The sequence below is a fragment of the Cryptosporangium aurantiacum genome, from assembly GCF_900143005.1.
Classification (GTDB): domain Bacteria; phylum Actinomycetota; class Actinomycetes; order Mycobacteriales; family Cryptosporangiaceae; genus Cryptosporangium; species Cryptosporangium aurantiacum.
Genome location: NZ_FRCS01000023.1, coordinates 1 through 94,653, shown reverse-complemented (window position 1 = coordinate 94,653; position 94,653 = coordinate 1). Strand labels below are relative to the sequence as shown.

Annotated in this window: 90 protein-coding genes; 54 read left to right on the top strand and 36 right to left on the bottom strand. The window is 70.9% G+C overall.

Annotated features, from left to right (window positions below):
• Nucleotides 1-1,538, bottom strand: a 1,538-nt coding sequence (locus BUB75_RS39945; protein ID WP_073265317.1) for a 2-oxoacid:acceptor oxidoreductase subunit alpha, incomplete at its 3' end; no start/stop codon positions are given.
• Between the two features lie 431 nt (nucleotides 1,539-1,969).
• Between BUB75_RS39945 and BUB75_RS46795 the strand changes: the two genes are divergently transcribed.
• The 10 genes from BUB75_RS46795 (at nucleotide 1,970) to BUB75_RS39900 (ending at nucleotide 12,235) form a co-directional block, all read left to right on the top strand.
• Nucleotides 1,970-2,137, top strand: coding sequence for a hypothetical protein (locus BUB75_RS46795; RefSeq protein WP_178380099.1), 168 nt, complete (start codon nucleotides 1,970-1,972; stop codon nucleotides 2,135-2,137).
• 266 nt (nucleotides 2,138-2,403) lie between these two features.
• On the top strand, nucleotides 2,404-3,165 hold the full coding sequence (locus BUB75_RS39940; protein WP_073265300.1) for a DeoR/GlpR family DNA-binding transcription regulator: 762 nt from the start codon (nucleotides 2,404-2,406) through the stop codon (nucleotides 3,163-3,165).
• A complete protein-coding gene (locus tag BUB75_RS39935) occupies nucleotides 3,162-4,106 on the top strand; it encodes a 1-phosphofructokinase family hexose kinase (RefSeq protein ID WP_073265297.1) in 945 nt (314 codons plus the stop codon). The genes BUB75_RS39940 and BUB75_RS39935 overlap by 4 nt, the downstream gene beginning before the upstream one ends.
• A gap of 122 nt (nucleotides 4,107-4,228) precedes the next feature.
• Complete coding sequence (locus BUB75_RS39930; RefSeq protein WP_084742311.1) at nucleotides 4,229-5,527, top strand: ABC transporter substrate-binding protein; 1,299 nt, start codon at nucleotides 4,229-4,231, stop codon at nucleotides 5,525-5,527.
• A gap of 68 nt (nucleotides 5,528-5,595) precedes the next feature.
• Nucleotides 5,596-6,549, top strand: a complete 954-nt coding sequence (locus BUB75_RS39925; RefSeq protein ID WP_073265295.1) for a carbohydrate ABC transporter permease — start codon at nucleotides 5,596-5,598, stop codon at nucleotides 6,547-6,549.
• Entirely contained in the window at nucleotides 6,546-7,364 is an 819-nt protein-coding gene (locus tag BUB75_RS39920; RefSeq protein WP_073265293.1) for a carbohydrate ABC transporter permease, read from the top strand. The genes BUB75_RS39925 and BUB75_RS39920 overlap by 4 nt, the downstream gene beginning before the upstream one ends.
• Nucleotides 7,365-7,380: 16 nt before the next feature.
• Entirely contained in the window at nucleotides 7,381-8,370 is a 990-nt protein-coding gene (locus BUB75_RS39915) for a zinc-dependent alcohol dehydrogenase family protein (RefSeq protein ID WP_073265290.1), read from the top strand.
• Nucleotides 8,367-9,398, top strand: a complete 1,032-nt coding sequence (locus tag BUB75_RS39910; protein WP_073265288.1) for an NAD(P)-dependent oxidoreductase — start codon at nucleotides 8,367-8,369, stop codon at nucleotides 9,396-9,398. Before BUB75_RS39915 ends, BUB75_RS39910 begins: the two co-directional genes overlap by 4 nt.
• A 3-nt stretch (nucleotides 9,399-9,401) precedes the next feature.
• Nucleotides 9,402-10,850 (top strand): FGGY-family carbohydrate kinase, encoded by a 1,449-nt coding sequence (locus tag BUB75_RS39905; protein WP_073265286.1) that lies wholly within the window; start codon nucleotides 9,402-9,404, stop codon nucleotides 10,848-10,850.
• A gap of 116 nt (nucleotides 10,851-10,966) precedes the next feature.
• Nucleotides 10,967-12,235, top strand: coding sequence for an MFS transporter (locus BUB75_RS39900; protein WP_073265284.1), 1,269 nt, complete (start codon nucleotides 10,967-10,969; stop codon nucleotides 12,233-12,235).
• Nucleotides 12,236-12,239: 4 nt separating this feature from the next.
• Here BUB75_RS39900 and BUB75_RS39895 read toward each other — a convergent pair whose 3' ends face one another.
• The 4 genes from BUB75_RS39895 to BUB75_RS39880 form a co-directional block, all read right to left on the bottom strand.
• On the bottom strand, nucleotides 12,240-12,983 hold the full coding sequence (locus tag BUB75_RS39895) for an amino acid ABC transporter ATP-binding protein (RefSeq protein ID WP_073265282.1): 744 nt from the start codon (nucleotides 12,981-12,983) through the stop codon (nucleotides 12,240-12,242).
• Entirely contained in the window at nucleotides 12,980-13,828 is an 849-nt protein-coding gene (locus tag BUB75_RS39890) for an amino acid ABC transporter permease (RefSeq protein WP_218618057.1), read from the bottom strand. The genes BUB75_RS39895 and BUB75_RS39890 overlap by 4 nt, the downstream gene beginning before the upstream one ends.
• The gene (locus tag BUB75_RS39885) at nucleotides 13,825-14,703 is read right to left on the bottom strand and encodes an ABC transporter substrate-binding protein (RefSeq protein ID WP_073265278.1); all 879 of its coding nucleotides are present in this window, start codon (nucleotides 14,701-14,703) and stop codon (nucleotides 13,825-13,827) included. The genes BUB75_RS39890 and BUB75_RS39885 overlap by 4 nt, the downstream gene beginning before the upstream one ends.
• Before the next feature lie 103 nt (nucleotides 14,704-14,806).
• Nucleotides 14,807-17,215, bottom strand: a complete 2,409-nt coding sequence (locus BUB75_RS39880; protein ID WP_073265276.1) for a TIR domain-containing protein — start codon at nucleotides 17,213-17,215, stop codon at nucleotides 14,807-14,809.
• Nucleotides 17,216-17,448: 233 nt separating this feature from the next.
• On the opposite strand from BUB75_RS39880, the gene BUB75_RS39875 reads away from it, so the two are divergent.
• Genes BUB75_RS39875 through BUB75_RS39860 form a run of 4 tightly spaced genes read left to right on the top strand, consistent with a single transcriptional unit; the run spans nucleotide 17,449 to nucleotide 19,797 of the window.
• The gene (locus BUB75_RS39875) at nucleotides 17,449-17,784 is read left to right on the top strand and encodes a hypothetical protein (RefSeq protein WP_218618056.1); all 336 of its coding nucleotides are present in this window, start codon (nucleotides 17,449-17,451) and stop codon (nucleotides 17,782-17,784) included.
• A 6-nt stretch (nucleotides 17,785-17,790) separates the two neighbouring features.
• Nucleotides 17,791-18,957, top strand: coding sequence for a glutathionylspermidine synthase family protein (locus BUB75_RS39870; protein ID WP_073265272.1), 1,167 nt, complete (start codon nucleotides 17,791-17,793; stop codon nucleotides 18,955-18,957).
• An 8-nt stretch (nucleotides 18,958-18,965) separates the two neighbouring features.
• Entirely contained in the window at nucleotides 18,966-19,421 is a 456-nt protein-coding gene (locus BUB75_RS39865) for a DUF350 domain-containing protein (protein WP_073265270.1), read from the top strand.
• Nucleotides 19,422-19,425: 4 nt separating this feature from the next.
• On the top strand, nucleotides 19,426-19,797 hold the full coding sequence (locus BUB75_RS39860; RefSeq protein ID WP_073265268.1) for an NADH-quinone oxidoreductase subunit A: 372 nt from the start codon (nucleotides 19,426-19,428) through the stop codon (nucleotides 19,795-19,797).
• On the opposite strand, the gene BUB75_RS39855 is transcribed toward BUB75_RS39860, so the two are convergent.
• The 3 genes from BUB75_RS39855 to BUB75_RS39845 are packed head-to-tail and all read right to left on the bottom strand — an operon-like array spanning nucleotide 19,783 to nucleotide 22,455.
• Nucleotides 19,783-20,553: an ABC transporter ATP-binding protein gene (locus BUB75_RS39855; RefSeq protein WP_073265266.1), complete on the bottom strand. Its 771-nt coding sequence runs from the start codon at nucleotides 20,551-20,553 to the stop codon at nucleotides 19,783-19,785. The two genes, BUB75_RS39860 and BUB75_RS39855, sit on opposite strands and share 15 nt — an antisense overlap.
• Before the next feature lies 1 nt (nucleotide 20,554).
• Nucleotides 20,555-21,571, bottom strand: a complete 1,017-nt coding sequence (locus BUB75_RS39850) for a taurine ABC transporter substrate-binding protein (RefSeq protein ID WP_073265264.1) — start codon at nucleotides 21,569-21,571, stop codon at nucleotides 20,555-20,557.
• Between the two features lie 47 nt (nucleotides 21,572-21,618).
• Entirely contained in the window at nucleotides 21,619-22,455 is an 837-nt protein-coding gene (locus tag BUB75_RS39845) for an ABC transporter permease (RefSeq protein WP_218618055.1), read from the bottom strand.
• 150 nt (nucleotides 22,456-22,605) lie between these two features.
• On the opposite strand from BUB75_RS39845, the gene BUB75_RS39840 reads away from it, so the two are divergent.
• Nucleotides 22,606-23,595, top strand: a complete 990-nt coding sequence (locus BUB75_RS39840) for an aldo/keto reductase (RefSeq protein WP_073265262.1) — start codon at nucleotides 22,606-22,608, stop codon at nucleotides 23,593-23,595.
• Nucleotides 23,596-23,630: 35 nt separating this feature from the next.
• On the top strand, nucleotides 23,631-24,170 hold the full coding sequence (locus BUB75_RS39835; RefSeq protein ID WP_073265260.1) for an NADH-quinone oxidoreductase subunit B: 540 nt from the start codon (nucleotides 23,631-23,633) through the stop codon (nucleotides 24,168-24,170).
• 5 nt (nucleotides 24,171-24,175) lie between these two features.
• Here the strand turns inward: BUB75_RS39835 and BUB75_RS39830 are convergent, their stop codons facing one another.
• On the bottom strand, nucleotides 24,176-25,357 hold the full coding sequence (locus BUB75_RS39830) for a Cmx/CmrA family chloramphenicol efflux MFS transporter (RefSeq protein WP_073265258.1): 1,182 nt from the start codon (nucleotides 25,355-25,357) through the stop codon (nucleotides 24,176-24,178).
• 76 nt (nucleotides 25,358-25,433) lie between these two features.
• Nucleotides 25,434-26,015, bottom strand: a complete 582-nt coding sequence (locus BUB75_RS39825) for a TetR/AcrR family transcriptional regulator (RefSeq protein ID WP_073265310.1) — start codon at nucleotides 26,013-26,015, stop codon at nucleotides 25,434-25,436.
• A gap of 82 nt (nucleotides 26,016-26,097) precedes the next feature.
• Between BUB75_RS39825 and BUB75_RS39820 the strand changes: the two genes are divergently transcribed.
• The 12 genes from BUB75_RS39820 (at nucleotide 26,098) to htpX (ending at nucleotide 37,370) form a co-directional block, all read left to right on the top strand.
• A complete protein-coding gene (locus BUB75_RS39820; protein ID WP_073265256.1) occupies nucleotides 26,098-27,051 on the top strand; it encodes an FAD-dependent oxidoreductase in 954 nt (317 codons plus the stop codon).
• 52 nt (nucleotides 27,052-27,103) lie between these two features.
• The gene (locus tag BUB75_RS39815; protein WP_073265254.1) at nucleotides 27,104-27,856 is read left to right on the top strand and encodes an NADH-quinone oxidoreductase subunit C; all 753 of its coding nucleotides are present in this window, start codon (nucleotides 27,104-27,106) and stop codon (nucleotides 27,854-27,856) included.
• Nucleotides 27,856-28,818 carry an NADH-quinone oxidoreductase subunit NuoH gene (gene nuoH, locus BUB75_RS39810; RefSeq protein WP_073265252.1) on the top strand — a complete coding sequence of 321 codons (963 nt, stop codon included), beginning with the start codon at nucleotides 27,856-27,858 and terminating at the stop codon, nucleotides 28,816-28,818. Before BUB75_RS39815 ends, nuoH begins: the two co-directional genes overlap by 1 nt.
• A 23-nt stretch (nucleotides 28,819-28,841) precedes the next feature.
• Nucleotides 28,842-29,309, top strand: coding sequence for a hypothetical protein (locus BUB75_RS39805; RefSeq protein ID WP_143175712.1), 468 nt, complete (start codon nucleotides 28,842-28,844; stop codon nucleotides 29,307-29,309).
• A gap of 25 nt (nucleotides 29,310-29,334) precedes the next feature.
• Entirely contained in the window at nucleotides 29,335-29,817 is a 483-nt protein-coding gene (locus tag BUB75_RS39800) for a hypothetical protein (protein ID WP_073265248.1), read from the top strand.
• A 51-nt stretch (nucleotides 29,818-29,868) separates the two neighbouring features.
• Complete coding sequence (locus BUB75_RS39795) at nucleotides 29,869-30,450, top strand: NuoI/complex I 23 kDa subunit family protein (protein ID WP_073265245.1); 582 nt, start codon at nucleotides 29,869-29,871, stop codon at nucleotides 30,448-30,450.
• 46 nt (nucleotides 30,451-30,496) lie between these two features.
• Nucleotides 30,497-31,012 carry an NADH-quinone oxidoreductase subunit J family protein gene (locus BUB75_RS39790; RefSeq protein WP_073265243.1) on the top strand — a complete coding sequence of 172 codons (516 nt, stop codon included), beginning with the start codon at nucleotides 30,497-30,499 and terminating at the stop codon, nucleotides 31,010-31,012.
• Entirely contained in the window at nucleotides 31,012-31,335 is a 324-nt protein-coding gene (nuoK, locus tag BUB75_RS39785; protein ID WP_073265241.1) for an NADH-quinone oxidoreductase subunit NuoK, read from the top strand. The genes BUB75_RS39790 and nuoK overlap by 1 nt, the downstream gene beginning before the upstream one ends.
• A complete protein-coding gene (locus tag BUB75_RS39780) occupies nucleotides 31,332-33,251 on the top strand; it encodes an NADH-quinone oxidoreductase subunit 5 family protein (protein WP_073265239.1) in 1,920 nt (639 codons plus the stop codon). The genes nuoK and BUB75_RS39780 overlap by 4 nt, the downstream gene beginning before the upstream one ends.
• Nucleotides 33,248-34,726, top strand: coding sequence for a complex I subunit 4 family protein (locus BUB75_RS39775; RefSeq protein WP_073265237.1), 1,479 nt, complete (start codon nucleotides 33,248-33,250; stop codon nucleotides 34,724-34,726). Before BUB75_RS39780 ends, BUB75_RS39775 begins: the two co-directional genes overlap by 4 nt.
• Nucleotides 34,723-36,369 (top strand): NADH-quinone oxidoreductase subunit N, encoded by a 1,647-nt coding sequence (locus BUB75_RS39770; protein WP_073265235.1) that lies wholly within the window; start codon nucleotides 34,723-34,725, stop codon nucleotides 36,367-36,369. Before BUB75_RS39775 ends, BUB75_RS39770 begins: the two co-directional genes overlap by 4 nt.
• A gap of 116 nt (nucleotides 36,370-36,485) precedes the next feature.
• Nucleotides 36,486-37,370 carry a zinc metalloprotease HtpX gene (gene htpX / locus BUB75_RS39765; RefSeq protein WP_073265233.1) on the top strand — a complete coding sequence of 295 codons (885 nt, stop codon included), beginning with the start codon at nucleotides 36,486-36,488 and terminating at the stop codon, nucleotides 37,368-37,370.
• A gap of 22 nt (nucleotides 37,371-37,392) precedes the next feature.
• On the opposite strand, the gene BUB75_RS39760 is transcribed toward htpX, so the two are convergent.
• The gene (locus tag BUB75_RS39760) at nucleotides 37,393-37,950 is read right to left on the bottom strand and encodes a CGNR zinc finger domain-containing protein (protein WP_073265231.1); all 558 of its coding nucleotides are present in this window, start codon (nucleotides 37,948-37,950) and stop codon (nucleotides 37,393-37,395) included.
• 112 nt (nucleotides 37,951-38,062) lie between these two features.
• Here BUB75_RS39760 and BUB75_RS39755 point away from each other — a divergent pair, with 112 nt between their 5' ends.
• From BUB75_RS39755 to BUB75_RS39725, 7 genes are all read left to right on the top strand, one after another.
• A complete protein-coding gene (locus tag BUB75_RS39755) occupies nucleotides 38,063-39,346 on the top strand; it encodes an MFS transporter (protein WP_073265229.1) in 1,284 nt (427 codons plus the stop codon).
• The gene (locus BUB75_RS39750; RefSeq protein WP_073265227.1) at nucleotides 39,343-40,575 is read left to right on the top strand and encodes an MFS transporter; all 1,233 of its coding nucleotides are present in this window, start codon (nucleotides 39,343-39,345) and stop codon (nucleotides 40,573-40,575) included. Before BUB75_RS39755 ends, BUB75_RS39750 begins: the two co-directional genes overlap by 4 nt.
• A 123-nt stretch (nucleotides 40,576-40,698) precedes the next feature.
• Complete coding sequence (locus BUB75_RS39745) at nucleotides 40,699-41,556, top strand: SMP-30/gluconolactonase/LRE family protein (protein ID WP_073265225.1); 858 nt, start codon at nucleotides 40,699-40,701, stop codon at nucleotides 41,554-41,556.
• A 144-nt stretch (nucleotides 41,557-41,700) separates the two neighbouring features.
• On the top strand, nucleotides 41,701-42,708 hold the full coding sequence (locus BUB75_RS39740; protein ID WP_073265223.1) for a chymotrypsin family serine protease: 1,008 nt from the start codon (nucleotides 41,701-41,703) through the stop codon (nucleotides 42,706-42,708).
• 559 nt (nucleotides 42,709-43,267) lie between these two features.
• On the top strand, nucleotides 43,268-43,741 hold the full coding sequence (locus tag BUB75_RS39735; RefSeq protein ID WP_073265221.1) for a hypothetical protein: 474 nt from the start codon (nucleotides 43,268-43,270) through the stop codon (nucleotides 43,739-43,741).
• Nucleotides 43,742-43,767: 26 nt separating this feature from the next.
• The gene (locus BUB75_RS39730; RefSeq protein ID WP_084742301.1) at nucleotides 43,768-47,190 is read left to right on the top strand and encodes a M12 family metallopeptidase; all 3,423 of its coding nucleotides are present in this window, start codon (nucleotides 43,768-43,770) and stop codon (nucleotides 47,188-47,190) included.
• Nucleotides 47,191-47,228: 38 nt separating this feature from the next.
• Entirely contained in the window at nucleotides 47,229-47,876 is a 648-nt protein-coding gene (locus BUB75_RS39725; RefSeq protein WP_073265308.1) for a response regulator, read from the top strand.
• A 69-nt stretch (nucleotides 47,877-47,945) separates the two neighbouring features.
• Here the strand turns inward: BUB75_RS39725 and BUB75_RS39720 are convergent, their stop codons facing one another.
• Entirely contained in the window at nucleotides 47,946-49,478 is a 1,533-nt protein-coding gene (locus BUB75_RS39720) for a DedA family protein (RefSeq protein ID WP_073265217.1), read from the bottom strand.
• Between the two features lie 319 nt (nucleotides 49,479-49,797).
• Between BUB75_RS39720 and BUB75_RS44665 the strand changes: the two genes are divergently transcribed.
• On the top strand, nucleotides 49,798-51,345 hold the full coding sequence (locus BUB75_RS44665) for a C40 family peptidase (RefSeq protein WP_178380098.1): 1,548 nt from the start codon (nucleotides 49,798-49,800) through the stop codon (nucleotides 51,343-51,345).
• A gap of 162 nt (nucleotides 51,346-51,507) precedes the next feature.
• A complete protein-coding gene (locus BUB75_RS39705) occupies nucleotides 51,508-52,332 on the top strand; it encodes a nucleotidyltransferase domain-containing protein (RefSeq protein ID WP_073265304.1) in 825 nt (274 codons plus the stop codon).
• Here the strand turns inward: BUB75_RS39705 and BUB75_RS39700 are convergent.
• A complete protein-coding gene (locus BUB75_RS39700; protein ID WP_073265215.1) occupies nucleotides 52,318-52,506 on the bottom strand; it encodes a hypothetical protein in 189 nt (62 codons plus the stop codon). The genes BUB75_RS39705 and BUB75_RS39700 overlap by 15 nt on opposite strands.
• Nucleotides 52,507-52,672: 166 nt before the next feature.
• Here BUB75_RS39700 and BUB75_RS39695 point away from each other — a divergent pair, with 166 nt between their 5' ends.
• The 4 genes from BUB75_RS39695 (at nucleotide 52,673) to BUB75_RS39680 (ending at nucleotide 56,587) form a co-directional block, all read left to right on the top strand.
• Nucleotides 52,673-53,938 (top strand): sensor histidine kinase, encoded by a 1,266-nt coding sequence (locus BUB75_RS39695; protein ID WP_073265213.1) that lies wholly within the window; start codon nucleotides 52,673-52,675, stop codon nucleotides 53,936-53,938.
• A complete protein-coding gene (locus BUB75_RS39690; RefSeq protein WP_073265211.1) occupies nucleotides 53,926-54,573 on the top strand; it encodes a response regulator transcription factor in 648 nt (215 codons plus the stop codon). Before BUB75_RS39695 ends, BUB75_RS39690 begins: the two co-directional genes overlap by 13 nt.
• A 24-nt stretch (nucleotides 54,574-54,597) precedes the next feature.
• On the top strand, nucleotides 54,598-55,077 hold the full coding sequence (locus BUB75_RS48960) for a MarR family winged helix-turn-helix transcriptional regulator (RefSeq protein WP_073265209.1): 480 nt from the start codon (nucleotides 54,598-54,600) through the stop codon (nucleotides 55,075-55,077).
• Between the two features lie 79 nt (nucleotides 55,078-55,156).
• The gene (locus tag BUB75_RS39680) at nucleotides 55,157-56,587 is read left to right on the top strand and encodes an MFS transporter (protein WP_073265208.1); all 1,431 of its coding nucleotides are present in this window, start codon (nucleotides 55,157-55,159) and stop codon (nucleotides 56,585-56,587) included.
• 4 nt (nucleotides 56,588-56,591) lie between these two features.
• On the opposite strand, the gene BUB75_RS39675 is transcribed toward BUB75_RS39680, so the two are convergent.
• The 8 genes from BUB75_RS39675 to BUB75_RS46790 form a co-directional block, all read right to left on the bottom strand.
• The gene (locus BUB75_RS39675; protein ID WP_073265207.1) at nucleotides 56,592-56,990 is read right to left on the bottom strand and encodes a sigma-70 family RNA polymerase sigma factor family protein; all 399 of its coding nucleotides are present in this window, start codon (nucleotides 56,988-56,990) and stop codon (nucleotides 56,592-56,594) included.
• A 61-nt stretch (nucleotides 56,991-57,051) separates the two neighbouring features.
• The gene (locus tag BUB75_RS39670; protein ID WP_218618053.1) at nucleotides 57,052-57,942 is read right to left on the bottom strand and encodes an RNA polymerase sigma-70 factor; all 891 of its coding nucleotides are present in this window, start codon (nucleotides 57,940-57,942) and stop codon (nucleotides 57,052-57,054) included.
• Nucleotides 57,943-58,023: 81 nt separating this feature from the next.
• Nucleotides 58,024-59,244, bottom strand: a complete 1,221-nt coding sequence (locus BUB75_RS39665; protein WP_073265205.1) for a low temperature requirement protein A — start codon at nucleotides 59,242-59,244, stop codon at nucleotides 58,024-58,026.
• A 96-nt stretch (nucleotides 59,245-59,340) separates the two neighbouring features.
• Nucleotides 59,341-60,396, bottom strand: a complete 1,056-nt coding sequence (locus BUB75_RS39660; RefSeq protein WP_073265204.1) for an ArsR/SmtB family transcription factor — start codon at nucleotides 60,394-60,396, stop codon at nucleotides 59,341-59,343.
• A gap of 27 nt (nucleotides 60,397-60,423) precedes the next feature.
• On the bottom strand, nucleotides 60,424-61,617 hold the full coding sequence (locus BUB75_RS39655) for an amidohydrolase (RefSeq protein ID WP_073265203.1): 1,194 nt from the start codon (nucleotides 61,615-61,617) through the stop codon (nucleotides 60,424-60,426).
• A gap of 147 nt (nucleotides 61,618-61,764) precedes the next feature.
• Complete coding sequence (locus tag BUB75_RS39650) at nucleotides 61,765-62,799, bottom strand: hypothetical protein (protein WP_073265202.1); 1,035 nt, start codon at nucleotides 62,797-62,799, stop codon at nucleotides 61,765-61,767.
• A 2-nt stretch (nucleotides 62,800-62,801) separates the two neighbouring features.
• On the bottom strand, nucleotides 62,802-63,326 hold the full coding sequence (locus tag BUB75_RS39645) for a SigE family RNA polymerase sigma factor (protein WP_073265200.1): 525 nt from the start codon (nucleotides 63,324-63,326) through the stop codon (nucleotides 62,802-62,804).
• Nucleotides 63,327-63,428: 102 nt separating this feature from the next.
• Nucleotides 63,429-65,186 carry a sensor histidine kinase gene (locus BUB75_RS46790; protein ID WP_178380097.1) on the bottom strand — a complete coding sequence of 586 codons (1,758 nt, stop codon included), beginning with the start codon at nucleotides 65,184-65,186 and terminating at the stop codon, nucleotides 63,429-63,431.
• 160 nt (nucleotides 65,187-65,346) lie between these two features.
• Between BUB75_RS46790 and BUB75_RS39635 the strand changes: the two genes are divergently transcribed.
• Genes BUB75_RS39635 through BUB75_RS39625 form a run of 3 tightly spaced genes read left to right on the top strand, consistent with a single transcriptional unit; the run spans nucleotide 65,347 to nucleotide 67,274 of the window.
• Complete coding sequence (locus BUB75_RS39635) at nucleotides 65,347-66,030, top strand: type VI secretion system Vgr family protein (protein WP_073265196.1); 684 nt, start codon at nucleotides 65,347-65,349, stop codon at nucleotides 66,028-66,030.
• Between the two features lie 16 nt (nucleotides 66,031-66,046).
• The gene (locus BUB75_RS39630; RefSeq protein WP_073265194.1) at nucleotides 66,047-66,439 is read left to right on the top strand and encodes a PAAR domain-containing protein; all 393 of its coding nucleotides are present in this window, start codon (nucleotides 66,047-66,049) and stop codon (nucleotides 66,437-66,439) included.
• 34 nt (nucleotides 66,440-66,473) lie between these two features.
• The gene (locus BUB75_RS39625) at nucleotides 66,474-67,274 is read left to right on the top strand and encodes a hypothetical protein (RefSeq protein ID WP_073265192.1); all 801 of its coding nucleotides are present in this window, start codon (nucleotides 66,474-66,476) and stop codon (nucleotides 67,272-67,274) included.
• 57 nt (nucleotides 67,275-67,331) lie between these two features.
• On the opposite strand, the gene BUB75_RS39620 is transcribed toward BUB75_RS39625, so the two are convergent.
• The 7 genes from BUB75_RS39620 to BUB75_RS39590 all read right to left on the bottom strand — a co-directional run bounded on the left by BUB75_RS39620 (nucleotide 67,332) and on the right by BUB75_RS39590 (nucleotide 72,566).
• Entirely contained in the window at nucleotides 67,332-67,568 is a 237-nt protein-coding gene (locus BUB75_RS39620; protein WP_143175710.1) for a hypothetical protein, read from the bottom strand.
• Nucleotides 67,569-67,684: 116 nt separating this feature from the next.
• A complete protein-coding gene (locus tag BUB75_RS39615; protein ID WP_073265187.1) occupies nucleotides 67,685-68,341 on the bottom strand; it encodes a MarC family protein in 657 nt (218 codons plus the stop codon).
• 2 nt (nucleotides 68,342-68,343) lie between these two features.
• Complete coding sequence (locus BUB75_RS39610; RefSeq protein ID WP_073265185.1) at nucleotides 68,344-69,579, bottom strand: arginine deiminase; 1,236 nt, start codon at nucleotides 69,577-69,579, stop codon at nucleotides 68,344-68,346.
• A 19-nt stretch (nucleotides 69,580-69,598) separates the two neighbouring features.
• Nucleotides 69,599-71,050, bottom strand: coding sequence for a basic amino acid/polyamine antiporter (locus tag BUB75_RS39605; RefSeq protein WP_073265183.1), 1,452 nt, complete (start codon nucleotides 71,048-71,050; stop codon nucleotides 69,599-69,601).
• Nucleotide 71,051: 1 nt separating this feature from the next.
• Entirely contained in the window at nucleotides 71,052-71,537 is a 486-nt protein-coding gene (locus BUB75_RS39600) for a DUF1269 domain-containing protein (protein WP_073265181.1), read from the bottom strand.
• A gap of 226 nt (nucleotides 71,538-71,763) precedes the next feature.
• Nucleotides 71,764-72,108: an ArsR/SmtB family transcription factor gene (locus BUB75_RS39595; protein WP_073265179.1), complete on the bottom strand. Its 345-nt coding sequence runs from the start codon at nucleotides 72,106-72,108 to the stop codon at nucleotides 71,764-71,766.
• The gene (locus BUB75_RS39590) at nucleotides 72,105-72,566 is read right to left on the bottom strand and encodes an SRPBCC family protein (protein ID WP_073265177.1); all 462 of its coding nucleotides are present in this window, start codon (nucleotides 72,564-72,566) and stop codon (nucleotides 72,105-72,107) included. The genes BUB75_RS39595 and BUB75_RS39590 overlap by 4 nt, the downstream gene beginning before the upstream one ends.
• A 101-nt stretch (nucleotides 72,567-72,667) precedes the next feature.
• On the opposite strand from BUB75_RS39590, the gene BUB75_RS39585 reads away from it, so the two are divergent.
• Nucleotides 72,668-74,803: a glycoside hydrolase family 3 protein gene (locus tag BUB75_RS39585; RefSeq protein WP_218618052.1), complete on the top strand. Its 2,136-nt coding sequence runs from the start codon at nucleotides 72,668-72,670 to the stop codon at nucleotides 74,801-74,803.
• Here the strand turns inward: BUB75_RS39585 and BUB75_RS39580 are convergent.
• Nucleotides 74,795-75,628: an oxidoreductase gene (locus tag BUB75_RS39580; protein ID WP_073265175.1), complete on the bottom strand. Its 834-nt coding sequence runs from the start codon at nucleotides 75,626-75,628 to the stop codon at nucleotides 74,795-74,797. The two genes, BUB75_RS39585 and BUB75_RS39580, sit on opposite strands and share 9 nt — an antisense overlap.
• Before the next feature lie 185 nt (nucleotides 75,629-75,813).
• On the opposite strand from BUB75_RS39580, the gene BUB75_RS39575 reads away from it, so the two are divergent.
• On the top strand, nucleotides 75,814-76,713 hold the full coding sequence (locus BUB75_RS39575; protein WP_073265173.1) for an SMP-30/gluconolactonase/LRE family protein: 900 nt from the start codon (nucleotides 75,814-75,816) through the stop codon (nucleotides 76,711-76,713).
• Between the two features lie 88 nt (nucleotides 76,714-76,801).
• Entirely contained in the window at nucleotides 76,802-78,145 is a 1,344-nt protein-coding gene (locus BUB75_RS39570) for an MFS transporter (RefSeq protein ID WP_084742315.1), read from the top strand.
• A 24-nt stretch (nucleotides 78,146-78,169) separates the two neighbouring features.
• On the opposite strand, the gene BUB75_RS39565 is transcribed toward BUB75_RS39570, so the two are convergent.
• The gene (locus BUB75_RS39565; protein WP_143175708.1) at nucleotides 78,170-79,912 is read right to left on the bottom strand and encodes an Hsp70 family protein; all 1,743 of its coding nucleotides are present in this window, start codon (nucleotides 79,910-79,912) and stop codon (nucleotides 78,170-78,172) included.
• A 27-nt stretch (nucleotides 79,913-79,939) separates the two neighbouring features.
• Here BUB75_RS39565 and BUB75_RS39560 point away from each other — a divergent pair, with 27 nt between their 5' ends.
• Nucleotides 79,940-81,085, top strand: a complete 1,146-nt coding sequence (locus BUB75_RS39560; RefSeq protein WP_143175707.1) for a SecDF P1 head subdomain-containing protein — start codon at nucleotides 79,940-79,942, stop codon at nucleotides 81,083-81,085.
• A gap of 68 nt (nucleotides 81,086-81,153) precedes the next feature.
• Here the strand turns inward: BUB75_RS39560 and BUB75_RS48330 are convergent, their stop codons facing one another.
• The 5 genes from BUB75_RS48330 to BUB75_RS39540 all read right to left on the bottom strand — a co-directional run bounded on the left by BUB75_RS48330 (nucleotide 81,154) and on the right by BUB75_RS39540 (nucleotide 84,716).
• The gene (locus BUB75_RS48330) at nucleotides 81,154-81,282 is read right to left on the bottom strand and encodes a hypothetical protein (protein WP_281248387.1); all 129 of its coding nucleotides are present in this window, start codon (nucleotides 81,280-81,282) and stop codon (nucleotides 81,154-81,156) included.
• 83 nt (nucleotides 81,283-81,365) lie between these two features.
• Nucleotides 81,366-82,394, bottom strand: coding sequence for a helix-turn-helix domain-containing protein (locus BUB75_RS39555; RefSeq protein WP_084742297.1), 1,029 nt, complete (start codon nucleotides 82,392-82,394; stop codon nucleotides 81,366-81,368).
• A gap of 75 nt (nucleotides 82,395-82,469) precedes the next feature.
• Nucleotides 82,470-82,739: a hypothetical protein gene (locus BUB75_RS39550; protein ID WP_073265163.1), complete on the bottom strand. Its 270-nt coding sequence runs from the start codon at nucleotides 82,737-82,739 to the stop codon at nucleotides 82,470-82,472.
• Between the two features lie 79 nt (nucleotides 82,740-82,818).
• Nucleotides 82,819-83,484, bottom strand: coding sequence for a response regulator transcription factor (locus tag BUB75_RS39545; protein ID WP_073265161.1), 666 nt, complete (start codon nucleotides 83,482-83,484; stop codon nucleotides 82,819-82,821).
• Complete coding sequence (locus BUB75_RS39540) at nucleotides 83,484-84,716, bottom strand: sensor histidine kinase (RefSeq protein WP_073265159.1); 1,233 nt, start codon at nucleotides 84,714-84,716, stop codon at nucleotides 83,484-83,486. Before BUB75_RS39540 ends, BUB75_RS39545 begins: the two co-directional genes overlap by 1 nt.
• Before the next feature lie 40 nt (nucleotides 84,717-84,756).
• Between BUB75_RS39540 and BUB75_RS39535 the strand changes: the two genes are divergently transcribed.
• The 5 genes from BUB75_RS39535 (at nucleotide 84,757) to BUB75_RS39515 (ending at nucleotide 92,407) form a co-directional block, all read left to right on the top strand.
• Nucleotides 84,757-85,569 carry an ABC transporter ATP-binding protein gene (locus BUB75_RS39535; RefSeq protein WP_073265157.1) on the top strand — a complete coding sequence of 271 codons (813 nt, stop codon included), beginning with the start codon at nucleotides 84,757-84,759 and terminating at the stop codon, nucleotides 85,567-85,569.
• On the top strand, nucleotides 85,559-86,941 hold the full coding sequence (locus BUB75_RS39530; RefSeq protein WP_073265154.1) for an ABC transporter permease subunit: 1,383 nt from the start codon (nucleotides 85,559-85,561) through the stop codon (nucleotides 86,939-86,941). The genes BUB75_RS39535 and BUB75_RS39530 overlap by 11 nt, the downstream gene beginning before the upstream one ends.
• Nucleotides 86,938-87,603 carry a hypothetical protein gene (locus BUB75_RS39525; RefSeq protein WP_073265152.1) on the top strand — a complete coding sequence of 222 codons (666 nt, stop codon included), beginning with the start codon at nucleotides 86,938-86,940 and terminating at the stop codon, nucleotides 87,601-87,603. The genes BUB75_RS39530 and BUB75_RS39525 overlap by 4 nt, the downstream gene beginning before the upstream one ends.
• Before the next feature lie 1,429 nt (nucleotides 87,604-89,032).
• Entirely contained in the window at nucleotides 89,033-90,715 is a 1,683-nt protein-coding gene (locus BUB75_RS46780; RefSeq protein ID WP_073265149.1) for a hypothetical protein, read from the top strand.
• Nucleotides 90,716-90,808: 93 nt separating this feature from the next.
• Nucleotides 90,809-92,407 (top strand): methyl-accepting chemotaxis protein, encoded by a 1,599-nt coding sequence (locus tag BUB75_RS39515; RefSeq protein ID WP_073265148.1) that lies wholly within the window; start codon nucleotides 90,809-90,811, stop codon nucleotides 92,405-92,407.
• Between the two features lie 59 nt (nucleotides 92,408-92,466).
• Here the strand turns inward: BUB75_RS39515 and BUB75_RS39510 are convergent, their stop codons facing one another.
• Nucleotides 92,467-93,192 (bottom strand): SDR family oxidoreductase, encoded by a 726-nt coding sequence (locus BUB75_RS39510; RefSeq protein ID WP_073265146.1) that lies wholly within the window; start codon nucleotides 93,190-93,192, stop codon nucleotides 92,467-92,469.
• A gap of 97 nt (nucleotides 93,193-93,289) precedes the next feature.
• Here BUB75_RS39510 and BUB75_RS39505 point away from each other — a divergent pair, with 97 nt between their 5' ends.
• A complete protein-coding gene (locus tag BUB75_RS39505) occupies nucleotides 93,290-94,129 on the top strand; it encodes a LysR family transcriptional regulator (RefSeq protein ID WP_073265143.1) in 840 nt (279 codons plus the stop codon).
• The last annotated feature ends 524 nt before the right edge of the window (nucleotides 94,130-94,653 follow it).

The window sequence follows — 94,653 nt, the reverse complement described above, 5'->3', positions numbered from 1 at the left end:
ACCTCGAGGGCGGGGATCGAGCGGGCGATGCCGTCGATCTTGGCTTGGCGGGTGCGGACCATCAGGTCGTGGTTGGCCGGGTCGTAGGAGATGTTGCCCGACCCGTCAGCCTTCTCGATCCCGCCGATCCGGTGTTCGAGACCGGGCGTGCCGGGGACCGCCCACGGCCGGGCCAAGGTCTCCGGGTCACGCAGATACGGCCAGAACTCCTCGCCGTGGTTGCGTTCGGTCGCGAATTCCGTGCGCAGATCCGGAAGGTTCTCCACGGACGGCACCTGCCACGGCTCCGAGCCGTTCGCGAGGTACCCGTCGGAGAGCAGGAACACCGGTGTGCGGTAGGTGATCGCGATCCGCGCGGCCTCGATCGCCGCGTCGAAACAGTCCGACGGCGACCGCGGGGCGACGATCGGCACCGGGGCTTCACCGTTGCGGCCGAACATCGCCTGCAACAGGTCCGACTGCTCGGTCTTGGTCGGCAGGCCCGTGGAGGGCCCACCGCGCTGGACGTCGACGATGACCAGCGGCAGCTCCAGGCTGACGGCCAGACCGATGGTCTCGGACTTCAGCGCGATGCCCGGGCCGGAGGAGGTGGTGATGCCGAGCGCCCCACCGAAGCTCGCGCCGAGGGTGGCGCCGATCGCGGCGATCTCGTCCTCGGCCTGGAACGCCCGCACTCCGAACCGCTTGTGCTTCGACAGTTCGTGCAGCACGTCCGAGGCGGGGGTGATCGGGTAGGCGCCCAGGAAGATCGGGAGTTCGGCGCGTTGCCCGGCAGCCAGCAGGCCGTAGGCCAGGGCGAGGTTGCCGGAGATGTTCCGGTAGGTGCCCTGCGGCATCGGCGCGGGCTTGACCTCGTACGTGACCGAGAAGTCCTCGGTGGTCTCGCCGTAGTTCCAGCCGGCCTTGAGCGCCGCGACGTTCGCGGCGGCCACCTCGGGCTTGGTCGCGAACTTCTTCTCCAAGAACCCGATGGTCGAATCCACCGGCCGGGAGTAGAGCCAGGACACCAGACCGAGGGCGAACATGTTCTTCGCCCGGCCGGCGTCCTTGCGGGAGAGCCCGAGGCCCTCCACAGCCTGCAGCGTCAGGTCGGTCAGCTCCAGCGAGTGGACGTGGTAGGCCTCCAGAGACCCGTCCTCGAGCGGATTCGCCTGGTAGCCGACCTTCGCCAAAGCCCGCTTGGTGAAGTCATGGGTATCCACGATGATCGTCGCCCCACGCGGCAAATCACCCAGATTCGCCTTCAACGCCGCCGGGTTCATCGCCACCAACACATCCGGCCGATCCCCCGGCGTCATGATGTCGTGATCAGCGAAGTGCACCTGAAAACTCGACACCCCCGGCAACGTCCCCTGAGGCGCCCGAATCTCCGCCGGGAAATTCGGCAACGTCGACAGATCATTCCCGAACGACGCGGTCTCCGACGTGAACCGATCCCCGGTCAACTGCATCCCATCACCGGAATCCCCGGCAAACCGGATCACCACACGGTCCAACCGCTGGACCTGCTTGCTCACTCGGCTGTCCTCCTCTGCCACACCTCGGGCCCCGGTGCGGCCTGTTGCCGGACTTTGTTCCCGATGCTACGTCGGTATGTCAGTCTTCTCGGCTTTCGGTGCGACGCCGAGACTCTTGTTACCGCCGTCACATAGGTCGCCCTAACGGGCGACGCCGAAGGTTACCCGTTGTGCAGGGCCCGGCCGCTCGGGCGGCCTGGAAACTGTTCGGTCGTCCAGGGTCTTCGGGCCGGTCGGCGGGGTCTTCGGGCGAAGGGGCGAGGTTCGCCCGGGCCGACGCGACGATCACCATCGGTGACCAGCGAAAATATGTCACCCAGTGTCGGAAAGGTGCGGACCGAACGTTTGGTTCCACTCCGAAGGTTCTCGCTCCACCTGACGCGTCACCGGTGCTTTCCACGGCGGGTGGGTACTCCGCTGAGGCGACGTGGCCACGACCGAGGGGAGCAGAGATGAGCCAGCCATGGGTGGACGGCGATCAGCGTTGGGTCGACGGGGACCTGGAGTCCGGTGCCGACCCGGAACCGGCGGAGAGCCCGACCGCGACGCGGCCGACCGACACCGGGCGCGGCGAGCAGCCCGACCTTCAACCGGCGGAGGGAACGATCACCGAGGAGTGATCGTGCCCGTCCACCGTGACGCCCGGCTGAACCGGACGGGCGTCATACGGGCACGGCCGAGCCCGGTTTCGGGCAGGCGCACCGACGCGCAGATCCCGGGATCGTGTGCTGAGCAGCACTCATAACCATTAGCTAAACGGGCAAGAACGGGCGGCATTCCGCCCACACAACCTGTTGGAGCCATTAAAAGGAGGTGTTAAACAGGTCACAGAACCGAGAACAGCCGAGTCGCCGCCGACTCGGACCGTCGCCGAAGGGGGCCCGGGATGCGTGCTGAGGAACGTCAACACCGCATCCTCGCCCGGGCCCGCAGCGACGGTCGGGTAGAGGTGAGCGGCATCGCGGCGGACCTGGCCGTCGCGCCGGAGACCGTCCGCCGCGACCTCCGGCTGCTCGAACAGCACGGGCTGGTCCGGCGCACGCACGGCGGCGCCTACCCGGTGGAGAGTGCCGGCTTCGAGACGAACCTCGCCAACCGTGCGACGCTCCGGGTGCCGGAGAAGCGTCGGATCGCTGCCGCGTCCGTCGAGTTACTCGGGGACGCCGAGACGATCTACATCGACGAGGGCTTCGGCCCGCAACTGGTCGCCGAGGCCCTGCCGCCCGGCCGACCGCTCACCGTGATCACCGCGAGCATCCCGGTCGCGAGCCACCTGGCCACCAAGCCGGATACGACGGTCTACCTGCTCGGCGGCCGGGTGCGCGGCCGGACGCTGGCCACCGTCGACCACTGGGCCACCCAGATGCTCGCCGGGTTCGTCATCGACCTGGCGTTCCTCGGCGCCAACGGCATCTCCCGTCGTTACGGCCTGACGACGCCCGACCCCGCGGTCGCCAACGTCAAGGCCCAGGTCGTCCGGGCATCCCGGCGGCGGGTCTTCGCCGGCGTCCACACGAAGTTCGGCGTGAACAGCTTCTGCCGGTTCGCGTCGGTCGCCGACTTCGAGGCGATCGTCACCGACACCGGCCTGTCCGCCGTCGAAGCGCAGCGCTACTCCGTACTCGGGCCACAGGTGATCCGGGCATGATCCTCACCGTTACGCCGAACCCCAGCCTGGATCGCACGTTCACGCTGACCGGCATCCGGCTCGGCGAACTCAACCGGGCCGCGGTCGACACCGTGGAGGCGAGCGGCAAGGGCGTCAACGTCGCCCGAGCTTTGCACGCGGTCGGCGTCCGCACCGCCGTGGTACTGCCTGCGGGCGGACCGGAAGGCACTCACCTGGGCTCGCTGCTGGAGGCCGAAGGCCTCCCGCACCGGATCGTCGCGACCGACGCCCCGGTCCGCACGAACGTGACGCTGCTCGAGCCCGGTCGCACCACGAAGGTCAACGCGCCGGGCAGCCCGCTCACCGCCGCGGACGCCGACGCGCTGGTCACCGCCGTCGCGGACCTGGCACTGGGCGCGGACTGGGTGGTGTGCAGCGGATCGCTCCCGCCGGACACGCCGCCGGAGCTGATCGGCCGGATCGTCGAGGCCGGACGCCTGGCCGGTGCGCAGACTGCGGTGGACGCCTCCGGTGAGGCGCTGGCCGCGGCGGTCGAGGCCGGGCCCGACGTGCTGGCGCCGAACGCCGAGGAGTTGGCGGAGCTCACCGGCCGGGTGTTCCCACCCGGCGGGCGGCCGCTCGTGCGGGCCGCGCTCGACGCGGCGCACACGCTGGCCGGTCAGACCGGCGGCGGGGTCCTGGTCAGCCTCGGGCCGGACGGAGCGGTCTGGGTCGACGTGGAGGCTGCGCTGCATGCGTCCGGACCGCCGGTGACCCCGGTGAACACCGCAGGGGCCGGCGACGCGCTGCTGGCCGGGTGGCTCAGCGAGGGCCCTGATCCGGCTGGGCGGCTCCGGACCGCCGTGGCCTGGGGTACTGCCGCCTGTCTTCTGCCCTCGACCTCGGGGAACGTCGCCGCGACGGCCGACCTCGATCGCATCCGGATCTACGACCTCGGAGTTCCCGCAGCAGGCCCGTAACCCGCATTGCGTTCCGTAACAACCAACCCCCTTTATCCCCCGCGGAGGCGCTCGTGGCTCGCGTTGGCTCTACGCCATTACGCAGAGTAATCGCATCGGTATCGTGTGTTGTCCTCGCGTCGATGGCGCTCAGCGCCTGTAGCGGCGCGGGCGGCGGTGGTACGTCGAGCGACGGCAAGACCGTCAACGTCCTGATGGTCAACAACCCCCAGATGCTCGACATCCAGAAGCTGACCGCGGACAACTTCACCAAAGAGACCGGCATCAAGGTCAACTACACGGTCCTGCCGGAGAATGACGTCCGGGACAAGATCAGCCAGGAGTTCTCCAGTCAGGCCGGTCAGTACGACGTCGCGACGATCTCGAACTTCGAGGTGCCGTCGTACGCGAAGAACAACTGGCTCGCGCCGCTCGACGACTACGTGAGCAAGGACAGCGAGTTCGACCAGGACGACGTCCTCGGCTCGATGACGAAGTCGCTGACCGCGGAGGACGGCAAGCTCTACGCCGAGCCGTTCTACGGCGAGTCCTCGTTCCTCATGTACCGCAAGGACGTGTTCCAGGCCAAGGGTCTGACGATGCCGGAGAAGCCGACCTGGCAGCAGGTCGCCGACCTCGCCGCCAAGGTCGACAACGCACAGCCCGGCATGCGCGGCATCTGCCTCCGTGGCCTGCCCGGCTGGGGTGAGGTGTTCGCGCCGCTGACCACCGTCGTCAACACGTTCGGCGGTACCTGGTTCGAGAAGGACTGGACGCCGAAGGTCAACGCGCCGGAGTTCCAGCAGGCCACGCAGTTCTATGTGGATCTGGTCCGCAAGCACGGCGAGTCGGGCGCTCCGCAGGCCGGCTTCACCGAGTGCCTGAACAACATGCAGCAGGGCAAGGTCGCGATGTGGTACGACGCCACGTCCGCCGCCGGTTCGCTGGAGGCGAGCGACTCCCCGGTCTCGGGCAAGCTCGGTTACGTCGAGGCGCCGGTCGTCAAGACCAAGAGCTCCGGCTGGCTCTACACCTGGGCCTGGGGCATCCAGAAGGCCAGCAAGCGCCAGGACAACGCCTGGAAGTTCATCTCCTGGGCGTCGAGCAAGAAGTACGAGGAGCTGGTCGGCACCAAGCTCGGCTGGGCGAAGGTGCCGTCGGGTAAGCGCCAGTCGCTCTACGACAACCCGAAGTACCAGGAAGCCGCCTCGGCGTTCTACAAGGTCACCGACCTGGCGATCACCAACGCCGACCCGGAGAACCCCGGTGTGCAGCCCCGACCCGCGCCCGGCATCCAGTTCGTCGGCATCCCCGAATTCACCGACCTGGGGACACAGGTCTCCCAGGAAGTGAGCGCGGCGATCGCCGGTCGGCAGTCGGTCAAGGAAGCGCTGGACAAGGGCCAGGAACTGGCTCAGAAGGTCGCTGACAAATACAAGTGATCCCCCTCCCGGCCGGGCTGCACCACGGCCCGGCCGGGCCCTCCGATGGCGCCGAGAGGGGTTATCCGATGACCGCCATCGCTCCGACCGCAGAGAAACCGGCTCCGCCGAGCCCCGAGCGCACGCCGACCGCGCTGCGCCGGGCCGGGGACTGGTCCCGCCGCGCACCGCTGCTGCCGGCCCTGGTGTTCCTGATCATCGTCACCCAGCTGCCGTTCGTCGCGACGCTGGTGATCTCGTTCATGGACTGGAACTCGCTCTACCCCGACCAGCGCGGGTTCGCCGGCGTCAGCAACTACGTCGACGTGTTCACCGACGCGACGCTGCGCGACTCGGTGATCACCACGATCATCCTCACGGTCTCGGTCGTGCTGATCAGCCTGGTGTTCGGGCTCGGCATCGCGCTGCTGCTCAACCGGTCGTTCCGCGGCCGCGGTGCGGTGCGGACGCTGATGATCGCACCGTTCCTGGTCGTGCCCGTGGCGGCCGCGCTGCTCTGGAAGCACGCGCTGTTCAACCCCGAATACGGCCTGCTGAACGGCGTCCTGACCTGGCTGTTCGGGGCCGACGCACCGCAACCGGACTGGATCACCGAAGCGCCGCTCGCGGCGGTCGTGGCCTCCCTGGTCTGGCAGTGGACGCCGTTCATGATGCTGATCCTGCTCGCCGGCCTGCAGAGCCAGCCGCTCGACGCGCTGGAGGCCGCGAAGGTCGACGGCGCTTCGGCGGTCCAGACGTTCCGGTACCTCACGCTGCCGCACATGCGGCGGTACCTGGAGCTGGGTGCGCTGCTCGGTTCGATCTACATCGTCCAGAACTTCGACGCGGTGTTCACGCTGACGTCCGGCGGCCTGGGCACGGCGAACCTGCCGTACACGATCTACACCACGTTCTACCAGGCACATGACTACGGACGAGCCTCCGCGGCCGGTGTGGTCGTGGTGGCCGGGACGATCGCGATCGCGACGTTCGCGCTGCGGGTCGTCTCGTCCCTGTTCCGTGAAGAGGAGGGTCGGGCATGAGGGCAAAACCGCTCCTCGGCCTGCTGGCCTGGATCGTCGGCATCACGTTCTTCCTGCCGGTGGCCTGGATGGTGCTCACCGCGTTCCACAGCGAGCAGGACGCCGCCACCAACCCACCCTCGATCGCCGCCGACCTGACGCTCGACGGCTTCCGCGAGTTCTTCGGCGCCACCAGCGGAGCTTCGCCGTGGCCACCGCTGATCAACTCGGCGACCGCGTCGATCGTCTCCACGCTGCTCGTGCTCGCGCTCTCGATCCCGGCGGCCTACGCGCTCTCGATCCGGCCGGTCCGCAAGTGGACCGACGTGCTGTTCTTCTTCCTCTCGACAAAGATGCTGCCGGTCGTCGCCGGTCTGCTGCCGATCTACCTGATCGCCCAGCAGGCCGGGATGCTCGACAACATCTGGACGCTGGTCATCCTCTACACGTCGATGAACCTGCCGATCGCGGTCTGGATGATGCGGTCGTTCCTCGCCGAGGTGCCGATCGAGATCCTGGAGGCAGCCGCGATCGACGGCGCCGGGCTGGTCACCGTGCTTCGGCGGGTGATCGTGCCGGTGGCGATGCCGGGCATCGCGGCCACCGCGCTCATCTGCTTCATCTTCAGCTGGAACGAAATGCTGTTCGCCCGGGTCCTCACCGGGGTCGTGGCACAGACCGCTCCGGTGTTCCTGACCAGCTTCGTCACCAGCCAGGGCCTGTTCCTGGCCAAGGTGTGCGCCGCCGCGACGGTGATCTCGCTGCCGGTGCTGGCCGCCGGGTTCGCCGCCCAGGACAAGTTGGTCCAGGGTCTCTCGCTCGGCGCTGTCAAGTGATCAAGGGAGTCGCACTGTGAAAGCTGCCGTCATCAGCGGAATCGGCACCGTCGAGGTGACGACCGTCGACGATCCGACGCCCGGCCGCCGCGAGGTCGTCGTCGACGTCTCCGCCTGCGGCCTCTGCGGCACCGACCTGCACATCCTGCAGGGCGAGTTCGCGCCGACGTTGCCGGTCGTCCCCGGTCACGAGTTCGCCGGGGTGATCGCCGAGGTCGGGGCCGACGTCACCGAGCTGAGAATCGGCGACCGCGTCGCGGTGGACCCGTCGCTGTACTGCCACGAGTGCCACTACTGCCGGCTCGGCAAGAACAACATGTGCGAGCGGTGGGCGGCGATCGGCGTCACGACGGCGGGCGGTGCGGCCGAGTACGCGGTCGCGCCGGTCGCGAACTGCGTCAAGCTGCCCGACCACGTCCGCACCGAGGACGCGGCGCTGATCGAGCCGCTCTCCTGCGCGGTCCGCGGGTACGACGTGTTGAAGTCGCAGCTCGGCGCCCACGTCCTGATCTACGGCTCGGGGACGATGGGCCTGATGATGCTCCAGCTGGCCAAGCGCGTCGGCGCGGCGAGCGTCGACATCGTCGACCTGAACCCGGAACGGCTGAAGACGGCTGTGGAGCTCGGCGTCAGCGGATCGGCCGCCACCCCGGACGAGTTCGACCGGCCGCGCGGCTGGGAGCTGGTCATCGACGCGACCGGCAACGTGAACGCCATTCAGGACGGTCTCGGCCGGGTCGGCAAGGGCGGCACGTTCCTGCAGTTCGGCGTCTCCGACTACGCGGCGCGGGCGACGATCGAGCCGTACAAGATCTACAACCAGGAGATCACGATCACCGGCTCGATGGCCGTGCTGCACAGCTTCGAGCGGGCCGCGGAACTGTTCGCGACCGGCGTGCTCGACCCGGACGTCTTCATCTCCGACCGGCTCCCGCTCGACCAGTACGCGGCTGCGCTGGAGCAGTTCGCGGCGGGGAAGGGACGGAAGATCGAGGTCCTTCCGTGATCACCGTCGTGGTCGGGGACCAGTTCATCCCGGCCGCGCACTACGTCGAGGCGCTCGGGGACGGCCTCGACGTCCGGACCGCCACCTGGGCCGGGGCGAAGGGCGAGCAGCACGCGCTGCAGCAGGTCATGGAGCAGGACGGGCCGAACGGGGTCCCGCCGCCCGCCGAGCTGCTCGCGGCGGTCGAACCGGCCGAAGCGCTCTGCCTGCACTTCGCGCCGGTCTCGGCGGCCTTGATCGCCGCGGCCCCGAAGCTGCGGCTGATCGCGGTCGCCCGCTCCGGTCTGGAGAACGTGGACGTCGAGGCCGCCACCGCGGCCGGGGTCGGCGTCGTGCCCGCGCACGGCCGGAACGCCGGTGCGGTGGCCGAACTGCAGCTCGCGCTGATGCTGGCCGAGGCCAGGGACGTCGCACGCGCCGACGCCAGCGTGAAAACCGGTGGCTGGCGCAAAGAGTTCCCAGGCACCAGGGTGGAGCTGGCCGGTCGGACCGTCGGGATGGTCGGCTTCGGCCACGTGGGCCGGGTGTTCGCGCAGCGGGTGGCGGGGTTCGGCTGCCGTCTGCTGGCCTACGACCCGTACACCCCGGACGCCGCCCTCGCGGCGTCCGGGGTGGAACGGGCCGCTGACCTGGACCACGTGTTCGCCGACGGTGACTTCGTCCTGGTCCAGGCCCGCCTGACGCCGGAGACGTCGCGGTTCATCGGCGAGGCCCAGTTCCGGCTGATGAAACCGACGGCGTACTTCGTCAACGTGTCCCGGAGCCGGCTGGTCGACTCGTCGGCGCTGTACTCGGCGCTGGCCGCCGGGCGGATCGCCGGTGCCGGGCTCGACGTCTTCGACTCCGAACCGCTGCCCGCGGATAGCCCGTGGCGGACCCTGGACAACGTGACGATCACGACGCACTTCGGCGGCGACACCGAGGACACGAACCGCACGTCCACGCGGCTGGTCGCCGAGGCCGTCGCCGAGCTGGCGACGACCGGCCGGGTGGCCCGTGCGGTCAACGCAGCGGCCCTGGGATGGTGAGACGTGTTATTGGGCATCGACGCCGGGCAGACCGTCATCAAGGCCGCGCTGTTCGACCTGACCGGCCGGGAGGTCGCGGTCGCGCAGAGCACCACCGCGGTCTCCTCGCCGCACCCGCGCTGGCAGGAGCGGGACATGGACGCCGCCTGGGCCGCCGCCGCGGACGCCGTCCACCGGGCGCTCCAGGCCGCTGACGTCGACCCGACCGCGGTGCTGGCCGTCGGGCTGTGCGGGCACAACGACGGGGGTCACCTGGTCGACGCCGACGGGAAGCCGGTGCGACCGGCGATCCTGGCGACCGACTCGCGAGCGGTGTCGGAGGCGGCGGCGCTCCGGGACGCGGCCGGGCCGAAGGCGCTGGAGCTGACCGGGCAGGTCGTGGTGCCGTACAGCCCGGCGGCCGTGCTCAGCTGGCTGCGGGCACACGAGCCGGCCGCGCTGGAGGCGGCGGACGCGTTCCTGTACTGCAAGGACTGGCTGCGGTTGCGGCTGGTGGGCGAGTCCGCGACCGATCCGACCGACGCCAGCGCGTTCGCCACCGACGTCTGGACGCAGGAGTGGTCGACCGGCGTCCTGGAGCTGTACGGGCTCGCCGAGACGGCTCGACTGTTGCCGCCGATGCGGGGGTCGTCGCAGGTCGTCGGCGGGGTGACCGCGGAGGCGTCCGCGGTGACCGGGCTGCGGGTCGGGACGCCGGTGGTGACCGGTGCCCACGACGTGGACGCCGCCGCGCTGGGCATCGGCGCGATCGGCACCGGCGCGCTGAGCCTGGTGCTCGGCACGTTCAGCATCAACCAGGTCGTCGGCAACGCGCCGGTGGCCGACGCCCGCTGGCAGGCACGCACGTTCTTCCCCGACGGCGCGGCGGCGCGCTGGCTGCACATGTCGACGTCGCCGAGCGGGGCGTCGAACCTGGAATGGGCGGTTCGGGAGTTCGGGGCTGGGTCCTACGCGGCGGCGATCGCGGCTGCTTCGGAACGGGACGGCGGGTTGGTGCCCCGCGCCGACGACCCGGTCTACCTGCCGTTCCTCTACGGTGCGCCGGTCGGATCGTCGGGTGCGGCGCTGGCCGGGCTGCGGGGCTGGCACTCCGGCGCCGACGTGTTCCGGGCCGTGCTGGAGGGCGTGGTGTTCAACCACCGCTGGCACGTCTCCGCGCTCGGCGAGTCGTTTCCGCTGGTCGGAGCGGCCCGGCTGTGCGGTGGCGGCGCCCGGAGTACGGCCTGGACGCAGTTGCTCGCCGACGCGCTGGGGCTCCCGGTCGAGGTCACCGACGCGTCCGAAGCCGGTGCGCGGGGTGCCGCGATGCTGGCCGGCGTCGGCGTGGGAGCGTACGCCGACCTGACCGAGGCGGTGGACGCGTGCGTGCGGGTGGTGCGGCGCCACGAACCGCAGCGGGACCTCGACGAGCGGTACGCGAAGTATCTCGCGGTGGCGGAGGCCTTAGCCTGACGCTGTTTCGGGCGATCAGTTTGGGGATTCGGCTGACACGGCAGGCTGCTGTCCCGAATATGAGTCGGACTCGCATTCCAGCGCTGCCGCCTCCTCCGCGTCGTTAAGGACGGTTGATGGCCGTTAACCCTCCTGACCAGGTCGCCCGCCGGTCCGCGCTGGACGAGCCGACGAGTTCGCCCGGCGGTCGCTGGCTGACGTCGTGGACACTCGGCCACTTCGCGTTTTTCATGGTCATGTTCGCCGCAGCGCAGGTCGTGCTGCCGCGCCAGGCCGAGGCGATCTCACCCGACCACAAAGAGGCCGTGGTCAGCGTCGTCACGCTGGTCGCCGCGCTCTGCACGATCGTCGCGAACATCCTCGTCGGCGCGTACTCCGACCGGACGCTGGCCCGGCGCGGACGTCGTCAGATCTGGGTGCTCATCGGTGCGGTGGTGACGATCGTCGCGCTGCTGGGACAGGGTTTTCAGCAGACGGTGGTCGGCATGGTCGTCGTCTGGGCGGTCGCGCAGATCGGCCTCTCGTCGATCAGCGCGGCGCTCACCGCGGCGCTGCCCGACGAAGTGCCGGTGACCGAGCGGGCCAGGGCCTCGTCGCTCTGGGGGATCGCGTCGGCGGCCGGGCCGCTGATCGGCATCGCGCTGGTCAGCACCGTAGCGACCGGCGTGGTCTCGGCGTACCTCACGCTCGCGGTGCTCACCGTGCTGTTCGCGTTCCCGTTCGCGCTCTGGACGCACGGCGTGCCGCTGACCCCGGCCGAGCGTCCCCAGACCTCGTTCCGGGCGCTCGCGGCCGGAACGCTGGCTCCGTTGAAGTACGCGGACTTCGCCTGGGCCTGGACCGGGCGGTTCTTCATCCAGCTCTCGAACGCGCTGGCCCAGGTCTACCTCTGGTTCTTCCTGCGCGACCGGGTCGGCGTCGACCCCGACCTCTGGACGCTGTACCTCGTCGTGCTCTACACCGTCGGCGCGATCGCGGCGGCGATCCCGGCCGGGCGGATCTCCGACCGCACCGGCCGCCGCAAGGCGCTCGTCGTGGTGTCGTCGGTGGTGCAGGGCGTCGCGGCGATCTTCTACATGGTCTGGCCGACGACGTGGGGCGCGATCGTGGGGTCGCTGCTGCTCGGCATCGGGTTCGGGTGTTACGCGGCGGTGGACCAGGCGCTGATCACCCAGGTGCTGCCCAGGGCGCAGGACCGCGGCAAGGACCTGGGCGTCATCAACATCGCGAACAACCTCCCGTACGTGTTCGCGGGGCTGCTCGGTGGTGCGGTGCTGACGATCTTCGGCCGCGACGACCTGGGTTACCCCGTGTTGTACGCGCTGTCGCTGGTCACGGCCATCATCGCCGCGTTCACCGTGCAGCCGATCAAGTCCGTGCGCTGACCGGCTACAGTCGGTGCGCCTCGGTGATGCGGCGCAGGAACTGCTGGGTGCGCTCCTCGCGCGGGCTCCCGAAGATCTCGGCCGACGTGCCGCGCTCGTGGACGCGCCCGTCGGCGAGGAAACAGACCTGGTCGGCGACCTCCCGCGCGAACCCCATCTCGTGCGTCGCGATCACCATCGTCATACCGTCGCCCTTCAACCCGCGGACGACCTCCAGCACCTCCCCGACCAGCTCCGGGTCGAGGGCCGCGGTGATCTCGTCCAGCAGCAGGAGCTTCGGGTCGGTGGCCAGTGCACGGACGATGGCGACCCGCTGCTGCTGCCCGCCGGAGAGGCGGTCCGGGTAGTCGCCGGCCTTGCCCCGCAGACCCAGCCGGTCCAGCAACGCCAGTGCCCGGTCCTCGGCCTCGCGCCGAGCCACCCCGTGCACGCGCCGGGGCGCAAGCGTGATGTTGTCCAGCACCGACAGGTGCGGGAACAGGTTGTAGGCCTGGAAGACGACGCCGATCCGCTTACGCACGTCGTCGGCGTCGACCCGGGGGTCGGTGATCTCCTGGTCTTCCAGCCAGATCGCGCCGTCGTCCACGGTCTCCAGCAGGTTCGCGCAGCGCAGCAGCGTCGACTTGCCCGAGCCGGACGCGCCGATCAGCGCCGTCACCGTGTGCGGTGGTACGTCCAGGTCGACGTCGTCCAGCACGACGTGCGTCCCGAACACCTTCCGGACGCTCTCCATCCGGAGCACGTTCATACGGTTCCACCTTGCGATTGCCGACGGTTCATCCTGGCGGTCACCCAGTCGGTGAGCCGCGTCATCGGGATCGTCAGCGCCACGAACACCGCGCCCGCCACCACGTACGAGGTGTAGTTGAACGTCTGGCCGGTGAAGATCTGGGCCGCGTACACCGCGTCGACCGCACCGGCGATCGAGACCAGCCCGGTGTCCTTCTGCAGCGACACCAGGTCGTTGAGCAGCGGCGGCACGACCCGCCGGACGGCCTGCGGCAGCACGACGTAACGCATCGTCAGGCGCCAGTTGAGCCCGAGCGACCGCGCCGCCGCGCGCTGCGAGGGGTGCACCGACTCGATGCCCGCCCGGAACACCTCGGCGACGTACGCCGAGTACGTGAGCACGAGCGCGGCCCCGCCCAGGTAGATCGGGTTCGTCGTGACGCCGGAGAGCCGCAGCGCGGGCACGCCGTAGACCATCAGCAGCAGCGTGATGATGACCGGCAAGCCGCGAAACAGGTCCGTGTAGATCGTCGCCAGCGCCCGCAGCGGGAAGAACACCGGGCCGCGTAGCGTCCGCAGCAGGGCGAGCAGCAGACCGAACGCGAGGATGACCGCACCGCAGACGAGCAGCAGGCGGACGTTGAGCCAGAGACCCTCGAGGATCGACGGGAACGACTCCTTGGCGTACTTCCAGCTGAAGAACGTCTCCCGGACGCGGTCCCAACCGGGCGAGCTGACGATGCCGACGACCAGCGCGACGACGACGATCAGCGAGCTGCCGCCCGCGATACCGACCGAGCGCAGCGCCCGGGAGCGGCGGTACTGCTCCCGGGCGAGCTGCCGTTCGCTTTTTACATAGGTCACTTCAGAACAGGGGCATTCGTGGCCTTGGACAGCCACTCCTGCTCGATGCTCGCGAGTGTGCCGTCCTTGCGGAGCGCGTCGACGGCGCCGGTGACGCACGTGGTCAGCTTCGAGCCCTTGTCGAGGACCAGGCCGAACTGCTCCGGCGTCCCGACGGTGTTCTCGAACTGGCCGACGACGGTGGCGTCGGTGATCTCGGCGCCGGTGATGTAGAACGCGGTCGGCAGGTCGACGACGATCGCGTCCACCTGGCCGTTCTTCAGCGCGGTCTTGGCCAGATCGTTCTTCTGGTAGACCGAGACCTTCGTGGTGGGCTTGATGACGTCGTTGATCACGTCGAGCGAGGTGGTGCCGACCTGGGCGCCGAGCCGGTACTTCTTCAGGTCGGCGACGCTGGTGGCCTTGGCGGCCGGCGAGGACTTCAGCGCGATGATCGACTGCCGGACGTCGTAGTAGCCGGACGAGAAGTCGACCGCGTTCTTCCGCTCGTCGCTGATGCTGACCTGGTTGATGTCGAAGTCGAACGTCTTCTTGCCCGGCGCGATCGCGTTGTTGAACGGGACCGTCACCCAGGTGACCTTGTCCTTGGCGTAACCGAGCTCCTCGGCGACCGCGTACGCGACCGCGGACTCGAAGCCCTTGCCGTTCGTCGGGTCGTCATCGGAGAACCAGGGCTCGTACGCCGGCTTGTCGGTGCCGATCGTGAGCGTCCCGGACTTCGTCGTCGGCAGCGATCCCGCGGCGCACTCGGATGCCGACGCGGTGGCGCTCGCGGTGGATTCGGTGTCCTCGTCGGCCGGAGCGCAGCCGGTTGCTCCCAGCGCGAAGAGCAGGGCGAATGCTGCGGCAGGCAAAACACGGGAGGCGCGGGTCATCGGATCTCCGACTCGAACGGTATGGATTGGCGACACTGTACGTCCTGCCCCCGGGCCCGCCGCGACGCGGCGGCACGTTGCCGCAAAACCGTAATGCGCCCGGTCAGCGCCGGGGGAGGTCTCTGAGCGCCAGCGCGGTGCGGAGGAGCGTCTCGTCCTGCTCGTGCGCGGACATCGCGGTCAGCGGACGGTCGGCCGAGTTGACCGCCTGGAACTGTGCGAGATCCGGCAGATGCTCGAACATGCAGGGGCTGACGACGATCGGGATGATCCGGCACCCACCGGATTCGGCGGCACGCAGCAGCGCGGGCAGCTCGATCTCGCTGATGAAGTCCGACGCGAGAAAGTCGCTGCTGACCAGCAGGATCGCGGCGCGCGCCCGGTCGAGCGCGTCGGCGATCTCGTCTCGCCAGCGGTCGCCTGCCCGCAGCCGCCGATCGGACCAGAGATCCAGCGACTGGTCTCGCGTCAGCGGCCGGAGGTGCCGCTCGAGCCGCTCCAACCAGGCGTGGTCGGCGTGGCTGTAGCTGACGAACACCTGGTCCCGGACGCGCGGCCGGCGTTTGCCCGCGACCTCGTAGAGCCGGTCGACCGAGAGGCGGCGGAGGTAGAACAGCAGCTGCGGGTCCTCGGCGACGAGGTAACCGGGCTGCGGCTCGTAGTGCAGGTGTGCGGCGACGTCCGGCTCGGCGTCCGCAAAGCCGTTGGGGTACCGCTCGGCGAGCGCGGCGAAGCCGGGCCAGAGGTCCGGCCCGCCGGAATCCACCCGCACGACGCCGTCCGCACCGGTCCGCCCGCTGTCGCGCAGTGCGGCGAGCAGCGCGACACAACCGGTGCCGGTGGGGCCGTCCAGTGCGGCGAACCGCCGTAGCGCGGGCCCGTACTTGAGCTCACAGGCCCGGACCACCTCGTCCACCGCGAGCCCGACGTCCGCGCTGATCGGCGTGCGCTCGGCCCGCGTGCGTTCGATCCGGTATCCGGCGACCAGCTCCCAGCACAGCATCTGTGCGGTGAGCAGGCTCCCGGCGGCAGCGAGCGCGATCTGCGAGCGATGGGCGAACTCGACGTTGAGCGCGCGTTCGCCCTTGCGGATCATCTCGTCGATCGTGGCGTCGCTGACCGCGGGCAGCCGAAACACGTCGATCCGGGTGGCGAGGTCGTGACCGAGCTCGACCAGGCTCTCGCCGGTGCCGGGGATGCCGATCAGGATCAGCTTGCTATCGGACTCCTCGTCGGCGAGCAGCTTGAGGTAGTCGGCGAGGTCGGTGCGGAGCGGACGCGGCAGCCGGTGGACGTCGTCGACGGCGACGGTGCCGGTGTGCCCGTCGGGTAACCGGGCGATCCGGTCGAGGTCGGCGCGGCGCCGCCCGGAGAGCACGATCGGACGCCGCTCCGGCGCGAGCCGCTCGATCGCGCGGAGCAGCAGCGTGGTCTTGCCGATGCCGGAGGGCCCCTCCAGGACGAGGCCGCGGCCCGGTGCCCGCAACGCCGAGACGAACCGGGCGAAGTTCAGCGGCTCGACGAACGTCAGCGTCGGTGCTCCGCTGCGCTTGAACACGTCGTCCAGCGCGTACTCGTCGGCGAGCGGCGACGCCGTGTGCTCCTGTTCCTGCCAGTCGACCAGCCCGCGGGACTGGACCTCCGTCCACACGATGTCGAACGCGGAGGACGCAGTCCGGCGACGGACGAGCTCCTCGCAGATCAGCCGCACCCCGTCCACGACGCTCTGCACGCCCTCGTCCAGGCTCTCCCAGCGGCTCAGCGCCTTACCACCGCCGCGCGGCAGCGTCGGCGGCTGCCCCAGCGGCAGGTTCTCCCAGTTCACCGGCTCGACCAGCACCGGAACGACGATGGCCAGACCAGCGGCCTGGCGGCGGAGCACCTCGCGGAACTCGTCGGAGTTCAGATACCCGCCGGTTGCGGTCACGTGGCTCAGCATCAGCAGGACGACGTCCGCCTCGGCCGGAGGCGGGTTTTGGGTCCCGCGGTCCACCAGCTCGGCGCGCAGTCCGCGGACCGCCGACTCGACCCGGTCGGTCAGCTCGCCGCCGGCCCCCGCCACCGCGACGCGCAGCGGGCCGGTGCGGCGGTCAGCCACCGGCGCGGGCTGCGCCTCACCGAGCCGGCGGAGCTCGGTTCGTAGCTGTTCGACGGCGGTCAACGGCGATCGGATGAGGCTCAGGTCGAGGTAGGGGTAGTCACGCAGCGGCGGCGGCAACGAGGTCCAGCCGATCTTCACCGGCAACAGCCGGAGGCGTCCCCGGCCGGCCATCGCCTCGGCCACCGGCCAGAGATCGTTGGTCTGCGAGTCGGTGAAGTAGGTGGGGGAGAGCGCCATGATCAGGATCGCGGGCGCGTCGGCTCGGACGGCGTCCAGGCTCGGGTTCAACGCCAGCTCGTTCCGGCCCGAGACGTGTCGCCAGGAGTAACCGAGCTGGTCGAGGACGTCGGTGATCCGGCTGGCCCACACGGCGTCGGCGGCTGCGACGCTGAGGAGGAAGGTGAGCGGCATCAACTCCAGCCTAGTGCGAAAGTGCCACCCGACCTGCAGAAGAACGCGCGTCGGAAGGTTGACGCAAAACGCGTGTCTACTCGCGGGATGCCCTTACACTCGGTCGCCGATCAAGGTCGTGGGAAACGGACGGAGTCAGCACAGTGGGCACGGGCCCGACCGAGCGCGAAATTCCCATCAGTCGTCCACTCCCGGAAACGCCGCGGAAGCCGCCGGGACGGCGGATGAGCTCTATGAAAGTCCGTCTGGGGATGATCGGAGCGCTGTCGCTGACGGTCGCCGCGTGCGGTAGCGACGCCGACGATGACGACGAGGTCACCGCGTACTGCGTGAACCAGAACACTTACCAGTCCGACGGCTCTTACCAGGTCATCGACGACGACTACTGCGACGACGACGGCTACCACGGCAGCCACGGCGGGTACTTCTGGTACTACGGCGGCGCCTACAAGGGCTCGCGCATCTACAAGGGCACCACGGTCAAGCCCAAGGGTGCGCACATCACCACGACCAGCGGCAAGACCCTCCAGCGCGGCGGCTTCGGCAGCCGATCGTCCAGCGGCGGCTGACCGGCCGTGCGCAGAGAGAAGTCCACCCCGCGTTCGGGGTGGGAGCAGAAGATCGAATCCCAGGGTCTGGCGTTCCACCGCACGTCACACCCGGAGCACCTGACCCGTCCCTACTGGGATGAATCGGTTCATTACACGTTCTCGATGGACGAGGTCCTGGCGATCGAGGCGGACGTCGAGACGCTGCACCAGATGTGCCTGGAAGCCGTCGAACACGTGATTACCACCCAGCGTTACGCCGACTTCGGCATCCCGGGCTGGGTCGCCCCGTCGATCGAGGCGTCGTGGCGGCGGCGCGACCCGCACCTGTTCGGGCGCTTCGACCTGCGCTACGACGGGTCCGGTCCGGCGAAGCTGCTGGAGTACAACGCGGACACCCCGACCAGCCTGGTCGAGACGTCGATCATCCAGTGGTACTGGAAAGAGGACGTCTACCCGGACGACGACCAGTGGAACTCGCTGCACGAGCGCCTGGTCGACGGCTGGAAGCGGATCGCGGCCAGGGCACCCTCCGGTCCGATGCACTTCACCTGGACCAACGAGGACGAGTCCGGCGAAGAAGTCATGACGATCGCGTACCTCCAGGAGACCGCCGAGCAGGCCGGCCTGGACGGGATCTCGATCGCGATCGAGGACATCGGCTGGCACTACGGGCTCAAGCGCTTCCTGGACATGGACGAGCGGGTCATCAACACGATCTGCAAGCTCTACCCCTGGGAGTGGGTGGTCGACGACCTGTTCGGCCGCAACGTCATCGACGCGCTGCCGACGATGTCCTGGGTCGAGCCGATCTGGAAGATGCTGCTCTCGAACAAGGCGCTGCTCGCGGTGCTCTGGGAGATGCATCCCAACCACCCGAACTTGCTGCCCGCGTATCTGCGCACCCCGGGTCCGTTGCTGAGCTACATCCAAAAGCCGCTACTCGGACGCGAGGGCGCGAGCATGCAGATCGTGACGCCGTCCGGAACGCAGGCGACGCACGGTCAGTACGGTGCCGAGGGCTTCGTCTACCAGGAGTTCTGGGAGTTGCCGAACTTCGACGGCCAGCGTCCGGTGCTCGGCGCCTGGATCGTCGAGGACGAGGCCGCCGGGTTGGGCATCCGGGAGACCACCGGGCTGATCACCGACGACACTTCCTCGTTCGTTCCCCACCGCATCATCTCGTCGAAATGAGAGGCAGCATGGCCACCGATTTGGCTCTGGACAGCACGTACTGGAACGCGGTCGGTGAAGGAGCCGGCTCGATCGTGGCGTACGCGGCGCTGGGCCTCGTGCTGCTCCTCGTCGGTTACTACGCGATCGACCTGGCGACGCCGGGCCGGCTGTCGGTGATCATCCGGGACGAGCGGAACATCAACGCGACGGTGCTCGCCGCCTGTGGCGTGTTCAGCGTCGCGCTGATCATCGTCGCGGCGATCTGGTCGTCGGGCGGGCGCCTGGTCGAGGGCCTGATCTCGACCGCGGTCTTCGGCCTGATCGGGATCGTGGCGCAGGTCGTCGCTGCGTTCGTGTTCAACATCCTGGCGCGGATCGACGTCCGCCGCCTGGTGCACGACCCGACGGTGTCGCCGGCTGCGGTGCTGCTCGGCGTCACCAACGTCGCTATCGGCCTCGTGACCGCGATGGCCGTAATCTGAGTCCATGGACGGGTACCTGGGTCAGTACGCGAGCCTCGGGCTGCTGCTGATCGTCGGGATCGGGTTCGTCGCGGTGTCGTTCGGTGTGAACCGGCTGCTGGCACCGCACCGGCCCACGGCGGCCAAGCTCAGCACCTACGAGTGCGGCGTCGATCCGGTCGGGGGCGACTGGGCGCAGGCGCAGATCCGGTACTACGTCTACGCGTACCTGTACGTGCTGTTCGCCGTCGAAAGCGTGTTTCTCTTCCCCTGGGCGGTCGTGTTCGACCGCCCAGGGTTCGGCGTCGTGACGCTCGTCGAGATGGGCATCTTCATCGGCTTGCTGGCGCTCGGACTGCTCTACGCCTGGCGCAAGGGCGTCCTACGCTGGACCTGAGGTGACCGCGGCGCGAACCTTCTCGGCCGCGGCCAGCACCGCCGGCGAGGTGCGGAGCGTCGCCAGGTCGTCGGCGGGATCCGACTCGATCGGCAGGTCGAGGATCACCCGCCCCGGGCGCGGGCTCATCACCAGCACCCGGGTCGAGAGCAGCACGGCCTCCTCGACGCTGTGTGTCACGAAGAGGACCGTGCGCTGCTCGGCGGCCCAGATGCTCCGCAACTCACCTTGGAGCTTCTCGCGCGTGAGTGCGTCGAGCGCGCCGAACGGCTCGTCCATGAGCACGGTCGACGGCTCGGTGGCCAGAACCCGGGCGATCTGGCACCGCTGCTGCATCCCGCCGGACAACTCGTACGGGGCGGCGTCCGCAAAATCGCCGAGGCCGACCAGGTCGAGGTACCGACGCGCGGTTTCCCGCCGCGCTTTGCGCGGCACGCGCCGCATCTTAAGGCCGAACTCGACGTTGCCCGCGACCGACAGCCACGGGTACAGGCTCGGCCGTTGAAAGACGACGCCACGCTCCGGCGCCGGCCCGGTGACCTGCTCACCGTCGATCTCCACCGAGCCGGTAGAGGCGCGCACGAAGCCCGCCACGATCCGGAGCAGCGTGGTCTTGCCGCAGCCGGAGGCGCCGACCACCGACACGAACTCACCCGGCTGGACCGTCAGGTCGGTGCGGCCGAGCGCCTGCACGGCGCCGCTCCGGCCCTCGTAGACGTGCTCGACCTCGGCGAGCTTGATACGCGGCTCGGTCACCTCACTCCTTCGGGACCGACTTGGCGAACGTGGCGTCGACGGCGTCCTGGTAGGCGCTCTCCTCGCGGACGGTCGTGATCTGGCCGACCTCCTTGTTGAACTCCGCGGTGGCGAACAGGTTGTCGGGCAGGCCACCGGACAGGTAGGTGTTGCCGGTCTGCTCGGCGGCGGAGACGAAGATCAGGTCGTCCATCTGCGCCTTGGCCTCGGCCGCGGAGATCGAGAGCTCGGCCGCGATCGCCTCGGACGCCGCGGTCGGGTCGTCCCTGATCAGCTTGACGGCCTTGTCCTGCTGGGTGACCCAGGTCGTCACCGCGTCCGGGTACTTCTCCGCGAACTCGTCGGTGACCACGCCGAGGTCGTAGGTGGTCTTGCCCTCCTTGGCCAGCTCGGCGCTGGTGACCAGCGTCTTGCCGCCGTCGGCGACGAGCTTGGCCAGCACCGGGTTCCAGACGTAGGCGCCGTCGATGTCACCGCGCTTCCAGGCGGCGAGGATCGCGTCCGGCTCGGAGTCGATGACCTTGACCGACTTGGAGTCCAGGCCGGCTTTTTGGAGTGCGGCGAGGAGGCTGTAGTGCGACGTGGAGGCGAACGGCGTCGCGATCGTCTTGCCCTTGAGGGACTTGACGTCGGTGACGCCACCCTTGACGACGAGCGCCTCGGCCTCGCCGATCACGTCGAAGATCCACGGCACCCGATACTTGATCCCGGACGAGATCCCGCGCGACGCCGGGCTCGAGCCGACCAGGCCGATGTCGACCGAACCGGCCTGGATCGCCTCGTTCACCGAACCGCCGGAGTCGAACAGCTTCCACTCGATCGTGGTGTCGGAGCCGAACGCGTCCTCCAGCCACTTGTTGTGCTTGACGATCAGGTCGCCGTTCGGGATCTGCTGGTAGCCGATGACGATCTTGCTCGGCTTGCCACCGGCGGCCGCGGTGTCTTCGTCGTCACCGCCGCACGCAGCGGCGGTGAGCACCAGCGCGGCAGCCGCCGCTGCCGCGAGAAATCTACGCATCCTGGGTTTCCTTCTGCTGGGGATTTTTGAACAGGGTTCTGGGGGCGTCAGGTGCGGCCGGACCAGGGGACCAGGGCGCGTTCGAGCAGGCGCAGGATCGCGTCCAGGGCGAGCGCGGTGAGGCCGATCGTGATCACGCAGACGATCGCGACGTCGGTCAGCAGCTCCTTCTTGGTGGCCCAGGCCAGGCCGCCGATACCGGGGATGCCGTTCGACGTCTCGGCGGCGACGATCGTCGTCCAGGCGAAACCCATCGCGATCCGGATGCCGGTCAGCACGTCCGGGATCGTCGAGGGAAGCACCGTGTGCAGCACGAGCTGGAGACGGCCCGCGCCCAGCGATCGCGCCGACTCCAGGTACTCACCAGGAATCCGGCGCACGCCGGCGAGCGTCGCCAGCGTGATCGGCGGGAACGAAGCGATGAACAGCAGCCAGACCTTCGAGCTGTCCTCGATGCCGAACCAGATGATCAGCAGGCTGAAGTACGCCAGCGGCGGCAGCGCGCGGAGGAAGTCGACGTACGGCTCGACGACGACCCGGATCGGCGGAACCGTCGCCAGGACGACGCCCAGCGGGACACCGAAGAGGATCGCCCAGAACAGCCCACGGAGGATGCGCCAGAGGCTGGCCCAGAGGTGCTCCCAGAGGTAATAGCCCTGGTAGCCGGGCATGCCGTTGTGCGAGGTCACCGAGTAGACGAATGCGTCCCACACCCGGCCGGGGGACGGCAGGAAGATCGGGTCCCAGACCTCGGCGGCGGCCACGGCCCACCAGACCGCGAGCAGCACGACGATCGACAGCAGGACCGAGAGCGGCCGCTTCCAGGGGCGTGGCCGGCGGGCCTGCCGGGGCGCCACGGTGACCGGCTCGTCCAGTACGGCCACGAATAACCTCCACCCGATAAGGCCTAGCTGAGCGATAGGCATAGTGCCTGGTCGTGGCCTCGCGCGGAAATGGCGATCCCACATCGCGGTACGGATGTCGTCTACCTCGCAGCCGGGCCGCCGCGCAGGCAGTCAACTAGCGTGTAACAGATGGAGAGCCGAAAGCTGGGACGAACCGGGCGAGATGTCAGCGTCGTGGGGCTGGGCTGCTGGCAGCTGGGCGCCGACTGGGGCGACGTCGACGAGCAGGACGCCATCGGGGTCCTCGCCGCCGCGGCGGACGCCGGGGTGACGTTCTTCGACACCGCGGACGTCTACGGGGACGGCCGGAGCGAGCGGCTGATCCGGTCGTACTTCGAGACCGGAGCGGCGGTGCCGGGCATCACGGTGGCTACCAAGGCCGGACGCCGGGCCGACCCGTTCGTCCCGGAGCAGTACACCGAGGCCAACCTGCGCGCCTGGATCGACCGGTCGCGGCGGAACCTCGGCGTCGACACGCTCGACCTCGTGCAGCTGCACTGCCCGCCGACGCCGATCTACTCCGACGACCGGGTGTTCGCCGTGCTGGACGCGCTGGTGGCGGAGAAAGCGATCGCCGCGTACGGGGTGAGCGTCGAAACCGTTGACGAGGCGCTCACCGCGATCGCCCGGCCCGGCGTGGCCACCGTCCAGATCATCCTCAACGCGTTCCGCCTCAAGCCGCTGGAGCGCGTGCTCCCCGCGGCGGCCGAGGCCGGCGTCGGGATCATCGCGCGGGTTCCCCTCGCGAGCGGGTTGCTGTCCGGCAAGTACGACGAGCAGACGACGTTCGCCGCGAACGACCACCGCAACTTCAACCGCCACGGCGAGTCGTTCGACGTCGGGGAGACGTTCTCCGGCGTGCCGTACGAGGTGGGGCTGGCGGCGGTGCGCGAGCTGCGCGGCGTGGCGCCGGAGGGTTGGAGCACCGCTCAGCTCGCGCTGCGCTGGATCATCGACCAGCCGCAGGTGAGCACCGTGATCCCGGGAGCGCGCACCCCTGCGCAGGCGCGGGACAACGCCGCCGTGGGGGAGCTCCCGGCGCTGCCGGCCGAGGCGCACTCCGCGGTCGCCGAGGTCTACGAGCGGTTGATCCGGCCGCACGTCCACGACCGCTGGTAGGGCATAGGCTTCGGGGCGTGGCCACTGACCTGCCCATGCCGGCCCCTCGGGGCGCGGGGCCGACGCTGCCCGACCCGATCAAGTTCGTGCTGAACTGGGGCCGGAAGTACTCGCTCTGGGTGTTCAACTTCGGCCTGGCCTGCTGCGCCATCGAGTTCATCGCGACGTCGATGGCGCGGCACGACTTCATCCGATTCGGCGTCATCCCGTTCGCGAACGGGCCGCGTCAGGCCGATCTGATGGTCGTCTCGGGAACCGTCACCGACAAGATGGCGCCGGCCGTCCGGCGGCTCTACGACCAGATGCCGGAGCCGAAGTACGTCATCTCGTTCGGTTCGTGCGCGAACTGCGGCGGGCCGTACTGGGACTCGTACTGCGTCACGAAGGGCGTCGACCAGATCATCCCGGTCGACGTCTACGTGCCGGGGTGCCCGCCGCGGCCGGAGGCGCTGCTGCAGGGGATCCTGCGGCTGCAGCAGAAGATCGCGGACGAGACGGTGTCGCTGCGCGGCGGCGCGCGCCCCGGCCCGGCGCCGACCGCCGCCGCCCTGACCGCACCCCCGGTCCGCCCCTGACCGTGTCAGACGGCGAGCGCGGGCTCGGGGGCTGGTGCGGCTTCGCGGGCGTCCAGCGCGCGGGACGCGAACGTGAGCGCTAGCGCGCCGAGCAGCAGTGCCACGCCGACCCAGACCGGTGCCCGATACCCGAAACCGGCTGAGATCGCGGCGCCGCCGATCCACGGCCCGATCGTGTTGCCCACGTTGAACGCCGACGTGTTCACCGCGCTGGCCAGCGTCGGCGCCTTCGCCGAGAGCTGGAACACCCGGCCGTTGAGCGCGGCCGCCGCCGAGTAGCCGGTGACCCCCATCGCGAACAGCAGCACGACCGCCGCCACCGCGGATCCGGCGAACGTGCCGAGCGCGGCCATCACGACCACCAGCGCGCCGAACGAGACGTGCAGGTTGGTGAGCATGCCGCGGTCGGCGACGCGGGCGCCGATCACGTTGCCCAGGAACGCGCCGACCCCGAACAGCAGCAGGATCGCCGGTACCGCCGACTCCGGCAGGTCCGCGACGTCGGTGATCAGCGGTGCCGCGTAACTGAACGCCCCGAAGATCGCGCCGCCGTAGAGCACCGTGGTCGCCAGCGCGACCCAGAGCCGTCCGTTCCGGAACGTCCGCAGTTCGTCGCGCAGCCGGGGCGGCTGCTCGGTCCGTCCGCCGGCCGGGACGAGCGCGACCACGCCGACCAGCGAGATCGCCGCGACGATCGCGACCGCCCAGAACGTGGCCCGCCACCCGAGCGACTGCCCGATCCAGGTGCCGGCCGGTACGCCCAGCACGTTCGCGATCGTCAAACCGCCGAGCAGGACGGCGAGCGCGCGGGCGGTCCGCTCCGGCGGCACCGCCCGGACCGCGGTCACCGAGGCCACGCCCCAGAACGCGCCGGTCGCCACGGCCGTCACCACCCGCGCGACCAGCAGCACACCGTAGTTCGGTGCGAGCGCCCCCAGGGCTTGGCCGGCGATGAACAGGACCAGCGCCCCGATCAGCGTCGTCTTGCGCGGGAGACGCAGGCTGGCCGCGGTGAGCGCCGGAGCCCCGATCACCATGCCGATCGCGAACGCGGAGATCAGGCCTCCGACGGCCGGGACGCTCACGTCCAGGTCGTCGGCGATCAGCGGGAGCAACCCCGCGATCATGAACTCGGTGGTGCCCAGCCCGAAGATGCTGAGTCCCAACACGTAGACGACGACCGGCACGACGGTCCCTTCTGTTCTAGAACGATCAGTTCAAAATTCGCCCCGTCCGGCGCCGACGCGTGGCGAGGCCGGTCACTCAAGCGCGGAGTGCCGCGCAGGTCACCTCCACCACGTCGGTCAGCAGGTCGCGCGGGGCCGCTGCCCGGCCCTGAACACGGAGCCCGCTGATCGAGCCGTGGACAAAACGCGCCAGCGCGGTGGCGCTCTGGCGGGTCGTGATCGATCCGTCGGCCTGGCCGCACGCGATCGTGGTCGTCAGCCGGCCCACGAACGCGTCCATCAACCGGCGGACGGTCTCCTTGGTCGCGGCGTCCTGCGGGGCCCGTTCCACGGCCGTCCGGGTGACCAGGCAGCCGGTGGAGTTCGGGCGGGCCTCGTCCTCCAGCGTGGCCAGCAGCAGCGCGTGGACCCGCTGGTAACCGGTGCCGGGCCCGTCGAGCAGGGCGGCGTGGTCGAGCGACTGCAGTTCGGCGAACCGGTCGAGGCACTGCGAGTAGAGCGCGTCCTTGCTCTCGAACGCGTTGTAGAGGCTCGACCGCCCCAGGCCGGTGGTGTCGCAGAGATCTTGCGCCGAGGTCGCCTCGTAACCACGCGCGGAGAACGCCTGCATGGCGGCGTCGATCGCTTCGCTCGGGTCGAAGCCCTTGGGGCGTGGCACGGCGTGACCGTAGCCGGTTTCGTAACGACCGGTCCAATTCATTTCGAGTCGCTGACCGACTGCTGACCGTTACCGTTGGTCGGTGCGGAGCCGGTCGTTACCTCGCATCGTGGTGCTGGGCGCCGGAGCGTCCGGTCTCACCACGGCGCTGTGCCTGGTCGAGGCAGGCGTACCGGTCCGGCTGGTCGCCGATCGTCCACCCGCTCGGACGACGTCCGCGGTGGCCGGCGCGCTGTGGGGCCCGTACGTGGTCGACGACGAGCGCGTGGTCGGGTGGGGCTTCTACTCGCTGACGATGTTCCGTGCACTGGCCGCCGATGCCCGCTCCGGCGTGCGGCTCGCGCGAGGGCTGGAGGCCGCCGCGACGTACGAGGCGCCGCCGTCCTGGGTGCGCGCGATGGAGGACTTCGCGTTCGTGGCGCGCGTCCAGCTGCCGCCGGGGTTCGTGTCGGGCTGGCAGTACACGGCGCCGCTCATCGACATGCCGGTCTACCTGGGATATCTCGGCGAACGGCTGGCCGGGTACGGCGTCCGGATGGAACTGATCGAGCCGGTGGGGTCGCTGGACGCGGTGGCCGGCCTCGGGGACGTCGTCGTGAACTGCGCGGGGCTCGGCGCGCGGGAGCTCGTGCCGGATCCGGAGCTCTATCCGGTCCAGGGCCAGCTCGTCGTGGTCGAGAACCCGGGGGTCGAGGAGTTCTTCTCCGACTACCCGGAGTCGGAGACGCCGACGTACGTCCTGCCGCAGGGCGACAAGGTCGTGCTGGGCGGGTCGATCCGGCAGAACATCGAGTCCGCCGAACCGGATCCGGCGATCGGCGCGGAGATCCGGGCCCGGTGTGCGGCGGTGGTGCCGTCGCTGGCCACGGCTCGGGTCGTCGCGCACCGCGTCGGGTTGCGTCCGGTCCGGCCGCGCGTCCGCCTGGAGCGAGTCGTCCACAAGGGCGCGACGATCGTGCACAACTACGGTCACGGGGGGTCGGGGATCACGGTCTCCTGGGGGTGCGCGGCCGAGGTGCGAGATCTCCTGGGGTGAGGCCACCGGGTAAGCCGTGCTGAGCGGGGCCGAAGCCCTACGATCGGGGATCATGACCGCGGAGGAGATCGGGGCACGGCTAACCGAGGCGCTCGGCGTCGGCGAGGCCTCGGTGTCCGCGGGCGGACGCCACGGACGCGCCTGCGTCGACGTGCCGCCGGACGCCTGGGTGAACGCGGCCCGGACCGCGCGGGACTCCCTCGATCTGGTGTTCTTCGATTGGCTGACCGGCGTCGACGAGGGTGAGCAGGGGTTCGCGGTCGTCGTCCACCTGTGGTCGCCCGCCGAGCGGTACGGCCTGCTGCTGCGGACCGTCGTGCCGCGTACGGAGCCGACGCTGCCGACGCTGACCGGCGTGTTCCCGGGCGCCTCCTGGCCGGAGCGGGAGACCGCGGAGATGTTCGGGCTGACGTTCGCCGGGCACCCGAACCCGGTGCCGCTGCTGCTGCCGGACGAGTTCGAGGGCCACCCGCTGCGGAAGGACTTCGTTCTCGCCGCCCGGGTCGCCAAGGCGTGGCCCGGCGCGAAGGAACCGGGGGAGAGCGACGCCGGTGGGCCCGGCCGCCGCCGGAACCGCCCGCCCGGCGTGCCCGACCCGAACGAGTGGGGCCCCGAAGCCGGGACGCTCCCGCCCGAACCCGTCGGCCGTCCCGCCCGCGGCGACCGCCCACCCCGAACCCCCCGCGCCACGCCCGGGGAGCGCCCCGCGCGGGCGGCGCGGGGCCGGGCGGAGAAGGCGCCGGAGGGCGCTGCGGATGAGCGTCCGAATGAGGAACCGAAAGCCGACGACGGCGGGAGCGCCTGATGCCGACGTGGCTGGAAGTCCTGCTGCGGGTCCTGGCCGCGCTCGGGGCGTTCCTGACGCTGCCGCTGCTCGTCGGGCAGCTCGAGCACAAGGCGATGGCGCACATGCAGGGCCGGCTGGGCCCGATGTACGCGGGGGCGTTCCACGGCTGGGCGCAGCTGATCGCCGACGGCGTGAAGTTCGTCCAGAAGGAAGAGATCGTCCCGGCGAACGCCGACCGGCCGGTGTTCCGGCTGGCCCCAGCGGTGAGCCTGCTCCCGTACCTGTTCGTCTTCCTCGTGCTGCCGCTCGGCCCGAACGGCCTGGTCGCCCAGCCGCTGGAGATCGGATTGTTCCTGGTGCTGGCGGTGGTCGGCGTCGGGGTGGTCGGCGTGCTGATGGCCGCCTGGGCGTCGGCGAACAAGTACGCGCTGCTCGGCGGCGTCCGCGGGGCCGCCCAGCTGCTCGGCTACGAGCTGCCGTTCGTGCTGTCGGCCGCCAGCGTCGCGATGGCCGCCGGGACGCTGAGCCTGCCCGGCATCGTGGACGCCTGGAACCCGTGGTGGCTGCTCTGGCAGGCGCCCGCCGCGTTCGTGTTCTTCGTCGCCGGGCTGGCCGAGATCCGGCGTCCGCCGTTCGACATGCCGATCGCGGAGTCCGAGCTGGTCGCCGGCTACTTCACCGAGTACACCGGCCTGCGGTTCGCGTTCTTCCTGCTGGCTGAGTACGCCGGGATCGTGGTCATCTCCGGCCTCACCACCGTGCTGTTCCTCGGCGGCTGGCGCGGTCCGTTCGACGACGCGCACTTCGGCTGGCTCTGGACGCTGCTCAAGGTGTTCGCGGTCGCGTTCGTCGTGATCTGGGTCCGGGTGTCGTTCCCGCGGCTGCGTGAGGACCAGCTGCAGCGGTTCTGCTGGCTCGTGCTGGTGCCGCTCGCGCTGGCCCAGCTCGCGCTCACCGCCGTGGTCAGGGTCGCGCTCTAGCCGGACTGTGCCATCGTGTCCTGGTGATGTTACGGCGGTCGGTCGCGATCGGAGCAGCGATCGTGGTCGCGGCCCTGCTGGCGCTCTACCTCCGAGCCGGCGTCCCGATCCGGCGTGGGCACGTGGCGGTCCCGCCTGTGGAGGCGGCTCCGGCCGACGTTCTGCGTGCCTACCTCAACGCCGTGGGCGCGAACGACAAGGCGGCGCAGCGGGCGCTGTGGGCGGCCGGGCGTCACCCGGGCCTCAACTCCGACAACGTGTGGGCGGTCACCGGTGTGCGAGTCCACCGGCAGGACGCGTACACGCCGATCCCGGACGACCCCGACGAGCTGTCGGCCTACCGCGACGTCGTTCGGGTCCTGATGAGCTTTAAGGTGCGCTTCTGGCCGGTGCGCGACAACCCGCAGCAGCCAACCTCGACCTTCTACCTGGTGGTGCGTAATGGTGACCGCGAACCGTGGCGAATCTGGGGTACCGGTGCGTACGTCTAGTCCGCGCCGCAAGACGCTTCGGTGGGTGCTGCTCGTAGTCCCGGTCTTACTGCTGCTCTTCGGACTGCTGGCCGGGTATCTGCACTTCGGCGTCCCGATCGAGCGGAGCCGCGTCGCGGTTCCGGCCGCCGACGCCGAACCGCCGCGCGTCCTGCAGGCGTACCTCGACGCGCTGGCCGCGAACGACGTCTCCACGCAGAAGGCCCTGTGGGTGCCCGGACGGTGGCCGGACCAGTACGCGAACCGGCTCCGGACGGTCGCCGCGATCGACGTCGGCAGCTTCGTCAGTCACCCGAAGCCGAAGCCGGGGGAGGACGTCGGGGCCGACAAGGGTCTGTCGGCATACGACGAGCGCGCACAGGTGGGCGCGCAGTACAGCCTCGTCTACTGGCCGCTGATGGGCGGGGACGACAAGGATTCCGGCCGGGTGACCGCGGAGAGCTTCCTGCTCGTCCGGGCCGACTCGAAGGATCCCTGGCGGATCTGGGCGCTCGGCTTCTACGGGTGATTCCTGGCCGGTGCGCTTTGCCGGTGCGTCCGGAACGGGCAGGATGCCCCCATGGGCGTTCCGGGTGCGGGTCTCGCGAAAGGTCTGGCGGTGACGCTGCGGGTGCTGTCCCGCCGCGCGCACACCCGGCAGTATCCGGACGTCAAGCCTGACCTGCCCCCGCGCAGCCGCGGTGTGATCGCGCTGCTCGAGGAGAACTGCACGGTCTGCATGCTGTGCGCCCGGGAGTGCCCGGACTGGTGCATCTACATCGATAGTCACAAAGAAACGGTGGAGACGCCCGGAGCGGCGCGGGCCCGGCAGCGCAACATGCTCGACCGGTTCGCGATCGACTTCTCGCTCTGCATGTGGTGCGGGATCTGCATCGAGGTCTGTCCGTTCGACGCGCTCTACTGGTCGCCGGAGTTCGAGTTCGCGGAGTACGACATCCGCGACCTGCTGCACGAGTCCGATCGCCTCCGGGAGTGGATGTGGACGGTGCCGCCCCCACCCGCCCACGACCCGCTCGGCGAACCGGCCAAGGAGGTCGTCGCGGCGGACCGCGCGCTGGCCGCGCAGCGGGCCGCCGATGCGGCGCGCGACGAGGCGACGGAGATCCGCGAGGAGACCGGAACCGGCGAGACGTCACTGTGAGCGTTTTGGCCATCGGGATGTCGGTGGTGACTGGCAGGATGCCCGCGTGACCGTGACCGACATCCTGATCGCCGCCCTGGGCGTGGTGGTCGTCAGCGCGGCGCTCGCGGTCGTCACGACGGCCCACGTCGTGCGGGCCGGGCTCTGGCTGGTCGTCGCGCTGGGCGGGTTGGCAGGCGTCTTCCTGGTGCTCACCGCCGAGCTCGTGGCCTGGGTGCAGATGCTGGTGTACGTCGGTGCGGTGGTCGTGCTGCTGCTGTTCGCGGTCATGCTCACCCGGGCGCCGATCGGCGCGAGCCCCGATCTGGACCGCGCGCGCTGGCCCGCGATCGGCGTCGGCGTCGGCTCCGCCGCCGCGTTGGTCGTGTTGCTGGTCCACGCTTACCGCTGGTCCCACGTCGATCTGGACGACGTCCCGGAGGGCACCGCCGAGCAGGTGGGCACCGAGATCTTCCGGCAGTGGGTGCTGCCGTTCGAGGTGCTCTCGGTGTTGCTGTTGGCCGCGCTGGTGGGCGCGATCGTCGTGTCGTCGCGGCGCTCCGGTTCTGCGGGGGGCCGCTGATGCATCCCGTGGTGCCGTACGTCCTCGCGGCAGTGCTGTTCGGCATCGGTCTCTACGGCGTGCTCGTCCGCCGGAACCTGCTGCTGGTGCTGATGGCGGTCGAGCTGATGCTCAATGCCGTCAACCTGATCCTGGTGACCGCCGACGTCTCGACCGTGGGCGTCCCGCGCTCCGGCAGCGTGTTCGCGCTGTTCGTGATCGTGCTGGCCGCGGCTGAGGTCGGCGTCGGACTGGCGTTGATCCTGCAGCTCTACCGCCTGCGGCAGACGGTAGCCGTGGACCGGGTCGACACCGGCGAGGCGGAGCCGGGAGGCGACCGGTGAACACGAACGTAGCCCTCGCCGCCGCGCTCCCGGCGCTGCCCGGCGCGGCGGGTCTGGCCGGTCTGCTGCTCCGCCCCGCGAATCGCCGCTGGGCCGCCGCCCTAGGAGTCACCACCGTAGCGGCGGCCCTGGTCGCCGCCGTCGCACTCTGGCTGCGGCTGGCGACCGACAACACGATGCCGCGCCGCTACGCCGACTACCTCCCCAGCGGCTTCGCCCAGGAGGTCGACGCCGCGACCCGCCTCGCCGACTTCGGCCCGCTGAACGTGCTGCTCGCGGTCCGGGTCGACACCGAGGCGGCGGTCGTCGCGGTGATGGTCTGCCTGGTCGCGCTCGCGGTGCAGGTGTACTCGATCGCCTACCTCCGGGACGACGATCGTTACGGCCCCTACGCGGCCCAGGTCTCGCTGTTCACCGCCGCGATGCTGCTGGTCGTGGTCAGCGGCGACCTCTTCCTGCTGCTGATCGGCTGGGAAGTGATGGGCCTCTGCTCGTACCTGCTGATCGGCCACGATCGCAGCCTGCCCGAAGCGCCGGGCGCCGCCGTGAAGGCGTTCCTCGTCACCCGGGTCGGTGACGTCGGGTTCCTGCTCGGCGTTGTCGTGCTCGGCGTGGACGCGGGCTCGTTCCGGATCGCCGACATCCTGGCCGCCGACCTCAGCGACGGGACGCTGCTCGCCGCGTGTTTGCTCCTGCTGGCCGGGGTGGCGGGCAAGTCGGCGCAGTTTCCGCTGCACACCTGGCTGCCCGACGCGATGGCGGGCCCGACGCCGATCAGCGCGCTGATCCACGCGGCGACGATGGTCGCGGCCGGTGTGTACGTGGTGTTCCGGCTGTTCCCGCTGTATACGCGCGCACCGGACGCGCTGGCGGTGCTCGGCGTGGTGGCGGCCGTGACGATGCTGCTCGCCGCGTGTGCCGCGCTGGCCCAGGACGACCTCAAGCGGGTGCTGGCGTGGTCGACGGTCAGCCAGCTCGCGTACATGACCGGTGCGCTCGCGGTCGGCAACGACGGTGCCGCGCTGCAACATCTGCTCACCCACGCGGGTTTCAAGGCGCTGCTGTTCCTCGCGGCGGGTGCGGTGATCCACGCGGTCGCGTCGAACCTGATGTCGGGGATGGGCGGGCTGCGCCGCACGATGCCGGTGACGTTCTGGACGACGACGATCGGTCTGGCCGCGCTGGCCGGCCTCCCGCCGTTCTCCGGCTTCTGGACGAAGGAGTACGTGCTGGGCGCCGCCGAGGAGGCCGCCGCAGGGCACGCCGTGGTGGCGTCCTGGGTCGGGTGGGTGGTGCTCATCGCCGGTCTCGTCACCACCGCACTCACCGGGGCGTACGCCGCCCGCCTCTGGCTGCGGACGTTCTTCGGCAGTTACCGCGGCACCGCGACCCCGCACGACCCGCCGGCGCTGATGCGCTGGCCGGTGGTGTTGCTCGCGGTGCCTGCCGCGTTCGGCGGTGCGGTGGTGCTGTGGTCCGTCGACTCCGGCGTGGGTTGGTTCGCCTACGCGCCTTCCGACGGGCACGCCGAGGTCGAGCCCGTCAGCTCGTTCGAACTGCACCCGTCGCTCGCCCTCGCCGCGACCGCGCTCGCGCTGCTCGGTGCCGGCGTGATGTGGTGGCGGTGGCGCCGGGACCCGGTGTTGGACGGCCCGCGGATCTTCGCGGACGCGTTCGGTATCGACGCCGTCCAGCGAGCGCTGGTGGTGCGACCGGTACGGACGCTGGCCCGGTTCGCGCGGGTCGGTGACGCCCGTGCGGTCGGCGGTACGGCCACCGGCACCGGCCGTGGTGCGATCCGTCTCGGCCGGACGCTGGCCGGGGCCCACGCGCGTGGCCTCGGCGGTTACGTGACGACCGCGCTGGCCGGTGGAGCCCTGCTCGCGGTCCTGGCGGCGATCGGAGTGCTGCGGTGAGCGCGGCCCTGGTGGCGGTGCTGGTGCTGCCTGCGCTGGGTGCGGTCGCGCTGGCGTTCTGGCCGGCGGCGGCCGAGCGGGCGGCGCGGTGGTTCGCCGTGGTGCTCTCCGGTGCGGTGTTCACGTTGACGCTGGTGTTGCTGGGGGCGCGCCACGACGGCCCGGATCCGTGGACCGAGGTCGACGCGCGCTGGATCCCGAGCCTGGACGTGCGCTTGCACCTCGGCGTGGACGGGATCTCCTGGCCGCTGATCGCGCTGACCGGCCTGATCTTCCTGCTGTGCGCCCTCTACTCGCTCCGGCACGTGCCGAACCCCGGAAATCCGCGTCGACTCCTCGCCCTGATGCTGGCGCTGGAGTGCGGTGTATTCGGCGCATTCATGGCGCTGGATGCCGTCGTGTTCTTTGTATTCTTCGAGGTCACGCTGCTGCCGATGTTCGCGGTGATCGCGATCTGGGGCGGCGCGGGTCGGCGGTCGGCGGCGCGGCAGTTCCTGCTCTACACGCTGTTCGGCTCGGTGCTGCTGCTGGTGGGCGTCATCGCGGCCACGATCGGCCGGGGTACCGCGGATCTGGTCGCCTGGTCCCGCGACGCCTCCACGATGTCCGAGCGCGGCCAGATCGCGGTGTTCGTCGTGCTGCTGATCGCGTTCGCGGTGAAGAGCCCGCTCTGGCCGCTGCACAGCTGGCTGCCCGACGCGCACACCGAGGCGCCGACCGTCGGCTCGGTCATCCTGGCCGCCGTCCTTCTGAAGATGGGCACGTACGGCCTGATCCGCGTCGGGCTGCCCGCTGCGCCCGAGGGAGCGCGAGCGGTCGCGCCGGTGCTCGGCGTGCTGGCGGTGGCGGCGATCGTCGTCGCCGGGCTGGTGTGCCTGGCGCTGGGTGAGCTCAAGCGGCTGATCGCGTACTCGTCGGTCGGTCACATGGGGTTCGTCCTGCTCGGCATCGCCACGCTCGGCACGCCGGGCCTCCAGGCGGCGCTGTTCGGCAACATCGCGCACGGCGTCCTCACCGGGCTGTTGTTCTTCCTCGTGGGGGCGGTCAAGGATCGCTACGGCACGGGCGACCTCGACCGGCTCGGCGGGATCGCGACCGTCCATCCCACGCTCGCCGGTCTGCTCGGCTTCGCCGCCGTCGGCAGCCTCGGGCTGCCCGGGCTGGCCGGGTTCTGGGGTGAGGCGTTCGCGGTCGTCGGCGCCTTCGGTGGGTCGGCCTTCTTCAAGGTCCTCGGCGTCGTGGCCGCGCTGGGTGCGGCCCTAGCCGCCGCGTACTTCCTCCGTCTTCTCCGGCGGACGACGGTCGGCCCGACGGGGTCCGCGGTGGTGGCCGGTACACCCCGGTTGGACGCCGTCGAGCTGGCCGCCTGGGCGCCGCTGGTCGTGCTGGCGCTGGTCCTCGGGTTGGCGCCGGATCTGCTGTTGTCGTTGACCGTGGCACCGGTCGAGGCGCTGGTGGCGGTGGTGAACCCGTGACCGTCCAAAGTGTCGACCATGCCGCGCTGGCGCCGGTCTACGCGGTGATAGCCGCGGCGGTGCTGGCCCTGCTCGTCGACCTCGTGCTAAGCGGTCCGGAGCGGGGCCCGGGCACGGGCAAGCGCTGGGCCGGGCCCGTGCTGCTCGGAGTCGGGGCGCTCGGGCCGGTGACGGCGGTGGTGTCCGCGCTCGTCGTCGGCTCGGACCGGCGGGGCACGTTCTGCACACCGAGCGGCGTGCTGCCGGGCGACGTCCGGGTGGGGCCGTCGTGCTCGTTCGTCGTCGACGCGGCATCGGTGTCGGTGACGGTGCTCGGGTGCTCGCTGGCGCTGGTGGTGCTCGCGCTGTCCGTTCCGATCGTTCGGAGTGCGGTGGTGCCGGCCGGGGAGTACGTCTTCCTGCTGCTCTGCTCGCTGGTCGGCCTGGTCGTGCTCGGGTCGGCCCGTGACCTGCTGACGCTGCTCATCGCGATCGAGACGCTGACGCTGCCGGTCTACGTCCTGGTCGGCCTGGTGCGGCGCGGGGGATCGGAGCCGGGTGACCCCGCGTCGGCGGAGGCCGCGGTCACGTTCTTCGTGACGTCGGTCGTCGCGACGACGCTGACGCTGCTCGGCATCGCGTTGCTGTACGGCGTGGTCGGCGCGGTGCACCTGGACCGGGTGGCGGCGGCGCTGGCCGCCCGGCCGGACGCCCGCGAACTGCCGCTGGTCGGTGTCGCGGTGCTGCTCGTCCTCGCCGGGCTGCTGTTCAAGCTCGCGGCGGTGCCGTTCCACGCCTGGGCGCCCGCGACCTACGACGGGGCGCCGCTGCCGGTCGCCGCGTGGCTAGCCACCGGGTCGAAGCTCGGCGGTGCGGTCGCGGTCGTGGTCACGGTCGGGGTCGCGCTGCGGCCGGTGCTCGACGTCCTCGCGCCGGTGCTGGCGGTCGTGGCGGTGGTCACGATGACGGTCGGCAACCTGGTGGCGCTGCGGCAGCGCCGGTTGGTGCGGTTGCTGGCCTGGTCAGCGGTGGCGCAGACCGGTTACCTGCTGGCACCGCTAGCCACCCTCACCACCGCACGGGGGGACGACCTCCGGAACGCGATCGCCGGTGTCGCCGCGTTCACCGCGCTGTACCTGGTGGTCAGCGTCGGCACGTTCGCCGCGGTCGTGGCGCTGCGCGGCGCGGGTGCGGGCGGGACGCTCGACGACCTGGCCGGTGCCGCGCGGCGGGCGCCGTGGGCTACCGCGGCGTTCGTGCTCGGGATGGCCGGGCTCGCCGGGCTGCCGCCGGGGCTCGCGGGGTTGTTCGCCAAGGTGGTGGTCGTGAAGGCCGCGCTGGACGGGTCGGCGGGGTGGCTGGCCGTGGTGATCGGTCTCAACGCGGTGATCGGCCTCGCCTTCTACGCCCGCGCCGGTGCCGCCTGCTTCGCGCCGCCGCGGCCCTCCGAGCCCGCGCCGCCGCGGCCCTCCGAGCCCGCGCTGCAGGCGTCCGAGCCGGCCGGGGGTGCGGTGACCGGCGCGGAAATCGCCGCGCGTCGAGCGTCCGCATCATGGGCAGTGGGTGCCGCGGTCGTGCTGACGGCAACGGCGGGCGTGGTGCTCGGCGCGTGGCCGCAGTGGGTGTTCGACGCTGCCGAATCGGTGGCCAGAGCACTCGAGTGACTGACGGTACGCGGGTGTGAGCTGGGTTAACGGCGGGAACGTCCGGGCTGTACGTCGCGTTCTACCGATTGCCGGAGCATTTGCGCTCCGTGCTCACCGCCTGGAGTCTGTGTTCAATGCCTGGAGGAAGGGTGCATCACCACTTCAACGGGCTGAAGACTGCGCTACTGCTCGGAGTGCTCAGCGGTTCGATCCTGGCCGCCGGGTACTGGCTCGGCGGGTCGACCGGCCTGGTACTCGCTGCGGTCCTCGCGATCGGGATGAACGGGTTCAGCTACTTCTACTCGGACAAGCTGGCCCTCCGCTCGATGCGCGCGTACCCGGTGAGCGAGGTCGACCAGCCCGGGCTGTACGCGATGGTTCGCGAACTCGCGACCCTCGCCGGTCAGCCGATGCCGAGGCTCTACGTCAGCCCGACCAACCAACCCAACGCGTTCGCCACCGGACGCAACCCGCGGAACGCGGCGGTCGCGGTGACCGACGGGATCATGCAGATCCTCACCCCGCGCGAGCTGCGGGCCGTGATCGGGCACGAGCTGTCACACGTCTACAACCGGGACATCCTGATCTCGTCGGTGGCCGGGGCGCTCGCGTCGATGATCACGGTGGTCGCGAACCTCGCGTTCTTCCTGCCGCTCGGGGACGACGAGGACTCGCCGAACCCGGTCGTGGTGCTGCTGACGCTGATCCTCGGTCCGATCGCGGCGTCGCTGATCCAGTTGGCGATCAGCCGGAGCCGCGAGTACGAGGCCGACGCCGACGGTGCGAAGCTGTCGGGCGATCCGTTGGCGCTGGCCAGCGCGCTGCGAAAGATTCACATGGGGACGCAGGCGCTGCCGTTGCCGCAGGAGTCGCGGCTGCTGTCGTCGAGCCACCTGATGATCGACAACCCGTTCCGCAAGAGCGGCGTGGCGACCCTGTTCAGCACCCACCCGCCCATGGAACAGCGCGTCCAACGCCTAGAAGACATGGCCCGCTACATGCCCGGGGCGGCCCGCTGACGGCAACGTGCCCGCCCGATTCTCAGCGGGCCGCCTTCCGGCGGGCGCGATACGCGCTGACGGTGGTTCGCGAGGCGCAGGTTTCGGAGCAGTAGCGGCGGGAGCGGTTGCGGGACGTGTCGACGAACACGTCGGCGCAGTCGGCCGCCGCGCAGATGCCGATCCGCTCGCGTCCGTGCCGGACGATCAGGTTCGCCATCGCCATCGACACCGTTGCGCCGAGTTGCTCCACCACCGGCGCGTCGTCGTCGGAGTAGTGCAGGTGCATCCGGCCGTCGTGGTTCGTGGCCCGCGGCACCGGCTTGCACCGCTGGAGTAACGCGTCGAGCCGCTCCACCGACTCGGCGTCGGAACTCGCCCCGGCCACGTCTCGCAGCGAGCGCGACAACGCGGAGATCTCCACCACGTCGACGTCGCTCAGCGGCACCGCCGCCAGCTCGCTGAACCAATCGAGGTGCGTGGCCACGAACGTCTCGCAGGCCTCGCGCAGCCCCTCACCAGCGACATCACGCGCCGGGACGAGGTTGGCGAGGTCGACCGCCAACTGCACGGCGTCCGCGTTGTAAGTGTCGTATTCCATTTGGCCACCTACCGCATCCAGAGGTAGTCTCGTCTCCAGTGTAGGGGTCTAACTGTGTTATGCCCATAACACTTCGAGTCACAACGTCGTGTGAAAGCAGGTTCGACGCACCATGCGCCGCTATGCAGAACTCTGGCGCCTGCCGTCGGCCCCGCTGCTGATCGTCGCCGGAATCGTCGGCCGGTTACCGGGAGGCATCGCGCCGTTGGCGCTGCTCCTGTTCGTGGCCGATCGCACCGGCTCGTACGGAGTCGGTGGGATCGCGGTCGGCATCTACGGACTGGCCACGGCCGCCGTAGCCCCGTTGCTGGGACGGGTGGCCGACCGACGAGGCTTCACCGCGGTGCTGGTCGGCACCGGCGTGGGATACCCGGTGGCCATCGGCGTGCTCGTGACCACCGCACTAGCCGGCGCGCCGGTCGTCCTGATCTTCCTGGCCGCAGCCTTCGCCGGCTCGCTGGTGCCGCTGCTCAGCTCCTCGCTGCGCGCGATCTGGACCGACCTGGCTGACTCCGCTGACCTGGCTGACTCCGCTGACCGGGCTGACTCCGCTGACCGGGTCGGCTCCGCCAACGTCGAATCCACCCGGCAGACCGCGTTCGCGCTGGACGCGATCGCGCTCGAGGTCGTCTGGATGACCGGTCCGGTGCTGGTGGCGGTCGCGGTCGCGACGACGTCGGCGACCTGGGGCCCGGTCATCGCGCTGGGCGGGGCCGCAACGGCCGCGCTGGTCGGTTCGCTGGCCGTCGCGGTGAGCAGGCCGAGCCGCCGCTGGCGACCCCGTCCGGTCGAGGCGGGTACGGTCCGGCGGAACCCGCTGCGTGCCCGGGGTATGGCTCCGGCGCTGGTCGCCGCGTTCGCGCTGCTGTTCGGCACCGGCGCGATCGAGGCCGCGATGGCGGCGTTCGCCGACGCGGAGGGCAAGCCCGCGCTGTCCGGCGTCCTGCTGTCGGTGTGGAGCGTGGGCAGCGCGATCGGCGGTCTCTGGTTCGGCGCCCAGCGGTTCGCGATGCCGGTCGTCCGCCAGTACCGGTGGACGCTGGCCGCGTGCGCGCTCGGGTTCGCGCCGCTCGCGTTCCTGGGCAACGCGTGGCTGATCGGCATCGTGCTGTTCCTCGGTGGCACCGCGTTCGCCCCGGCGATCACCGTCCAGAACTCGCTGGTGGCTGAGCTCGCGCCGCGCGGGACCCTCACCGAGTCGTTCACCTGGCTGACGACCGTGACCTACGCGGCGGTCGCCGCGGGCACCGCGATCGGCGGCGTGCTCGTCGACCGGCCCGGCGGCGTCACCGCCGCCCTTCTCCTCGCCGCAGCCGCTGCGGTGCTCGCCTGGTCGATCGCGGCGTGGCCCGGCACCAGCCTGCAGACCAAGAAACTTTCGGAGGCATCCTCATGAGCACGGGACTACGGCGGTACGCCGAGGTGTGGCGGCTGCCCGGGGCCCGCACGCTGCTGATCGGCAGCATCCTGGGGCGGCTCCCGATCGGGATGGCGCCGCTGCTGCTGGTGCTGCTGGTCGAGGGGTCCACCGGCTCGTACGCGGACGCCGGTATCGCGAGCGCCGCGTACGCGGTCGCCAACGCGATCGTCGGGCCCGTGCTCGGCCGGATCGCGGACCGGCTGCGTCCCGCGCCGGTGCTGCTCGGGACCGCGCTCGCGTGGCCGATCGCCGCGGTCGGCGTGCTGGCCGCGACCGCGGTGGACGCGCCCGCGCCGGTGCTGTGGGCAGCGTCCGCGTTGCTCGGCGCATGTCTGCCGCCGCTCACCGCGACCGTGCGGAGCGTCTGGGCCGAGCTGACGTCGGGCCCGGCGACGAGCCGGCTGCGGGAGTCCGCGCTGGCGCTGGAGACCACCGCGTTCGAGCTGGTGTTCGTGCTCGGCCCGATGGTCGTCGGTGCGCTGGCCGTGGTGACCGAGCCGACCGTCTCGCTGGTGGTCGCCGCGGTACTGGCGCTGGGTGGAACGCTCGCGGTGGCGTCCGGGCGGGCGACGCGCGGGTGGCGTCCGGAGCCGGGACGTCCGGCTGCCCGCGGGCTCGGCCCGGCAGTCGCGTTCGGGATGCCGCTGCTGCTCGCGGTCTCGTCGGGGCTGGCGTTCGCGTTCGGCATCGTCGGGGTCGCGATCCCGGCCTTCGCCGCGGAGCGTTCCGGCGGGGACGCCGACGGGCTGGCTGGCTTGCTGCTCGGTCTCTGGGGCGTCGGCAGCGTGACCGGTGGGCTCTGGTATGGGACGCGACAGTTCCGGCGGTCGCTGCCCACGCAGTGGGCGGTGTCGCTCGGCGCGGTCGCGGCCGGCCTGGCGACGCTGGCGCTGGTTCCGTCGGCGGGGGTGATGGCGGTCGCGCTGCTGGTCGGCGGCCTGACCCTGGCGCCGGCGCTGACGGTGGAGAACGCGCTGGTGTCGCGAATCGCTCCGGCCGGCATGGTGAACGAGGCCTACACCTGGGTCGCGACCGTGGTGTTCGCCACGTCGGCCGCGGGCGCTGCGGTGGCCGGCGTGCTGGTGGAGCAGGAGTCCGGCGTGGCGATCGCGTTCACGTTGGCGGCGCTGACCACCGGTGCCGGCGCGGTCGCCGCCGCGGTACCGCGCACCGCGCTGCGTCGCGTCATCACCCGCACCACCTGACGCTGCACGATCAAATCCGCCTTCACTCAATGTCGTGGAGGCGGATTTGACGTATTTGAGCGCGGTTATCCCTGGAGCGGGTCTTCACACTGAACGGGAACAACCCCGTCGACGGAGGTGGATGTGCGAGCCGATCAGGTCACGGATGCGTGCGCGGAACACGGCGAGGGGCCGGTCTGGGACACCGCGAACGGCGTGCTGCGCTTCGTCGACATGCTGGTGGGCGCCGTCCTGACGTTCGACCCGGTGACCGGCGAGCTCACCAGACACGTGGTCGCTGACGTCGCCGCCGCACTGCGGCCGCGCCGTCCGGGTGGGTGGGTCCTGGCGACGCAGCGCGGGTTCGCGCTGCTCGACCGGGGTGATCTCGACGCGCCGGAGGCCGCCGAGCCGGCCTGGATCGAGGCGTTCACCGACAAGTCGATCCGGATGAACGACGGCGGCTGCGATCCGCAGGGCCGGTTCTACTGCGGGACGATGGCGTACAGCCAGGACCCGGGGTGCGGCACGCTGTACCGGCTCGACCCGGACCGGTCGGTGCACGAGGTGCTGACCGGCCTCACGGTCTCCAACGGCCTGTGCTGGTCGTCGGACGGCGCGCACGCCTTCTTCGTCGACTCGCCGACCGAGCGGATCGACGTCTTCGACGCCGACCCGGCGACCGGGACGCTCCACGATCGGCGTCCGTTCGTGCAGATCCGGGACGGCACGCCCGACGGGCTCACGATCGACGCCGACGGAGGCGTCTGGGTGGCGCTCTACGGCGCGGGCGCCGTGCACCGTTACGACCGGCACGGGGCGCTCGACCTCGTCGTCGAAGTACCGGTGAGCCAACCCACGTCGTGCGCGTTCGTCGACCGCGACCTGTTCATCACGACGACGAGAGAGGGGCTGCCGGACGGCGCCGAGCCGCAAGCCGGTGCGCTGTTCCACGTCCGGCCGGGCGTCCGCGGCCTCCCGCCGTTCGGGTTCGGCGGATAGTTTCGAGGTGTTCCTGGGACTGGAGTGGCGTCCCGAGGCGTCAGGCGGGGTGCCCAGGCAGTCGGGACAGCCGCCTCTGTCGGCCGGGTCGGCGGGACGACCAGGGTAAAGAGCATCCGGTTCTCCCCCCGAAGGGATACCGCAATGCTTCCGCAGGTCGTCCGCTCCGAGTTCCTCCCCCTGGTGGAAACGCAGCTCACTTACCAGGACGCGCTGATGGGCCGCCCGAACGTCGTCGGCGTCGGGCTCGGCCACAAGTACAGCGGTGGCATCAACACCGGGGAGCGGGCGATCACGGTCCTCGTCCACCGCAAGGTCGACGCCCGGTATCTCGCGCCCAAGGCCATGGTGCCGTCCGAACTCGAGGGCGTGCCGACCGACGTCCAGGAGGTCGGGCTGATCCGGGCCGGCGGCGGCCCGCAGCCGTGGGCCGACCGGGGGAGCGCCACCGCCTCCCTCGGCGTCGGCCCGTTCCAGCTCGGCCAGCGGGTCCGTCCGGCGTTCGCGGGGGTCAGCGTCGGCCACTTCCGGGGCAACGCCGGCACGTTCGGCGCCGGGTGTTTCGACGCGCTCCCGCCGACCGGTAGCGCCGGCCGCTACTACATCCTGAGCACGAACTACGCGTTGGCCGACTGCAACGCCGGTCGGGCCGGCGATCCGATACTGCAGCCGGCGTTGGTCGACGGTGGCCGCTACCCCGCCGACGTGATCGGCGGGCTGGTGCGCTTCGTCCCGATCCAGTTCCACGACGGTGCTCGCAAACCCGTCAACTTCGTGGACGCGGCGATCGCCGAGGCGGCCCAGGACACCGACCGCCGGGTCTACTGGGCCGGTGAGGTGACGACGCTGAACGCGGCGCCGAACATCAACGACACCGTGCAGAAGTGGGGCCGCACGACCAACTTCACGACCGGACACGTGCTGAACGTGAACGCGACCGTCGACGTGCACTACGACCGCGGCCGGATCGCCCGGTTCGGCCAGCAGATCGTCACGACCAACATGTCCGCGGGCGGGGATTCCGGCAGCCTCGTCACCGATCCCGACGAGGGCGCCGTGGGCCTGCTCTTCGCCGGCTCCGGCCGGGTCAGCGTGCTCAACAACATCGTGGCTGTCCAGTCGCTGCTCGGCGTCCGCGTCACCGGCAGCTGAGTCGGGAACCGCTCCGGCCCGCGTGTCCCGGTCGGCCAGGACAAGCTGCCCCGCCCGCCGGGGCAATCGTCTCTGTCGATCGGGGCGGCGAGCAGGCCAAGGTGGAGCCCGACAGGGTGCCGGCAACCCCGGTGCAGGGCCACCGCCCTGCGCCGGGTCATGTCCGAGGGCTGACCGCGAACCGACGCGTGCCACAGCCCGTGTGTAGTAGCCCGTCTCCTTGGGGAGGCAGGTGCGGAAGAAGTGGGGGCGCAGTGGAGACATCGGACTGCGCTCGTCCTCCGGGTGTGAGCCGGGATCCGAGGGGGATTCCGGCCCTCACTCGTGCCCGCCGAGCGCGGCCCGCGGCGGTTCGGGCCCGCCGCGCCGCGGCTACTGACGGGATGTCGTCATCGGACAGGACGGGGCGCGCGCCGCTGCGGTACAACCAGCGCGGCAGGGTCCCGGGACCGCACGGTCGCGGTCGTAACCCGGCGCTCTGCCGGATCCTGAGGCTCATTCTTCCTGCGGAACCCGATCGATGGAGCGCGCGCTCCGTCCACAGTGCAGAGGACTTACCGTGACCAACTCGGAACCCGCGACGGTCTTCGTCATCGACGTCAACGACCGCTTCGCGCATTTGTTCAGCAGCGTGACCGACCTGCTGGCCACCCACGAGGCCGCCCCTGCCGAGCCGCCGCGCGGCTTGGACTTCTTCGACCAGGACGGGCAGCGGCTCGCGCCGGTGTTCGACGAGACCTGGCGCCTGTCGGGACTGGTGAAGACGGACGAGAAGCCGGAGCCGGAGGCCGTCCAGGCACGTCTCGTAGCGGTCTTCGCCTTCCTCGCCCAGTACACGACCGACCACCCGTCGCAGATCTCCGAAGACTTCGGGCTGAGCGTCGACGAGGCACTCCGCGAGCTGCCGCAGCTCAACGGCAAGACGCTGGCCGAGAGCATCGCCGCGCTGCGGGGATTGACCCATGAGGCGGCGCCGGAAGGGCACCAGCAGGACCGGGGAAGCTGGTTCCACAATTTGATGCACAATATCTGACATTCCGTACGACGAACGGTAGCCGGATGCCAATTTCCTCCCTGTCCAGACTTTCGCCCCGCAGCGTCGTGGGGTTGCTCGTCGCCGTCCTGGTCGTGGCTGCCGTACTGCTCGGACAGTTCATCGGCAGCGACGACCCGGACACCGGGCCGGTGGGGATCAGCATCGCGGTGGCGGTCTCCTGCACGGCAATGGGTGTGCTCATCCTCGTCGCCGTGCCGCGGCACCTGGTCGGCCGGCTGCTCCTCGCAGCCGGCGCCAGTGCCGCGGTCGGCACGCTCGCGGTGAGTTGGACCAGGTGGGAACCCGTCGCCTGGCTGAGCCAGTGGTCCTGGTGGCCGGCGTACGGCCTGCTGTTCCTGGCCCTGCTGGTCTTTCCCGACGGCCGATTACCGAGTCGTCGCTGGCGTGCGCTGGCGATCGCGCTCGTCGTACTGACGACGCTCGGCGCGCTGGCCCTCGCGATCGGCGCGTTCGCCGAGCCGCAGACGCTGCTCAGCACGGATATCAAGAAGCCGCCGTTCGCGCGCTTGTTCATCCGGATCTTCGCGGTCGCGTTGCTGTTCACCGTGTTCGCGGCCTTCGGTGTGCTGGCCGCGCTCTGGTTCCGTTGGCGACGCGCAGACGGCGAGACGCGGCAGCAACTCGCCTGCCTGCTGCCGGCGGTCACGCTGTTCCTCCTGGGGTGGTTCGCCGACTTCTTCAACCTGTCGGGCGGCTACGTCATCGCGACGGTCGCCGTGCCGCTCGGGATGACCGTCGCGATCGTCCGATACCGGCTCTACGACCTCGATCGGGTGCTGAACCGCACGATCGTGTGGTTGGTCATGACGTTGCTGGTCGTCGTCGGCTTCGTCGCGATCGTGACCGTGCTCCGCGAGATCGTCATGCGGAACACCGACGACGACACGGTCTCGCTGGTCACCACCGGCCTGATCGCGATCGCGTACGCGCCGCTGCACCGTCGCGTCCAGCAGGGCGTCAACCACCTGCTCTACGGAGACCGGCACGACCCGTACAAGGTCATCGCCGAGCTCGGCGACGTGCTGGGGCAGACCGCCGAGCCGAACGCGGTGCTCCCGCTGCTGACCGGAACGATCGCCAGCTCGTTGCAGGTCCCGTACGTGGCGGTCGAGGTCGAGGAGGCGCGCGGCGCCCGGCTGCTGGCCTGGTACGGCCGGGTCGGGCCGACCGTGAACGCGTTCGACATGATCTCCCGCGGCGAGCACATCGGACGTCTGCTCGTCTCACCCCGCACCGACGGCGGGCACTTCACCCCGCGCGAGACCCGCCTGCTGGCCGACATCGCGCTGCACGCGGGGGTGGCGGTGGAGGCCAGCCGGCTCACCAGGGACCTGCAGGAGTCGCGGGAGCGGTTGGTGCGGGCGCAGGAGGAGGAGCGGCGCCGGTTGCGGCGTGACCTCCACGACGGCCTGGGGCCGAGCCTCACCGGCATGTCCATGCAGGTGCGGGCCGCGCGGAAGCTGGCCGGTTCCGGCCGGATCCGCGACATCCTCGATGCCCTCGCCGGTGACCTGGCCGCCTGCACGGCGGAGGTACGGCAGCTGGTCGACGAACTGCGTCCGCCGGCGCTGGACCGTGGGCTGGCCGTGGCGCTGCGGGACGAGTGCCGTCGGTTCGACAGTGCGGCGCTCTCCGTCCAACTGGAGCTGGACGACGACCTCGACCGGCTGCCTGCCGCGGTCGAGGTCGCGGCGTATCGGGTCGTCGCCGAGGCGCTGAACAACGTCGCCCGGCATGCGAGCGCACGGAACTGTGTGGTCGCCGTGCGGCGCGGCCGCGACCTGACGATCGAGGTCAGCGACGACGGGGTGGGGATCAGCGGGCCGGTGCGGTCCGGGGTGGGCTTGTCCTCGATGCGTGACCGGGCGGGGGAGCTGGGCGGGGAGTGCGAGATCCTGTCGGCGCAGCCGCACGGCACCACGGTCCGGGTGCACTTCCCGGCCGCGTCGCTGATGCTCGTGCACCCGCCGACGCCGGCGGCCGCCGACGCTGTCGCCGTTGCTCAAGCGAACGGCGTCGCCCCGGCCGTCCCGGCCGTGGTCGCCGCCGCAGTCAGCGACGCGGCGCCCGTGGCATCGGTCGCCGACGCGGGGCCTGCGGCGCCCGCCGTGCCGGTTGCGCCCGCCGTGCCGGTTGCGCCCGCCGTGCCGGTTGCGCCCGCCGTGCCGGTTGCGCCCGCCGTGCCGGTTGCGCCCGCGCCTGCGGCGCCGCCCGCGCCTGCGGCGCCGCCCGCGCCTGCGGCGCCGCCCGCGCCTGCGGCGCCGCCCGCGCCTGCGGCGCCGCCCGCGCCTGCGGCGCCGCCCGCGCCCGCGGCGCCGCCCGCGCCCGCGGCGCCGCCCGCGCCCGCGGCGCCGCCCGCGCCCGCGGCGCCGTCCGCGCCGGCAGCGGGGGCTCCGGTGGCCGACGCGCCTAGCGCGGCTCCCGCGCTAGGGGTGTCCGACATCGCGCCGGTCGGGCCGCCGGTGCGGCTCTGGCCGGACGGTGTCGTGCCCTACGAGATCGCGCCGGGTATCGGGCCCGAGGAGCACGTCGCCGAGGCGATCGCGCACCTGGAGAGCCACACGCTGATCCGGTTCGTCCCGCGCAACGCCGACGAGCACCCGGACTACGTGCGGTTCGTCCTCGGTGACTCGTTCGCCTCCCAGGTCGGGCGAGTCGGCGGTGAGCAGCAGATCGAGCTGCTGGCGGGCGGCGAGATGGGCGGCGTCCTGCACGAGATCGTCCATACTCTCGGCCGCTGGCACGAGCACTGCCGCGCCGACCGCGACCAGTACGTCACGATCCAGTGGCAGAACGTCGCCCCGGAATCACGGCCTAACTTCCTTCGGCAGGCCACCGGCCCGAACGAGGACCCGTACGACTACGAGTCGATCATGCATTACCCCCGGGTCGCGTTCTCGACCAACGGCGAGCGGACGCTCGAGACGCTCCGTCCGGTCCCCCCGGTGCCGCCGGGGCTCCCCGTGGGCCAGCGTCGTCGGCTTTCCGAGGGCGACTGCCGGACGATCGAGCGGATGTACCGGACCGCCCCGGCGTTCGCCGAGCAGCCGACGGCGCCGCGGACGCTTCGGCCGGTGGCTGCCGACGTCGTCAGCGGCACCCTGCACCTGCCCGACGAAGCACCGTCCGGGCGCGCCGCCACCGTGGTGATCAGCGTCCGCGACACGACGACGACCGGCGGACCGATGCGAAGCGTCGGCGAAACGATCATGGCCGACGTCCCACTCGTCGGCGGGGGAACGATCCCGTTCCGGGTGCCGGTCGCGGCGGTGGATCCCGCCGCGGTGTACACGGTGGAGGCCCATGTGGACGTTCGTGGCGACGGAACGGTCGCGACCGGAGACCTGGTCACGGCCGCGGCGTGCGCAGTGCTGACCGGCGGGGCACCGACCGAACTCGCGGTCCCGATGACGAGCGTGGTGTGATTCCGGTGAGCGCGTGGGCGTTCCAGGGAGGCACACCGGTGGACGAGCCGAAGCGGGTCCTCATCGTCGACGATCACCCCGTGGTCCGTCGTGGCCTGAAGGTGATGCTGGAGGGCGAGGCCTGGGTGAGCGAGGTCGCCGAGGCGGCCAGCGTCGAGGAGGCCGTTCGCGAGGCGATCACCTGCCAGTCCGACGTCATCGCGATGGACGTCGTCCTGCCGGACGGGGACGGCGTCGACGCCACCCGCCGGATCCTGGAGGCGTGCCCGGACGCCGCGGTGCTGATGCTCACGATGGCCGACGACGACGACATCGTGGCGAAGGCGCTGAACGCGGGCGCCCGGGGCTTCCTCCTCAAGGACACCGACCCCGACATGGTGATCGACGCCTTGCGAACGGTCGCCAGCGGCGGCGTCGTGCTCGGACCCCGGGTCGGGCCGACCGTGCTCACCGCACTGCGCCGCGCCCCGGCGGTGTTGCCGCCGCCGTTCGACCAGCTCACGACCCGCGAGCTCGACATCGTCAACCGGCTGGCCTGCGGCGACACCAACGCGCAGATCGCCCGCCACCTCAACGTCAGCGAGAAGACGATCCGCAACCAGATGTCGGCCGTCTTCAACAAGCTGAACGTCAGCGATCGGGTGCAGGCGGCGTTATTGGCACGGGATGCCGGAATCGTCCGCTGATCGCGAGGTGTGACGATGTCAACACGGGTTTCTGCCCTGCGGCCAGGGGGGATCTAGCAGGGGCCGGTGTCATCCGGCGCGGAGGTTGAGCCGGCCAGATCGCCCCGAGGCCGGTTTCGGAAGAAGGGCCAGGAGGTCACTACCATGTTCGAGCTGCACTGTGGAGCTTGCGCCCGGCCCGGAGCGTCGAGTGAGAACCGCGCCGAGGTCCAAGCGCTGACCGACCTGCACAACAGCCTGGTGCATCGCGGGAGCCCGGTCGCGGTGCTCCGACGCCGTCTGTTCGCGCGTCCGCGGAGTGCCGCTGCCTGAGCCTGCCGCCCCCGCGCTGTGCGTCGGGGCAGCCGCCCACGCGGCGACGAACACTCCGGCCCAGATCAGCCCGATCAGCATCGCCGCCGTGGTGCTGCTGACCGTGCCCCATCCGACGTAGACCCGGTCTCCGGCCAGCAGGACGAGAACCGTGATGCCGAACGTCCAGGCCGAACCCTTGGCGAGCCGGCTGCGACGCTTCCGCGCCACCGTCCAGGTCGCGAGAACAACCGCGGTGGTGGAGATCGCGTGCTGGACCGCGAACAGGTGATCGGTGCGGGCGATGCCCTCCGCGGCGTTCAGCACGATGCCAAGGATGACCAGTGGCACCACCGCACCGCCGGACGCGAGGAGCCCGATCGGCCCCTGCTGCCGGCGGGACCGCACCGGTCGCAGCAGTACGACGACGGCGGCGGCCGCGACCACGGCGTAGGACGGCGTCGAGAGCAGCAGTATCTCCGCGGCGAGGGCGAGCGCGTTGTCGGAGTGCGTCGCCAACGCGTCGGCTACCGGTTGGTCGAGCCGCGGGACGCCGCCGGCCCGGACCGCCACCGCCACCAGCGCGGTGAGCATGCCGCCGACCAGCGTCAGCACCACGACCAGGAGGGCGGTCGAGGCGCCGGTCCACGGGCGCGCACCGGCCAGCCGGGCGATCAGCTTGGCGGGAAGCTCCGGGTGGCGTCCCAGCCTGCGACCGGCGAGGATCCCGGCGACCAGCGCCGCAGCCACCGTGACCAGCCCCAGCGACGCCTGTCCGGCGACCGCGGACACCTGCTGGTAGGAGCTGCCGGCCAGGAATCCGCCGCCGACGTAGGCGCCCGACCACAGCAGCCCGGCCGGGACGCTGTACCTGGCGAAGCTGCCCGGTGTCATCCCGGCCGCTCCGGCCAGGCGGGGCACGAGCGTGCGCGCGCCCACGACCCACCGGGCGACGAACACCGCTCGGCCACCGTGCCGGCCCAGGAGCGCGGATGCGCGGGTCAGAGCCCCGTCCAGACGACGCTGGACGAACCCGCGCCGCACGTCACCTGCGGCCGGGTGTCCGGTTCGGCGTCGTCCGATGAGGTAGCCGCACGTGTCGCCGACGAGGACCGCGACAGCGGCCGTGGCCAGCGCGACCGGGAGGCTCAGCGTGCCGCTGTAGGCGAGGAACCCCAGGCCGAGCGCGGTCGAGACGCTCGGCAGCACGAGCCCGGCGAGCAGAGCCGGTTCCCCGGCGAGCACGAGCGCGGCGAACACCACGACGAGGGGGGCAGGGAGGCCGAGCAGGCCGTCCAGCAGGGTCTCCACGCGAGACACCTCCGGTGGGGCCGGCTCCGACGGCCGGACGGTTACAGCCTTCCGTCACCCGCCGCTCGCCACATCCGGGAGCACCCTGGCGCCGACCCTGAGATGGTTCAGCCGTGCTGCATCTCGGTGACCGCCCTTCCCCCGTGTAGTCGTCATCTGTCGTAGATACACGGCTGCCGGTCGCTGAGGGTTCTCGGGGGTATGCGTTGCGTACTGTTGAGCGGCAAGCGAAAACTAAGTTTTCTGCCGTTTGGAGGTGCGCTCGCCGCTGAATGTGGCAACGATGGAGATTAGGCGTCCGTCCGGAAAGGATGTGCGTTTGCCTCGATCTGTCGTGTCGTCGGTACGGCCCGGGCGGTTATCGGCCCGGGAGTTCGGTGACCCGACATTCGGACGACGCTGTGCCGCGGCTGCCGCCGGGCTGCTGACCGTGGGGTTACTCGTGGGGTCGGCGGGGGTCGCGCGGGCCGATCCGCCGAGCCCGGCTGCCGATCGGCCCACGACGTCGGCGGATTCCACCGGGGCAACCACCAAGAAGCCGCGCACCGTCGCCGAGCGGGTGAAGCAGGAGCAGATCGCCGCCGAGGCCGTCGCGGAGCGGTTGGAGGAGGCGAAGGCGTCGCTGGCCACCGCCCGCGACGACCGGGGCCGGGCCGAGACGCGCAGCACGATCGCGGCGCAGCGCGTCCTGGTGGCGCGCGAGGCGGTTGCCGACTGGGCCCGCGACTCCTACATCGAGGAGGCCGAGCAGCCGTCCGGGTTCCCCGCCGATCCGCGTCGACGCATGTTCGGCCACCCGAACCCGCAGACCGACTCCGCCGAGGCGCTCCTGGCCACGGCGGAAGCGGAGGAGCGAGCCGCCGCGAGCGATCTGGCCGTGGCGACCGCGCTGGCCGAGGCCGCACAGTCCACCGTCGACCGGCTCGGCGACGACCTGTCCCGGCGCGCGGAGACGATCCGCCGGCTCCGCGCCGGGCGGGAGACCGTGCTGGCCGCCGCGCAGTCGGATCAGGAGGCGGTGGACGCCGCGCGTTCGTCGGAGTACATCCGCGACGCGAAGGGCGTCGCCGGTGACGCGGCGCTGAGGGCGATCGAGTTCGCGCTCGCCCAGCGCGGCAAGCCGTACGTGTGGGGCGCCGAAGGGCCGGACACGTACGACTGCTCCGGGCTGGTGCAGACCGCTTTCGCGGCGGCCGGGGTGTCGTTGCCGCGGACCGCGCGTCCGCAGTACCGGGCGACGCAGATCGTCGATACGACCGCGCTGCTCCCCGGCGACCTGCTGTTCTTCGCGACAAACAAGTCGAACTGGGACACGATCCACCACGTGGCGATCTACCTCGGCAACGGCAAGATGCTGCACGCGCCGACGACCGGGGACGTCGTCCGGGTGGCGCCGGTGTGGTGGGAGGAGTTCTACGCGGCGACCCGGGTGGTGCCCGGCCGAACCACGCCGAAGGCGACCCCGAAGCCCTCGCCGGCCCCGGCACCGGAGAAGCCCGCGCCGACGAAGCCCGCGCCGTCGAAGCCCGTACCGTCGAAGCCTGTGCCGTCGCCGACGAAGCCCAGCCCGTCGCCGATCCAGCCCAGCCCGTCGCCGTCGCGCCCGGGGTCGCCGTCGCCGAGCGAAAGCCCGAGCGGCACTTCCAGCGGAACGCCGACGCCAAGCGGAACCCCCGGGCCGAGCACGTCGCCGAGCGGCTCCGGCTCCCCGTCGCCGAGCGGCAGCAGCAGCGGCTCACCGCCCACCAAGCCCGACAGTCCGAGCCCGTCGTGCCCGGCGAGCCCGTCGCCCACTCCGTCGGGATCGGCCTCCCCGACCCCCACACCGACCCCGAGTACCTCGGTGAGCCCCACTCCCTGCCCCTAGCGGCGCCGCGCGTCCGAGGAGCCCGAGAAATCTGGCCGTTCATCGACCTATCACCCGGCGGTGATAGGTCGATAGGTGGCCAACTTTCTGGGCCGAACTCCCTCACCGTGCAGCGCTTCGGCTACGAATGCACGTGTGCTGAGCGACGGGGAACTGAGCGGGATGGCAGAGCGGCTGATGACGGTGCCGGGCCTCGTCGGGGTGATGCTGGGCGGCAGTCGCGCCCGCGGCACCCACACCGACGAGTCGGACGTCGACCTCGGCCTGTATTACCGCCCACCGCTCGACGTCGCCGCGCTCGGTGCGCTCGCCCGTGAGCTGTCCGGGCCGAGCGCGGCGGTCACGGCGCCGGGCGAGTGGGGGCCGTGGGTCGACGGCGGCGGCTGGCTGCGCGTCGCCGACACCCCGGTCGACTGGATCTACCGGGACCTCGACCGGGTCGGCACCGCCTGGGACGACGCCCGCGCCGGCCGGTTCCACTTCCACTTCCAGGTCGGTCACCCGCTCGGCGTCCCGGACTTCACCTACGTCGGCGAGGTCGCGCTCGGGCGGGTGCTGGCGGACCCGTCCGGCGCGCTGACCCGGCTACGCGACGCCGCCCGCGACTACCCGTCCGCGCTGCGCCGCCACGTCGTCGCGCGCACGCTGGGGGAGGCCGACTTCGCGCTGATGATCGCGCGGAAGGGCGTCGGCCGCGGCGACACCACGTACGTCGCCGGCTGCCTGTTCCGGGTGGTGGGCCTCTGCGCACACGCGTTGCACGCGCACGCGGGTGCGTGGCTGATCAACGAAAAAGGCGCAGTGGACGCCGCTGCGGCGCTATCCGTCGCGCCGCTGGACTTCGCCGAGGCGGCCCACGGTGTGCTGGCCTGCCTCGGGCGCACCGAGATCGACCTGCGTGCGGCGCTACACACCGCGGACCTGCTGGTCGACGCGGTCGCCGCCACCTGCGGCGTCCCGCGCGGCGGGGCGTCAGTGGCGACGTAGGTACTGGGCCGCAAGCGCGATGCCGCTGACCGCGGTGAGCGCCCCGAACCCCAGGTGGAGCGCGAGCGCGTCGCCGAACAGCGAGGCGGCAGCGTTGCCGATCATGCCGATCGTCAGCAGCACCCAGAGCAGCGGACGCAGGAGCTGCGGCCCGGACGTGGGAGTGTCGGTCATCGGTGGCTCCTTCGTGAGGGGAACGGTCGAGTTCGACGCTAGGAGCCACGCCGGCCGCCGCCGAGCCCGTCAGCTGCCCGGCGCTGGTACAGCAGGCTGTACTTCCGGGCCGAACCGTGCGGCGGCGGGTGGGCGACCGCTTAGGGTCGCGGCGAGGAGGTGCCCGATGACCACCCAGGAGACCGCACGCGGGCGCGACGGCGTCCGCGAGGCCGTCGTCCGATCGGCCGCCCGTGGTCTGTCCGGCACCGAGCAGCTGGCCGGCGGGTTCGGGACCGCGGTGATGGCGCTGGTCCTGCTCCTGGCCACGCTCGGGACCGCGGTGCTCAGCCTGGTCGGCGTCGGCCTGCTCCTGGTCCCGACCGTGGCCAGGGGGATCCGCGCGCTGGCGAACCGGGAACGCGGCAGGCTGGCCCGCTACGGCGTCGAGCTGCCGGAGCTCGGCTCGCCGCCGGGCGGCGTCCGCGGAGCACTCGCCGACCTGTCGTTGCGCCGCGAGCTGGGCTGGACCGCGAGCCACGCCACGCTGGGTTTCCTGCTCGGTTTCCTCGGGGTGATGTTGCCGCTGGCCGCGTTCCGCGACCTCACGTTCGTGCTCTGGTGGTGGGTCGGACCGTCGTGGCAGAGCGCCACCTCGATCGGGGTCGGATCCGTCCACAGCACGGCGGAGGCGCTGTGGGTGTCGCTGCTCGGCGTCGGCTGGCTCGCGGTCATCGTCGGCGTCTCTCCGAACATGGCTCGGCTCCAGTCCTGGCCGGCGCGGAAGCTCCTCGTCCCGGATCCGAGCGTCGACCTCTCGCTGCGGGTCGCCGAGCTGACCGCGACGCGAGCCGCCGCGCTCGACGCCCACGCGCTCGAGCTGCGGCGGATCGAACGGTCGCTGCACGACGGCAGCCAGAACCGTCTGGTCGCGGTCACGGTGCTGCTCGGAGCGGCCCGCCGGGCCATGGACCGGAATCCGGCGGACGCGGTGGAGCTGCTCGACCGGGCGCAGGACGCCGCCGAGACGGCGCTCGCCGAGTTGCGGGCGGTGGCGCGGAGCATCCTGCCGCCGGTCCTGTCCGACCGTGGGCTGGCCGGGGCGCTGACCGGCCTGGCGAGCAACTGTGGTGTCCCGTGTGACGTCGAGATCGACCTGCCGGGAAGGTGCGCGGCGTCCGTCGAGGCCACGGCGTACTTCGTCGTCGCCGAGGCACTGACGAACGTGGCGAAGCACAGCGGAGCGCACCGGGCCACCGTGACCACCGCACTCCGCAGTGGGCGCCTGCACGTCGAGGTCACCGACGACGGCTACGGCGGCGCCGACACCGTCAAGGGATCCGGGCTGGACGGCGTCCGCCGCCGAGTCGAGGCCCACGACGGCACCTTCCGCCTCGACAGCCCGCCGGAAGGCCCTACGATCCTCGCCGTGGAGCTGCCGTGCGGATCGTGATCGGTGAGGACGACGCCCTGCTGCGCGAGGGGCTCGCCCTGCTGCTGAAAGCCGAGGGGCTGGACGTGGTGGCCACCGCTGGCACCGCGGACGAACTGCTGGCCGCCGTCGACACCCATCGTCCGGACGTCGCGCTGGTCGACGTCCGAATGCCCCCGACGCACACCGACGAGGGGATCAAGGCCGCAGTCGAGGCCCGCCGTCGCCATCCGGGGCTGGCCATTCTGGTGTTGTCGGCGTACGTCGAGCAGGCGTTCGCGACCGAGCTGCTGGCCGGCGGCAGCGCCGGCCTCGGTTACCTGCTGAAGGAGCGGGTCGGTCGGGTCGAGCAGTTCCTCGACGCCCTCCGCCGGGTGGCGGACGGCGGCACCGCGATCGACCCGGATGTCGTCACCCAGCTGCTGGTCCGGACCCGCACCGACCCGCGGCTGGAGCGGCTCAGCCCGCGCGAGCGGGACGTGCTCGCGCTGATGGCGGAGGGGCTGGGCAACACCGCGATCGCCGAGCGTCTCGTCGTCACCGAGGGCGCGGTGCACAAGCACATCCGCAGTATCTTCGCGAAGCTCGACCTGCCACCGGACGACCAGAACGACCGGCGGGTCACCGCTGTGCTGCGGTATCTGGATCATCTGTAACGGAACCAGTCGTACTCTGAAGGTATGACTGCGATGGCGCCCAACCGTACGAGCCCGGACCTCTCCTTCCTGCTCGACCGCACCAGCCACGTCCTGCGGACCCGGATGGCCGCAGCGCTGGGCGAGATCGGGCTGACCGCGCGGATGCACTGCGTCCTCGTCCACGCGCTGGAGGAGGAGCGGACGCAGATCCAGCTGGCCGAGCTCGGCGACATGGACAAAACGACGATGGTCGTGACCGTCGACGCGCTCCAGAAGGCCGGGCTCGCCGAACGCCGTCCGTCCAGCACCGACCGGCGCGCTCGGATCATCGCGGTCACCGAGAAGGGTGCCGAGGTCGCGCGTCAGAGCCAGGAGATCGTTGACCGCGTGCACGCCGACGCGCTGGCCAGCCTGCCCGACGACGAGCGGGAAGTCCTGCTGCGTGCCCTGGACCGGTTGGTGACCGGACACCTCGCCGAGCCGGTGGAGGCGGCCAGGCCGGCCCGGCGGGCTCGTCAATAAGGATCGTCCGTAACAATATCGTCCGCAACGAAACTATCTGCTACTGTCCTTCACGTCGGCATCTCGACTGGAGGACTCCATGTCTCGCGTTCGTTGGATCGCACTCGGCGTCATCGCCACCGGCCTGTTGATGAGCGTTCTCGACGGCAGCATCGTCACCGTCGCGATGCCCGCCATGCAGGACGACCTCGGCCTCTCACCGGCCGGGCTCAGTTGGGTGGTGAACGCGTACCTGATCGCGTTCGGCAGCCTGCTTCTCCTGGCCGGCCGGCTGGGCGACCTGATCGGCCGCAAGCGGATGTTCCTGATCGGGACTGCCGTCTTCACGCTGGCGTCGCTGCTGGCCGGTGCGGCGAACTCGCCGACCGTGCTGATCGTCGCGCGCTTCTTACAGGGTGTCGGCAGCGCGATGAGCGCGGCGGTGAGCCTCGGCATCCTGGTCACGCTGTTCACCGAATCGAAGGAGCGCGCGAAGGCCATCGCGGTCTTCAGCTTCACCGGTGCCGCGGGCGCCTCGATCGGGCAGGTGCTCGGCGGCGTCCTGACCGACGCGCTGAACTGGCACTGGATCTTCCTGATCAACATCCCGATCGGTATCGCGGCGATCGCGGTCGCGGTGCCGGTGCTGCCCGCCGACCGTGGTCTGGGCCTGGCAGCCGGTGCGGACGTCCTCGGCGCGGTGCTGGTCACCGGTGGCCTGATGGCGGGCATCTACGCGGTCGTCACGATCGAGTCCGACGGCCGCAACGCCGCGCTGTTCGGGGCGCTCGCCGTGGTGCTGCTCGCCGGGTTCCTGGTGCGCCAGGCCACCGCGCGGAACCCCCTCATGCCGCTGCACATCTTCCGGTCGCGCAGCGTTTCCGCGGCCAACCTGGTCCAGGTCCTGATGGTCGCCGCGCTGTTCGCGTTCCAGATTCTCACCGCCCTCTACCTGCAGAAGGTCCTCGGTTACGACGCCCTCGAGACCGGCTTGGCGATGTTGCCCGCCGCGCTCACGATCGGTGCGGTCTCGCTCGGCGTCGCGACCCGGCTCAACGCCCGGTTCGGCGAGCGGACCGTCCTGCTGGCCGGGCTGACCCTGCTGACCGGCATGTTCCTGCTGCTGGTGCGCGTCCCGGTGGAGGCGAACTACGTCACCGACCTGCTGCCGCTGATGTTCCTGGCGAGCGGTTTCGGGCTCGCGCTGCCCGCGCTGACCACGCTGGGCATGTCGGGGGCGAAGGCGGACGACGCCGGACTGGCGTCCGGCCTGTTCAACACCACGCAGCAGATCGGTATGGCGCTCGGTGTCGCGCTTCTGTCGACGTTGGCCGCCTCCCGCACCGAGTCTCTGTCGGACGCCGGGCAGAGCCTTCCCGCGGCGCTCACCGGCGGTTACCACCTGGCTTACGCGGTCGGGGCCGGGCTGCTCGTCGCGGCGTTCACCGTCGCCGCCGTCCTGCTCCGCCAGCCGGCACGTGACCGGGCGATCCCGCAGGACGCCGAGACCGTGCCCGCCCCCGTCGGCTGACGCGCTACTCCTCGGAGAGGGCTCCCGCGCGGGGGCCCTTTCTGCGTTGCCAACCGCGTAGCTTGTCAGGGTTGAGGACGATCCAGAGCGCGGCGACCGTCGCGTCGATCGTCCGGACCGCGACCACGGCGAGCGCCCGGTTGCCGCGCCACAGGGCCAACCCGGCCTGTCCGTTGACGGCCTCGACGGTCATCTCGGTGTCCGGCTGCCCGCACAGCAGTGCCGCGACCAGCTCGGCGACGTCGTCCGCACCGGACACCGGCCCGAGCGCGGCGGGAGCACCGCCCCCGCTGTCGCACACCGCGACGGCGTCGGCGTACAGCGCCGCCCGCAGCGCGGCGCCGGTGCCCAGCCGGCAGGCTGCGGCGAACCGGCGAACGGCGTCGTCATCGTCGTCGAACACGGGGCCTCGGTCTTCCTCGCAGTAGCTAGCTAGGACCGAGTACCACGCGGATCTGTGACGTCTAACCTTCCGCAGCGGACAACGCGGCGATCTTGGCCGGGTTGAACATCCACAGGATGTGGTCGATGCCTTCGGCCGTCGCGCCGATCGTGAGCACGCAGCGCACCGCACCGTCGTGGCGGACCACCAGGATCGTCTGCCCGTTCGCGTTCACCCAGTCCAGGTCGACGCCGTCCCAGAACCAGTCGGAGATCGCGGTCAGGAACCTCGCCACCCGCGCGACGCCCACAACCGGTGCCCGGGCGACCCGCACCTTGCCGTTGCCGTCAGACAGGCTCCGCACGTCGGACGAGAACAGCTGCTCCAGCGCGGTCATGTCGCCGGACTTGGCGGCCGCGAGGAACGTCTTCAGGAGCTCGCGCTGCGTGGTCGCCGTCGCCGGGGCCCTGCGCTCCTGCGTGAGGTGCTTACGAGCCCTGCTGACCAGCTGACGCACCGAAGGCTCGCTCGCGTGCAGGATCTCGGCGATCTGCGCGTACGGGTAGTCGAACGCTTCCCGCAGCACGTACGCGGCGCGCTCGTTGGGCGAGAGCTTCTCCATCAGCAGTAGCGTCGCGAACTCCAGCGCCTCGGCGCGCTCGGCGCCCAGATACGGGTCGGCGCTGGTGTCGACGGGTTCGGGGAGCCACGGCCCGATGTACGTCTCGCGCCGCACCCGTGCCGACTGGAGCGCGTTGATCGCCAGCCGGGTCGTCGTCGTCGCGAGGAACGCGGCCGGGTTGATCACCGCGGCGCGGTCACACGTCTGCCAGCGCAACCAGACGTCCTGCACTAGATCCTCAGCCTCGCTGGCGCTGCTGAGCATGCGGTACGCGATCCCGAATAGGCGCGGCCGAACGCTGGTGAAGACCGCTACGGCGTCCTCGAGGTCGTCCACATCCGAATCCGCCACCCCTGGCCTCCATGTTCGCCGTGCTGCCTGCCGAGCGTAATCGTGTCCCGGCAGGCTGCCCACGCCCACGGTGTGCTCGATTCAGATGGTCTCGGCGGGTGCGGCGACGAGACGGCGTGCGTCGAGCAGATCGACGCCGATCAAGGCGCACACCGCAGCCGCCTCCAACAGCACCGCGGCCGCCAGCGGCACACCGAGCCACGTGGTCGCGGCCGCGAGCAGCACCAGCAGCGCCGCCCCGCTGAACCGCAGCAGGTACGAGCGGGACGGGTCGAGCCAGCTCTGCAGCAGACCGATCGTGACGAGCACCGCCGCCACCGGAACCGCGAGCGCGAACGCCGCGCCGACCGGACCCAGGTGCGCGTGGTGGGCGTCGGTGTCGGCGACGACCTGGATGCCCGCACCGACGGCCGCGAGCGCGGCGAACACCACATAGTGGGCGTAACCCCAGCGGAACGAGGCGCGCGGTGAGATCCGCAACCCGATCTCGGCCGGTCGTTTGAAGTACGACCACCAGAGCCCGAAGATCACCAGCAGCCCGGCCGCGGCGATGCAGAGCAGGCTCGCGGAGACGCCGTTCTCGGAGATCGCCGACTGCACGGTGATCGTCGCGCCGAGGATGCCCTCGCCCAGCACCAGCAGCGTGAACAGCCCGTAACGCTCGGCGATGTGGCCGGGGTGCCAGGTCGTTTCGCCGGTTCGTTCGGCCCAGACCGGCACGACGAGCTCGGCCGCCACCAGCACCGGCAGCGCGACGAGGCCCCACGGGTCGGGAAGCAGGAGCCGGAGGATCCAGCCGACCTGGACCACGGTCAGACCGGCGACGTAACGCAGCGCGGTGCGGCGGAACGTCGGGGAGTCGGCCGCTACCCGGAGCCAGTGCCCGATCATGCCCAGCCGCATGATCACGTAACCCAGCGTCACGACCCCGAAGTCACCGTGCTCGAACGCCTGCGGGACACCCGCGGCCAACACCAGGACACCGGCGATCGACACCAGCGTGAGCAGGCGGTGCGGCACGTCGTCGACGTCGTAGGCGGACGCGTACCAGGTGAAGTTCATCCACGCCCACCAGATCGCGAAGAACACCATCAGGTAGCTGAGGATCTCGAGCCCGAAGTGCGCCTCGGCCACCGCGTGGTGCAGCTCGGCGGCTGCCGAGGCCACCGCCACCACGAAGCACAGGTCGAACAGCAGCTCGAGCGGCGTCGAAGCGCGGTGTGTCTCGTTGGGGTCGCGGCCGACGACCGGCGACCGCCAGGGCCGGCCGGCTCTGGCCCGGTCCGGGGGTGTGGTGGTCAAGGACGTCCCTCCTCGTTCGGGGTGCAGCTCCTTCGACCGGACAGGCGCTCACGTTGTGACAACGCGCCAGAGCTTGTCACAGGCACCTGACCATCTTCAGTACTGCAGGGCCACCGACGCGTCGCGTCCGATGCGTTCGACGGCGGCGAGGTCGAGCCGGTAGTGAACCTGACGGCCGTGCCGTTCGACGTCGGCCAGGCCGAGGTCACGGAGCACACGGAGGTGACGGGAGACCTGCGGGCGCGTCATCTGCAACCGGTCGGCGAGGTCGGCGGTGGTCATGGCCTGCCGGGCGATGAGCCGGCACAGCCGGACCCGGCGGGGGTCGGTCAACGCCAGCAGGCGGCTGCGAGCCAGCGTGACCCCGACGTCCGCCGGCTCGACCGGGTAGTGCAGGACCGGCGGCAGCCCGGGTTCGTTCTTCACCAGCAGGTGCGGTGCGCCGAACCGGCTGGGGATCAGGAAGACCGGCGTGCGGGCAGGCGCGATCACCGCGTGGTGCACCTTGTCGAAGATGACCCGCGTCGGTCCGGTCGACGGGGTGGCGAGCCGGGCGCTGGACGGGCTGAGCGAGAGCAGTGCGTCGGCCGGACCCTGGTCGGCGAGTCGTCGCCGCAGGTGGTCGGCCGCGCGGGCGAGCAGCGGTTCGTGTGCGGCCCACAGCTCGTCGAAGAACGCCCGGCGGCAGCTGCCGAGGAAGCCGACGAGGTCCGCGCGGAGTGCTTCGGGATCTCGGAGCAGGTCCTCGGCGAGGCGGAGATGGGGATCGGGGAGCCGGGCCGCCGCCTGCCGGAGAGCCGTGGCCTGAGCGGGATCGTGCCGGAGGTTCGCGAACCGGAAACCGTGGTAGCCGCTGGCGCAGGCGTACGCGGTGAGCTCGGCGAATCGGTCGACGTCGAGCGTCGGCAGCGGTTCGATTCCCGGGTAGAAGACCCGCCAGCGCAGAGCGGTCCACAGCGGCGAGAACCGCTTCAGGTCGGCGCGGAACTCCGCCGACGCGGTGCGCAGCACGCCGTCGGCCCATTCGGCGTGATCGGTGTGGTGCGAGCGCTCGGTCAGCGCATGCAGGCTGGCCGCGAGCTCGGCGAGCGGCGCCACGGTGACGGTGAACCGGTCGGAGTCGACTCCTTCCAGGAGTATTACGACCGACATGGCCGGGAGTGTACGGTCGTCCGCCGCTCACCGCCCCGCGCTGAACTCGGCGCGCGCCGCCGTCAGCACGGTCGGGTCGGTGAGCAGGTCGGCGACGACCCGGGCCAGCCCGGCGGCCGCGACCTGGGTGCGGTCGTGAGCGAACGGCATCGCCGCCGCCTCACGCATGGCCTCGGAGTGGCCGGGGGTGCCTGCGTCCGCGATCTGGATGTACGGGTGGATGACCGGCAGCAGCACCGACAGGTTGCCGATGTCGGACGAGCCCGCCGGGCCGTCCGTGCTGCCCGGCCCGATGTCCACGCCCAGTGCGTGGACCGCCTCGCCGAACAGCCCGGCGAGCACCATGTTGTTGCGTCGCTCGGCGTACATCGGGCCGGTCTCCGAGACCGTCGCCGACGTGCCGGTGGCCAGCGCGGATCCGATAGCGGCGTCCCGTATCCGGCCGACGAGTTCCTCGACCGACGCCGCGGTCCGGTCCCGGACGTAGAGGTCCACCGCCGCGGCGGCCGGTACGACGTTCGGTGCCTGCCCGCCGTCGGCGACGACGCCGTGGATGCGGGCGGTCGGCGGAACGAACTGGCGCATCGCGTCGACTGCCTGCAGGAACAGTTGCGCACCGGCGAGCGCGCTGCGACCGAGCCAGGGTGAGATCGCGGCGTGGGCGCTCACTCCGGTGAAGGCCACCCGCAGGTGGGCCGCCGCGAGGCCGGGGCGTGCGAGCGACGAGTGATCACCCGGATGGAACATCACCGCGGCGTCGACACCGTCGAAGACGCCAGCCTCTGCGAGGCGGACCTTGCCCGCGCCTCCCATCTCCTCGCCCGGCGTCCCGATGACCTCGACCGTCCCCGGGTGATCGGGCAGCGCGCGCACGACCGCGATCGCGGCGGCAGCGGCACCGGCCGCGATGAGGTTGTGCCCACAGCCGTGCCCGATACCGGGCAGCGCGTCGTACTCGGCGAGCACCGCGATGCGCGGCCCCGGTGACCGACCGGTGTGGACGGCGGCGAAAGCGGTCTCGACGCCGCCGTGCGGTGCCCGGGTGACGAAGCCCGACTCGGCGAGCCAGTCGACGAGGACGGCCTGGGCGTGGAACTCGGCGAACTTCAGCTCGGGGCGGGCGTGGATCGCGCGGCTGACCGCGTCCATCCGGGGGCGCAGCGCGGAGAGTTGATCCGAGAGCGTCTCGAGCAGGGGTGACAGCGTTGATGCGGCGGACATGGGGCGCTCCTCTACCGGCCGGGCGGCTCGGCCACGACGTCGAGCGTGCACCCGCCCCGGGACGCCGAGCTCCGCATTGCCGCCGCTCCGGTAATCGCGGCGCCGCCCGCCAGCCCTCCAGGCTGGCGAGCGGGCCACGCGGGGGACCTACGGCGCGTACACCGGCCACTCGCCGGGCGTCTCCAGGTCCGCGACCCGCTGGGCGCTCGCCGTAGTGGCCAGGCACAGCGCCTTGAACTCCGCAGCGGTGAGCATGCTGTTCGACCGGTAGTTACAGGTTCCGGTCACCTTGAGATCCGAGGCGGCCATGACCACGGTCAGATAGCCGTCCTGCGTGGTGACCCGTGCCTCCCGGTCCTGGTAGATCGTGTTCGGCTCGCCGATGCCGTTGCCGATCAGGTTCGCGTTGACGCTGATGAACGTCAGTCCGGGGCCGCCGAAGGCGACGGTGGCAGCCGGGCTGTCGGTCGGGTCGGTCGTGGTCTGGAACTCCCGGAGCTCGTACCCCGAGGGCGGGCGGAGCGTGAACGGGAGCCGGGTCGGCGTCTCCAGATCGAGCTGTAGCGACGACGCGACGCGGGTGGCGACGGCCAGCGGCTTCTTCACGCCTTGCAGGGCGACCTGCGCCTCCGCGCCGGGTGCCCATTCCCAGCGGAGGATGTAGCCGGAATCGCCCAGGTTGCGCCACGTCGACCGGTGGCCGTCGATGAGTGGGCCGTCGGTCTCCTTGCCCTGGGAGTCCCATCCGCCCTTCTTCAGCTTGGTTCCCTTGGCGCCCACCTGGGCCTGCACGTACTCGCTGCCCTTTGCACTGGCGTAGACCACCAGGTCGGTGGTGCGGGTCGCGGTGCCGCGTTCGGTCAGCGAGGACGGCAGACCGTCGACCTTCAGCGAGCTACGCGCCGGGTCGAACTGCGTCGGCGCCGTCGCCGGCAGGTCGTTGTCGTTCGGGCCGCGGCCCGCCGGTGGGGCCGCCCGATCGGTGTTGCCGCCGACCGCCAGCACCGTGATCGCCATCGTCACCACCAGCACCATCCCGGCTGCGGCCGCGACCAGCCAGCGGTTGCGGTCGCGTCGCCGCGCCTGCGCTGCCCGGACCACCAGGTCCAGGTCGACCGGTGCCGGCGGGGGTGCATCGTCCAGCGCCCTGGTCAGCAGGGCCCGGGTCGTGGACTCGTCCATCTTCAGCTCCTCGTCCGGGTCGTGGCGGCACCGTTCGGCTCGACGTCGGGCAGCGCACGGCGGAGCGCTGCCAAGCCCTTGGCGGTCTGGCTCTTGACCGTCCCGGCCGCGCAGCCCAGCGTCTGTCCGGTCTCCTCGACGGAGAGGTCGGAGTAGTAGCGCAGGACGATCACCGCGCGCTGCCGCGGGGGCAACGTCGCCAGCGCCGCACGGACGGCGACGCCGGAGGCGGCATCGGGATCGGTGGTGGCAGCCTCGTCGGGCAGCCGGTCGACCAGCACGACGCGGCGCGCCCAGTTCGTGCGCCGCTCGCTGAGGAACGTGCGCACCAGCGTGGTGCGGGCGTAGGCGTGCAGATCGCTGGCAGCGCGCGCCCGATCCCACCTCAGGTACAGCTTGATCAGCGCTTCCTGGATCAGGTCGTCGGCGCGGTGCCGATCGTGACAGAGCAGGTAGGCCAAGCGTTGCAGCGCCGGTAAGCGCGCATCGACGTACTCGCGATATCCCTCGTCCGGCCGGTCGCTCACGCCGCTCCCTCCGGTTGCCGCCGTGGTCTCTCCCCTAAGAGGATGAGCCGCGGCACCCGGTTGCCCGGCTCCCACGGATTTCTCGCGCGGGTAGCCGGCGGGTCAGCCGGTTCGGCAGGGCAGGCTGACCCGCAGCCGCGTTCCGGCGCCGGTGTCGCTCTCGACCTCGGTCCGGCCGTGCAGGGCACGGATCCGGTCGTCGATGCCGGCCAGCCCGCCGCCGGGGACCATCCTGGCGCCGCCGGGTCCGTCGTCGGCGACCGTGCCGTGCAACCAGCCGTCGGTCTCGGTGATCTCGATGCGCACCCGCGCGTCCGGCGCGTACTTCGCGACGTTGGTCAGTCCCTCGCAGAGCGCGAAGTACGCGGTCGCCTCGACGGTCGGCGGCTTGCGTCCGGCGTCCACCACGAGTTGAACGGCCAGACCGAGCCGGCCCGCCACCTCTTCCAGGGCGGCCGCGAGGCCGCCGCTGCGTAACACCGTCGGGTGCAGCCCTCGGGCGAGCCCTTCCAGGTCGGAGATCGTGGCCAGCACCTCGGCGTGGCACGACGCGACCACCGATCGGGCCGAGTCCGGCAGCCCGTTGCCTGCCAGCAGGCCCAGCCGTTCCGCGAGCGCCTCGAGCTGACGCTGTGCGCCGTCACGCAGATCGCTCTCCAGCCGTTGCCGTTCTGCGGTCTCCCGTTCCTCGACTCGGGCCTGGGCGGCCAGCACCTGTTCGAGGTGCGCGGTGGCCACGGCCTGCAGTTGGGCGGTGAGCAGCGCCTGGCTACCGGCGCGAAGCACAGCGTCCACCATGACCGGGCGCAGCCGCAGGCTGCCGTCGAGCTCGACCAGCGCCAGCGGGGCGTGTTCGTCGGTGCGGACTGTGAGCCACCACCGTCCGTCGACCGCCGGACGGTCACCGGGCCCACGCACCGGGAACCCGTTCCGGTCGACGTAGGCCTGTTCGGTGGGCACCCAGAACAGCAACCGGAGCGTCGGGTCCCGGAGTGCGGTGGCGAGCGCGTTCCGGACGGTCGCCACCGAGGTGGTCGCCGACGTCATCCGCACCACCCGGTTCGGCGCCTCCACCTCGCGCCACCGTTCCCGCAGCGCACCGGAGAGCACGGCCAGCGGCACGGCCACCGAGACCGTGTTCTGCACGACGTAGAACGACATCAGCGCGTCGAGGTCGGTCCACGCGTCGGTCCGCAACGTGACGGTCGCCGCGGCGACGGTGACCGCGGTGGCCAGCAGCACCGGCATCGTGCCCGGACGCTCGGTCGGCGACAACTGCTGGGCGCGGCGGACCAGCAACACCAGGTACCAGGCCGCCAACCCGACCTGCAGGGCGATGTTCACGTCGATCAGGCGGTCGAACAGCCACTGGTTCGGTGCCACGGTCGGCCAGACGACGTCGGCGGACTGGCCGTTCCACTCCGGGTGCGACACGAACTCGACGAGGAACTCCTGGACGATCAGCACCTCGATCGCGGCGTACACCCAGTAGCGACCGGCTCGTTCCAGCCGGCCGATCGGATAGGCCAGCACGGCGGCGCCGGACACGACAAAAAACGCGCCCTCGCTGAAGATCGCGATCACCGGCCAGAGCCCGGTGTCCCAGATCGAGGCCCAGGCCAGCGCGCTGAACACGGACCCGAGCAGGAGCAACTGGCCGCTCCGGCGGCGGGCGTCCTCGCTGCCCGCGAGCAGTCCTGCGGCCGCGGCGAGCGCGGCGGCGGCGACAACGGACAGCACCGCGGCGGGCAGGTGGTGGGCCCAGTACGGGGCACCGCAGACCACCGTCAGCAGTCCGACACCGAACCCGGCCAGCCCGACGCGACCGGTGTGCCCGGGCACCGGCAGGACAGCGCGCATCTTCACTGCGCCTCCGCGGGCTTCGCTGGTTCCTGGTGGGCATGCTACGGAGTCGAGGACGTCCACTTGACCCCCGAACCGCGGCCAGCTCGTCCTCTACACTGGACGGCGGATATCGGCAAGGTGTCGCTGACGACCCACTCCTCCGAGGAGCCGCCCGATGACGTCCGGTCTTTTCGAGACGATCCAACGAATTGTCGCGCAGCAGCTCGCCGGGGTGCGGCGCTCCGCGGTCGGGATCGTCCAGGATCAACAAGCGTTGGCCAACGGCAACTACGCCTGCACGGTGGCGCTCCGCAACTCCCAAGTCGTGTTGAAGGACGTGCCGATCGCGACCGGAACGCTCGGTTACGTCGCCGCTCCGGCAATCGGCGAGACGGTGCTCGTGGAGTACATCGGATCGAGCCCCGACGAGCCGGTGATCACCGGCAGGCTCTACAGCGGCGAGAACCGGCCCCCACCGGCGTCCGCTGGTACCGCGGTGCTCCGTCTTCCGCCGGGCGCCGACGACGCGAACGCGGCACAAGTGGCCATCTCCGGCACCGACCAGGAGGTGACCCTTACGCTCGGAGACGACGTGAAGGTCTCGCTCCGGGGCGGCGACCCGGCCGTCGAGGTGGACGTCGGCAAGGGGCCGGCACGTACGACGCTGTCCATCGCGCCGGACGGCAGCGTGACCCTGGACGCTCGGAAGCTGACGCTGTCCGCCGACACCGTCGTCGACATCCGCGGTCAGGAGATCACGCTCTCGGGGCTGCAGCTGAACTTGCGTGCAGACCATGGCATCGCTCTCAACAGCAAGGGTGTCGTCGAGGTCAACGGCCAGATCATCAAACTCAACTGAGGGGCCGGAGATCCTGATGGCCGAGCCCGCGGCGAAACAGGGCGACCGAGTCGTCGGTACGGACATCCATGTCGTGATGGTGCCGACCCCCGCCGGGCCGGTGCCCACACCCAGCCCGCATCCGTTCGCCGGCACTCTTGCCGGTGCGCTGTCGAACGACGTCCTGATCAACGGGAAGCAGGCCGCCGTCGTCGGGTCAACGGCGGTGAACTCGCCGCCGCACATCCCCCAGGGCGGGCCGTTCCAGATTCCGCCGACCAACCGGGGTACGGTCACGGCGGGGTCCGCGACCGTGCTCGTCAACGGCAAGCCGCTCGCGCGGAACGGTGATTCGGTGCGGACGTGCAACGACCCAGTAGATGCGGTGACCAGCTCGATCACCGCGACGGGCAACGTGCTCGCGGGGTAGAACACCGGGGAATGGCGTGGCGCTGGATGTGTTGATGCGGACTCAGGTCTCCGCCGACGAGGTGGCGCGCGCGGCGGCCGGCCGCCCGTGCTGGACCGTCCGCCGATCGGTGTTCCGTCGGGCGCTGCGCCAGCTGCGCTACGCGAACGAGGCCACCGGCGTGGCCTTCACGCTCGATCCGGTGGCCGCGGGCCTGCACGTGCGGCTGAACCTGGCTCGGCCGAGCTTTTACGGTCTGGAGGCGGTCGGCGAGGTGTTCCACCTGGCCGAGGCCCTCCGGGCCGACGTGTTGTGTGCAGACGACGCGGTCGACGCGGACGATCTGATGAAGGTGTGGTTGGCGGCCAACGCCGAGGGCTGGGACGTCGCGGAGGAGGCGGGAGCCGAGTACGCCACGATCGAGACCGAGCCGTGCCTACGGTGGTGGCGCTGGCAGCGGAACCTGCCTGAGCTGCGCGCCGAGTTCGACGGTGTGGCGTGGCTGCCGTCCGTGACGCTGCTGATGGAGAACGCGACCGGCCGGGCGGTTCGTCTGTCGACGTGGGCGGAAGGCCAGGCCGAGGCGCTGCCCGACGTCGACTACGTGCTGTACCTGGCGTCGGTGGAACGCCCCACGGAGCCGGTGGCGATCCCCGCCGCCGTGGTGCGGGAATTGCTGGACGATCTGCTGGTCCGAACCCTGAGCACGGACGGCGTCGAGGTTCCGTACGTCCCGGTCGCCGCGGACGCGGTGGCGCGGGAGCGGGCCGCCGGACTCGCTGCGGACCATTCACCGCTCGCGGCCGACGCCTACCGCATGATCAGCCCGGCTCAACTGTGCGACCAGCCCGAATAGAGTCGGGCGGCGGGCTGCGATCCCCATGTTCGCAGCCCGCCGCCCTGCTTTACGGCGTCAGGTGACGCGGGTGCCCAACGTGCTGTAGGCCTCCGCGGAACCCCCGACCGACAGGTCCCTGTCCAGCGGGACTGACAGGTCCCTGTCCACCGGGACCGAGAGGTCCCGGTCCTGCGTGACGGACCAGTCCTTGTTGTGCGACTGCGACGCGGCCGCCGGGCTAGCCGCCACGGCCAGGGCAGCAAGGAGCCCGAGCAGTGCGGCGACCATCCTTCGTGAGGTAACCGTGCGCATCGATAGTTGCCTCCTCAATAGCGGGTATTACCCCACCAAGGCTCTGGGGTCAGGACGATGCCGTCATTACTGATCGACGCACACCCCTTTAGCCCGAGCGCACAGCTCCGCACGGCTCAGCCGCGGTCCAGCCTGGCCACGACGAGGTCGGTGAAGCCGTTCGTGAGCAGGACGACCGCGATGCTCGTGAGCAGGATGCCGGCGACCCGATCGAGAATCGCGGCCGCCGCGGACGAGATCCGCCGCTCGACGTGGCCCGACAGGTACAGGGTCACGCCGGTGACCACCGCATAGGCCAGCGCGGCCACCGAGAGCCACAGCCTGCCGGTGACGCCGCCCACGTCCGCGGACGCCGCGACGCCGAACGCGAACGTGGTACCGCCGACGGTCAGCGGGAACGTGATCGGCGTGAACAGCACGGACCGTGCCGCAGCCGCCTCCGACGCGGGCTCGGCGTCGGCGTCGTCGGAGGGCGGTGGTGCGACTCCGCCGGTGCCGCGCATGAGCGGGACCGCCGCGAAGATCAGGGCGATACCGCCGGTCGCGGTGAGAGCGGCGGTGCTGATGCCGAGGAGCTCCAGCAGCGGTTCGCCGACCCAGATCGCGAGCAGGACGAACACCACGACGTTGACGACCAGCCCGACGGCCAGGCGCAGCTGTTGGGAGTGCGTGTACGGGCGGACGATCGGCAGGTACGACGAGAGCGCTGCGACCGGGCTGTAGAGCGCGAACAGTGCGAGGAACAGCACCAACGCCTCATGGTCGAAGGACACCGTCAGAAGTCCACCGCGTCGCGGATGAGCGGGCAGGTCATGCAGTGACCGCCGCCCCGGCCGCGCCCGAGTTCGGCGCCCACGATCGTGATGACCTCGACGCCTGCCCGGCGGAGCAGGGTGTTCGTCTGCGTGTTGCGGTCGTAGGTGAAGACGACGCCGGGCTCGACGGCGACGGCGTTGTTGCCGCTGTCCCACTGCTGCCGCTCGGAGGCGTACACGTCGCCGCCGGTCTCGATGACCCGCAGCTCCTTCAGCCCCAGCGACTCCGCGACCACGTCGACAAAGGCCCGGTCGCCCTCGTCGACCACCTCGACGCCGGGCTCCCGGTCGCTGGGGAGCAGCGTGAACGTGTGGATGCCGTCCACGATCGTCGGGTAGAGCGTGACGATGTCCCGGTCGGCGAACGTGAAGATCGTGTCGAGGTGCATTGCCGCGCGCAGCTTCGGCATGCCGGCGACGACGACGCGTTCGGCGGCCTCGGCGGCGAACAGTGCGGCGGCCACCTGGGTGATGGCCTGCCGCGAGGTGCGCTCGCTCATCCCGACCAGCACGGCGCCGTTGCCGATCGGCATGACGTCGCCGCCCTCGAACGTCGACAGTCCCCAGTCCTGCTCGGGGTCGCCCCACCAGACCGGCGAACCGACGAAGTCGGGATGGAACTGGTAGACGGCCTTCATCAGCAGCGTCTCGTCGTGGCGGGCGGGCCAGTACAGCGGGTTCAGCGTCACGCCGCCGTAGAGCCAGCAGGTCGTGTCACGCGTATAGAGCGTGTTGGGTAGCGGTGGCATGAGGTACTCGCGGACCCCGGTCGCCTCCCGCGCGAGCGCAACGTAGCCGGAACGGAAATCGGTCGGCAGGTCGGACGTGGCCAGCCCGCCGATCAGGAAGTCCGCCAGGTCGCGCGGCTTGAGCTCCTCCAGGAACGCCCTGGTGTCGCTCAGCAGCCCGATCCCGACCTCGTTCGCGATGATCTTGCGGTCGAGCAGCCAGGTCTTCGCGTCGGGGATGGCCATCGTCTCGGCGAGCAACTCGTGGAGCTCGACCACCTCGACGCCTCGCCCGCGCAGCTTGTTGACGAAGTCCGCGTGGTCCCGTTGCGCGTTCTCGACCCACATCACGTCGTCGAACAGCAGGTCGTCGGCATTGGACGGGGTGAGCCGACGATGGGCCAAGCCGGGCGCGCACACCAGCACCTTGCGCAGCCGGCCGACCTCCGAGTGGACACCGAGGGTCATGACTTACCTCCTGACGGGGTCAAATGGAGATCCAGCCCGCGCTGAGCGCGGTGATGCCGGCGAGCGCGCCGAGGACCGAGACGGCACAGATGACGGCTTCGCGGCCGGAGAACAGGCGGCGGCCCTGCTCCCGGCGGGCCATGACGAACAGGAGCGTGGCTGGCGCGTAGAGGATGAACGAGACGAGGATGAACTTGGGGCCGGCGGCGAACAGCAGGAACACGGTGTACGCGACGGCCAGCACGCCCACCGTCAGCTCCCGCCACCATCCCTGCGGCTGTTCGACGTAGGTCTCCCTGGTGGCGGCGAGCTTCAGCGCGTACCCCGCGGCGAGCAGGAACGGGATCAGGCTCAACGCGCTGGTGAGGTCGAGCGCGAAGTTGAACGCGTCGTCGGAGAAGTACGTGACGATGAGGACGATCTGGATCAGGATCGTCGTCAGCAGCAGTGCCGCGAACGGTACGTCGCCTGCGGTGGTGCGGCGGAGGAACCGCGGCATGTCGTCGTCCTTGGCCGCGACGTACAGCACCTCGGCGGACATCAGCGTCCAGGCCAGATAGGCACCGAGCACCGAGACGATCAGGCCGACGCTGACCAGGACCTTGCCCCACTCGCCGACGGCGGCTTCCAGCACGCCGCCCATCGACGGCTGCCGCAGCTCGGCGATCTCCTCGTTCGGCAGGATCCCGTAGGACACGATCGTCACCGAGGCGAAGACCGAGAAGACCGCGAGGAACCCGAGCACGGTGGCTCGCCCGACGTCCTCGCGGCGCTGCGCGTGGCGGGAGTAGACGCTGGCGCCCTCGACGCCGAGGAACACGAAGACGGTGACCAGCATCGTGCCCTTGACCTGCTCGAACAGCGAACCCATGTCCCCGCTGCCGCTCAGGTTGTCGGCGAAGACACCGGGGTCGAGCGCGAACAGCGCGAGTAGCACGAACACCAGGATCGGAACGACCTTGGCGATCGTGACGATGCGGTTGAGGACCGCCGCGTCCTTCACACCGCGCTGGATCAGGTAGAAGAACACCCAGATGCCGATCGTCGACAGCACGATCGAGAGCACGGTGTCGCCGTCGCCGAGCGCGGGCACCACCGCGCCGACCGTGGACATGATCAGCACCCAGTACGTCACGTTGCCCACGCACGCGCTGGCCCAGTAGCCGAACGCGGAGAAGAACCCCAGGTACTCGCCGAACCCGGCCTTCGCGTACGCGTAGACCCCGGCGTCGAGTTCGGGCTTGCGCACGGCCAACGTCTGGAAGACGAACGCGAGCATCAGCATGCCCGCGCCCGCGATCGACCAGGCGATCAGCGCGCCGTAGACCCCGGTCTCCTGCGCGAAGCGGCGCGGCAGCGAGAACACGCCGGCGCCGATCATCGACCCGACCACCATCGAAGTCATCGTGAGGAACGACAACTTCTGGACGGTGGACGGGCGAGGTGCGGTGTCGGTCCCGGTCCCGGTCACCTCATGCCACGCCGAGTTCCTCGGCGAGCTCCTTCTCCTGCTGGTGCGAGAGCGACGTCTGCAGGACCTCGCCGCCGAACGGCCGCAGAGCCTCGACGAACTTGTCCTCGGTGCGGTGGGAGGTCATGATCACGACGGCGGACCGGCCCGGGGTGAGCATTGAGTGCACCCGCTCGCGGAACGACTGGTTGATGCCGGACTTGCTCAGCCGCCCCATCAACGCGCCGATGGCGCCACCGACGAGCGCGCCGGCGAACGGCACCAGGAACAGGATGCCGAACAGCGCACCCCACAGCGCGCCGCCCGCCGCACCGGCGGAGACGAGCTTGCCGGGTGTGTCGACGTGGCTGTGTCCCTCGGCGTCCACGTTGACGACGGCGAGGCCACTGAGCTCGACGATGTGGTCGCGCTGTAGATCGAGGACCTTCGCGTAGGCGCCCGCGGCGGCTTCGTGATTGTCGTAACCGATGATGATCAGGTCGGACATGTTTTCTCCCTCTGCCGGGCTCGGGCGCAGGACGCCCTGGGCGCTGCGCGTTGCCGCAGTACCGGGAGGACAGTAGGAAGAGGACAGTGGTCCGGGCCTCATCCGGAGCGGGTGAACCCGGAGGTGACGGCCGTGGCCATCACCTCCGGGGCGTTTCTTAGTGCGCGTCGTACACCTTCGACGGGGACGCGTTCCCGACGCCGATCCGGTGCAGAATGTCTGCCATTTACGATCCTTCGTCTTGGGTGCGTTGGATCGCCTCGGCGATCCGCTTGATCCGTTGCAGCCGGGCGTCCCACGCCGCCCCGACCGACGACAACTGGGCCACCGCGCGGGCGAGCTGGGCGTCGTCCACCCGGTACCGCTTCTCGCGGCCCGCAGGCACCGCCCGGACCAGGCCGACCCGGTCGAGGACGCCGAGATGCTTGGCCACCGCCTGGCGGGTGACCGGCATGTGCTGACTCAGCGTGGTCGCGGTGCCGTCGCCCTCGCTGAGCAGCAGGTCGAGCATCCGGCGGCGGGTCGGGTCGCCGATCGCCGACCAGAGATCGTCGTCGACCGCGGTGGTCATGACCGCGTCGCGAGCGTGCCGACGTACGGAGCCAGCCGGGGCAGGAAGTAGTCCCAGCCGGTGACGTGCTCCTGGTACTCGTGCTCGAGAACGGCGGTCTCCCAGCCCATCTCACGGAAGCCGGTCTCGGTCATCGTCAGCAGCGTCCCGCCGCCCGACGGCGTCAGGTCGAACGTGACCAGCAGCGAGTTGCCTTCCGCCGCGGGCTCCCCGGGCCGGTGCGTCCACCGGAACGAGAAGGTTCGCGGCGGCTGCGCGTCGACGACCGCGAAGCCCACGGCGATCTCTCCCGCGTCCGGGTCGTTGAAGACGAGCTCACCGGCCGATCCGGGGGTGGCCTCGTAGCGGGCGTCGTCGGGCCACCATTGTTTGAGGTGATCGGGGCTGCTCACGACCTCGAACACCACCTCGGGTGAAGCTTCGACGTAGATTTCGCGCTCGAGGGTTCCGAATTCCATACTGTCCTCCTGCAACCTTTGGTTGCGATCGACCGTAGTCGCGCAAACGCAGACCCGCAACCGTTGGTTGCGTGTCTGTTCTGGGAAGGGGTGAGCGGGCCGTGACCGATGCCGTGTGTGAACCCGGGACGCCGTTCGCCGCCGAGGTCGACGCGGTGCGCGACGGAAAACCGGTCGAGGACGCCGCCCGGAGCCTGACCGCGCAGCTGACCGACGCCGAGCTGCTCTGGCTGCTCGACGGGGACGAGAGCCTGCGCCGGGGCGGACGGGCGATGGCACGCGCCTACAACACGGTGCCGATCGAAGCCGGGCGCGTCGACCGCCTCGGCATCCCGGGGATCCGCTTCACCGACGGCCCCCGCGGCGTCGTGGTGGGCGCGTCGACGGCGTTCCCGGCCGCGATCGCCCGCGCGGCGGCCTTCGACGTCGAGCAGGAGCGGGGGATCGGCGCGGTCATCGGACGGGAGGGGCGGGCGCAGGGCGCCAACCTGTTCGCCGGGATCTGCGTCAACGTTCCGCCGTTCCCCGGCTGGGGGCGCTCGCAGGAGTCCTACGGCGAGGACCCGTTGCTGGCCGGCGCGATGGGCGCTGCGCTCACCGACGGCGTCCGGCCGTGGCTGCTGACCTGCGTCAAGCACTACGCGTTGAACTCGATGGAGGAGGCCCGCTTCACGGTCGACGTCCGGGTGGACGAGGACGTGCTGCACGAGGTGTACCTCCCGCACTTCCGCGCGGTCGTCGAGGCGGGCGCGGACGCCGTGATGAGCGCCTACAACGCGGTCAACGGAGTCTGGGCGGGGGAGAGCCACGATCTGCTCACCCGAGTGCTGCGCGAGACATGGGGCTTCGACGGCTTCGTGATGACCGACTTCATCTTCGGCCTCCGGGATCCGGTGGGGTCCGTAGCCGCAGGGCAGGACCTCGAGATGCCGTTCCGGCAGCAGCGCGCCACCGCACTCCCGGGCGCGCTACGCGACGGGCGGCTGGCCCGCGCCGACGTGGAGCGTGCCGCCGCCCGCCTGCTCGCCGCCCAGCTCCGGCTGGCGGTGCGGGCGCGCCGGACGCCGTCGAGCACGGTGGTGGCCAGCGCACCACACCGGACGCTGGCCAGGGACGCCGCGGTTCGGGGCGCGGTCCTGCTGCGCAACCAGGTCGTCGGCGACGCCCCGGTCCTGCCGTTGGCCCTGGGTGACGCGGACCGCATCGTGGTGTTCGGGCGGCTCGCCGACGCGCCCAACCTCGGCGACACCGGCTCGTCGAAGGTGCGGCCGCCGGCCACGGTCAGCGTCCTGGACGGGCTGCGGGAGCGGCTCGGCGACCGCGTACACCACGCGACCGACACGACGAGCGCCGCGGACGCCGCCGCGGCGATCGTCGTCGTCGGGTTGACCACGCAGGACGAGGGCGAGGCGATGATCGGCATCGACGCCGAGGCCGCACGGCTGCTCGGCGGCGTGGCCCGTCGGCGATGGGTGGCTGCGGTGATCGCCCGGCTCGCGGGCCTCGCGGCCCGGCGGAGCGGGATGTCCGGCGGAGACCGCCGGGAGCTGCACCTGCATTCGGACGACGTCGCGCTGATCACCGCGGTCAGCGCGGCCAATCCGCGCACGGTCGTCGTCGTGATCGGCGGCGGAACGATCATGCTCGACCCCTGGGACGAACACGTGCCCGGCATCCTGCTCGCCTGGTACCCCGGCATGGAGGGAGGCCACGCGGTGACCGACGTCCTGCTCGGCGACGCCGAACCGGGGGGCCGGCTCCCGGTGGTGATCCCCCGCAGGCGGGCCGACCTGCCCACCGTGGACTGGAAGGCCCGGACCGCGCACTACCCGCGGTGGTTCGGTCAGCGGAAGCTCGACCGGGACGGCGTGGTGGCCGCCTACCCGTTCGGTTTCGGCCTGGGTTACACCACGTTCTCCATCGATGACGTCGTCCTCGGGCCGATCAGCGGAGAGCTCGTCCGGGCCACCGCCACCGTGCGCAACACCGGAGACCGCGCCGGCCGCCACGTCGTCCAGCTCTACGCCACCCGAACCGACGAGCGGACGTCCCGTGTCCTCATCGGCTTCGCGCCGGTCTCGATCGTCGCGGGTGGAACCGAGGCCGTGATGATCGAGGCCACGCTCCGTCCGCTCCGAACCTGGACGGGAAACGGCTTCGGGCCGGTGCCCACCGAGCTCACGGTGGAGGCGGCCGCCTATGCCGGCGACCCGCACGCCGCGACGGCGTCAGCGTGACGCGAGGGCGTAGCGGACGCCGGTGAGGCGCTCCGACCGCTCCCACAGCGCAGCGGCGAGCGCCGTATCCCGCGACCGGCGGCTCGTCCGGACCAGCGTCGGGTGCCCGCGGCGCTGCAGGAATCCGTCCGGCCCGACGCAGGTGCCCGCGACGCCGGCCTCGGTTGCCGCGTACAGGATCGGCAGCGCGCCCATGACGGGAGTCTGCGCGGGTCCGCCCGCCAAGAGCTTTCCCTGTATCGACGTGTCCCGGCGCTGACCCTCGGTCGCGGCCACGCCGGGGTGGGCGGCCACCGAGATCGTCGTCCGGCCGGCCGCGGACAAGCGTCGGTGGAGCTCGTAGGCGAACAGCAGGTTCGCCAGCTTGGACTGCCCGTAGGCGAGCCACCGCTGATACCTGCGGTGTTCCCAGTTCAGGTCGTCGTGGATCCGCCCGAGCACGTGCAGCCCGCTGGACACCGTGACGACGCGGTCGCGTACCCGGTCGATCAGCAGGCCGGTCAGCGCGAACGCCCCGAGGTGGTTGGTGCCGATGTGGCTCTCGAAGCCGTCCGCTGTGGTACCTCGTGGCACCCCCATGACCCCGGCGTTGTTGACCAGGACGTCAACGCTGCGGGGAAGTTCGTCGGCGAACGTGTGGATCGACGACAGGTCGGCGAGGTCGAGGCTGCGCACCTCGGTCTTCCCGTCGATCGTGTCGGCCACCGCGCTTGCCTTGTCGACGTCCCGGCACGCGAGGATCACCTCCGCACCGGCTTCGGCGAGCACACGAGCGACCTCCGCGCCGAGCCCGCTGTTCGCTCCGGTGACCAGAACCGTGCTCATGTCGCGCCTCCTCGGTCGGACGACGTCCGTACCTCGACGATGTCTGACCGAGAAGCCCGGCGCGTCGTCCGGCGGGCGGCAGCGCGCCTACCGCCCGGGAGGCAGCGAGAGTGGCCCCGTACCTCCCGGGGAGTAGCCGATCCGAACCCGGTGACGCCGCTCACATCGTTCGCTAGGTTCCGTCCATGACGAGCAGAGATGTCGGAGTCGTTTTCAGTGGCGGCGCGTTCTTCGAGGGGCCGCGGTGGCGCGACGGCGCCTGGTGGGTCTCCGACTTCTATACGCATCGCGTCAGCCGGATCACCCCCGACGGCCGCGAGACCGTCCTCGCCGAGGTGGGGCAGCAGCCGTCGGGGCTGGGCTGGCTGCCGGACGGCTCGCTCGTCGTCGTTTCGATGAAGGACCACCGGATCCTCCGGTTAGCGGACGGCACACTGTCCTCGTACGCCGACCTGTCTGAGCACTGCGGCGGCCTGCTCAACGACATGGTCATCGACGAGGCCGGGCGCATCTACATCGGCGATTTCGGCTTCGACATCATGGCCGGCGCCGAGCCCCGCACAGCCACGCTCAAGCGGGTCGACTCTGACGGGACGGTCACGGTCGTCGCCGACGGCCTGCACTTTCCCAACGGTTCGGTGATCACCCCGGACGGCTCCACGCTGATCGTCGGCGAGACGCTGGGCAACCGGTACACCGCGTTCGACCTGTCCGCCGACGGGTCGCTGACCAACCGGCGGGTATGGGCGGAGTTCGGCGCGGTGCCGACCGGGACGACGACCGAGGAGGTCATCGGGCAGCTCGTCATCGCCCCTGACGGGTGTGCCCTCGACGCCGAAGGGCACATCTGGGCCGCGGACGCGGTAGGAAACCGGGCCGTCCGAGTGGCGCCCGGCGGCGCGGTGGTCGACGAGATCCGCGCTCCGGACGGACTCGGCGTGTTCGCGTGCATGCTCGGCGGCGACGACGGCCGCACACTGTTGATGTGTGCGGCACCCGACTTCTACGAGCACCTGCGAGCCGGAACCCGGGAGGCGGTGCTCCTCGCGGCCGACGTCGACGTTCCGCACGCCGGCCGCCCGTAGCTCGCCGGAACCACCCGTGACCGGGACGAAGTCGTCGTCGCGGGTGAGCGTCGGGTTGCTCTCGGATCGCGGTCCGGTCCTGCTGGCGATGATGCTCTCCACGGCGCTGATCGCGTTGGACTCGACGATCCTCGCGACCGCCGTCCCGTCGATCGTCGCCGACGTCGGGGGCTTCACCGAGTTCCCCTGGCTGTTCTCGGTCTACCTGCTGGCGCAGGCCGTGACCGTGCCGCTCTACGGCAAGCTGGCCGACCTGTTCGGACGGAAGCCGATCATGCTGGTCGGCATCGGGCTGTTCCTGCTCGGCTCGATCCTGTGCGGGCTGGCCTGGAACATGGGGGCGCTGATCGGGTTCCGGGTGATCCAGGGGCTCGGCGCGGGTGCGATCGCCCCGATGACGATGACGATCGCCGGTGACATCTACACGACCGAGGAGCGTGCGAAGGCCCAGGGCTACATCGCGAGCATGTGGGGCGTGGCGTCGGTCGTCGGGCCGACGCTCGGCGGTCTCTTCAGCGAGTACACGTCGTGGCGGTGGATCTTCCTGGTCAACGTTCCGCTGTGCCTGCTCGCGGCAGCGATGGTGATGCGGAACTTCGCCGAGCGGATCGAACGCACGCGTCCGGCGATGGACTACGCCGGGGCGGTGTTGCTCACCAGCGGGCTCACGCTGCTGATCCTGGCACTGCTCGAGGGCGGTCAGCTGTGGTCCTGGACGTCACCCGCGGGCCTCGCAATCGTCGTCGCGGGCGTCGTCCTCCTGGTGGCGTTCGTGCTGGTGCAGCGGGCCGCGGCTGAGCCGGTGCTACCCCTGTGGGTGTTCCGGCGTCGGCTGCTGGTCAGCAGCGGTGTGGCCTCGGCCGCGATCGGCGCGGTGGTGTTCGGGCTCACGTCCTACATCCCGACGTACGTGCAGGACGTCCTCGGGTACGGGCCGCTGGTCGCCGGATTCGCGCTGGCCACGCTGTCGATCGGGTGGCCGGTCGCGGCGTCCCAGTCCGGCCGGATCTACCTGCGGGTCGGCTTCCGCACCTGCGCGCTGATCGGCACGTCGATCGCGCTGGTGGGGTCGCTGCTGCTGCTCCTGCTCGACGAGCAGACGAGCGTCTGGCAGGTGGCCGGTACCTGCCTGCTGATCGGCGTCGGCATGGGTCTGACGAACAGTCCGACGCTGATCGCCGCGCAGTCCAGCGTCGGGTGGGGTGAGCGCGGGGTGGTCACCGCGAACAACCTGTTCCTGCGTTCGGTGGGCAGCGCGGTCGGCATCGCGGTCTTCGGTGCGCTGGCCAACGCCGTCCTCGGGAGTGGCCACCGCACTCCGGCCGCGCTCACCGACGTCGTCCAGCTCATCGCCGTCGTCATCGTCGGTCTGGCCGTCGTTCTCCTGCTGGCCGTAGCCGCGCTTCCCCGCAGTTCTGCGCTCTCAGACTGACGACGCACGCGTGGACACCGGCGCTCAGTCCCGCCAGTCCAATTGGGCGTCGATCACCGCAGCGACCCGACGCCAGGCCGCCACCAGTTGCGCCTGGTCGAACGCGCGGAGGTCGCGGCGCCCGTGGAGCCGGAACGGCGTGCGCTGCGCCACGCGAAGTGCGTCGTCGGCCCGGTCGAGCAGCGTCCCCGGGCCGAGGAGATCCTGTCCCTCCGGGATGTCCAACGCATAACTGAGTTCTCTGGCCAGGTCACCCGCGTTGATGACGAGCTCGATCAGCCAATCCTTGGGCTTCCGTTCGAGCGTCACGGCAGGCATGTCGAGGTGGTACCGGTTCTCCGGGATCAGCGGCAGGAATGCGAGCGCCATCGAATCGCGGAGTGCTTCCCAGTGCAGCACCGAGGTCATCGCGTGGTCGTCGGTGCCGACCGCGTAGTCGCCGGCCTGTTCCGGGCGCGGGAACAGCGGCAGCCGAGATCCTTCGCTGGCGAACACCGCCGAGGTGTCTCCCTCGTCGTCGGTGACGTAGGTGCGCACGGCGTAACCGACCCGGTCGCCGATCGCGACTTCGACGAGGTGGACGGGGAAGTCCCTGGGCAGCACCCCGCGCGGTGGAATCCCGTTGACGGCCGGCGGTATCCGTGGAGCGGTCTCGGCCGGAGGCCTGGGCAGCGCGATCGGCGCGGGCGCGACCGGTGGTGCGATGGGTCGCCCGGCGGCCGCGTAGAGGCACCCGTGCGCGACGACGAGCTCGGGCTGGTCGATGACGGTCGGGGCGATCTGGAGTTGGCGGTGCAGTAGCGCGGTTATCAGCGGGATCCGGCTCGACCCACCGACGAGGAACACCCCGGCGACGTTCTCCCGGAGCGCCTTGGCCGAGCGGAGGATCTCCAAGGTGGTGGCCACGGTGCGGTCGAGGTGTGGCCGGGCCGCGGTCTCGAACTCGTCGCGGGTCAGGTGCACGTCGATATCGACCAGCGGTACGTGCAGGTCCGCCCAGGTGTGCCGGGACAGCAACTCCTTCGCCGCGCGCACGCCCAGCCAGAGGTCGCGCCGTGCGCGGTGGTCGGCGCTGGTGTCCGGCCAGTCCAGCCGGGCCCATCCGGCACCCGCCTGGTCGGTCAGGGACCGTGCGTGGTCGACGACCACCGCGTCCAGATCCAGGCCGCCGACATCGGCCAGGCCGCCGGCGGCAAATACTTCGAACCCGGACGCTGTCCGGCGCACCATGCTGAGATCGAACGTGCCCGCGCCGAGGTCGTAAACGACGAGATCACGGCCGGGCGCGACCTCGCGGCCCAGGATCGCGGCGAAGTACGCGGCCGCGGCGACCGGCTCGGGAACGAACGTTACCGGTGGCATGCCGGCCCGCTCGGCCGCGGCCGCGAGCCGTCCCAGCCGGGTGCGGGCCCAGGTCGCCGGATGGGTCACGACGACGTCGGTCGGCGGGGCGCCGCAGACCCGGCACGCCTCGGACCACACCCGGCCGAGTACGGCCGCGATCAGGTCGACGACGGCGATCTCGCGTTCTCCCAGCCACGTGGTCTCGTCGTCGACGCGTCGTTTGGGGTGGGGCTCCAGCCCGGCCGGGTAGGCGAGCGCCGCCCGTTCGGCGTCGGCCCCGACCAGCGGGGTGGCGTCGGGTCCGATGAAGACCGACGAGGGCAGCAGCGGCGAGGCGTCGAACAGTAACGGCGTGACCGAGCCGTCGGGGCGCTGCACCATGCCCACGGTGGCCGAGGTGCCGAAGTCAACACCCAGTCGCACCGAGTGCACCTCCCGTACCCTGGCGGCATGCCCGCGGAGGATCCGGCGCCAGAGTACTCGCTTCCGGTCGCTCCGCCCGGGCTTGGTTACGTACCGGAGGGTTACCAGGCGCCACCGACCGGACGGCGGCCGCGCCGCCTGTGGTGGTGGGTGGCGGCGGGTGTCGCGCTCGTGGCCGTGGCGGGAGGGATCCTCACCGCGGTCTTACGCTCCGATGACGCCGACAATCGTGCGGCCACCGGGGACGTGGCGATCACGCTGCGGGTGGTCGGCACGGACGGCAGCCGTCCGTCCACCGCCGCCCTCGATCGCACCAAGCAGATCCTGCTGGCCCGGATGACCGAAGCCGATCTGACCCGTCCGACCGTCACCGTGATCGGCACCGAAACGCTCCTCGTGACGGCCGCGAAGAAGAACACCGAGCAGGTCAAATCCCTGCTGACGCCGGGCAACCTCACGTTCCGCAGAGTGCTCGCCAACGTGCCGGACCAGCCCGGCTCGGGCACGGCCGGATGCCGGGCCGACCCGGTGGAACGCCGCGATCGGGCGGCCGCGCTCGCCTCGGCCAAGGCGAAGCTCGGACCGGCCTTCGACGCTGCCGCCCGGCTTCAGGAGCCCGCCCAGGTCGACGTCGCCGCGCTGGCCGCGTTCGGCACGCTCACCTGCGACGAGATCGAGGCACTACCCGGGCGGATGCAGTACGTGGTTCCCACCGTGACCTGCGCGATGCTCAACAGCCGTGCACCCGGTGCTTTCGACCGCGCCGAGGCCCCCGTCGTCGCCTGCGACGAGGAGCGCACCACCAAGTACCAGCTCGACGTCGCGAAGGTGGTCGGCGCCGACCTCGCGGACGCCGAGGCGAAGATCGATCCGCAGCAGGGCGGCTGGATCGTCAACCTGCGCTTCACCGAGAGCGGCCAGCCGAAGTGGACCGAGCTCACCCGGGAGGCGACGACCGCGACCCCGACCGCCGGCCAGGAGGCGCAGGTGGCCGTCGCGTTGGACAACGTGGTGGTCACCGCACCGACCATCCAGGGCGCGATCACCGGCGACGCGACGATCACGGGCGGCAGGGCCTTCGATCGGCAGACCGCGATGCTGCTCGCCGCGAACCTGACCAACGGCGTGCTGCCGGTGCGACTCGTCATCACGTCGGTCGAGACCATCCGCTGAGCGCAGGGGACAGCAGTTGGCCCGGAGTGCGGTGTGCACTCCGGGCCGTCGCGTTACTGGTTTTCGGCTCAGTAGCCGTAGTCCCAGCAGTAGTCACGCTTCTTGTGGTGGCGGCGACGGCGGCGCGGCTTGTAGCAGTCGTTGTAGTCGTAGTCGTTGCAGTGGTTGTTGTAGTCGTAGTCGTAGCAGCCGCTCATGTCGTCCAGCCTCCTGAAGTGTGTGGTCCGGGGGCGTGTTCCCCGTGTGCCAATAGCTTCGCGTGGAGGAGGCGGCCGCTCGATCAGCGTCCGAACGGCTGGAACGTCGTCTTCCGAACATTCACCGGGCTCGTCAGTTCGCGCGCCGGGTCGGATTCGTGCCGGAACTCGCGCGGGGACAGACCGTAGGCGCTGCGGAACGTTTGGCTGAAATGCGCGGCGCTGCTGAAACCCCATCGAGCTGCGATCGCGCTGATCGGCCGGTCGGCGAGCAGCGGATCGGCTAGGTCGCGTCGACACCTCTCCAGGCGGCGCGCGCGGACCACCCCGGCGACCGTGTGTCCTTCGTCCTGGAACACCTTGTGCAGGTAGCGAACGGAGATGTGGTGCGCGGCCGCGATGTCGCGGGGGGAGAGGCGCGCCTCACCCAGGTGCTGGTTGATGAAGGCGTGAATCTGGGCGAGGAGCGCGCTGCGCCTGGTGTGGGTCGGTACCGCGCGGTGGACGTCCAGCGCGTTGGCCAGCGCCACGGTCAACACGTCGAGGGCGAGCGTCGAGAGGCGCGCCGCATCGGAAGCGCTGAGGTCTCCCAGGTGCCGGGCGAGTTGCAGCAGGAAGACCGACGACAGCGCTCCGATACCTCGACTGACCGGAAGGTGGACCGCAGTAAGGCGCCGTAACTCCCGATGCGGAAACGGCAACAACGAGGGGGAGAATTGGAGGGTCAGCAGCTCGCCGACCGCGATGTCGGGTGCGAGCCCGGTCGCATAGGGCTGAGAGGTGTCGAGGAAGAATAGGTCTCCCGCCTTGAATTCGCCGTCCCGACCGTTCTGTTCCATCATGCCGCGGCCGCGCACCGGGCAACTGAGCTTGAACGTTTCCGGATCGAACCGGCGGATGTGTTGCGGCGTTCGGCGAACGGAGTACGGCGTCGCGGTCATCAGCACTGCGCGAACGGCACCGAGTTCGGTGACGCCGATCCGAGCCTGAAAGTCGTCCTCCTGCCGGCGGTCGCAGCGGGAGTCCATGGGAACCCACGATTGCGTCGTGACTTGGCGCCAGAAGTCGAACCGCTCTTTCGCTGGAATCTTGGCAGTACTGACCAACTCCATGATTTAGCACAGTATCGACCGAGTCACCCTTGCCGCCCGGAGGACGCAGCCCGCTGACGCCGGCGAGCCGGATCGTCAGGCTCGTGCTTGCTGCCCACCGTAGTGCCGCCACGCCTCGACCCCGGCCACCGTCGCGGACCTGGCCTGTCCGAGGCGACGACGAGCCGTCACGGACGGCGGCTCCTTCAGGTCGGCGACGTACCGACGGCACCCGTTCACCACCGCCACCATGCCCAGCGTCGCGCCCGCGAGGCAGGCCAAGAGGCCGCCGGTCAGAAGCACTGCGCTGCCCCCGGCCAGCCGCCGATCGACGTAGCTTGCACCGGTCACGCTGTCAGCACTCATGTGTCTCTCCCCGAATCCGTGGTCGGCCCACCTTGACCCGGATCCCGAACGCCGTCGTCATCCGGTGAGGGTGAGCCCGTCAGCTCGGCACGGCACCCTGCAAGTAGGTGAGCACGGCCCGGACACGGCGATGGTCGTCGGTGTTGTCGGCTGGCAGGTCGAGCTTCGTGAAGATCGCGTTGATGTGCTTGCCGATCACCTTCTCGCTCACGGTCAGCGCCTTGGTGATCGCCGCGTTGGAACGGCCCTCCGCCATCAGCCCGAGCACCTCGCGTTCGCGTGGCGTCAGCCGCGTCAGCGGACTGCGTCTGCGGGTGAGCAGCTGGCGAACGACCTCCGGATCGATGACGCAGCCACCGGCGGCGACCCGCTCGATCGCGTCGATGAAGTCACGAACCTGCAGGACGCGGTCCTTGAGCAGGTAGCCGACGCCGCCGGTGTCGGTCGACTCCAGCAGCGTGGAGGCGTAGGCGGTGGCCACGTACTGGCTCAGGACGAGGACCGGCATCCCCGGGTGGTCGCGGCGGAGCGCGAGAGCCGCGTGCAGGCCCTCGTCGGTGAAGGCAGGCGGCATCCGGACGTCGGTCACGACGACGTCGGGTGCGTGCGCCTCCACCGCACTGATCAGGGCGGTGGCGTCACCGACGGCGGCGACCACGTCGTGGCCGAAACGAGCGAGCAGCGCGACGAGTCCTTCGCGCAGCAGCACGGCGTCGTCGGCGAGGACCACACGGAGAGCCGGCACTACCCCCTCCACGGCAGGTCGAGGGTCAGGACGGTGGGTCCGCCGGGTGGGCTGGCGAGCGTCAGCGTGCCGTCGACGGCGTCGACCCGGTCGGCGAGGCCGGTCAGGCCGGTGCCGTTGGCGGCGTCCGCCCCGCCGACCCCGTCGTCGCGGACCTCGATGACCAGGCGGGACGCGCGAAGGCCGCCGGTGATCGTGACCGTGGTGGCTGCGGCGTGTTTCGCGGCGTTGCTGAGCGCCTCGGTGACGACGAAGTACGCGGTCGACTCCACCGTGGACGGCAGCCGGTGCGGGAGGTCGAGCGCCACGTCGACGGGCGTCGTCGACCGGTCGGCCAGCTCCGCGACCGCCGCGGCGAGGCCGAGATCGGTGAGGACCTGCGGGTGGATGCCACGAATCAACTCGCGTAGTTCGGCCAGGGCCGCCGCCGACTGGTCGGCGGCCCGTCGCAGCAGGGCCTTGGCGGCCTGCGGGTCGTCGTCGAACTCCAGTTCCGCGGTGACCAGCGTGACGCCGAGCTCGAGCAGGTGCTGCTGGGCGCCGTCGTGCAGATCGCGTTCGATCCGGCGCCGTTCCACCTCGAACGCGTCGATCAGCCGGGCGCGGGAGTGGGTCAGCGTGCGCACGGCCGCCTCCGCGCCGGGAGCGAGCAGCAGCCGAGCCAGGCTGCCGTGGGCGACCGCCGCGAGCGGCACGACGTAGCTCGCCGCGACCATCAGCACCAGCAGGGTCAGCACGATCAGCACCGTGACCACGACGATCGCCCCCGCGTCGGACGTCTCCGGCGCACCGCCGGGCGCCGGGCTGGTGCGCGTCCAGGAACCCAACCCGAGCACGAGCACAGGCGCGAACACCAGCGCGATCGCGATCACGTCGAGCACCAGCAGGACGGTTCCGTGCAGGACGAGGTAGGCCAGCTCACGCCAGGTCACCGGCTCGGCATAACGCGAACGCAGCCACCCGACGACCCCCGGTCGCTCCGGGCGGCGGTGCGGGTCGGTCAGCGCTGGTCCACCGAGCAGAACAGTTCGACGCCGTTCGAGCGCCACCAGCGGCAGCGTCAGGAGCGGGACCCCGACGCCCGCGCCGACCAGCAGCGCGACCGGCAACCAGACCAGCGTGACCGTCCCGACCAGGACGCCGGAGGCCAGGTACGCCACCGCGCGCAGCGGCCACAGCGAGAGGAAGAACCGCCGCGGGCCGGCCTGCAGCGCCGCCCCTAACGTCGTCATGCCCCACACCGTAGGTGGTAGTGCTAGCCCACCCCCGAAGATGCGGCTGCGGGCTCCTGTGGTGCCGCCGAGGCGTCGGTTTGATGGTCCTGTGACCACAATAGAGGCCCGCGACCTGCGGAAACGGTACGGCCGCACGGTCGCGGTCGAGAACCTGTCGTTCACCGTGAAACCCGGCGTCGTCACCGGGTTCGTCGGTCCCAACGGGGCGGGCAAGTCCACGACGCTGCGGCTGATCCTCGGGCTGGACTCGCCCGACGCGGGCTGCGCCCTGATCGGCGGCCGGCCCTACCGCGCGCTCCGGACGCCACTGCGCAGCGTCGGCGCCCTGCTCGACGCCGGGGCGGTGCACCCCGGCCGCACCGCCCACGACCACCTGCTCTGGCTGGCCCAGTCCAACGGGTTGCCGCGCCGCCGCGTCCGGGAGGTGCTCGACCTGGTCGGGCTCGGCTCGGTAGCGCGCCGCCGCGCCGGGCGGTTCTCGCTCGGGATGCGGCAGCGGCTCGGGATCGCCGGCGCGCTGCTCGGCGACGCGCCGGTCCTGATCTTCGACGAACCGGTCAACGGGCTGGACCCCGACGGCGTGCACTGGGCGCGCCACCTGCTGCGCGGGCTGGCCGCGGAAGGGCGCACGGTGCTGGTCTCCAGCCACCTGCTCTCCGAGCTGGCCGACACTGCCCACCACCTGATCGTCATCGGCCGTGGCCGGTTGCTCGCCGACGCGAGCGTCGCCGACCTGCTCGCCGACGCGTCACGTCGGCACGGAGGGCAGCGTCCTTCGCTGGAGCAGGCCTACTTCGACCTCACCCGCGCCGCCGTCGAGTACCGCGAGGCAGGTTCCGATGCCCGCTGAGAAATTCCGCTGGGTGCTGCGCGCCGAGTGGACCAAGCTGCGGTCGGTCCTGGGCACCGTCGGTTGCCTGGCCGCCGCGATGAGTGCCCTGCTCGGCGTGGCGCTGCTGATCTCGTCGGGCAACCCCGGCACGTTCGGGGACGCGGATTACGTCGACGAGTTCCGCATCGACCATCGTCCGCTCGACGGCGACGGAACCCTCGTCGCTCGCGTCCGAAGCATGGACAGCAGCCACCCGTGGGCGATGGCAGGCATTCTGGTCAAGCAGAGCTTGACCAGCGGTTCGCCGTACGCGGCCCTGTTCCTGACCCCCCGTCACGGCGTCCGCCTCCAAGCAAACTTCACTGTGGACGCCATGGGCAGCCGCCAGGCAGCGAGCCGCTACCTGAAACTGATCCGCGCGGGGGACCGCATCACCGGTTACGAATCGGCGGACGGCGCCGCGTGGACCGAGGTCGGCAGCGCGACCCTGCCGCATCTCCCGCGGACGGTCGAAGTCGGGCTGTTCGTGACCGGGCCCGGCTTGACCCGCGTCCAGCCGATGCGCCCGACGGTGCAGCGAACCCGGCCGACGACGGCACACTTCGACCAGGTGGCCCTGACCCCTGCGACGCCCGGCGGGTGGACCGCTGCGCGCCTCGGTGGGGAGGCTCCGAGCGAGCCCGGTGGCCCGGACGCCGCCGGTGTGTTCACGCTGTTCGGAGACGGCGACATCATCCGCCGATCCGACGACGGGAGCCGGGTGATCGCCGCCACGGCGGGCACGATCTTCGCGATCCTGCCCGCGATCGCGCTCGGCGTCCTGGCGATGACCGCCGAGTATCGATGGCGCCTGGGCTGGGTCACGTTCACGGCCGGTCCTCGTCGCGGCCGCGTGTTGGCAGCGAAAGCGATCGTCGTCGCGACCGCCACCTTCGGCGCCGGGCTCGCGGCCACCCTGGTCGGATTCCTGGTGATCCAACCGCGGCTGCGCGGCCAGGGTTTCGGTCCGCCGACCTACCCGGACCCGTCCCTGCTCGACCCCGCGACGTTCCGGGTCCTGGCGGGCACCGCCGGTTTCCTCGCGCTGCTCGCGCTGGTGAGTCTCGGCGTCGCCACGATCGTGCGGCGCAGCGCCGGTGCGATCACCGCGGTTGCCGCCGCGGTTTTCGTCCCCATTGTCGTTCTGCCGTTTCTGCCGGAGACGGCCACCATTTGGCTGCAGCGGGTCGTCCCGCTGGCCGGGCTGTCGCTCCAGCAGTTGCGGGAGACCGACGACACGTTCCTGCTGCCCTGGGTCGGGCACCCGTGGGCCGGAGCGCTGATCCTCGGCGGCTACGCCGCGGTCACGCTGGGCCTCGGATACTGGCGGCTGCGCCGGAGCGACGTATGAGTCCGCTGCGGGCCGAGTTCACGAAGCTACGCACGCTCCGCAGCACGGCGTGGCTACCGGTCGTCGCCGCGGCCACGACCGTCGGGCTGAGCGCGGTCGTCTGCGCGGTGGCCGTCACTGGCGATCCGATCCGGCTCGTTCTCTCCGGGGTGACGCTGGGACAGGTCCCGCTCGTCGCCGCGGCGACGCTCGCCATCACCGGCGAATACCAGACCGGGCTCATCCGGCCGACGCTCACCGCCACTCCGCAGCGGCTGGTGCTCTTCGCGGCCAAAATCCTCGCGCTCGTGGCCACGATCCTGCCGTTCTGCCTGCTGGGCGTGGTCGCCGCGCTGCTCGCCGGAGACGCGATCCTGGCCGACTTCTCGCCGGCCGACGGGGCGACGCTGCGGGCCGCGGGCGGAGCCGTGGGCTACCTCGGCCTCGTCGCCCTGATGACGTTCGGCCTCGCCACGGCCATCCGCGGCACCGCACCCGCCCTGCTCACCGTCCTGGCTCTTCTCTTCCTGACGCCGCAACTCGCGCAGCTGGTCACCGCCGAGCCGTGGCACACCCGGCTGGAGAAGTACGCGCCGATGAATGCCGGGCTCGCGGTCCTCGGTGCGTACGGGGGTGCCGCGCTCGTGCTCGGCGCCGTCCTGTTCGTCCGCCGGGACGCCTGAGCTCAGGTGAAGGCGGGCGCGCAGCCGACTGCGCCACAGGGCGGAGGCCGCCTCGAGCTTGCTGAGCGCCATCGTTGGTGGCGCATCGGTCCAGATGTAGAGGCAGACCAGCAGAACCAGCGTGGTCGTACAGCCGAAGGCTAGGCCGGGTTGTCGCACGGACCAGCCGAGCCCGATCACGAAGGGCGCCCCGGCCCAGAAATACTGCGCGCCCCGGGGTACCTGCCAGTCGGCGAGCCCGGCCGCGAGCGCCCGCAGGAAGCCGTTCGTCAGAACCAGCGCGAACAACAGGCCGAAGAGCAGGCTCGCGGCGCCGGCCACGATTGAATGACCGGCGACGGTGACGTGCCTGCCAGGTAGGTCCTCCGCCGCGCGCAGGAACACCGGATCCAACGCCGCGGCGAGCTGGTCACCCCAGATCAGCGCATAGGTGGCCAGAGCGCTTAGTACGCCGACCTCGACGACGGTCATGACGATATGAACTATGAGCGACGAATGACCGGGATCCTCGACCGACGCCTCTCGCTCCTCCTTTGACATCGCCCGCCACGCCGACCAGCGCCGCCAGAGCCGCAACCCGGCGGCGGCCGTGGCCCCCGCAGCCAGGCTCACGGCCGCACGATCGTGAATGGTCTGCACCCACATCGTGGCCACGATGTTCACGACGAGGAGCGGCCCGAAGTGGAACACCATTCGTCCGGTCGGGCCGCCCATCGTCAGCCTCTCGGGAATGAGCCAGCCGTAGACGGGCCAGGTCAGCGACGCGACCATCAGGGTGACCACCGCGCCGACCACCCATGAGGACACCGTCGTGTACGTGCCGGCGTCGAGCAACGCCCCAGCGGTGTAGCTGATGCTGACCAAGCCGACCGCCACTACGACGTCGCCGCGGCGCGGCAAACGCACGGGCATCCCGACCAGCCTCCTCAGGCAGGAGGTGCAGCCGACCGCCGCCCCTCCGCCGCCTCTGTCGGTGATCCACCGACGCTAGCCGCGGCCGAGGGCGCCGGACACGGTCGTGTCGCGAATGCGGCTGTGTCGATAGCTGCTCGTGCTGACCTTCGTGATCAGTCGTCGATGGCCTGGTAGAGCGTCGTCCAGAAGTCGTGGATGACCCTCGCCGAAGCTGCGCACCGCCATGCCGAAGCCCCAGGCTTTCCGGGCGGCGAGTTGTGGGTCGGGGGCGTAGAGCGGTGGACGCGCCGTGATGTCACGTTTGTGTGCATCAGCGACTCGCCGATCCTGCAGTACGCGCCGGTGTGGGCGCAGCGCCGGTGAAACGACGCTGGTCCGGGCCTTCGCGCGGGCCGCTGTAGACGCCAGGGCGGCCGACGGCTGACACACGATCGCTTTCCGCGCTGACGCGACCCCGGTACGCTGGTCAAACGGAGCTGTTCGCATCCATTGAGGACGAACGACGGAGCCGCCCATGTGGCCGAGCCTGCCCCAACAAGCCCTGTACGCGGCCGGTAACGAAGAACTCGGACGCCCGGACACGGTGTTCCGATCTCGCCAGAGAGTCTCGATCAAAGCGGCGGCGTTCGTCGTCGGAGGCGGCTGCGTAGCGGCCGTCGTCCTGGCGCTGGTGGGACTGCCGTACATCGGCGTAGTCCTGCTCCTGGTCTTGGTGGCGTCGCTCGGCCTCTGGTATCTCGTGCCCCCGGCCTTGGAGCGCCGCTGGCTCGCGGCTTATGAGCACGGGTTCGTCGACGTCGTCGAACCACCGGTCGGTGGACCCGTCGTGCGGATCGTCCGGTGGAGCCAGGTGGCGGGTGTGCAGCTGTCGAGCGGTTCCGGCGACAGGTTCGCGCTTGCGCTGCGGCCGCCTGGTAGTGGGGTCGTGGCGCCGGTGGGAACCGTCGGCCAACCTGCCGCCGAGCCAGACCCCGCGGTCCCGCCCGACGCCACACCGGCCGCTCCGTCCGAAGCCACGCCATCCGCTCCGTCCGAGGCCACGCCAGACGCTCCGTCCGAAGCCACGCCAGACGCTCCGTCCGAAGCCACGCCAGACGCTCCGTCCGAGGCCAGGCCGGCCGAGGTTGCTCCGGCCGCTTCGGCCGAGGTCAGCCCGGCGGCTCCGGCGGAGACCGCCGCCCCGGCCGCCCCGGCCGCCCCGGCCGCCCCGGCCGCCCCGGCCGATGCCGCGGCCGAGGCCGGGGCCGCGCCCGGGTCTGCGGCTGACGTCACGCCTGACGCCTCGTCGGGCGTCGCGCCCGACGCGCCGAGCGGCACCCCCACGACCGGGCCGGACATCCCCGCGGCGACCCCGGTGCCCGACGGCGCCGGCGCAGAACCGCGCCTTCTGCCCCTGACCGGCTTAGCCCCCCGCGACCGCCTGATCGACACGATCGAACGCCACGTGCCGGGCGCCGTCGATCCCGCCGCGCGGCAGAGCTGGTCCCGGCACCACCGGCACAATCGGCGGGCCGCAGCCGGCCTCGGCGCCCTGGCCCTCGCCACGATGCTGCTCGTCGCGCTGCTCCCCGGCAGCGGCTCGGCCGAGCCGTCGGTCGCCGGATCGTTCGCCCCGCAGGGCAGCCCGAGGAGCTACTCCACCGTCATCGACTCCCCGCTCCCGCCGGTCTACAGCGAGACCCCCACCGTGCCGGACGACGGATCCGGCGGCGTGGTGACAGGCGTCCCCGGGTCCACCTACGACTACGCGGCCGTCTGCGACGGCACCGTGTTCCTCGACGCGCCGGCCTACGAGGGCCCACCCCGGCACTACGTCTTCATCGACGTCGAAGCCCGTACCGGTAGCGACGACGCGGAGTACTACCTGGGGGACCTCAGCGCGTGGGAGTCCAGCTCGCCGAGCGAGATCCAGCTGGTCGCCTGCGTCAGGTACACGCTGGGCAGCGTGATCGGCAGCTGCCGCTACCAGGGCTCCACCAGCCGGGTTATCACACAGACCCTGCGCAATGCCTCGTACCAGGTGACGGTCCGGGCCGCGCGAACCGGTGCGCTGGTCGGCCAGAGCACGTTCGGCGGCAACGTCAGGTCCTGCAAAGAGAGCATCGTGACGTTCGGCGGCGAAGCACCCTCGATCCAGATCGCTCGGCCGAGCCTCCCCCAACTTCGGAAGGCGATCGGCCGCTACGTGACGGGCTGAGCCGGGGGACTTGCCCATTATCGGCATGAACTGGTGTTATTTAGGCAGCACCTGCCGATGGGGTAGGAAACTCTCTTTCTGCGGGGAACGCGCGTGAAGCTCGCAAACCTGACGATCGGTCGCCGGCTCGGCGTCGGCTTTCTGGTCGTAGTGCTGTGCATGGTCGGCTTGGTCGCCGTGGGCGGCGTCCAAGTAAATCGGATCAGCGACCGGTTGACGGTCATCAATGATGTGAACGCCGTCAAGCAAAGTTATGCGGTGGACTTCCGGGGCAGCGTCCACGATCGCGCCATCGCCGTCCGCGACCTGGTGCTCGCCACGACCTCCGCGGAGGTCCAGACGGAGGTCGACACGATCGCCGGCCTCACCGACGACTACGACGAAGCGGCGAGCAAGATGGCCGACATCTTCGCCGACGAATCGAAGGTGAACTCCGACGAGAAGTCTGCGCTCGCGGACATCGAGACGGTGCAGGCCGCAACGCTGCCGATGATCGAGCAGATGATCAGCCTCCGCCAGGCCGGCAACGTCGCCGGAGCGCTCAAGGTGCTGACCGACCAGGCCAAGGCCTCGTTCGTCGAGTGGCTGCGGGTGATCAACGTGTTCATCGACCTCGAGGCCTCGATGAACCAGGACGTGACCAGCGAGACGCGGGACATCGCCGACGGGTTCTTCACGGTCATGCTGGCGCTCTGCGTGGTGGCGGTGCTGCTCGCGATCGCGGTGGCGTGGTGGGTGACCCGCAGCATCACCCGGCCGCTCGACGAGGCGGGAACCGTGCTGCGTGCGGTGGCGCAAGGCGATCTGACCCGGAGGCTCGACGTCGCGTCGAACGACGAGGTGGGGCAGATGGGCCGCTCGATGAACACCGCGCTGGCGGCGATCGGCGGCGTGATGGCGGAGTTCGATCGCAGCGCCGGTCGGCTCGCGGGTGCCAGCGCGCGGATCGGCGAGTTGTCGGCGACCATCGCTACCGATGCGGTGGAGTCCTCGTCGCAGGCCGACGTGGTCTCCGCGGCCGCCGACGAGGTGTCGCGCAACGTCCAGGTAGTGGCTACCGGAGCCGGGGAAATGGGCACGTCGATCCGGGAGATCTCACACAACGCCAACGAGGCGGCGACCGTCGGGGCGCAAGCCGTTACCGCCGTCGAGACGACTACCGCGACGATCTCCCGGCTGGGGGAGTCGAGCCGGGAGATCGGCGACGTGGTGAAGACGATCACCTCGATCGCCGAGCAGACCAACCTGCTGGCGCTGAACGCGACGATCGAAGCGGCGCGTGCCGGGGAGTCCGGCAAAGGCTTCGCCGTGGTTGCGAACGAGGTCAAGGAACTGGCGCAGGAGACCGCCCGGGCGACTGAGGACATCTCCCGGCGGGTCGAAGCCATCCAGAACGACACCGGCAGTGCCGTCGCCGCGATCGGGGACGTCACCCGGGTAATTACGCAGATCAACGACTATCAGACGACGATCGCGTCCGCCGTGGAGGAGCAGACCGCGACGACCACCGAGATGAACCGCAGCGTGGCCGAGGCGGCGTCCGGTTCCACGCGGATCGCGGCGAGCATCGGCGGAGTCGCCGAGGCGTCCAGGGCGACGACCGCGTCGGTCGCCCAGTCCCAGGACGCCGCCCGAGAACTCGCGGACGTGTCGAGTCAGCTCCAAGGGCTGATCGCCGGTTTCCGCTTCTGAGGACGGACTCTTCGCGGAGCGGGCTCTGGCCGTTGCTGCTGGACAGCCTCGTCGAGAGCTCACCAGGGAATGACGCCCTCGTCGTCGAAGAATCCTCCGGTCGGGCCGTCGGCGGGCAGCGTCGCGAGTTTGATCGCGATCGCCGCACCCTGCTCGGGCGTGCGGAAACCGCGGAAGCCGTTGAGGTCGGTCGCGGTGTAACCGGGGCACCCGGCGTTGATGAGGATGCCGGTATCGGCCAGCGCCTTGGCGTACTGGACCGTGACGGCGTTGAGGAACGTCTTCGACGGCGCGTACGCCATGCTCAGCGGGCCGGTCTCGACGTCGGCCGCGCTCTGCCGGGTGAGTGATCCGACGGTGCTCGACATGTTGACGATCCGCGGTGACGCCGAGCGGCGCAGCAGTGGCAGGAACGTGTCGGTGACTCGGATGACGCCGATGACGTTGGTCTCCACGGCTGCCCGCACAACGTCGAGGTCGGCCGTGGTCGGTTCCTGCGCCATGCCGCCGGTGATGCCGGCGTTGTTGACCAGCACGTCCAGTCGGCCGGTGCGGTCCTCGATCAGCCGCGCGGCAGCGGTCACGCTCGCGTCAGAGATCACGTCGAGTGGGACGCCGAACGCGTCCACACCGCCCGCCCGCAACTTTTCGACGGCGGCCTCCCGCCGAGCGTCGTCCCGGGCGCCGACGCCGACGCTCCACCCGAGCGCCCCCAGACCGGCCGCGATCTCGAATCCGATTCCCTTGTTGGCGCCGGTGACCAGCGCGATTGTCTGCTCGCTCATGCCATCGATCGTGTCGGTGGGTGGGCGCTGACCGCCAACACCGATCGAGTGCCGAACGATACCCTCAGGGTATTGATGCGGGGGTAACGTGGATGGCATGGAGACGCGGGAGCTCCGTTACTTCGTTGCCGTCGCCGAGGAACTACATTTCGGACGCGCGGCGCAGCGCCTCGGCATCGCCCAGCCGCCGCTCTCGCGGGCGATCCAGCGGCTCGAGCGTCGGCTGGGCGTGGCACTGTTGGAGCGCACCAGCCGCGCGGTCACGCTCACCGACGCCGGGTCGGTGCTGCTCAGAGAAGGGCTGGCGGCCCTCGACGCGATCGACGCCGCCGACCGCCGGACCCGCCGAGCGGTGGCAGGCGGCCCGAAGCTCGTGCTCGTGACGAAGGCCGGTGCGTCCAGCGAGCTGCTCGCCAAGCTGCTCGACGCGTACGCCGCCGAGCCCGGTGCGGTCCCGGTCGACATAATCTTGTGCGCCGTCGCTGAGCAGGAGCGGCTGCTGCGCGACGGCCGGGCCGACGTAGCGCTGTTGCACCGGCCGTTCGACTCGACGGTCGGGTTCGATACCGAGAATCTGCGTACGGAGGGGCAGGTCGCGCTGCTGCCGACCGGGCATCCGCTCAGCAGCCGGGCTTCCGTGCGGATGACTGACGTCAGCGCTCTGCCGGATCTGCCGATGCCGCGCTGGCCCCGCGCCGATGGCACGTATCCGGACGGCTCGGGGCCGGAGGTGCACGACCACACGCAGCTGCTCCAGTTGGTCGGGCTCGGGCGGACCGTAGTGGTGCTGCCCGAGTCGGTCCGGGCCCACCTGCGCGACGACGTCGCGGCCGTACCGGTCGAGGACGCTCCGCCGGTAACGACCGTGATCGCCTGGCCGCCGCACAGTCGCTCCCGGGCGCTGGCAGACCTGATCCGCGTCGCAAGCCGGCTCTGATACGACAGGAGATCCGGATGGAGCTGGCCGCCGTCGGCCCAGGTCGGTTCGACGCTGGGCCTTGCTAGCGATCAGCGTGCCGGATCAGATTGGCCGCGACTGCCGTCGCAGGGTCGGTGGGTTCCGTCAGCCTTCCCGATCCGCGGAGGTCGTCGGCCGTGCAGCTGCGGGTACTGGGCATCGCTTGCAGGCTGATCGGGGTTGTGTCCGCGCTGCGCGACAGGCACTTCGGTGGCGGCAGCGTCGACTCGGCCAGTGCGGCTCGGCGCCACCCCGTGCGGCCCGGCGCCACCCCGTGCGGCCCGGCGCCACCCCGTGCGGCTCGGCGGCGCCCGCGCGGTTTGGCGGGTTCGGCCAGTGCGGCTCGGCCGGGTCGGCGGGCATGCCGATGGGCCGGGCGGGGGGTGCCGCCCGGCGGTTTCGGCTGCTGGGTCGCTAGTCGGGTGGGTCGAGGATGGTGCCGTCGGGTCGGCGGATGGTGAGTTCTCGTCCGTCGAGTTGGAGGGTCCAGCCTTCGTCGTGGA

Coding starts and splice junctions, on each gene's coding strand:
- BUB75_RS39900 (WP_073265284.1), top strand. CDS start 10,967: ATGGCCGTTAACCCTCCTGACCAGGTCGCCCGCCGGTCCGCGCTGGAC.
- BUB75_RS39885 (WP_073265278.1), bottom strand. CDS start 14,703: ATGACCCGCGCCTCCCGTGTTTTGCCTGCCGCAGCATTCGCCCTGCTC.
- BUB75_RS39525 (WP_073265152.1), top strand. CDS start 86,938: ATGAGTCCGCTGCGGGCCGAGTTCACGAAGCTACGCACGCTCCGCAGC.
- BUB75_RS39635 (WP_073265196.1), top strand. CDS start 65,347: ATGACGTCCGGTCTTTTCGAGACGATCCAACGAATTGTCGCGCAGCAG.
- BUB75_RS39895 (WP_073265282.1), bottom strand. CDS start 12,983: ATGAACGTGCTCCGGATGGAGAGCGTCCGGAAGGTGTTCGGGACGCAC.
- BUB75_RS39930 (WP_084742311.1), top strand. CDS start 4,229: ATGGCGCTCAGCGCCTGTAGCGGCGCGGGCGGCGGTGGTACGTCGAGC.
- BUB75_RS39835 (WP_073265260.1), top strand. CDS start 23,631: ATGCCGGCCCCTCGGGGCGCGGGGCCGACGCTGCCCGACCCGATCAAG.
- nuoH (WP_073265252.1), top strand. CDS start 27,856: ATGCCGACGTGGCTGGAAGTCCTGCTGCGGGTCCTGGCCGCGCTCGGG.
- BUB75_RS39815 (WP_073265254.1), top strand. CDS start 27,104: ATGACCGCGGAGGAGATCGGGGCACGGCTAACCGAGGCGCTCGGCGTC.
- BUB75_RS39540 (WP_073265159.1), bottom strand. CDS start 84,716: ATGACGACGTTAGGGGCGGCGCTGCAGGCCGGCCCGCGGCGGTTCTTC.
- BUB75_RS39560 (WP_143175707.1), top strand. CDS start 79,940: ATGCCCGCGGAGGATCCGGCGCCAGAGTACTCGCTTCCGGTCGCTCCG.
- BUB75_RS39600 (WP_073265181.1), bottom strand. CDS start 71,537: ATGTCCGACCTGATCATCATCGGTTACGACAATCACGAAGCCGCCGCG.
- BUB75_RS39755 (WP_073265229.1), top strand. CDS start 38,063: ATGCGCCGCTATGCAGAACTCTGGCGCCTGCCGTCGGCCCCGCTGCTG.
- BUB75_RS39595 (WP_073265179.1), bottom strand. CDS start 72,108: ATGACCACCGCGGTCGACGACGATCTCTGGTCGGCGATCGGCGACCCG.
- BUB75_RS46790 (WP_178380097.1), bottom strand. CDS start 65,186: ATGCGCGCTGTCCTGCCGGTGCCCGGGCACACCGGTCGCGTCGGGCTG.
- BUB75_RS39625 (WP_073265192.1), top strand. CDS start 66,474: ATGCGGACTCAGGTCTCCGCCGACGAGGTGGCGCGCGCGGCGGCCGGC.
- BUB75_RS48330 (WP_281248387.1), bottom strand. CDS start 81,282: ATGAGCGGCTGCTACGACTACGACTACAACAACCACTGCAACGACTAC.
- BUB75_RS39840 (WP_073265262.1), top strand. CDS start 22,606: ATGGAGAGCCGAAAGCTGGGACGAACCGGGCGAGATGTCAGCGTCGTG.
- BUB75_RS39505 (WP_073265143.1), top strand. CDS start 93,290: ATGGAGACGCGGGAGCTCCGTTACTTCGTTGCCGTCGCCGAGGAACTA.
- BUB75_RS39705 (WP_073265304.1), top strand. CDS start 51,508: ATGGCAGAGCGGCTGATGACGGTGCCGGGCCTCGTCGGGGTGATGCTG.
- BUB75_RS39555 (WP_084742297.1), bottom strand. CDS start 82,394: ATGGAGTTGGTCAGTACTGCCAAGATTCCAGCGAAAGAGCGGTTCGAC.
- BUB75_RS39740 (WP_073265223.1), top strand. CDS start 41,701: ATGCTTCCGCAGGTCGTCCGCTCCGAGTTCCTCCCCCTGGTGGAAACG.
- BUB75_RS48960 (WP_073265209.1), top strand. CDS start 54,598: ATGACTGCGATGGCGCCCAACCGTACGAGCCCGGACCTCTCCTTCCTG.
- BUB75_RS39695 (WP_073265213.1), top strand. CDS start 52,673: ATGACCACCCAGGAGACCGCACGCGGGCGCGACGGCGTCCGCGAGGCC.
- BUB75_RS39880 (WP_073265276.1), bottom strand. CDS start 17,215: ATGCCGCTCACCTTCCTCCTCAGCGTCGCAGCCGCCGACGCCGTGTGG.
- BUB75_RS39575 (WP_073265173.1), top strand. CDS start 75,814: ATGACGAGCAGAGATGTCGGAGTCGTTTTCAGTGGCGGCGCGTTCTTC.
- BUB75_RS46795 (WP_178380099.1), top strand. CDS start 1,970: ATGAGCCAGCCATGGGTGGACGGCGATCAGCGTTGGGTCGACGGGGAC.
- nuoK (WP_073265241.1), top strand. CDS start 31,012: ATGCATCCCGTGGTGCCGTACGTCCTCGCGGCAGTGCTGTTCGGCATC.
- BUB75_RS39760 (WP_073265231.1), bottom strand. CDS start 37,950: ATGGAATACGACACTTACAACGCGGACGCCGTGCAGTTGGCGGTCGAC.
- BUB75_RS39865 (WP_073265270.1), top strand. CDS start 18,966: ATGGCCACCGATTTGGCTCTGGACAGCACGTACTGGAACGCGGTCGGT.
- BUB75_RS39620 (WP_143175710.1), bottom strand. CDS start 67,568: ATGCGCACGGTTACCTCACGAAGGATGGTCGCCGCACTGCTCGGGCTC.
- BUB75_RS39535 (WP_073265157.1), top strand. CDS start 84,757: ATGCGGCTGCGGGCTCCTGTGGTGCCGCCGAGGCGTCGGTTTGATGGT.
- BUB75_RS39795 (WP_073265245.1), top strand. CDS start 29,869: ATGGGCGTTCCGGGTGCGGGTCTCGCGAAAGGTCTGGCGGTGACGCTG.
- BUB75_RS39860 (WP_073265268.1), top strand. CDS start 19,426: ATGGACGGGTACCTGGGTCAGTACGCGAGCCTCGGGCTGCTGCTGATC.
- BUB75_RS39730 (WP_084742301.1), top strand. CDS start 43,768: ATGCCAATTTCCTCCCTGTCCAGACTTTCGCCCCGCAGCGTCGTGGGG.
- BUB75_RS39935 (WP_073265297.1), top strand. CDS start 3,162: ATGATCCTCACCGTTACGCCGAACCCCAGCCTGGATCGCACGTTCACG.
- BUB75_RS39655 (WP_073265203.1), bottom strand. CDS start 61,617: ATGTCCGCCGCATCAACGCTGTCACCCCTGCTCGAGACGCTCTCGGAT.
- BUB75_RS39680 (WP_073265208.1), top strand. CDS start 55,157: ATGTCTCGCGTTCGTTGGATCGCACTCGGCGTCATCGCCACCGGCCTG.
- BUB75_RS39875 (WP_218618056.1), top strand. CDS start 17,449: ATGAAAGTCCGTCTGGGGATGATCGGAGCGCTGTCGCTGACGGTCGCC.
- BUB75_RS39700 (WP_073265215.1), bottom strand. CDS start 52,506: ATGACCGACACTCCCACGTCCGGGCCGCAGCTCCTGCGTCCGCTGCTC.
- BUB75_RS39550 (WP_073265163.1), bottom strand. CDS start 82,739: ATGAGTGCTGACAGCGTGACCGGTGCAAGCTACGTCGATCGGCGGCTG.
- BUB75_RS39920 (WP_073265293.1), top strand. CDS start 6,546: ATGAGGGCAAAACCGCTCCTCGGCCTGCTGGCCTGGATCGTCGGCATC.
- BUB75_RS39610 (WP_073265185.1), bottom strand. CDS start 69,579: ATGACCCTCGGTGTCCACTCGGAGGTCGGCCGGCTGCGCAAGGTGCTG.
- BUB75_RS39925 (WP_073265295.1), top strand. CDS start 5,596: ATGACCGCCATCGCTCCGACCGCAGAGAAACCGGCTCCGCCGAGCCCC.
- BUB75_RS39940 (WP_073265300.1), top strand. CDS start 2,404: ATGCGTGCTGAGGAACGTCAACACCGCATCCTCGCCCGGGCCCGCAGC.
- htpX (WP_073265233.1), top strand. CDS start 36,486: ATGCCTGGAGGAAGGGTGCATCACCACTTCAACGGGCTGAAGACTGCG.
- BUB75_RS39530 (WP_073265154.1), top strand. CDS start 85,559: ATGCCCGCTGAGAAATTCCGCTGGGTGCTGCGCGCCGAGTGGACCAAG.
- BUB75_RS39650 (WP_073265202.1), bottom strand. CDS start 62,799: ATGGACGAGTCCACGACCCGGGCCCTGCTGACCAGGGCGCTGGACGAT.
- BUB75_RS39750 (WP_073265227.1), top strand. CDS start 39,343: ATGAGCACGGGACTACGGCGGTACGCCGAGGTGTGGCGGCTGCCCGGG.
- BUB75_RS39580 (WP_073265175.1), bottom strand. CDS start 75,628: ATGAGCACGGTTCTGGTCACCGGAGCGAACAGCGGGCTCGGCGCGGAG.
- BUB75_RS39660 (WP_073265204.1), bottom strand. CDS start 60,396: ATGTCGGTCGTAATACTCCTGGAAGGAGTCGACTCCGACCGGTTCACC.
- BUB75_RS39630 (WP_073265194.1), top strand. CDS start 66,047: ATGGCCGAGCCCGCGGCGAAACAGGGCGACCGAGTCGTCGGTACGGAC.
- BUB75_RS39510 (WP_073265146.1), bottom strand. CDS start 93,192: ATGAGCGAGCAGACAATCGCGCTGGTCACCGGCGCCAACAAGGGAATC.
- BUB75_RS39850 (WP_073265264.1), bottom strand. CDS start 21,571: ATGCGTAGATTTCTCGCGGCAGCGGCGGCTGCCGCGCTGGTGCTCACC.
- BUB75_RS39590 (WP_073265177.1), bottom strand. CDS start 72,566: ATGGAATTCGGAACCCTCGAGCGCGAAATCTACGTCGAAGCTTCACCC.
- BUB75_RS46780 (WP_073265149.1), top strand. CDS start 89,033: ATGTGGCCGAGCCTGCCCCAACAAGCCCTGTACGCGGCCGGTAACGAA.
- BUB75_RS39570 (WP_084742315.1), top strand. CDS start 76,802: ATGATGCTCTCCACGGCGCTGATCGCGTTGGACTCGACGATCCTCGCG.